The following is a 110,172-nucleotide window of genomic DNA, read 5'->3' on the forward strand; positions in this document are numbered from 1 at the left end:
GCTGGTTCCTAAGCTTTCATTGCTTCACGAAATACATAAAGGTGGCCTTCTTCCGCGGCATGTCGCTGCGCCCGGTGCCGCCTGGCCAGTCCAAGAGCAAGGACACGCGTTACCTTGATATTCATCAGGACGACGAGTTCGACGAGGCCCAGTTCACCGACTGGGTGAAGCAGGCGAGCCGATTGCCCGGCGAACGGATGTGAGATTTGCGTGCCGGGCCCCGGCATTTGCCGCGCGCGACAGAGCGCCTATGATCGGGCGGACGGGGCGGTGATCGCCCTCAAGCCTGAAGGAGAACGGACATGACGAAGAGCGGGTCGCCAGAAGGCAGGTCTCCTTCGCAGCTCATAGACGGCAGGATCGAGGAACTCGGCGACTGGCGGGGCGAGATGCTCGGCCGGCTGCGCGGCCTGATCCGGCAGGCCGACCCCGAAGTGGTCGAGGAGTGGAAGTGGCGAGGGGTTCCGGTGTGGGAGCACGCCGGAATGATTTGCACCGGCGAGACCTACAAGAGTGTCGTCAAACTGACTTTCGCCAAGGGTGCGGCGCTGCCCGATCCGTCGCGCCTGTTCAACTCCAGCCTGGAAGGAAACACCAGGCGCGCCATCGATCTCCAAGAAGGCGAGGAGGTCGACGAGGAGGCGTTCAAGGCGCTCATCCGCGCCGCAGTGGCCTTGAACAAGTCCAAGGCCCGACGTTGATCCGGGAGGACAGCTCTCTTGTCCGTCACGGCCCACTTTTCCTGGAATAGCTCTAGGAACTCGGAAGGCCGGCTCTCGATAGCATTTCGAGGAATCGCGAGTGGTGGCGGTCGTTCACATAGCGCGGCACGAAGCCGGGCGAGACATTGTTCAGATTGAGATGCGGAAGCTGCGACAGGCAATGGTGGATGGCCCGGGAGGCTTCCTCGCTGTTTCCGGTCGCCGCCGCCGCTGCGGCCCAGTAAAGGGCGCCGCGAACGAAACCCGGCTTGATCCTGACCACTTTTCGCGCGACTTCGAGCGCCCGTCGGTCGTTTCCGTCGGCAAACAGTGCCACAGCCAGACTGAGGTGACGCCAGAAATCGATGACGTCATGCGCCCCGAGCCGGATCGCCTCATTGGCCTCATGCAGGGCTTCGCTGACCTGCCCACGCAAGGCAAAGAGCATCGCCATGTCGCCGTGCCCCGAGGGATAGCTTGGGTTGACGCTGATCGCATGCCGACATTCGGCCATCGCATCGTCAATACGGCCCAAACTTTCGAGCGCGAATGACAGGATACACCTGGCGATTTCATCGTCGGGCACCGCCCTTACCGCGGCTTCCGCAAGCGCGAGGGCATATTCGATTTGCCCCGGTTCGCGAGGCAGGGCGCCAAAAGCCACCCCCATGGAGATTACGATGGAGAGCGTCCGCTGTGCGCGGGCATTGTCAGGACCGAGCGCAAGGGCCTTCTCGGCAAGATCTATGCCGACCAACAGCGAGTCCCGGGTCATCTCGAAATATTTCATCAGAGCTTCATTGACCAACCTGCGCACTTCAGGGGGACCGGGCGGGCTTTTGTCGCGAACCTTCCAGTTGGTCAGCTGAAGTTCGAGAATCACGGCCAGAACAACCGATTGTGCGATCCTGTCCTGGAATTCGAGGGCATTCTGGGACTGGCCGTCGAATTTCTGGGCCCACACATTGTGACCGTCCACGGCGTCGACAAGCTGGACGTTTACCCTCAATTCCTCGCCGGATCGCTGGATGCTGCCGCTCAGCGTATAACGCGGCCGAAGTGTTCCTTGCATTTTGGCTTCCTTGCCCTGGCCGCTCTTTTCCAGGGGCGCAATTCCGGAGAGCACGACGTAGTCTGCGACCTCGGAGAGCGCGGTGGTGATGTCCTGGACAAGCCCCCTGGCGAAAAAGTCGTCGCCTCGCTTGCCCGTCAGATTGACGAAGCCGGCAACGCTGATGGATGGGCGTCCGGGGCGCTGGCCGGCCGGGGCACCATCTGCCGGCTGCATATTCGGCGCCGGATTGGAGACCGATTGCAGGGATTGCAGAAGCGCTCGCGTCTCCTGGCCGACGTCGACACCGAACTCCTTCTTCACCATGCTCCTGCAGGCTTCGTATGTCCGCATCGCCCGTTCGCGTTGGCCGCACGCAACCAGCAGTTCTATCTTCAGCCGATAGGACTCCTCCCGTGTTGGTTCCATGGCCAGAATCCGGTCAGCCAGGGCGAGCCCGGTTTCTGCGTCCACGAAACGGGCGAGCTTTTCGAAGGACTCAAGCGCGCGGCTCAGCAGCCTGTCGCGTTCCGATGCGGCCCAGTCATCGAAAGCACTGCTCCCCAGGTAAAAACCATCGAGAAAAGGGCCGCTGTAAAGGGCAAGGGCCGTTTCAAGCTCGTGCGCGGAACGGACAGAGAGTCCCGATTCAAACTCCTCGACGTCGACCCGGACAGCGTCCGGCCTGAGGCCGATCAATTCCTTCCGGGAAGTGATGAGATCCACACCCGCTCGTGACAGATCCCGGCGCAGGACGCTGAGGGATTGCCGCAGACTGTTGCGCGAGTGTTCGCTGTCGCTGTCGCCCCACAGCAGGTCAGCCAGCCTCTCCCTCGTCGCCGTCATACCCGGACACCGGGTAAGGTAGGCAATGACCGCCGGACCTCTCTTTCCGGTCAGCCATAGCGGCCCGAGAGCTTCGCTTTCAATCCGGAAGCCGCCGAAGAGTGAGATTTTATTTGTGACTACCCCATTCGTATTTTTGCGCCGCTTAGCGGCCCCCCAACCTGACGGAATTCTAACTCAAAACTAACGCTGCGCAAACCGCGCGGCCGCGCATTCAAACGCTGTCGTGACGGCAGGTCAATTAGACATCGCTTAAGAAGGCGGACGAAGCGTTCCTTCCCGTGCCCCGCACTCAGGCCGTGGTCATTGATTGAGAAGGAGAGATTCCGCCGCAGGCGCATTGGGGGCGGCAATGGTTCTCAGCGCGATCCTGTCCATCGCGATGTCACGCCGGACGCCCGCGGTGGGCGCATCCAGCCGTCAGTTCATATCAAGTGGGGGAATGTGATGATCCTTGCCGGCCATAATGAGATGGAGAACGAGATGTTCGGAAGTGCAGTTGAGGGCCGTCTTCCAGGGCGGGCCGGACGATCTGCCGCGGAGCCGGCAAAGGGGGCCAGCGCATTCCTGAGATTGGCGGCGGCAGTTGCTGCTTCAGGGTTGTGGGTGCTGCCGGCGCATGCCGCCAACGTCGATGTCGCCGTCGTGTTCGCGGTCGATTTCTCAGGCTCGATCGATCCGGCCATTGCCGACCTGCAACGGCAGGGACATGCCGCGGCACTCACTTCGCCCGAGATCATCGCGACCATTACCCGCAACTATGTCGGCTGCATCGGCGTGGCCTATTTCGAATGGTCGAGTCCGGGACGCACACGTGTCGTGCTGCCATGGACAAGCATCTGCGGGCTTGAAGATGCCGAAGCGGCTGCGTTGGTGATCAGCAAAAGGGGCGATACCGGGGTTATCCGCAGGGGGCGAAGCGGAACATCCCTGTCCGCTGCCATCGACGTTGGAAGTCTGTTGCTCGACCAGTTTCCGGGGAAGGCGGCAAAGAAGGTGATCGACATCTCTGGCAATGGCGAGAACAATGACGGGCTTCCCGTTCAGCCGAGCAGGCTGAACGCCATCGGCAAGGGATATACGATCAATGCGATCGCCCTTCCGGTGCAAGACAAACTCCCCAACCGACAGTTGGCATCCTATTTTGCCGACGCCGTCATCGGCGGTCCCGAGGCCTTCGTCATGACGCCGACGGGGCCAAACGACTACACCACCGCTCTTCGACGGAAGCTGGTGACCGAGATAAGCATGAATGCCGATCCACAATCGCCGTCGCGTGGGGACGGGCGCGGTGCAAGAGAAACCCGCCCCTCGCTCCTCACCCGTCCCTGAGCCAGACCAGCATCTCGCCGGGTTCGCGGTTGTCCCAGGCGAAATAGGGGATGGCGGTCAGCCGCGTCTGCCTGGTGGCGGGCGGGTCGGAGCGGTAGAGCTGGTCCTGCCAGCCGTCATCGGCATCGGCCTGTGCCGTGGCCGAAAGCGTCACCACGCCGCCCAGCAGGTTCGGCTCGTCATGCGCCTCGATGCTTGCGGTGCGCGGCAATGCGATGCGGTGCAGGCTGCCGTCATTGTCGGTCGCCTCGACGCAGTAGATCAGCGGGCCGCGCGACAGCGCCACGCGGCCGGCGTCCTGGCGCACCTGCGGGTTGGCGTAGAGCCGTTCGATCGGCATTTCGAGATCGAGGCGGACGCTGTCGCCCTTCTTCCATGTGCGCCGGATCGCCGCGTAACCGTCGCTGGTGACGTCCTCGAGTTTCACCGTCTCGCCATCGACCTTGAGCGCCGCGCCGGCGCTCCAGGCCGGCACGCGCAGATGCAGGGTGAACGCGACCGGCGCCTGCGGCTCGATGGTGATGGCGACCGCGCCGTCCCAGGGATAGCGGCTCGCCTGCGTCAGCGTGACCGGCACGCCCGCTATGTCGAAGCGGGCGGTGGAATCGCCATAGAGATGGACGGCGAGCGCGTCGTCCGCCAGGCTGTAGAAATAGCTGCCGATGGAGGCGACCATGCGCCCGATATTGGGCGGGCAGCACGGGCAGCGGTGCCATTTCCATCTGTTGTGCCGGCCCCGGCTTTCCAGCGGGTTTTCGTAGAAGAACAGCGAGCCGTCGAGCGACAGGCCCGAGATCGAGCCGTTGTAGAGCGCCCGTTCCATGATATCGGCGTAGCGGGCGTTCGGCCCCATGCCGAGCATGCGGCTGGCCCAGAACACCAGGCCGACCGCGGCACAGGTCTCGGCGTAGGCGCTCTCATTGGGCAGGTCGAAGTCGCTGGTGAACCCCTCATTGTGCGCCGACGGACCGAGCCCGCCGGTAATGTAGAGGTTCTTGCTGGTGAGATCGTCCCACAGCCGGTCGAGCGCCACCCGCAAGCTGTCGTCGCCATATTCGGTGGCAATGTCGGCCATGCCGGAATAGAGATACATCGCCCTGACCGCATGACCGACGACCTTGTCCTGCTCGCGCACCGGAATGTGCGACTGGCTGTATTCATAGGTCTTGAAATGATAGGCCCTGGGATCGGCGCCGCGCGCGCGCGCCTCCTCGTCGAAATAATGCGGTTGCTGCCCGCGCTGGTCGATGAAGTATTTCGCCAGCTCCATGTATTTGTTCTCGCCCGTCACGCGCGCGAGCTTCACCAGAGCCAGCTCGATCTCCTCATGGCCGCAATAGCCCTTCTTCTTGCCCGGCTCGGGCCCGAGCACCGAGGCGATATGGTCGGCATAGCGGCACATCACATCGAGCAGCTTGCGCTTTCCCGTCGCCTGGTAATAGGCGACGGCGCCCTCGATCAGGTGGCCGGCGCAATAGAGCTCGTGGCAATCGCGCAGATTGGTCCAGCGCAGGCCGGGCTGGATGCGCTGGTACCAGCTCGAGAGATAGCCGTCCGGCTGCTGCAGCTTTTCGTAAAGGTCGATGACGGCGTCGATCTTCTTCTCCAGCTCCGAGTTCTTGGCGCGGTAGAGCGAATAGGCGGCCGTCTCGATCGTCTTGCCCCAGTCGGAGTCCCAGAACATCTGCGTCGTCACCGTCGAGCCGGTGAAGCCGGGAGAGGCCGCCTCGTCGGGCGATGGGGAATGGAACGGGATGACGACGCCGGGCGAGGGCCGGTCCGGATCGATCTGCTCCAGCATGCCCGCCTCCACGCAGCGGTCGTAGAGGATGTCGGCGGTGCGCGCGGCGACCGCGTCTGCACGGTCGCCCCAGAAGCCGCGCACGTCGACCTGCGGCACCGGCAGCGGCCGGAAGGCGAGTTTGGGCCTGGAGGCGCTGGCAGGGCTGGCGGATGACGATGCGGTCATGAACTTACTCCATTCGATCGATTACTTGACGGCCCCGGCCATGAGGCCGCGGATGTAGAAGCGCTGCAAAGCCAGGAACAGGATCAGGCATGGCACCATCATCACGGTGACGCCCGCCTGCACCGCGCCCCAGTCGATGGCGCCGAAGCGGCCGGACTGGAGTGCGGTCATCATCACCGGCAGCGTGAATTTGGACTGGTCGGTCATCAGCACCAGAGCGGCGAGGAACTCGTTCCAGGCGCCGAGGAAGGCGAACAGCGCGATGGTGACGACGCCCGGCCAGACCAGCGGCAGCATCACCTTCAACAGCATGGTGGCGTTTCCGGCGCCGTCCATGCGCGCGGCCTCCTCGATCTCGCGCGGCACCGCGTCGAAGGCGTTGCGCATCATGAAGATCGAGAACGGCAGTTGCAGCGTCACATAGACGCCGACCAGCCCGGTCAGCGTGTTGTGCAGGCCGAGCTTGGTCAGCACCAGGAAAATCGGTGTCAGGATCGACTGGAACGGGATCATGATCGTCGACAGGATGAGGACGAAGAACAGGTCCTTGAGCGGAAATCGGAAGCGCGAGAAACCATAGCCGGCGAGCACGGAGACGACGACCGAGACCAACACCGTCAGGACGGAGACGTAGATGCTGTTCTGCGCCGAGACCCAGAGCCCGTCGCCGAACGTGTCGAGCGTGGCGTAGTTTTCCAGCGAGAAGCCTGTCGTCGGCCAGGGCGGCAGCGGCGGCTGGCGCGCTTCCTGCGCCGGCTTGAAAGCCGACAGCGCGGCCCACACGATCGGCGCCACGAACAGCACCGAGGCGATGATGCCGGTGGAGTGCCTGACGACGCTGGCGGCGAGCTTGCCTTGGGCGGACATTGCCTGCGCCATCAGTCGACGCCCTCGGGCTTCCTCAGCAGCCAGAGCTGCACGAGGCTGAGCGCCACAAGAATCACCAGCAGCACCATGGAGAGCGCCGCGCCATAGCCGAGCTTGAACGACACGAAGGACTGGTTGAAGATCCAGTACACCGCCGTCAGCGTCTGGTTGCGCGGGCCGCCGCGCAGGATGATGTAGAACTGGTCGAAGGCGAGGACCGAGCCGGCCACCGACAGAATCAGCGCCAGCGCCAGCGTGCGGCGCATCAGCGGCAAGGTGATGGCCCGGAACCTTGCGAACGGGCCGGCGCCGTCGATGACGGCCGCTTCCTGCAAATCCTGCGGGATCGATTGCAGGCCGGTCATCAGGATGATCATGGTGAAGCCGGCGACCTTCCACACCACCATCGCGATGATCGACCAGAATGCCGGCTGAAAGGTGGCCAGAAGATTGAATTTCCTGTCGATCAAGCCGAGGTTGTAGGCGGCCGGGCTGAACAGGCCGGAATCGACGTTGAGCAGCCATGACCAGAGCAGGCTCGCCGAGGCGAAACCGACCACGGCCGGCATGAAGAAGGCGGTGCGGTAGAGATTGGTCAGCGGACGTGGCCGTTCGATGAAGATGGCCAGGGGAAACGCCACGGCGAAGATCGCGATGGTGACGACCACCGTGTAGTAGGCAGTGAATTTGAGCGCGTTCCAGAACCTGGTGTCGCGCAGGATCGCCACGTAATTGTCGAGGCCGATGAAGGAGTGCTCGCCCATCAGCGGCCAGTTGTGCAGCGACATCCACGCCGTCATGCCGAGCGGAATGACGAAGAACACCATGACCAGCGCGACAGCCGGCGCGACGTAGATGAGGCCGATCCATTGCCGGCGACCGGCGCCGACGAGTTTTCGGGCGCGGGGCGGGGCGGTGGTTGCTGTGATGGTGGTCATGCGTGGTCTCCGGGTGCGGCGTCCCCCTCCCCCTTGAGGGGAGGGGCCGGCCGAAGGCCGGGGATGGGGTCCTCTGCGAAGTGCGCCGACGCAAGAACGACGTCGAGCACTGCCGAGCCGACCCCACCCGGACTTGCGGTCCGACCTCCCCTCAAAAGGGGGAGGTGAGACAGGCGCCTATTTCTGCGGCGCCTGGTCGATGATCGACTGCATGGTCTCCTGCGCGTTGGCGATGGCGCCGTCGACGTCGTCGCCGAAGAACACCTCGTTGACCATCTGCGTCCACGGGCCGTTGGCGGAGTTGATCAGGTCGTTGAAGACCACCGAATAGGGCGTCCTGCCCTTGGCCATGGCCTCGGCGGCGACCTGGTAGCGCGGATCGAGATCCTTCAGCGCGTCCTTGGCGATGTCGCCGCGCACCGGCAGGCTGCCATATTTGGCCAGGATCGTCTGGCCTTCCAGCGAATAGGCGAAGTCGAGGAACTCCTTCACCACATCGATCTTCTTGGTGCCCTTGGTGACGACGAAATTGTCGCCGCCGGCAAAGGACGACCAGCCGCCATCCTTGCCCGGCAGGAAGGTGATGCCATAGTCGATGTCGGGATACTGGGTGTTGAGCGCGCCGATGGCGAAGGCGCCCGAAGGCGAGATGCCGATGTTTCCGCCGGCGAAGGCGGCGAAGAAATTGGCGCCGGTGTCGGTCTGGGCGCCTTCCGGCACCAGGCCCTTCTTGACCATTGAGCGGTAGAGGTTGATGGCGCCGCGCAGCTGCGGGCTGTCCAGCGTCGCCTTGGAGCCGTCCTGCGAGAGGATGTCGCCGCCCGAGGCCCAGACCAGCGGCGTGAAGGTGAAAATGTTGCAGCCACCGCAATTGCCAGAGAAGTAGAAGCCCTTGATGTTGCCGCCGAGCGCGTTGACCTTCTCAGCGTCGGCTTCGATCTCGGCCCAATTGGCCGGGCCCTTTTCGGGGTCGAGGCCGGCCTGCTTGAACAGCTTCTTGTTCCAGATCAGCACCGAGGCGTCGGCGGAGAAGGGCAGGCCGTAGATGCGGTCCTTGTACGTGCCGGTCTTCACATGAGCCGGTGACAGGCTGGCGAAATAAGGCAGGGATTTCGCCCAGTCGGTGATGTCCTCCAGCTGGCCGGCGGCGGCGAAGGAGGGCGTGTAGATCAGGTCGAGCGACAGCGCGTCGGGCGCCGTGCCGCCGGCGGCGGCAGCACCGTATTTCGGAATGATCTCGGCATTGGGGATGATGTCGAGCTTGATCTGGTTGGTGTGGCCCTTGTTGTAGGCATCGACGATGCGCGGCATGAAGTTCGAGCCGTCGGCGCGCACCCAGATATTGGCGGTCTCGGCGGCGGCAAATTGCAGTCCGCAGCCGAGTACGGCGGCCGTCAAGGCCAGTTTGGTCAGGGCCAGCCTGGCAATCAAAGTCCTCATATTCTCCTCCTCCACGTTTTGGCCGCGATGCGCGGCTTGCCGCCGATTGCGGCGTTTGGTTCTTCAGCCGTCTTTCTCAGCCATCTGGCAGGCGGCCGCAGGACTGACGCACCACCAGCCGGCACGGCAGTTTCCGGATGCCCGGCGCGGCGGGCTTGCCGCCGACCAGGGAAAGCAAGGTCAGCCCCGCTTCGCGGCCGAGCGCAGCCAGGTTCATGTCGACCGACGTCAGCGGCGGGCGCGTCGCTTCGGCCACGATCTCCCAATTGTCGAAACCGATGACGCCGACATCGCCGGGCACGTCGAGACCGCGTTCGCGCAAGGCATCGATGACGCCGCGCGCGATCTGGTCGTTGCCGCAGAAGACTGCGTCCGGCCTTTCGCGCTCGCCATCGAAAAGGACCGACACCGCTTCATGACCCCAGGCTTCAGACCAGGGGCCGAGCAGCGGATCGGACGCCGGCAAGCCGTTTTCGGCAAGCACGTCGCGATAGGCCTGGGCGCGAGCGTGCACCACGGCAAAGCTCGCCGGCCCGCTGACATGGACGATACGGCGGCGGCCTATGCGGCAGAAATGCTCCACTGCCAGCCGCGCGCCGCCGGCGTCGTCGGAGACGAAGGCGACGGCGTCGGGATCGGGTTGCGTGAAGGCATAGATCACCGGGATGCGCAGATTGGACAGGTCGACCGGCAGATGGCGGTCGATGCGCTTGCCGGTGGCGATGATGCCGTCGACGCGCTTGTCGAGCATGGCCTCGACATGGAGCTGGCCGAGACGCGGATCCTCCTCGACATTGCACAGGAACACCGAGACGCCGGCGTCGACCAGCGCGTCCGATATGCCCGACATCAGCGGCAGCGAGAAGCGGCCATAGGTATCGTTGGTGAGCAGGCCGACGGTGAAGGAGCGCCGCCGCAGCAGGCTCTGCGCCAGGCTGTTGGGCCGGAAGCCGAGGCGCTGCGCGGCCTCGCGGATGCGCTCGCGGGTCTCGGCGGTCATGCGGCCTTGGTCGTTGAGCGCCTTCGAGGCTGTGGCGACGCTGACGCCAGCCTCGGCCGCCACATCACGCAAGGTGACGGGCTTGGGAAAGGCTGGCTGATCCTCCAATGCCATCGCGGCGAAAAACCTCGGGGTTGGGAAAAGGTTTTCTCTTACAGGCTGGAATGAGACCCGACCAATGGCCGAGCCCGATCCGAAATGTTTGGAAAAACCTTTTCTCAACCCAAACTAAGCCAGATAGAGGGACTGTTCAAGGGGAAAATGGCGTGGTCCTCCAGCGGTGCCGCCGCCGGCCGGTGCATCGCGCGGGCCGCCAAAGCGGCAATCGGCGACATGTCTACAAACGACGCTTCGGTCTTAACGCTTCCGCAAATATTATCGGGTTAGTTCGCTAGTCATGGCCTCGTGGCGGAGCGGCTACGCTGGAGACGGCAAATCTCTGAAGCCTCGGTTCGATCCCGAGGCGAGGCCTCCAAAAACCCAGCTGGCATCGCGTTGAGCGGCTCTCTCTGATGGAACGTCGGAAAGATCACTCAACGAAGCGAAATCATCGCTTGATCCCGATCGCGGTCCCGCCGCTCTCTCAGCCGAAGTCGGCTGCCGTCAGCACATACATGCTCTTGTGGGTGCGGCCGTAGGCTTTGGCGGCAACGTCGTGGATGGCGTTGCTCTCGGTGTCGAACGTGGCAAGGTAGCCTGCTTCGTTGGCCACGGTCCCCGGCTGTATCTTCGACATTGCATCGGCGGCGACAGAAAAGGAAATCTGGAACATGCCGTCATGGCCAACGAACCGGATGCGCCTGCCGGCTTCGTCATAGCTGCGGCTGTGATTGGGAAAGGTCAGACCCATGGCTTTGCCTCCTAGACGCTTTGCTCGACGTAATTCCCAAGGGAATTGCTTCAGGCCTTCTTCGCAGCTCGCTTCTTTTTCGGTGCCGGGTTCAGGGCCTCGGCCTCGCGGTCGGCCTCTTCCTTGGCCAGGCGCAATTGTCTCAGCCTTGCCGTCTTGATCTCCCTGGCCCTCGCCTCCGACATGTATTCGGCGGTTGCCTTGTTGCGCTCCGCCGTCTTCTTCTGCTTGTCGATAAAGCGGGCTTCAGCTTTTTCCATGATCGTCTGGTTGCCGTCGGCCATCGAGGAAATCTCCCTTGCGTCTGAAATCGTGAAAATGAACTTGTCCAATAAATAGGCACCCAGGCGACAAAAATCAATTTTCTGAAATATTTGACCGCAGCCGGAAGCTCGAAGCCCGGCGCCGAAAACAATACTTTTCAATTATTCAATCGTCGCCGCGAACATTTTTCGAAGCCATTGGGAATGTCGCGAGCCCATCGCGCGCGGTCGCCTATATTCGGGCGGATCAGAAAGCTCTATCGGCTGCTCAACCTCAGCAGCACATCGCGCGTCAGGGGCGCGAGTTCGACGGAATTGGCCAAGCGGGGCTCCAGCCAGATGATCTCCTCGATCTCGGCGGCTATCGGCTGGCCGTCGATGGAGAGCGCGAACAATTCCGCCTCGACCGTGCTGTCCGGCTCGTTGGCGGCCTTGGCCGAGAACAGGCCGAGCCGGGAGGTGGTGGCGGGGTCGATCGCCAATCCGAGTTCCTCGCGCAATTCACGCACCAGAGCGTTGAGCGGAGCCTCGCGCGGCTCGATCTTGCCGGCGGGCTGCATGAAGGCGCTGGCGCCGCGCTTGCGCACCAGAAGCAGCCGGCCCGACGCATCCGCGATGATGCCGCGGCGACCCTGATCTTGCGGCTTTCGTGGCGGGTAGGATTCACGGTAGACTGTTCCGGTGGTCGTTTGGTGCAGAGCGCCTGCGGAAAGCGGAACCGCGATTTTCAGTTCGGAGACAAGTCATGTTTGCGGCCAAGGCCATCGACACGTCTGATAAGGTCGCGTTCTACCGCGACCTCGCCGCCCAGCTCAAAGCACTGCTCGACGGCGAGCGCGACTCGATCGCCAACGCCGCCAACACGGCGGCGCTGATCTTCCAGATGGTGCCTGACCTCAACTGGGCCGGCTTCTACTTCCTGGCCTCGGACGAGGAATTGGTGCTGGGCCCGTTCCAGGGCAAGCCGGCCTGCGTGCGCATCGCCGTCGGCAAGGGCGTGTGCGGAACCGCCGTCGAACTCGGCACCTCGATGCTGATCAAGGACGTGCACGATTTCGCCGGCCACATCGCCTGCGACGCCGATTCGCGTTCGGAACTGGTCGTGCTTCTCGAAGACGATGAAGGCGTCTTCGGCGTGCTCGATCTCGACAGCCCGCTGCCCGGCCGCTTCGACAAGGCAGACCAGGCCGGCATCGAGACACTGGCCGCGATCTATGTGGCGGCGAGTTCGTTCCAGGACTGAGCTCAGCAAACAGCCCGACGGTCGGCCATCGAGTTCCTTCGCGCGCCTCTGTCCGGCAGGACAGGGGCGCCGCAGAGCGCTACCTTGGGGCTCAGGCCAACTTCACCAGCATCAGGCTGAAGCCGCCGATGAACAGGAAGGCGGAGAAGGCGAGCGCCAGCGGGCGCAGGCCGCGCAAGCGCAACTGCGAGATGTCGGCCTGCAGGCCCATGGCGGCGAGGCCCATGGTGAGCATGATGGTGGTGGTGAGCGCCATGGCCGACTTCACTTCCGGCGGTATCGCGACCAAGCTGTTCAGCGCCACGATCACGACGAAGGCGGCGACGAACCAGGGCATGGGCGGCCGCGCCCCGGGCTGATCGCTTGCCCGGTCGCGGCTGCCGCGCCGCACCATCAGGCCGAGCGCGATGACCATCGGCGCCAGCATGGCGACGCGGGTGAGCTTGGCGACGGTGGCGATCTCGCCCGACTGGGTGCCGTTCTGGAAGCCGGCGCCGATGACTTGCGCCACCTCATGGATCGAGGCGCCCGCCCACAGGCCGAAAGCATGCTGGTCGAGGCCGAGCAGCGGCGCCAGCAGCGGGAAGCCGAGCATGGCGACGGTGCCGAACAAGGTGATCGAGGCGACCGCGTAGGTGACGTCCTCGTCGCGCGCGTCGGTGACGATGTTGGTGGCCACGATCGCCGAGGCGCCGCAGATCGAGGTGCCGGCGGCGATCAGCTGCGCCAGCTTGGCGTCGACGCCGATCAGCCGGCCGAGCGCGAGGGTGAAGAGGAAGGTGGCGCCAAGTGTGGCCGCGACAATGCCGATGCCGCCCGCGCCGATCGAGACGACTTGGCCGAGCGTCAGCTGGAAGCCGAGCAGCACGATGGCGAAGCGCAGCAGGCGCTTTTGCGAGAATGCGATGCCGGCCCTGGCGTGCGCCGGCGTGCCGAGCACGTTGGAGTAGATCATGCCGGCGACGACGGCCAGAATCATCGGGCTGAAGAGGGCGAAGCCGGAGACGTTGCGGGCTGAGAAGGCCACCGCAGTGATCATCGCGACCAATATCACACCGGGCACGGGTCCGGCCTTGGTCGAGTCGAGCGCCTTGCGGCCCTGCGCAGGTTCGGCGGAAATCAGGCTTTTTGGAATATCGTTCGCAATGTGGGATAAGGAAGACAACATCATGCTCTCAGGCGACTTCGCCCGGGGAATGCCATCTCCTAACCGATCTTTCCAATGAATTATTTTCGTTAGAATGATCGATTTTCCAGGACGGTCTCCAAGTTTGCGTGACCAAAATGCCAGGGCTGATGAGGCAGTGCGGCAAAAGAGGCTGGGGCGCCGCCAGAAGGTGGCTTGGCATTGGCTTGACGGGCCACTCATGCTGCGTCAGCTTGGCGCCATGTTCGTTTTTCCCCGCGCCAACGTTATGCGACGCCGAACCTGCATAGTGCGAGGCGGCATGCTGATTGCGCGACGACGAGAGCTGGCCCGATAATTCCGGTTCGTTCTTCCCGGCCCCGCCCGCGAAACCGCCGGCGGGCTTTTCATGTCTGGAGCCTCTCGATGAGCATCAATCCTTCCATCCAGTTCCGGCCGGCCGAGCCCGCCGACGCCGACGCCATCCGGGAGATCGTGCGCGCGGCCTATGCCAAATGGGTGCCGCTGATTGGCCGCGAACCGCTGCCCATGCGCGCCGACTACGACATAGCCGTTGCCGAGCATGAGTTCGACCTTGCGATCGAGGAGGGCGAAATCGTCGGCGTGATCGAAACCATGCCGGCCGACGATCATGTCTGGATCGAGAATGTCTGCGTGGCGCCGCATGCGCAGGGAAGGGGGATCGGCCGGCTGTTGCTGGAGCGCGCCGAACGCAAGGCGCGCGAGGCAGGCCGCCCGGAGCTTCGCCTGCTGACCAATGGCGCCTTCGCGGCCAATGTGTCGCTTTACAAGAGGCACGGCTATAGGATCGACCGGGAGGAGCCGTTCATGAACGGTACGACTGTTTATATGAGCAAGAGGCTCGCTGGATAGACCGCAATCGGAGTTCGATTATGGCTGCTGAAATCAGGCTGAAGCAACTGCCCGGGCTGTACGCGATTTCGCGGCTCGAGCCTGGAGCGGGTATTCCCGGTTGGGCGGACGGGCCAGGCTTCGTCAGCATTACCAGAACCGAGGATGAACTTTCGATCGTCTGTCTGCAGGATCGCGTTCCAGATGCCGTCAAGCGGGATGACGAGTGGGTCGCCTTCAAGCTCCAAGGGCCTTTCGCTTTCGATGAAACCGGCATCGTGTTGTCGGTCATCAGGCCACTGTCGGAAAACGAGCTGGGCGTTTTCGTGGTGTCGACTTTCGACGGCGATCACCTGCTGGTGAAAGCCGCCGATCGGGTCGCGGCGACACGGCTTCTGGGCGAAGCCGGGCATACTCTGCTGTAATTCGTTCTGCTCCAGCTATCGCCCGCCCGGCTGGTTCAACCGCTCGCGGCTCGCCTCACCAGTTCGGGGGTTGCGTTTGACAGTGCCGGTCGCGCATCGTTATTTCTAGCCAGATATCACGCCGGACGGCTGTGCGGCGCCCCTCAGGAGAAATCATGTCACATAATCTGCAGTTCTACATCGATGGCGCGTGGGTCGATCCTGTCGTGCCCAACACGCTCGATGTCATCGATCCGTCGAACGAAGATACCTTCGCGCAGATTTCGCTGGGCTCCAAGGCCGACGTCGACAAGGCGGTGGCCGCCGCGAAGCGCGCCTTCGGCACGTTCGGCTTCACCTCGGTCGAGGAACGGCTCGACATCCTCAACCGCGTCATCGAGGTCTACAAGAAGCGCAGCCCGGACCTTGCGCTCGCCGTGTCGCGCGAGATGGGCGCGCCGCGTCGGATGGCGCTCGAGAGCCAGGTCGGCATCGGGCTCGCGCATCTGGCCAAGATGGCGGAAGTGCTGAAGAGCTTCCAGTTCCGGCAGGTCAAGGGCTCCTCGCTGATCGTCAAGGAGCCGATCGGCGTCGTCGGCCTGATCACGCCATGGAACTGGCCGCTGAACCAGATCACCTGCAAAGTGGGTCCGGCACTTGCCGCCGGTTGCACCATGGTGCTGAAGCCGTCCGAGATCGCGCCGCTCGACGCCATCATCTTCGCCGAGATCCTCGACGAGGCCGGCGTGCCGAAGGGCGTGTTCAACCTCGTCAATGGCGACGGCCCCGGCGTCGGCCAGGCGCTGTCCAGCCATCCCGATATCGACATGATGTCGTTCACGGGCTCCACCCGGGCCGGCATATTGGTGGCCAAGGCCGCCGCCGATACGGTCAAGCGCGTGCACCAGGAGCTTGGTGGCAAGTCGGCCAACATCCTGTTCCCGGATGTCGACCTCGCCACCGCCGTGGCCAAGGGCGTTGCCGGCTGCTTCAGCAACAGCGGCCAGTCCTGCAACGCGCCGACGCGCATGTTCGTGCCGCGCGACCGTCATGACGAGGCGGCTTCCTACGCCAAGGCGGCGGCGGAAAAGTTCGTGGTCGGTCCGGCCGACGCTCCCGGCACCAAGCTTGGCCCTGTCGTCAGCCAGGCCCAGTTCGACAAGATCCAGGACATGATCCAGAGCGGCATCGACGAGGGCGCCACGCTGGTCGCGGGCGGCCCCGGCCGTCCGGCCGAACTCAACCGTGGCTACTATGTCAGGCCGACCGTGTTCGCCGACGTCACCCACGACATGCGCATCGCGCGCGAGGAGATTTTCGGGCCGGTGCTGGCGATCATGCCCTATGATACTGTCGAACAGGCGGTCGAGGAGGCCAACGACACCGTCTACGGCCTTGCCTCCTATATCCAGGCCAAGGATATCCAGAAGGCGCGCGACGTCGCGGCGCGCATGCGCTCCGGCAATGTCTACATCAACTACCCCGCCTGGGACGCGGGCCTGCCCTTCGGCGGCTACAAGCAATCGGGCAATGGCCGCGAATACGCCGAATACGGGCTCGAGGATTTCCTCGAGATCAAGGGCATCGCCGGGTACGAGGCGGCGGAGTAGGGCAAGACTTTCGGGCCGGCGCAAACGCCGGCCCGGTCGAAAGGGACAGGTCCCCGTCAGAGGCTCTATCTCAGCGGCAGAAACAATTCGCAGACCACATCAGGCACCGGCACGTTCGGGAACACCGAAAAGTGTCGTTGGCAATAGATCGGGAAGTCTCGTGCTTCCTCGCCGCTGGCAGGAAGCCAGTCGCGATAAAGGTAGAGCGCGGCTGGCTCCAGATTGTTGGTATTGTGGACGACGCGCAACACCGCGCAGCGTCCGCCAGGGATCACACCTGCCTTCATCTGCCCGTCATCAGCATCGATTGGCAGGTCAGTCCCGACACACAGGTCCATGCTATAATCGACTGGGTTGGCGGGAATCCGCTCGGAACGGAAGACGTTGAAGGTCGGGCTCGTCTCGGGTGACAGACCGGCGGCCTTGCGCCAGGCGATGAACCGCTGGATGGTGTCGCCAAGTGTCGCCCGGTCGCCTCGATGCTCCATGATCGCCACCGGCGTCGGGGGCACATCGCGGATCGTCACGTCGTCGTGGTCATAGGTAATGTGCATGAGCTTGCTCCTCGCATTGTCCATAGGCCCGAAGGCCGCAAGCCACGGTGCCCAGTCGGGCGATTTCCGGAACGATGAAGGCGATTGCCCAAACCGTTGCCGAAAGGCGCGGGCGAAGGCGTCCGGTGCATCGTAACCGGCATCCATCGCTATGTCGGTGACGCTTTCGGCATCCCTGTAGGCCAGCCGGTATGAAGCGCGCTTCATGCGGGCGAGCTGGACATAGCGATGCACGGACAGCCCGAAGGTCGCCGTGAACTGCCGGTGTAAATGATATTTCGAGTAGGCTGCGACGCTGCTCAGCGCGTCCAGGTCCAGATCGTCGTCCAGATGCTGGTCTATGTGATCCAGCACCCGCTGCATCCGGGCATGGTAGTTTCGAAGCGCCGCCTTCATTGTTGTGTCCTTCCGTGGCAGCACCAGCTAAACGCACGCAGGCATGACACGCTCGACCGATCTTGCGGTTTTGTCACGGGTCGCAGAACCTAGCCAAGGACCGTTTACCGGCACGCCCGATCCTGGTTGGAAAATCCAATGTCCGGAACTCAACTGTACCGGATGCAATGTTGTTTCGGACGACCAAACCGCTGTTTGTCACGGTTCTCATCAGCAGCGGGTTGTCGTGCTCGTCTTGCCAATTGGCGAATGTATGCTATATGTCTGCCAATAGCGGGAGCAAGACAATGCAGCTTCAGTCCATCGTCACCACGCCGGCCGCGGTCGGCAGCGCCATCTCGGATGAAGAGGCCGGCGCCCTGGCGCGCACCACGGTCAACCTGTTCAAGGCGTGGGGCCTGACCGACCTCGAGGCCTGCATCCTGCTCGGCGGCATGTCGGCGCGCACCTGGGCGCGCTGGAAGGAGGGCAGCATCGGCCGCATCGACCGCGACCTGCGCACCCGCATGGGGCATCTGATGGGCATCCACAAGGGCCTGCGCTATCTCTTCACCGAGCCGGCGCGCGGCTATGCCTGGATCCGCAAGCCCAATGCCACGTTCGGCGGCCAGTCGGCGCTCGACCTGATGCTGCGCGGCGAAATCTCCGACCTTGCCGCCATGCGCGAATGGCTGGACGCGGAGCGCGGTGCATGGTGAGTGGGCTCGCGGTCCGGCGCCGCGTCCACTGGTCCCAGACCTTCCGCATCATCCGCTCCATCCATCCGCCGATCGACCTCTTCGAAGACATTGCCGATCCCCGCGACTGGGAGGCGCTGGCTGCCGTCGAGGAGAAGACCAATCCGCGCATCCGGCTGGAGCTCGGCGATCTCGGCAAGGTGCCGGCCGAAAGGCGGGTGTCCGGACCCGGCGCAAGCCTCGTGATGGCGCCCTTCGTGCATTGCTCGACCTTGCGGCCCGGGCGGTTTTCCGATGGCAGCTACGGAATCTATTATGCCGGCGACCGGGAGGAGGTGGCGCTGGCCGAAACCATCCACCACCACCAGAATTTTATGCGCGCCACCAAGGAGGAGCCGGGCTGGACGGCGGATTTCCGCGTGCTGATTGGCAGCGTCGATCGCGACCTTGATGACGTCAACGCGGTGCCCGGCGCGCTTGACCCGGACGACTACACCGCCTCGCAGGCTGAAGGCCGCGCCTTGCGTGCGGCCGGCAGCGACGGGCTGGTGTGGAACAGCGTGCGCATGTCAAGCGGGCAGTGCATCGGCATCTTCTGGCCGGATGTGATCCCAGTACCGGTGCAAGGCCGCCACTACAGCTATCACTGGAACGGCGGCCGCGTGGATTTCGTGCGCCAGCACGATACGGGCAAGGTGCTGGCGGTTACTTGAAGGCGGCGGCGCCAGTCAGTGCCGCAGGATCTTGCTCAGGAAGGCGCGGCTGCGATCGGTCCTGGGGTGCGAGAAGAACTCGTCGGGCGTGCCGCTTTCGACGATGGCGCCGGCGTCCATGAACACCACGCGCTGGGCGACCTTGCGGGCAAAGCCCATCTCATGCGTCACCACCATCATGGTCATGCCTTCCTCGGCAACCGCGACCATGACGTCGAGCACTTCCGAAATCATTTCGGGGTCGAGGGCGGAGGTCGGCTCGTCGAACAGCATGATCTTGGGGCGCATGCCGAGACAGCGGGCGATCGCCACACGCTGTTGCTGGCCGCCTGAAAGCTGCGCAGGATAGGCGTTGATCTTGTCGGCAAGCCCGACCTTGGCCAGCAGTTCGCGGCCGGCCTGCTCGGCCTCGGCGCGCGGGATCTTGCGGACATGGATCGGCGCCAGCGTGACGTTTTCGAGCGCGGTCTTGTGCGGGTAGAGGTTGAAGGACTGGAAGACGAAGCCGATCTCGGTGCGCAGCTTCGTCATGTTGGTGGTGGGGTCGCCGAGCCGCTGGCCGTCGACGACGAGGTCGCCATCCTTGATCGTCTCCAGCCCGTTGATGCAGCGGATAAGCGTGCTCTTGCCCGACCCGCTCGGGCCGCAAACGACGACCACTTCGCGCGGCTCGACGCTGAGTGTGATGTCCCTCAGCACGTTGAGCGTGCCGAACCATTTGTTGACGCCGCGAAAATCGATCATGCCCGTTTTGGTCATGTGGTCGGAACCTTTGGGTTCGATGTCATATCTGCACCTCGCCATGGGCGGCACCGATGCGACGTTCGAGCCGGCGGGCGAGCATGATCAGCGGATAGCAGACGAGGAAATAGCCGACGCCGACGAGGAAGAACACCAGCAGGCCGTTCGGCACGCGCTGCACCACCAGCCAGCCGACTCGGGTGAGGTCGGTCAGGCCGATCGCCGAGACGACGGAAGAATCCTTGATCAGCAGCACATATTGCCCGACCAGCGGCGGCAGCACGATGCGCATCGCCTGCGGCAGCACCACCTGGCGCATGCGCTGCCAGCGCGACAGGCCGGACGCCAGTGCCGCCTCGACCTGGCCCGTCGGAACCGAACGGATGCCGGCGGCGACGATCTCGCAGATGAAGCAGGCGGCGAGGTTGGTCAGCGCGATGATGCCGGCGGTGAAGGCGTCGAGCTCGATGCCCAGCTCCGGCAAGATGAAGAAGATCAGGAATATCTGCACCAGGAACGGCGTGCCGCGGATGAGGTCGACCCAGGCGCCGATTACGCTGGCGATCAACCGGTTGCCGCCGGTCCGCAAGATGCCGAGGCCGAAGCCGAGCAGGGTGCCCAGCACCAGGCTGATCAGCGACAGCACCACGGTCATGCCGAGGCCGCGCAGCGCCAGCGGATAGCTGCCCGCAAGGCTTTGCAACTGTTGCCAGATCATGCGCGCGCTCCCGCCGAGCCAAGCCAGCGGCCGGAGAGAACCGCCAGCCCTTTGAGTCCGTAATAAAGCAGGAGGTAGAAGGCGGCGATGGTGAGGAATCCTTCCGCCGGCATGAAGCGGTCGGAAGCGAGCAACTGGCCGGCGCGCGTCAGCTCGGCGACCGAGATCAGCGAGAGGAGCGCCGAATCCTTGACCAGCACAATCGCTTGTCCCAGCAGCGGAGGGATCGTCACCTTGAACGCCTGTGGCAAGACCACCAGGCGCATGCGCTGGACATAGGTCATGCCCGAAGCAACACTGGCCTCAACCTGGCCACGCGGGATCGACAGGATGCCGGCGCGAATGATTTCAGCAACATAGGCGCCGCTGTTCAGTGACAACGCGAGGATACCGACGACGAGTTCGGGCAGCACGAAACCGAGGCGCGGCAGGCCGAAATAGAGAAAATAGAGCTGTGCCAGCAAGGGCGTGGCGCGTACGGCGTCGATATAGGCCTTGGCCGGCACCCGAAACAGCCAGCTGCGCTGCAGGTTCATCGCGCACAGCAGGATGCCGACCGCGAGCGCGCCGAAAAAGGACAGCGCCGACAGCCACACGGTCGTGACCAGGCCCTGCCCGAACAGGGGCAGGTATTCGACGATGGTGCGGAAGCTGAAATTCTCGAGCATGGGCGTGAATGGGGGGTAGGGAATAGTGAGTAGTGAGTAGTGAGTAGTGAGTAGGCAGGCGGATCCTATTCACTACCCACTAATTCACTACTCACTAATGCCTAATCAGTGATCTTTCTTCCAGTCTTCCGAATTGACCCAGTAGTCGAGGTTCTTCTGCAGGCGGCCGTCGATGGTGACCTGGTTGAGGAACAGGTTCATCCAGATCAGGAGGTCCGGCTCGTCATAGCGGGTGGCGAAGGCAAGCGGCTCCTTCGAGAGGAGGTCCGGCATGATTGTGAAGGTGCCGGCCGGATAGGCTGTCGACTGGCCCTTGACCGCCGAGACGTCGTTGACGCCGCAATCGGCCTGGCCGTTGTTGACGGCGTCGAGCAGCAGCGGACCGCCGCCCTTGTAGCTCTTGATGTCGGCATCGGGGAAGGCGGCCTTGGCTTCCTTCTCGCCGGTGGCGCCGAGCAGCACGGCGATCTTGGTACCCTTGGCCTTGCAGTCCTCGGTGGTCTTGAACTTCCCGTCGGCCTTGGTGAAGACAGTGCTGCCAGTATACATGTAAGGCGTGGTGAAGGCGACCTTCATGCCGCGTGCCAGCGTCGGCGTCATGTCGGCGACCAGAAGGTCGGCCTTGCCCGAAAGCAGCGCCGGGATCAGGCCGTCCCAGTCGAAGTCGAGGAAGGTGATCTTGACGCCCATTTCCTTGGCCATCAGTTCGGCCAGTTCCACCGAGCTGCCGGTGCGTTCGCCATTGGCGCCGACCAGCGAGAAGGGCGGTCCCTGCGTCTGCACCGCGACACGCAGTTCGCCGCGCTTGGTGATGTCGTCGAGCGCTCCGGCGCTGGCGGCGGCGGTGAGGCCGGCCAGTGCGAGGCCGGCGATGAAAAGCTTGGCAATCTTCATTGGTTTCATTGGGCATTCCTCCTTTTGTCGTCTTGTTGTCTACCTTACAGGGTGCTTTTTGAGCGGCGGCGCCGTTGCCGGCGGCGGCCACCGTTCGAAAATCCGTCTCTTGGTGCCGGGCCTTCGTTTCGGCGACCGTGATGCCGCGCGTGGCCAACGCGTCGACGAAAGGCGCGTCCGGCACATGCAGCAGCGAGTTGAGCAGGCCGAGCCCCCGAGAACCGCTATCCTCATGCCGGCTCCTTGCGAATGCTGTCGTCCGACCAGCAGCCTTCCGGCAGGCTGACCCATTTGTTGCAGGACGCCATGACGACGAAGGTCTCGCTGCGCACGACCTCGCCCGGCTCGCCGGCGCCCGGGATCAACTCGCTGGTGACGCGGTAGAGATCGGCGACGTCTCCGGCCACCGTCACGTCGACGATGATGTCGAAGCGCCCGGTGACGACCGAGGCCGAGTTGACGAAGGGCAGTTCTGAAATGCGCTGCGCCAGTTCGCGGGCGCGGCCGCGCCCTTGCGCGTTGATGCCGACGATGGCCGAGATCAGTTCGGGCCGCTCCGTCAGGTTCAAGAGCCCGACGATCTTGAGCAGGTTGCGGTCGAGCAGGCTGCGCAGCCGCGTGCGCACCGTCGGCACCGAGATCGCCAGAATCTCGGCGAGGCGGTTGATGCCCGGCTGCGCGTCCTGCGACAGCTGTTTGACCAGACGCCGATCGGTCAGATCGAGATGTTCCCGCAAGTCCCCCGTCTTTCATAAAACGAAAAAAGCTAGGCGATTTTTTTGCCTATGTGCAAACAAGCTATTTCATGGATTCCTTAAAGGCAAGGCATGATTCCACGCGAATTCAGCATGTGGGCGGCGGCTTCACACCAGTGCAGCGACCAGCAGCTTGGCCTGCGGCGTCAACTTGTCGAAGCGGCGGGCGCAGAGATTGAGCTGGCGGGTTCCCCAGTCGTCCGTCAGCCGCAGGCTGCGCAGGCTGGGCACCGAGCGGCGCACGATGCTTTCCGGCACGATGGCGACGCCCGCGCCCTGGGCCACCAGCCTACACACATTGTCGAGGCCGGGCACGCGGATGCGAAAATGCAGATGACCGCCAAGGCGCGCGGCCTGGCGGGAGATGTGCTCCTGCAAGGGATGCCCGGCGCTCAGGCCGACAAAGGTTTCACCGAGAATGTCGGCGAGGCCGGTCGCGCGGCCTTCGAGGCCGGGGCGGTTGCGCGCGGCGATCACCACCAGCCTATCGACGAAGAACGGTTTCTGCTCGAGATGTGAAAGGCCGGCCCAGGTCGCGGCAATGCCGAGATCGGCTGCGCCGCTCGCCACCGCCTCGGCGATCTCGTGGCTGGGGCGCTCATCGAGCTCTACGTCGATGCCGGGATGCGCGACCAGAAAGGCCGGCAGCCTGTCGCGCAGAAGCTCGCTGGTGGCGGCCGTGTTCGCGAGCAGGCGGACCCGCGCGCGCAGGCCGGCGGCATAGGCGCCGAGCTCGCCGGCCATCGCCTCGATCTGGTTCTGCACCGCGCGTGCGTGGTGCAGCAGCGCCTGGCCGGCGGCCGTCGGCACCACGCCGCGCCGGCGGCGCTCCAGAAGCGGCGCGCCGAGCCTGTCCTCCATGCCCTTGATGCGAGCGCTGGCCGAGGCCAGCGCAAGGCCCGCGAGCTCGGCGCCATGGGTGATGCTGCCGCACTCGGCGACCAGCAGGAACAGCCGGAGATCGACCAGGTCGAAGCGCATCTTTTTCCTCCCGCAAGACAGCCCGGGCGATGGCCGCCATCACGCGATCGATGGCAGCGGGCCTCCCGGCTTGCGGCGCCAGCCTTCGTCTAAGCCGAAGGCTGGCGCCGCGATTTCCACATTGTGGGTGACGGCGAATTTCGTCAAACAGTTTCGGTGGAGGTCCATGATGAGAATGAGAAAACCGGCATCGAACCGGCAAGGGCTCGGCATCGCTGAAAGCGCGGCGATGCTGCTGGCGGTTGCCGTCGCCCTTCTGGCCATGGCGCGCTCGAATTCCGGCATGCCAGGATGCGCCATGACATCCGCCCTTGTCAGCAGCACCGCCGCCGGACCGGCGGCAGCCGGGGCCGACGCCGCCGACATGCTGCTCCATGATTGAGCCGCTGAGCGCCGCCGCCGTCGCCTGGGTCTGCGCCGTCTTCCTTGCCGCCGGCTTCGTCAAGGGCGTGGTCGGGATGGGCCTGCCGACAGTGGCGATGGGCCTGCTGGCGGTGACCATGGCGCCGGCCGAGGCGGCCACGCTTCTGCTGATCCCGTCGCTGGTCACCAACCTGTGGCAATTGTCCACCGGTCCTTCGTTCGGCGGGCTTGTCAGGCGGCTATGGACGATGATGGCCGGCGTGGTGATCGGCACCGTTGCCGGCGCCGGCCTGCTCACCGGCGCGCACACGGCGGCCGCGTCCGGCGCGCTCGGCGTGGCACTGATGCTCTACGCCTTTCTCGGCCTCGCCAAGGCCGGCTTTTCGACGCCGCCACGCCACGAGGCCTTGCTATTGCCGCTGGTCGGGGTGGCGACCGGCCTGGTCACCGGCGCCACCGGCGTCTTCGTCATTCCGGCGGTGCCCTACCTGCAATCGCTGCGGCTGGGCAGGGAAGAGCTGATCCAGGCGCTCGGCCTGTCCTTCACCGTGTCGACGGCGGCGCTGGCCATCGGGCTGTTCAGGGCAGGCGCCCTGGCCTCGCCGACGGCCGGGCTGGCGGGCTCGGTCGCGGCGCTGGCGCCTGCGCTCGCCGGCATGGCTGTCGGCCAAGCGCTGCGCCAGCGCATGAGCGTCGAGACTTTTCGCAAAGTGTTCTTCGCGGGGCTCTTGGCGCTGGGATTTTATCTGGTGGCCGAAGCGGCGTTCTGAGTGGCGCTTGCAGGGCGCCGACTGGCCGCACCCGGCCTACCGCACCACCAGGACCGGGATTTCGCTGTAGGACACGACTTCCGCTGTCTGGCTTCCCAGAACCAGCCTGCCCAGTCCGCGGCGGCCGTGCGAGGCCATGACGATCAGGTCGCAGCGTTCGGTCTGCGACAGTTCCAGGATCGCCTCGGCGGGCCTTCTGTCCTCGATGTGCACGACCTTGGCCGACACGCCCAGCCCCTCGGCGGAAGCCTTGCATTTGTCGAGCACTTCCTTGCCGTATTTGCGGGCTTCTTCCTGATAGGCGGCCAGCTCATCGCCCGCGGCGTAGCCGGCCATGGCGCCGCCCCAGGCGAAGATCGGGAATTGTTCCGAGACGGTGACGAAGGTCACGGTGGCGCCGATGCCCTTTGCCAGCCCGAGGCCGTGGGCAACGCCCTTGTCGGCCAGTTCCGACCCGTCGGTGGCGATGAGCAGATGTTTGTACATGATGATCGTGACCTATCGTGCTTGGTGAACTATGAACCACACATAATTATTCCCGGCGCCCAGTCATTGTGCCAATGCGGCGGGGATCAGGGCCAGGGAATGTGGTGGGCATTGACATGGACCGCACCCAAACGGGCGCTCCACCCCGGACTTTCGCGCCAACTGGATTCCCCTTCGCCGCATCGTCCTCTAAGGTGCGGCAACTTCGAAAGGCCGTCATGAGCAGTGCGTTTCCTCAAATCCATCTGGTCAGGCATGGCGAGACGGCGTGGAGCCTTTCGGGCCAGCACACCGGCCGCACCGACATGCCGCTGACAACGGCCGGCGAGGCGGCCGCGCGGGGTGTGGCGGATCGGCTGAAAGGCCTGCCGTTTTCGGCCGTGTGGTCGAGCCCCTCGCAGCGCGCCTACAACACCAGTCTGCTTGCCGGCTTCGGGGCGCAAAGCATCAAGATGGACGACCTGCAGGAATGGGACTACGGCGCCTATGAAGGGCGAACCACCAGGGAGATCCTGGCCGAACGGCCGGGCTGGAACGTCTTTCGCGACGGCTGCCCGCAAGGCGAAACGGCGGCCGATGTGGGCGCCCGCGCCGACAGGATCATCGATCGCCTGCGCGAGGCCAATGCCGACATGCTGATCTTTTCCAGCGCGCACTTCCTGCGCGTGCTCACCGCCCGCTGGCTCGGCTTGCCGCCGCAGGACGGCGCGCTGTTCGTGCTCGATACAGCCAGCATCAGCGTGCTCGGCTACGAGCATGACCTCGGCGAGCCGGTGGTGCGCAAGTGGAACGGGAAGTAGGGCGGCCTAGCTGTCGAACTTCCGGATCGCCTCGGCGGTTACAGGCGTGAAGAAATTCACCAGATTGCGGTCGGGGTCGCGGAACAGCAGCGAGCGGTTGCCCCAGGGCATGGTGGTAGGCTCCTGGACAATTGCACCCTTGATGGTTTCCGCCAGCCTGGCGAATTCGGCATCGACGTCGCCGACTCGGAATTCGATGATGGCCGTGCGGTTGTCGGCTGGGCGGGCGATGTCGCTGCCGAACAGCATCAGGGTGCGCGTGCTGCCGATCGCCAGCGTGCAGGCCGACGTCGCCAGTTCGGCGAAATCCTCCGTGTACATCGTCACCGGCATTCCGGTGATCTCGCCATAGAAGCGCACGAGGCGCTGGACATCGGACGTGATGATGCGGACAGAGACGAAATTCATCGCATTGGCTCCTTGATCGTCGAAGCCGCGGCTGGGCTCCCGGCCTTCTATAGGCCGGGGGGTCCTGACAGCTTTCCGTCAGGAGCCGGAAGTGCCGGCCGATTTGCCGAACGGCAGTGCCGACCTTGCGCCTATTCATCCCGCCAGCAGCGCCAATTCGTCGGGCGTCAAATGCCTCGCAGTACCCTTGGCGAGGTCGCCGAGCGGCAAGCTGCCAATGGCGATCCGGATCAGGCGCTTGACCTCAATGCCGTGGGCGGCGAGCAGGCGCCGGATGTGGCGATTGCGGCCCTCGTCGAGCACGATCTCCAGCCAGGCGGTGCGGCCGCCGCTGCGCAGCAGCTCGATCGAGTTCGCAGTCAGCATTTCACCCTCGACGGTAACGCCGGCGCGCAGCGCTTCCAGCACCGCCGCGTCGGGTACCGTGCCGATCTGGACATGATAGGTCTTGGGCAGATGCGAGGCCGGGTCCATCAGCCGGTTGGCAAAGCGCGTGTCGTTGGTCATCAGCAGCAGGCCCTCGCTCGCCTTGTCGAGCCGGCCGACGGGGGAGACGAAAGGCAGGTCGAGCCCTTCCAGGCAGGCATAGACGGTGTCGCGCTCCAGCGGGTCCTCGCGGGTGGTGACCAGCCCGCGCGGCTTGTTGAGCATGAGATAGACCTTGCGCTCGGCAACGATTTTTTCGCCGTCGACGGCGATGCGGTCGCGATCCATATCGACGCGCAGGGAAGCATCGCGCGCGACCTTGCCACCGACGCGCACACGGCCCTCGGCGATCAGCCGCTCGGCCTGCGTGCGCGAGCACAGGCCGAGCTTCGACAGCGCGCGGTTGAGGCTGACGCCGGGTCGTGGTGGTCGTGGAGCCATGCTGCTTCGGATCGATCCGTTGTACCGGCCCAGATGCCATGGCCGGCGACGGCTGCGCAAGCCGCCGCCAAGGTCGGGACCTTGCCGGACAGCGGTGCCGCCCGGCAAGCGCTAGTCGCGCCGGCTCAGGCCGCTTGCTCGGTCTCGCCCGCGATCCCGTTCAGCACGGCAAGCGCGTTGGCCGGCAGCTCCAACTCCGCCGCCGCCAGATTCTGCCGCAGATGCGCGACGGACGAGGTGCCGGGGATGAGCAGAATGTTGGGCGCGCGGCGCAGCAGCCAGGCGAGCGCCACCTGCATGGGCGTCGCGCCGAGTTTTTGCGCGACATCGGCCAGCGTGCTCGATTGCAGCGGCGTGAAGCCGCCGAGCGGGAAGAACGGCACATAGGCGATGCCGTCGGCGGCAAGCTCGTCGATCAGCGCGTCGTCCTCGCGATGCGCGATGTTGTACTGGTTCTGCACGCAGACAATGTCGACGATGCCGCGCCCCTGCGCGATCTGGGTTGATGTGACATTGCTCAAGCCGATATGGCGCACCAGACCCTGACGCTGCAGTTCGGCGAGCGTATTCAGTTGGGGTTCGAGCGAGCCTTCGGCCGGGCCGTGTATGCCGTGCATGGAGCGCAGGTTGACGATCTCGATCGTGTCCAGGCCGAGATTGCGCAAATTGTCGTGCACGGCCTGTGTCAGCTCCTGCGGTGACATTGCGGGGATCCATGATGCGTCCGCGCCACGCCGGGCACTGATCTTGGTGACGATGGTGAGGTTGGCGGGGTAGGGATGCAGGGCCTCGCGGATGATCCGGTTGGTGATGTGCGGGCCGTAGAAATCGCTGGTGTCGATATGATCGATACCGCTCGCCACCGCCTCGCGCAGCACGGCGAGTGCACCGTCATGGTCTTTTGGCGGGCCGAACACGCCGGGTCCGGCCAGTTGCATGGCGCCGTAGCCCATGCGCTTCACCGTACGGTCGCCGAGCTTGAAGGTTCCGGCCTTGCTGATGTCAGTCATGGTCTCAATCTCCTGTGGATCGGCCCAGATATAGACAATGCACGCTTGCGCGATAATATGGCGCAATCGGCACAGGCTGTGCAGAAAGGCGAACAATGGCGGATCTGGGCGACCTCCAGGCATTCATGGCGGTGGCGCGCGCCGGCGGCTTTCGCGAGGCGGCCAGGGTCAGCGGCGTCAGCGCCTCCAGCCTCAGCGAAACGGTGCGGCGGCTGGAGGCGGGGCTCGGCGTGCGGCTCCTCAACCGCACCACGCGCAGCGTCGCACCGACCGAGGCCGGCGCGCGCCTGCTGGAGCGGCTGGGCCCCGCGCTCGGCGAGGTCGAGGCAGCGCTCGATGTCGTCAACGGCTTTCGCGGCCGCCCGGCCGGCACGCTGCGGCTCAACGTGCCTGTCGTGGCGGCGAAACTGGTGCTGCCGCGCCTTCTGCCGCCCTTCCTTGCCGCCTATCCCGACATAAGACTGGAGGTGACCGCCGAGGACAGTTTCGTCGACATACTGGCGAGCGGCTGCGATGCCGGCATCCGCTATGACGAGCGGCTGGAGCAGGACATGATCGCCGTACCGATCGGCCCGCGCCGGCAGCGCTTCGCCACCGCTGCCGCAACGGCCTATCTCGACCGGCGTGGTCGGCCCGACCATCCGCGCGACCTGCTCGATCACGCATGCCTGCGCGGCCGCTTCGCCAGCGGCCTGACGCCGCCCTGGGAGTTCGAGCGCGACGGCGAGATAGTGAGCGTCGAGCCGACCGGGCCGCTGCTGGTCAGCACCGGCACGGCTATGGCGCTTGCGCTCGATGTGGCGGTCGCCGGCGGCGGCATCGTCTCGCTGTTCGAGGACTGGCTGCGTCCCTATTTCGACGATGGCCGGCTCGAGCCGGTACTGGAGCCCTGGTGGCAGGAGTTTTCCGGCCCATTCCTCTATTACCCCGGCCGCCGCCTCATACCGGCGCCGCTGCGGGCATTCATCGACTTTGTCGGCGGGATGCGGTGGTGAGGCGCCGCGATGACGGTTTCATGGGACGCATGGTCGGATGCAACCCGCTGCGCATTTTTCTGAAATTGTTTCGGAAAGAGCAACGATCATCGCAGCGGGTCCGATGACACTTACGCTTTGGGGCGCTTCGCCAGGGCGCGAATGCGGTCGGCGACCGCGCTGTCGACCGGATTGTAGACGGTCAGGCTCAGATCCGGGCGGCCGTCGACCGCGAACCCCGAATATTCCAGTTCGATATCGCCGAGCACCGGGTGCTTCAGCCGCTTGGTTCCGTCGCCATGGCTGAGCACGTCGTTCTCGCGCCACAGGGCGGCGAATTCGGGGCTGGCGCTGCACAGTTCGTCGACGAGTTCGCGTACCTCGGACACCGCGCCGGCACGCGCCGCGTCGGCGCGGAAGGCGCCCACCACGAAACGGGCGAGGCTTTCCCAGTCGTGCTGCTTTTCGCGCATGGCCGGGCTGCGGAACATGAAGCGCAGGATGTTGCGCTGGTCGGCGGGCAGGGCGCTGTAATCGGTCAGCACGACCTGGGCGGCGCGGTTCCAGGCAACGACATCCCAGGTGGCGGTCCTGACCAAGGCGGGGCTCGCTTCAAGCGTGTCGAGGAGGCGCTGCAGCCGGGGGCTGATGCCTTCCGCGCCGATATAGCGGACCTCGGGCGGGCGTCCGAGCCCGAGCATGAAAAGATGCTCGCGCTCGGCCTCGGTCAGCATCAGCCCCTTGGCAATGCGGTTCAGCACATCGGCCGAAGGCGCGCCGCCACGACCCTGTTCCAGCCATGTGTACCAGGTAGGGCTGATGTTGGCGCGCTGGGCCACCTCTTCCCGGCGCAGCCCCGGCGTGCGCCGACGCCCTGAAAATCCGAACGAGGCCGGATCGAGCCGGGTGCGCCGGTCTCTCAGAAACGCCGCGAGCGAACCGGCGGAATTGGTGGGCATCCTGTTAGCCATTATACCACGATAAGATCACTACTTTAATGGAATAATAGACCGGCGATACTGCGCAGGCAATCGTGCAGGAGAATTCGCATGCGTATCTTTTTGACCGGCGCGACCGGTTTCATCGGCTCGGCGCTCGTTGCGGAGCTCATCAAGGCGGGCCATCAGGTGGTCGGCGTCACTCGCTCCGAAGCGGGGGCCGAAGCGCTGACGGCGGCGGGCGCCGAAGTGCATCGGGGAACGCTCGAGGATCCCGAGGGCCTGCGCGAGGGCGCGGCGAAGGCGGAAGCGGTGATCCACACGGCGTTCGACCATGATTTCTCGCGCTTTGCCGAGAATTGCGAGAAGGATAGCCGTGTCATCGCGGCACTCGGCCAAGCATTGGCCGGATCCGACCGGCCGCTGGTGATCACTTCCGGCGTCGGCGTGGGCAGCCCCGGACATGGCGAGCTTGCCAGCGAGGACGTCTTCAACGCCAGCCATCCCAATCCGCGCATCGCCTCGGAGCTCGCCGGCAATGCCTTGCTGGAAGCCGGCGTCAACGTCTCGGTGGTGCGGCTGCCGCAGGTTCACAACCCGGTCAAGCAAGGGCTCATCACGCCGCTCATCGAAATCGTGCGCCAGAAAGGCGTTTCGGCCTATGTCGGCGAGGGCCGCAACCGCTATGCGGCGGGCCATCTCCTGGACGCGGCGCGCCTCTACCGGCTGGCAGTGGAAAAGCAGCAGCCCGGCGCGCGCTATCACGCGGTCGGCGAGGAAGGCGTCGAAGTACGCGCTATCGCGGAGGTGATCGGGCGGGGCCTCAACGTGCCGGTGGTTTCGATCGCGCCGGAACAGGCGGCGGAGCATTTCGGCTGGATGGCGATGTTCGCCCCGATGGATCTGCCGGCCTCCAGCGCGCTGACCCAGGCGCGGCTCGGCTGGCAGCCGACCGGCCCGACTCTGATCGCCGATCTCGAGGCCATGCAGTACGACGCATGATGCGCCGATAAAGCGTCGTCAGCCGACGGCGTAGCGCAAATGGACGAGCCCGTGGGCGAGGGCTTCGCAGCTTTTGAGCGACAGTTGCATCTTGCCCGCGAGGCCGGTTTCGCCGAATTCGACGAAACCCTGGTTAGCCGCCCGCCCGTCCAGGGCGGGAGCCACGAGAAGGCTGAGCTCGTCGACAAGGCCGGCCGCGAAGAAGGAACCGTTGATGCCGGCGCCGCCCTCGAGCAGCAGCCGGCGAATGGCGAATTCGCGGTTGAGAACTTCGAGCATCCGGCCGAGATCCATGTCGGCCGTTTCCGCCACGATATAGGACACGCCGTCGGCAGCGAGCTCGGCCAGGTGGCTGTCGGCGACATCGTGCCCAAGCAGCACCACGACATGGTCGCCGCCAATGTCGGGTTTGGAAAAGTGGAGCTTGCCCGAGGGATCGAGCGCCACCGCATAGCTGCCCGTACCGGTTTGCGCGACATGATAGGGTCGGTCGACCTTGCCCGCATCGGCCGGCGGGTGCGCGCCGGCCTTGCTCATCTCGGCCATGGTGACGCGGCCGACGATCCAGCCGTCGCCCGCAAACTCATTATGGATATGCTCGTAGAGGCTCGACCATTCGGCCCGGGTGCCATCGGGACTGGCCGTGTAGCGGCTCGGGTGGAGACTGCCGTCCAGCGACGCGATCATATGGCAGATGATATATGGTTTCATGCGGGTGTCTCCAGCAAACGAGCTCAGGCGCGGTTCAAACTAGGGCCAGCGCCGGAGATTGGAAGCTGGGCACTCGGCTCATCCAAATTCCGGCCATTGCCGTCTGGCCCTGTTATATCGATGTTGCACAAATGGTTGAGCCTGGGCTAGCATCCGTTTGCTGGTGCCGACGGGAGGTAGTTTTTGCAACGGCGATCAGCTGGAGCGGCATGCGTTAGCAACGCAAGGAGGATGCTCCAACACTTTGAACCGACGCATGATCCTTCCTGAAACCGTCCCGGTTTCCGGGGCCGTGCGTTCTTGTGGAGGAGGATCCCATGAACAGACGTGAATTCCTGATGACGTCCGTGGCCGCGGGCGCCATGGTGCTTGCCGCGCCCTCGGCATTTGCGCAGGACAAGCTCACCATTCTCGGCTCGGTGCCCAGTCTCGGCTTTCCGTTCTTCGTGCACATGCTGAACGCGATCAAGGCCGAAGCGCAGGCGCAGGGCGTCAACCTGACCGAGAGCGATGGCCAGAACTCGGCCACCAAGCAGACCGCCGACATCGAGGCGGCCCTGGTGCAGAAGGTCAACGCCATCGTGATCTCGCCGCTCGACGTCAACGCGCTGGCGCCGGCCATCGAGGAAGCGGTCAAGGCGGGCGTTCCCGTGGTCACGATCGATCGCCGCGTCGACGGTGTCGAGGGCATTCTCGCCCATGTCGGCGCCGACAACGTCAAGGGTGGCGAGGCGGAAGCTCAGGCCGTGGTGGCGGCATTCCCCAACGGCGCCAAATTGTTCCATCTGCAGGGCCAGCCCGGCGCCGGGCCGGCGATCGACCGCAACAAGGGCGTGCACAATGTGCTCGATCCCTTGAAGGACAAATACCAGATCGTCTTCGAGCAGACCGCCAATTTCGCCCGAGCCGAGGCGCTGTCGGTGACGGAAGCCGGCCTTGCCGCCAACGGCAAGCCGGACGCGATCGTCTGCGCCAATGACGACATGGCGCTGGGCGCCATGGAGGCTTGTGCCGCGCGCAACTTCACCGACGTCAAGATCTACGGCTTCGACGCGCTGCCGGAAGCGCTGGTCGCGGTCCGCGACGGCAAGCTCGCCGGCACGGTCGAACAATTTCCCGGCCAGCAGTCGCGCACGGCCGTGCAGATCGCCGTCGCCTACGCCAGAGACAAGACGGAGCCGAAGGAGAAGCTGGTGCTGTTGACGCCGATCGTCATCGGCAAGGACAATCTCGACAAGGCCGAGAGGTTGAACGAGACGAAGTGAGGGCTTGGTGCATGACGGACGGAGGTCGCGTTCTGTCGCGCCCCCCTCTGTCCTGCCGGACATCTCCTCCCTCGAGGGGGGAGATTGGCTGGTTCTCTGCTTTCGCCAATCTCCGACGTTGCAGGAAGAGTGCGCCATCAATACTGCCGATCTCCCCCCTCGAGGGGGAGATGGCCGGCAGGCCAGAGGGGGGCGTTCACGCGCTGAAGAGGCCAGCATGAATCGGATCGAGGAAGCAATCATTGGCTGAAGCCGCACCCGTCCTGCTCGCCGTCGAGGGCGTCACCAAGCATTTCGCCGGCGTCACCGCGCTGAACGATGTCTCGCTCGATATCAGGCCCGGCGAAATCCTCGGCCTGCTGGGCGAAAACGGCGCCGGCAAGTCGACGCTGCTGAAAATCCTGTCGGGCGTGATACCGCCCTCCAGCGGCCACATTGTCTTCGACGGCGCCGACTACCGGCCGTCGAGCCCGCAAGATGCCAAGCGGCTCGGCATCGTCACCATCTACCAGGAACTCAGCCTGATCCCGACGCTGACGGTGGCGGAGAATATCTTCATAGGCCGCGCCCCGACCGGTCCGCTCGGCCTTGTCTCCTGGCGCAAGATGGAGCAGGACTCCCGCACGATCATCGCCCGCGTCGGCCTCACGATCGATCCGATGACGCCGGTCTCGGCGCTTTCGGTGGCCGAGCAGCAGCTCGTCGAGATTGCACGGGCGCTGTCGCTGAAGAGCCGGCTGATCATCATGGACGAGCCGACATCAGCGCTAACCGAGACAGAGGTGCAGCGGCTGCTGTCGATCATGGACAGGCTGCGCAAGGACCATGTCGCCATCATGTTCGTCACCCATCGGCTGGAGGAGGCCGCCGCCATCTGCGACCGCATGACGGTGCTCCGGGACGGCAGGTTGGCCGGCAATCTCGACCGCGAAGGCGGGCCGATCCGATTGCCGCGCATCATCGAGAAAATGGTTGGCCGCGCGGCGTCCGAACTCTATGCGCGGCCGGCGCAGCGCACGGTGGCCGGCGACGTCGTGTTGTCGGTGCGCGGATTGCGCACCGTGCGCGACCCCGAAGCGCCGCACGCCATCGTGCTCGACGGCGTCGATATCGACCTGAAGGCCGGCGAGATCCTGGGTGTCGCCGGGCTGGTCGGCTCGGGCCGCACCGAGCTGGCGCGCGCCATTTTCGGCGCCGACCGCATCGCGGCGGGCACGATCACGCTCGACGGCAGGCCGATCGCTCCGGCCTCGCCGGCGGACGCCATCAAGCTCGGCATCGGCCTGGTGCCGGAGGACCGCAAGCACCAGGCGATCTTTGCCGCATTGGGCATATTGGTGAATTTTTCGGTGGCCTCGCTCGGCCGCTTCAGCAACGGTTTTGGGTTCATGGCCGAGCGGCGCGAGCGCGATGCGCTGGCGGGGTTCCGGAAAATGCTGTCGATCCGCATGGCGTCGGCCGAGCAGGCGATCGAGGGCCTGTCGGGCGGCAACCAGCAGAAGGTGATCCTGGCGCGCTGGCTGGCGCGGGATCCCAAGGTGCTGATCGTCGACGAGCCGACGCGCGGCGTCGACGTCGGCGCCAAGGCCGAGGTGCACCAGATCCTGGTGCAATTGGCAGCGCGCGGCATAGCGGTGATGATTATTTCGTCCGAGCTGCCCGAAGTGCTGGCTGTGTCGGACCGGATCGTGACCATGCGCAAGGGACGCATCACCGGGCAGATGCCGGGCATCGAGGCAAGCGAGGAAAAACTGATGGAACTGATGGCGCTCGACCAGCCGGGAGCGGTTGAGGAGGAGGCACGATGAGCGTGGCCGAGGAGCATAGCCGGCGTGGCGGCATCAGCATTGCGCGGCTCTTGATGAATTTCGGGCCGCTGCTGTTCCTGGCGGCGCTCGTGGTCGTCTTCACCGTGCTGAAGCCGAGCTTCATCGATCCGATCAATCTGTTCAACATCACCCGCCAGATATCGATCACCGGGCTGATCGCGCTCGGCATGACCTTCGTCATCCTTACCGCCGGCATCGATCTCTCGGTCGGCTCGCTGCTGGCCTTCTGCGGCATGGTGGCGGCCGTGGTCGCCAAGGGCGGCACTGCCAACACGCTGTCGCTGTCGACGTCGGGAACGCAGGGCTATGGCTGGTTCGCGGCGCTGCTCGCTGCCGTGGTAGTGGGGGCGGTGGCCGGCGGTGTTCAGGGCTTTGCCATCACCAGGCTGAAAGTGCCGCCCTTCGTCGTCACGCTGGGCGGGCTCACCGTGTTTCGCGGCCTGACGCTGACCATCTCCAATGGCGGCCCGATCTCGGGCTTCGACGCTTCCATGCGCTGGTTCGGCACCGGGCTGATCGGCCCCGTGCCGGTGCCGGCGATCATCTTCGCGGCGGCCGCCATCCTGTGCCACATCGTGCTGCGCTACACGCGCTATGGACGCGCCGTCTACGCCGTCGGCGGCAATGCCGAGGCCGCACGGCTGTCGGGCCTGCGCGTCGACCGCATCCTGGTCTCTGTCTATGTCATCGTCGGCTTCTTCGCCGGGCTCGCCGCCTTCGTGCTGTCGGCCAGGCTGAATTCGTCCGAAGCGGTGGCCGGCATCGGCTACGAGCTGACGGTCATCTCGGCCGTCGTCATCGGCGGCACCTCGCTGTTCGGCGGCATCGGCTCGGTCGGCGGCACGGTGGTGGGCGCCGCCCTGATCGGCGTGCTGCAGAATGGGCTCCAGTTCAACAACGTCTCGTCCTACACGCAAAGCATCGTCATCGGCCTGATCCTGATCCTGGCGGTGGCGTTCGATCGCTGGCTGAAGTCGCGGGTGAGGCGCTAATTCCTTCTCCCCCTTGTTGTGGGAGAAGGGGAAATCGCCGCTCTGCCATAGGCAGGAGAGCTCGCCACCTTTCTTGCAAAACAACCCCCCTTTGCTAGAAGGATTTCCGGCGGGTGGCATTCTGAGAGAACCTCATGTTTGCCGATATCATCAGACCGATCAGCTTGAGTTTTTCGCTGCTGCGGCGGTTCTGGCCGCAGCTCGTCGTGCTGGTGCTGGCCGGTGTTCTGGCCGGCGATCTCTTGCTGCAACTGGCGGCCAAGGTGCCGCTCGCCAACCATTTCGCCGGGCTCGCCATGCTGACGCTGGTGGCGCTGGCCCAACTGGTGGTGACGGTGGCGATGTTCCATGTGCTGCGTCCCGGCTTGCCCCATGTGCTGGCCGCGCAGCGTGGCGCGGAAAACGCCGCGGTCGCCGAGGGGGAGGGAACCGCGGACCGGCGCGGTTCGCGGCTGGTGCGGATGATCACCATCGCGCTGTTGCCCTTCTTCGCCTATTATGCCGCCTGGGGATTCCTCGGCGACATCGTGCGCCAATATTCGCGCGAAACGCTCGACCAGGCCGGCTTCGGCCAGAGCGCCAATGTTCTGGACGTGCTGGATTCGCGCTGGCTGCTGGTCTCGGTGGCGGTGTCCTGGCTCGTCCGCCGGATGGCCAAGTTCATGCAGGCGAAAACGGGCGCCGGCTCGTTCTGGCAGATCGTGGTGGTGATCTGCGAGACCAACTGGATCTTCGTCGGTCTCTACGTCATCAGCCGCTGGAAGGACAGCGCGTTGCAATGGCTGATGAGCCGCAATTTCTGGTCGGTTCTGCAGGCGTCGGCCGACGGGCTGGCGAGCCCGGTGCCGGCGGCGGCGGCCGCGCCCATGGTGCCGGTCGAGATCACCTCGGTCGCGCCCTCGACAGTCGCCGTCAACCTGTTCTTCTACATGCTCTTGCCGCTGATCTGGCTGGTCATGGCGGCGCTTATCTATGGCTATGACGTGCGCGACGACGCGGCACTGATGCGCGTGCATGGCAGGCTGGAACGTGTCGGCAAGCGCTATGCCGGCCTGCCGAAATTCCTGCGCGATTTCGTCGAGCATTTCGTCGCCGGCTACCGCTCGCGCTATCTGCCGATCGCCAATGGCGTGCGGCTGACGGTAAGCTCCAGCCTCGTATTGCTGTGTACGCTGATCGTCGGCTATCGACTGCTCGACTGGGGCGCGGCCTGGCTGTGGCTCGGCGCGACGCGGCTGATCGGCCCGCACGAGCTCGACGTCTGGCAGATCCTGTCGCATGGCGTGACGCTGTTGTTCGGCAGCCCGTTCCAGGATTCCTCCACCGGCATCCTGATCGAGCCGCTGCGCATCTGCTTCCTCGCCGCCGTGCTGGAGACGGCGTTCTCGCTTTCCAAGGGGACGGTTGAGGCGGACGGTCGTTCCCGGTAGCGACGGGAACAGCGGGTCGCGTATCCTTGTCGCGCCTTGCCATGTGCGTGTGATGGGGCGAAAATGCGGTCTTTCCTGGTCTCGTAAACAGACCGCCTGTTTGCATTCGCAAGATCGAAGAGAATGCCATGACTTACTTCTTCCGCCGTCGAAGTGAGGCAATGACCTTCGGCCTGCCTGTGGTCTGCTGCGCGCTGGCGTTGATACTGCAATCGAACATAGAGCCGATCGAAGATTACCGGACGGCGATTGTGGTGGTCGTTGCCGGCATATCGATCGTTCTTACCCTGGCAACCGTCTTTGCCGTGGTGCGACATGCGGAGGCGATAGCCCGACGCGTCGGACAGCCATACGGCACCCTGGTCCTTACCTTGGCCGTAACGACGATCGAAGTGTCGATCATCGTCTCGATGATGCGACATGGCGCCAACAATCCGACCCTGGCGCGAGAATCCGTGTTCTCCACGGTCATGATCGTTTGCACCGGCATCGTAGGGCTGTGCCTGACACTTGGCGGGTGGCGGCACCGCCACCAGGACATCCGAAGGCAAGGCACAAGTTCCTTTCTTTCGGTGCTGATCGCGATCACGGTGCTGACGATGGTGCTTCCGAACTACACGCTTGCCACCAGCCCCGGGACATTTTCTCCCACGCAACTGGCCTTCGTCGCGCTGCTGTCGCTCTTGCTCTACGGCAGTTTCGTTTTCGCCCAGAGCTACAGCCAGAAAGAGGACTTCCTGGAGGTGCAGGTGCGTGAAAGCGCTCCGGAAAGCCATTCTCCGCAGGTTCACGGCGTGCCGACCCATTTCGTCTTTCTGCTTCTGGGACTGGTCGGGATCGTTCTGCTGACGGAACGGGTCGCGGCTGGCGTCGAAGATGGCCTTTCCTACCTGCAAATCCCGCAATCGGATGCGATCGTCGGCGCGATGATCGCGTTCGTCGTGCTGCTCCCGGAGGCGATCTCCGCCATCAAGGCATCGTGGGGGAATGAGCTCCAGCGCGCATTGAACGTCGCTTTGGGCTCGGCGTGCGCGACCATCGGACTGACGATCCCGGCAGTGGCGGCGGCCAGCCTCATCACCGGAAAGTCGCTCAACCTCGGTCTCGGTCCGAGCGACGTGATTTTGCTGGCTCTGGCCCTTGCGGTGAGTGTCGTAAGTTTCAGTACCGGACGCACGACGGTTCTCACCGGACTTGCTCACCTCGTCGTCTTTGTTGCCTACGTCCTGTTGATCGCCGTGCCGTGACTCCGGACTGCCGGCGCTGTCGCTACTTCGGCGGCCGCTGAAACCGCAGGTACCACGGCCGCTCGCTTCCCAGCCCAATGGCGGGACGGATGGTCTTGATGGCATCCTCGGGCACGATGAAGGTGTCGCCGATGGTGATGACGTCGCCTGTCTTGGCGCCGGAGAAGATCGCCGAGGTGCAGTTCATCACGCCGTCCGGCAGTCTGACGCCCGAAATCACGTCGGGGAGCCAGCGGCGGCCGACGGCATCGGTCAGCATCAGCTTGCAGCCCAGCCATTGCTTCTGCAAGTCGGGATCGCCGACGGTGACGGAGAAGGTGGCGATGACGGCGAAGGCCTGATCGGGCAAGCGGCCGACCTTGCCGCCGCGCAGGTCCGCCAGTTTCCAGTCGCTGCCGCCGAAGTGCGCGGACTGGCCAAACTCGACATGCCTGGCGATGAGGTCTTCGCCGCCCAGCCATTCGCGCAGGCTGTCATGGCTGGTCTCGGCCAGCGTCAGCGGCAGCAGGACGGCGAGTGCGGCCAGGCTGCGCCGGCGCCATTTTTTCTCGGCCTGCCGCCCGGCCGCCGGCTCCATGCCGGTCGAGACGGCGCTCATGGCTTGCCCTGCAATGTCGGGCCGGCAGAAGTCTGGCCCGGTGGTGCATCCAGATCGTATTGCGGCAGGATGCCGGCCGGTTGTCCATCGGCACCGGCCGGCAACCCGTCGAAGCTGATGCGGGCCTGCGCATCGAGCGCGCCGAATTGGCGTTCCGAGACCAGCAGCCTGGCGCCGCGGATCTGGTCGGGCGGCACTTCGAAGACGAACAGGCCGCGTTTTTGCAAGCCGGGATCGACGCCGTGCGGCGGCATGTCCTGGCGATAGCCCAGCCGCTCCGTCTGGCGGTAGCGCAGACCGGTCGGACCTTGCCAGGTGCCGTCCGCGACCGTGATGGAGGCGTAGGTCGCGGTGAGGCTGGTCGTCACCACCGCCCACACGCCGCTCGTCGTCAAAAGCTTTTGCTGTCCGAACTGGTTGGTCTTCAGCGCGCGGGCGAAGACGACCTCGTCCAGCCGCACGTCGAAGCTGCGCGCCCGCACCGTGTCGTGCATGGCGCCGTCGACCGGGATGGGCGCGGTGAGGTCGGCATAATGCGGCTTGGAAAGCTGCATGCCGTAGCTCAGCGCCACGGTGGCGGCGAGAATCACGAGATTGCCGAGGACCCGCATGCTCATGAGCCGGCTCCCGGCGTGTCCGTTGTCGGCATATTGGCGAGGGGCAAGGTGACTGTGCCGAGACGGTAGGGATTGTACCAGCCGGGCGTGCCATAGAGATTGTCGCGCGGCTTGAAGATTTCCGCGGTGACGCCGAAGGCGAGCGTCGGCGGCAGGGCGGCGTCGCCGGCCAGCGGCCAGACATAGGCCAGGCGCTCGGTCATGCCGGGGTGCAGTTCCGGCGCCAGGGTCGAATCGCGTATCAGGGCGATCATCGGCATCGGGTCCGGCAGAGTGATCCCCTCCGGCTTGAAGACAGCGAAATAGGCCTTGTTGGATTCGGCCGTGCGGTTGGTCATGTCGGCCTCCAGCACCAGTGCCTTCTGGCCTGGTTTCAGCGGCACGCCATGGATTTCGGCATGGCTGACATAGGCACGCACCGGCTTGATGCGCCAGCGGCCGGCATCGACGGCGGCATCGGACGGCAATTGCGGCGGAGGGTGAGCGGGCAGGGCGCCAAAGGCGCCCATGAGGCCGGCGGCCAACAGCGCGGCGATGGTTCCCGCGCCTGCCGTCATCCAGGCCTGGATTCTTGAACGGGCAGTCTTGAACATTCCCTGCTATGCACGTCGAACGATCAGCCACCCGCAGGCAATCTAGGAAGAAAACGCGCGGATGGGAACCCGTAAATGGCGGCATTGCCCAGCTCTTCTCGTGGCTGCCTTTCCCTCGTGACGCGGTGTGGTCGCCGATGGCTTGGCGGGCCCGCCTATGCCGCCTCCAAGGCCCAGACGCGGTGGCCGTAGCGGCGGAGGAAGCGCGCCAGCAGCCGTTGTTGCCTCGCCCTGGCGAGGTCCGCCAGGCGCCGTTCCTGGCGCCAGCGCGGCATGTTGCGCCAGAAGGAGATGAAGCGGGCGGCGTCCTCGATGGCTTCTTGTGCCGATAGCGCCGGGCCGATCGCTGCCAGGAAACGCGCTTCCGATTGTTTCAGCGCGTCGACGACCGCCTTGCGCCTGAAATGGCCGAGGCGCGCCTGGCGGATGCCGTGTTCGCGGATTCTCGCGAAGGCCTCGATGAGAGCGTGACTGTCGCCGCCATAGCCGCAGGCGTGAGCGAAATCGGCGGAAAGGGCGTCCATCGTCTCTCCCGGGGTTCTGCACGCGCGCCGACTCGGCTTTGCAAGCTACATAGAAGCATAACTCAATAATTGGCGAAAGAGAAACTTTTGCGGAGCCCTGAAAGATGCGACTCGACTCTCGTTTCAAAACACAGGAATATGCGAACAAACAAGGAACAAAGAGGCGAGCCGCGATGGCATTGACGGGCAAGGGATCAGTGATTGCGGATGTCGTTTCGATATCGGTCGAATGCGCCGATTGCGGCCGCAACAGGTGGTGGAAGCCCGATCAGCTGAAGCGCTTCGGCGTGACTGGCAATACGCCGCTGGCAGCGCTTTCGGGCCGGCTGGTCTGCTCGGCCTGCCGCGCCGACGGGCTGCCGGGCACGGCGATCCAGATCCGGGCGGCGTTTATCGACGAGCGCCAGCGCGTGCGCAGCGAGGCGCTGATGCTGAGCGAGCGTGAGATGCCGCTGGAGGGATCGGGGCGGGCGTGAAGGCGAGGGGGTCGACGCTGGGTTTTGCCTGCTCTCCTTGTGGGAGGAAGAATTGCCCCGTCGCCCTCAATAGCCCAGCAATTCCTTCAACGGAATGACCCGCCAGACCTGCTTGATGGCATAGCGGTTGAAGGTCAACGTCTTCGGCGGATTGTACTGTTCGACCACCAGTTCGGCGGCGGTGCGCTTGACCAGCTTCTTGATGAAGGCCTTGCCGTTGCGTTCGTTCTCTTCCGGGAAGGTTTCGATCACCACATGATCGCCCGGGACGGCATCGCGGCCGCCGCAATAGATCAGGTCTCCGGGCTCGTAACGGGGCACCATGGAATCCGAGAGCACGTGCAGCGCGAACACCTTGGCCAGGTTGCGGATGCCGGGTGGGCGCTGGACGTAGCCGGCGGGCTCGCCGTTGAAGGTGAAATCGCCGTCGTCGCCGCCAACCGCGGCGCCCAGCACCTGGATGTCCATCGGCCCGGCGGGGGGCGGCCCGGCATCGGTGACGATCTCGGCGTCGTTGACCGGTCCGGCATCGTCGAGGAAAACCACCTCGCCCTTGCCGAGCGCCACCGGGTCGACACGCAGAAAGGCGGCGGTCTTCAGGAGGTTTTCCGTCTTGGGCAGGTTGCGACCGGTTTCCCAATTGCCGACGGCGGCGACGTCGGTGTCGTTGTGCTCGGCGATGTGGCGCATGACCAGGCCGCGCTGCTTGCGCGCCTGGCGGATTGCCGCTCCGACCTTGACCGACAGTTGCGTTTTCACCATGGCACCCATGTGACCAACAAGCGTTGCTTTCGTCCATGAAAGAATGGCTTGCATAACTTTTTGAGTTATGCTTATATCCGTTCATGCAAAAGCTCAACCCCTTTCGAGTCGAAAGCGCCCTCAGGCCAGCTTCGTGCGAGCCGGCCAGCGCTCATTCCCTTTCGCCCCGGCTGTCCTCCTCCCCGGCCAGGGTGAAGCGTGAGGCTGACTGCCCCGATGCATCAGCCGCACGTCCGGTCCGCCCGTCACCGGCGGCCGGAACGGCCGGAGCCGCCGCTCCCCGCGGCTCCGGCCTCCAACTCAGCGCGGTGCGGATCCGCTCCCTGATACGCACCGAGGACGGCACCGTGATCCTGCTCGACAGGCAGACGGGCAGGGCGGTTTCCGCACCCGACCGGGTGACCGCAGAGGCGCGCCTCGCTGCGCTGGGCGGCCGGCCGGACTGAGGCTGCCAGCCCGACGGCCGACAGGCCGGATCGAACCCGACAATGCCCACCGCCTGCGGCGGGCCGACACAGACACTCGCCGGCGGCGTCGCGCGCTGCCGCGGCCGCGCAATGAACGGAGACCAGACATGGCACTTTATGGCGACAAGGACTTGCAGGCGATCGCCGGCTGGCTGACGGACGGACTTTCCGCCTCGCGCATCGCGGCTCGGTTCAGCGCGTCGAGAGGCAGCCCGGTGTCGCGCGACGCCATTATCGGCATCGTTCACCGCAACGCCATGCTGAGTTCGATCGGCTTTGCCAACAGCAAGCGCATCGCGGCAGCCGAGAGGGCGAATGACAAGGCCGCGGACCGCGCCGCCAAGGCCGGACGCAAGCGCGTGCCGAAGGGTGAAGGTGCGGAACGCCTCGCAGCGCGCGAGGCCGGCGTACTGATCGCGGACGGGCAAGCCTACCGCCTGGAGGTGCCGGTGCCGCAGCGAAGCCCGATCGGCCGCCAGCCGCATGGGGTGGCAATGCGCTTCGTCGACTGCCTGTTCGGCCGCTGCCGCGCTCCGCTCGACCTGACGCTGGAGCCAAATCCGGAAAACGATGCGCCCGGCGGCCGGCCGGGCGTCCACATGCTGTGCTGCGGCATGCGCACAAGGGCGATGAAAAGCTACTGCACCTATCACCAGGCGCGCTTCCGCCGGCGTGTCTGCGAGGCGGGGTGAGCTTCCTCCCGTTCTGGAGAGACGATGCCGGCAAGAGGCAATGCCGGTCAGGATTGGAACACAGCCGAGAGTTTGGGAGAGTGGTTCAAATGCAAGGTATCGAAGCGTTGGCGCCTCTCATTGGCCTGCTAACCATTTCTCTCCATAAGGGTGGGAGAAAGAAGCTGGCTGCAACGCTGGCTTTTCTTCTGCAATGGTGGCGATCTGGCGGGAACGGCGGCCACGCAACGCCTTTATTTTGGCAGATCGTGGCCCTGCTTTGGCATCCGCACGCTCATTGCATCAGGCATCACTGGCCGGCCGTCGTCGCCGGCCAATATGCGGGTAACCCGGGCGAAGCCGGTGAACGCTTTCATCGCGTCGGCGTGCGAAATCTGCGCCGCGATGGCCGAGCTGCACGCGTTGAGCGCACTACGGTAGACGTGACCACGCCGTTCAACCGGCCAGCGCTGCAGGAAGTCGGCTGCCTCAGCGACGTTATCGATCACCTCGACATGCCCGTCCAGGCATACTTTGAGCGGAGATCCTGTTTTCATGGTACCCACGGCGGTTACCTTGGCGTTGCGCGCGGCTCGAAGGCCAGCGGTTATCAACGTGCAAGACAGCGGCGCGGTTGCATCACGTTTTCAGCCGCCTCACGGGCCCGCAGCGGCGTCGAGCCATTCATGGGCGCGGCTACGCGGCTTCGCCACCAGCAGCCCCTGCTGTCCTGCCGCCTTGGTGAAAGCCTCGAAGGCGACGCGCTGGCGGCAGCTGCCATCGATGGCGAGCCTGACCAGCCTTGTCGCATCCAGATAGGCGGTGTCCGTCTTGTCAGGCCATTGCCGGCGAAGCGCGGTCGCCGCCTGGGCGATGGAGCCCACCAGCATGGTCTTGTTGTCGCAGAAGCGCAAGGTCACCGGCATGAAGGCGGTCATGGGCATACCTCCTGTTGGTTTGGTGCGGCACAACGCCCAGCCTCGCCGCTGGTTCCGGCGCACGCAGCCAATTTCGCCAGGGATTGCGGCCCCCGCCAGCCAGCACCTCAATCCACTCCCCCACAAGGACGCAACCATGAGCAAGAAAGCCGCCAGATCAGCTAAACCGCAGACGCCGAAGCTGCCGAAGGGCGAGGCCGAGCAGGTGCGCATCCGCCGCGAGGTTGGCCATGATTTCGCGTTGCGGGACGACGAGTTCGGCCGCAAGCGGCTCGCAACCGGCACGTCGGAGGCGCGGCGCGTCTATGAGGTGTCCAATGACGGCCATACCTCCACCGGTGGTATCGTGCGGGTGCGCAGCATCGATCCGCTGCTGGGCATCACCTCGCTGTCGCACCAGCAGCGCGAGGCTGGTCTGCGCTACCGCGAGGATTTCCGCGCCAGCCAGCAGGCTGGTATCAAGCCGATGCGCTGGAGCGAACGCGTCGACGGCGACGGGATAAGCGGCGGCATCGCCGACAGCGTGCTCAATGCCGGACGGTCGCACGCCGCCGCGACCCGCGCGCTCGGCCATTGGGAGGTGGTCGGCGTGGTGCGGAAGATCGTGTGCCTGGAGCAGTCGGTCAGAGGCGTGGCGGGAGAGATGAGCGAGGGCAGGGACGTGGCGGCAAAGCTGTTGAGAATCGGGCTCGATCTGCTGGCGATGCACTACGGGATGATGATGCGAAAATAGTAGCCGGTGCAGCGCGCACGGCAGTGGCGCCATGCATGGGCTGTGCACGACAATCCGGCCGACGCGATGCCGGCCGGATTGGTTGTAGGGTCAACGCCTGCAGACGCGGACTCTCTCGATGACCCGATGGTGATGGCGCCAGTGCTTGATCACCTCGGTGTGGCAGCGACGATGACCGTAGTAACGCGGACGGTAGCTCTCGTCATACATGCTGTAGCGGCGATAGTAGCCATCATCGTCGGAATAATCGCGATAATGGTGACGATATCTGGGAACATAATAATCGTCGTCATAGCCGTTGCCGATGCCAAGCGTGATGCTGGCGGCATTTGCCGGAGCCATCACGGCCACCGCCGAAGCGACGGCAATGATGGACGCGAGCAAGAGTTTCTTCATGACAACCTCCTCTAAGGTCCCACTAATAAACGCTGCGGGCTCGGCCGTGTTCCCGTAAACCGGTAAAGCAATGTTTCGCCCCGGCGTGTGCCGTGACGGGGAGAGCATCGGCGGCAGGGCGTCTGGCAGGCGTGTCAGTATGGTCTCGCAATCTTTGAACCCTTGGCGCAGCCGTTCATTACCCCGGCATGCAACCAGCAAGGGAGATCCGATCATGTACATCATCCTTGGAGGCACCGGCCATGTCGGTTCCGCTGCCGCGATCGCCTTGTTGCGGCGGGGCGAATCCGTGACCGTGGTGGCGCGCGACGCGGCCAAGGCCGCCTGGCTGGTCGAGCAGGGCGCCGAAGCGGCGGAGGCGGATGTGGGTGACAGCGATAGCCTGCGCGACGTGCTGCGGCGGGGCAGGCGGGCGTTCGTGCTCAACCCGCCGGCCGATCCCGCCACCGACACCGATGCCGAGGAGCGCCGGACGGTGGCGGCGATCGTCGGAGCGCTCGAAGGATCGGGGCTGGAGAAGATCGTGGCGCAATCCACCTATGGCGCTCAAACCGGCGAGCGGGTCGGCGACCTCACCGTCCTGCACGAGCTGGAAGAGAGGCTCGACCGGCAGCCCATTCCCGCCAGCATCATCCGGGCGGCCTACTATATGAGCAACTGGAATCCCTCGCTGGAGACGGCCAAGCGCGAGGGCGTGGTCAACACGTTGTTGCCGCCCGGTTTCAAGCTGCCGATGGTGGCGCCGCGGGACCTTGGCGAGGCGGCCGCCCGCCTGCTCGTTGAGCCGGCCGGCCAGACCGGCATGCACAATGTCGAAGGGCCGTCGCGCTATTCGGCGCAAGATGTCGCGGCGGCCTTCGGCGAGGCGCTGGGCAAGGAGGTGCGCGTGGCCCCGGTGCCGCGCGAGCGCTGGGTGGAGACCTTCCAAAAGATGGGATTTTCGCCGCAAGCGGCGCAATCCTACGCGCGCATGACGCAGGTTACGGTGGACACCACGTATGATCCGCCAACGAAGCCCGAGCGGGGGGCCGTGACGCTGGAGCGCTATGTCAGGGAGCTGGTGGAGGGCTAATTGGCGCTGGTCTGCCGGTGGACGGGCGGAACATTGGTCGAAGAGCAGACCGTGCCTTTCGGTCCATAAAAGCAAGGCCAATTTGGGTCGGTGACATGCGTGCCGATGAAATTGCCTTGCCACGCCACGAATGCCAACGCCAACAACACAAAAACCACCGCTATCACAATGCCGCCGACGTCCCGGCGCGGCATATAAGGCCAAACTGGAAGTCGAAGCCCCATGGCGGATGTCCCTTCATCAGGGATGTAGGTTGAACAGCGCCTTGCCGTCAATGAGAAGGGATGCGCCGCCGTCTTTGTTGCGACCGCAATAAAGACTTCAAGGTCAGCTAGGCTGTGGTGTTGCCGGTTCCGCCCTGCTTTCCTAACCTCCCCATTCGCACCGCCAGAAACTCCACGAAGAGCCGCGCCCGTACCGGCAATTGCCGGCCGAAGGCGTGCACGATGTGCACCGGCATGGTCGGCATCGGCACGTCGGGCAGGATGCGGACCAGGCGGCCGGTCTCGAGGTCGTCCTGCACGGCGACCTGCATAAGATGGGCGATGCCGGCGCCGGCCAGCGCGGCGTGGCGGATGGCCCCGCCGTCGTCGGTGTCGAGGCGGCCGTCCGGGATGATCCGCGTGCCGTCGGCAAAGGTGACGGGCAGGGGCCGGCCGCCTGAGAGATAGCGGATGAAGTCGTGGCTGCGCAAATCAGCGGTCGAGGCCGGAAAGCCTCGACGCCGGACATAGGCTGGCGCGGCAACCAGCACGATCGGCAGGGAGGCTACCCTGCGGGCGGTCAGCCCGGTGTCGACCAACGCGCCCATGCGCACCGCCACATCGTAGTTCTCGCGGATCAGGTCGGCGTGGCGGTCGGTGACGCTGAGCTCCAGCTTCACCTTGGGCTGCTCGGCGAGGAAGCTTTCGGCCCATGAGGCAATCAGGGCGCGGCCGAGCTCGACGGGGGCGGTGACGCGCAGCAGGCCGCGCGCGGTGCCGGCGCTCTGCACGATGTCCTGCGCATCGTCGAGCGCCCTCAGCAACGGCGCCACCCGCTCGTAATAGGCGATGCCTTCGCTGGTCAACCCGAGCCGCCGGGTCGAGCGCTGGATGAGCTTTGCGCCCAACCGCCGCTCGAGCCTGGCGACGCTCTTCGACACGGCCGAGGGGCTGGAGCCGATCAGCCGGCTGGCGGCCTGGAAGGAGCCCGCATCGACCGTGCGCACGAAGGCGACGAGGCCGGCGGTCTTTTCGAGGATGGTGGTCATGGGTCATTCCGGAATTTCAGGCATGAAAGAAGCGATCGAGCGGACCCTAATACGCTTTTTCGTCGCGCCTAAATACCGCTGGTCATCACAGAAGGAGAGAATTGATGAGCAGTCTGAACGGCAAGGTCGCCATCGTCACCGGCGCGTCCAAAGGCATCGGCGCCGCCATCGCCAAGGGGCTGGCCGCGGCCGGCGCCGCGGTGGTGGTCAATTTTGCCTCGTCGCGGGAAGCGGCCGAGCGTGTCGTCGCGGCGATCACGGATGCCGGCGGCCGGGCGGTGGCGGTGAAGGGCGACGTCGCTGTCGCCGCCGATGTGCGTGGCCTGTTCGAGACGGCGAAGTCGTCCTTTGGCGGGCTCGACATACTGGTCAACAATGCCGGCGTGTTCCGGTTCGAGCCGCTGGAGGCGGTGACCGAGGCCGAGTTCCACCGCCAATTCGACACCAATGTGCTGGGCATCGTGCTGGCCATCCAGGAGGCGGCGAAGCAGTTCGGGCCGCAAGGCGGCAGCATCATCAACATCTCCTCGATCGCGAGCTTCAATCCGCAGCCCAGTTCGCTGGTCTATGCCGCCACCAAGGCGGCGGTGGATTCGATCACGCTGTCGATGTCGCGAGAGCTCGGCGCCCGCCGCATCCGCGTCAATTCCATCGCGCCGGGCGGCGTCTACACCGAAGGGCTGCGGCGCACCGGCGTCGTCGGCGGCGAGGCGGAGGCGCGTATCGTCGGGCTGACGCCGCTCGGCCGCTTCGGCCAGCCCGAGGATATCGCGCGCGTGGCGGTATTCCTGGCCTCCGACGAGGCCTCGTGGCTGACCGGCGAGCGGATCGCGGCGTCGGGCGGGTGGCGGTAGAGAGCGGGTGGTGCTTTTGCCTTCTCCCCTCGTGGGAGAAGGTGGATCGGCGCGTAGCGCCGAGACGGATGAGGGGTGTTGGACGGAGTGAGACGTCGGTGTTTTCTGGAGCACCCCTCATCCGTCGCCTGCGGCGACACCTTCTCCCACAAGGGAGAAGGGGAAGCTAATGCCCTAGAACAGCGCCTTCTCCAGCGGCTTCTCCAGCGTCTCGGCGAAAGCGGTCGCCAGATGGTGGCGGTCACGGAAGGCGATCTTGCCGCCGATGAAGACATGGCAGGTGGTCTGGTTGCAGAACTGGTCGGTCATATCGACATAGCGGGCGTTCGGAATGCTGCGCACGACGTCGCGCTCCACCGCGGCCATGGCGTCGTTGGCGGCATAGGCGCGCGTCTGGTCGCAGAGCGAGGGCGTGTCGCCGCGCCACAGCGCACGCGCCACGCAGGTGTCGACCTGCTCGTCGTTGAAGGGCACGTCGCGGATGAAGGCGACCTTCAGCCCGGCCTTGCTGAACGTTTCCAGTGTCGAACGCAGGCCAGCCTTCCACTCCGCGTCCTGGTTGTCGGGCTCATCCTTGCCGGCGGCCATCTTGCGCGAACTGGTCAGGGCGATTTCCGAGATCACCACCAGGGCCGGCCTCAGCGCCAGGATCTCCTTGATCGACTGCTCGCGCCACTGGTCGCATTCGGCGTAGTCGCGCTTCAGCTTGCTCGACCATGTCGACAGCCGGGATGCCCGGCACGAGGATTTGAGCCAGGTAACCACCCGGTAATCGCGCTTTTCGGCTGCCTCGATCAGCGGCGTCGACCAGTGGTCGGCATGTGAATCGCCAAACAGCGCGATCGCGCCTTTCGCATCCTTGGCGCCAAACACGCAGGGCTTCGGGGTGACAGTCTCGTAGTCGAGCACGCAGCCGCCCCTGGCGCGCGCGGTGGATGGACGCGCCGCACTTTGGGCGATGACGCGCTGCTCCGGATCGAGTTCGTGAACGGCAAACTTGGCGTTGGCATAGGCCGCGACCACGCCAGCGCCGGTCAGCAGCGCCGCGGGCACGAGCGCGCGGGCGGCGCTCGCCATCAGCCAGCCGTTGCGGCGAACGGGGTTTTCGACGACGTGATAGGTGAAGATGGAGAGCATCAGCGTCAGTGCCAGGCAGGCAAACCTGTCCAGCCCGGAAAGCTCCGCGGTGACCATTCCCGCATAGACGATGACCGGCCAGTGCCAGAGATAGAGCGAATAGGAGAGCCTGCCGATCCATTGCATGGGCGGCAGCGACAGGACAGCCGTGGGGCCGCCGGCCAGCTTGCCACCCGCTTGGCGCTCGCCTGCCCCGCTGACCAGCAGCAGCACCGTGCCGACGACCGGCAGCAGCGCCAGCAGGCCAGGGAAGGGCAGCGCCTCGTCCAGCAGCAGATAGGCGGGCACGATCAGCGCCAGGCCGAGCCAGCCTTGCGCGGCGCGCAGCCGCGGGTGGTACCGGAGGAAATTTGCCGGCACCATCGTGGCAAGCCCGCCGGCGGCGAACTCCCAGGCCCGCAGCGGCGAGAAATAGAAAGCCCAGGGCGGCGAGACGTAGGTCAGCCAGGCGCAGACGGCGAACGACACCAGGCCGGTGACGCCGATGACCACGATAGCCGCGCGCCGTCCCGGCCGCAGCCATGCGGCGAGAACAAGCAGCGCCGGCCATGCGAGGTAGAACTGCTCCTCCACCGACAGCGACCAGAAATGGATGAACGGGTTGTTGGCGGCATCGGAGGCGAAATAGTCGAACGACCAGCGGATCAGCCACAAATTGATCATATAGGCCGAGGCAAACATCGCGCCCTTCGAATAGAGCGCCTGTTCCTCCGGCGACAGGATGAAGGCGCCGGCCAGCAGCGTGGCGAGGATGACGAACAGCGAGGCCGGCAGCAACCGCCGGGCGCGGCGGGCATAGAAGCGCCACAGGTTCAGCCGGCCGCTCTCGCCGATCTCCTGCAAAAGGTGTCTTGTGATGAGATAGCCGGAGATGACGAAGAAGATGTCGACGCCGGCAAAGCCGCCGGGCAGGGCTGTGAGGCCGAAATGATAGGCGACAACACCGGCTACCGCCAGTGCGCGCATTCCCTCGATATCGGGTCGGAACGATGCTGCCACGACAAATCCTTCGTGCAAGCCCAACCCGCGGCCATTGTCGACCGGGGTAGATCGTATCGCAATGCAACAAATTTTTCGCAATGCAACATAGCAGGAAAAAGGACGCTGGCGGGCCGAAAAGCTGACGCCGGCAAACAAAGACGCTTTCGCGCGTTCCAGGGCTGTCACGCGCTGGGACGGGCGCGTGCGAGTATCCTGGCGTTCAGATCGGCCATGACCATGGCCGACAAGATCGTGGTGCTGCATGATGGCCTGGTCGAGCAGGTCGGCGCGCCGCTCGACCTCTATGACCGGCCGGCCAATCTCTTCGTCGCCGGCTTCATCGGCTCGCCTGCCATGAACTTCATTCGCGGCCGCATCGAGGAAGGCATCTTCCGCAGCGCAGGTGGGCTGACCCTGCCGCTGCCGGCGCCGCTTCACCCGGCGCAGGTCCCGGGCGGGGAGTTGGTCTACGGCATCCGCCCCGAACACATCCGCGCCGGCAGCCAAGGCCTGCCGAGCAGCGTCACGCTGCTGGAAGCGACCGGCTCGGAGATATTCGCCAAGGTCGACTGCGGCGGCGAGGAGATAGACTGCCTTTTCCGCGAGCGGCTCGCGCTCAAGCAGGGCCAGCCGGTGCGCATCGAGATCGACCGCGCCTGCGCGCATCTGTTCGACGCCGAAACCGGCCGGCGCATCGGCGCATGACAACAGCCCCGGGGCCGGGGCTGTTCAGGATACGGGCTATAAAAGCCTGCTCGCCGCCGGTCTATTTGCTGCCGCCATTCGCCTTGACGCTGCTGCAGAACTCCGGATGGCTGTTGGCGGCGTTGGCGTCCTTGGCCTCATCGTCACAGGCCGTCATCATCATCTTCTGGTCTTCCGGAGTGAGCGCTTTCCACGCCTTCGTGAACTCGTCGCTGCTGCGCATCTTCTTCATACTGGAGTCGGTGTAGAAGGGCTGCATCTTGGCCGGGTCGTCAAGAGCCGACGTGCCCTTGTCCGCGGCGGCGAGGGCCGAGCCCGCGAGCATCGAAAGCGTCATCGCGCCGACGCAGATCATCTTGATGTTCATGATAGGATCCTTCCCTGTTGCTCTTCGACCGTCGAAGCAACGATCTTCAAAGAAACGGAAGGTTCGGAGGAAAGTTCCGGTTCGCCATGCCCGCCGACGGTCGGTCTGAAGAAATATATTCTTCAACGCCCGCGAAACTTTCCGCTTTTTTCTTCATTTGGCTGCATCGTTAGATTTGCAGCGGTCGGATTCGCGCATCCGCTGCCGCAGCCTTCTGTCGGCCCGGTTTCAGCCGGCGTCGCCGCTCTCGATCTCCTGGAGATAGAACGCCTTGCTGGGCTGCAAATGGTCGACGCAGAGCTGCGCCAGCACCCAATTGTCCCGGCGCTTGAGCGCCTCGATCATCATTGCGTGGTGCTGGCGCGAGATGTCGAGCTTTTCCCTGTCGGCCAGCGAATTGGCCCGCACCGGCAGGCTGAGGCGCATGTAATGCTCGATCGAGGCCACCAGATAGGCATTGCCGCAGGCCGAGAACATGGTGAGATGGAAACGGTCATTGGCCTCGTGGATGCCGCGCAGATAGCCGCTCTCGACATGGCCGTTATAGATGCGGAGGATCTGCGTCAGCTCTTCGATCAGCGCGTCGCTCGCGGGAAGGCGGATCATCAGCGCCGCCTGGCGCTGCAGCATCTCGCGCACCTCGTAGATCTGCCGCACCTCGTCGGGCGACAGCCGCCGCACCATGGCGCCCTTGTTGCGCTCGCGCGTGACGACGCCTAGCCTTTCAAGCTGATAGAGCGCCTGTCGGATGGTATGGCGCGACACCGGGAAGCGGGCGAGCAGCACGTCCTCGACCAGGCGCGCGCCGGGCGCCAGCCTGCCGAAGATGATGTCTTCCTCCAGCGCGTGGACGATATCGGCTTCCTTGCCGCCATAATCGATCGTGTTGAGCATCGCGCTCCGTCGCGTTTCCGACAGCCTCATGGCAAGGGCCGCTCTTGCCGCCTTGCCATGGCGAAAAAAGAAAACCGGACCGCTTGGCCGGCCGGACCGATTGGCCCTGGGCCCGCCGGCTGCGCCGTTACCGCCGACGACCCCCTGCCGTTTGCCGAGTCTCAGCTTTCATAGGCGTTGCGCGTCGATTTCTCCCCGATGGGCCGGTCGAGGGTCGTCGCTGGCCATGCTTTTGTCAAGCGACGCGAAGGCGATGCGAAGGCCCGCCGATTTGCGCGGACCCAGCCACCCGTCAGTTCCTGTCCACCGGCTTGGAGCGCATGCGCGAGACCGTTTCGCGCTCGGCGCGCTTGGAGCGCAGCGGCGGCAGGCCGCGATCGATCAGGTCCATGTCCTCCAGCACCATGTCGCCCATGCGCTTGAAGGCGATATCGAGCGCGCCGGCGCGGTGGGCCGAGCGCAGGAAGCCGGGCAAGGCGCGCACCGGGTGGTCCCGCGCCAGCGGTTCTTCGGGGAAGACGTCGCTGGCGGCGAGGATATGGCCGCTCTTCACCGCTGCCATCAAAGCGGGGAAGTCGACCACGCCGGCGCGGCTGAGCAGGATGAAGGCCGCGCCTTTGCGCATCCTGGCGAAGGCGTCGGCGCCGAGGAAGCCCTGATTCTCGCTGGTCACCGAGGCGACGACGAAGACGAAGTCGCTGGCGGACAGCACCTCGTCCATCGAGGCCGGCTCGACGCCATTGTCGATGAGGATCGACGGCGGCAGCCAGGGATCGAAGACTTTTGTCCTGGTGCGGAAACCCGACAGCAGCCGGTTCAGCGCGCGGCCGAGATCGCCGAAGCCGATGATGCCGACATCGGCGCCGGACAAAAGCCGCGCCGTCCGGTTGCCGTCGCCGCCCCATAATTCCTTGCCCTCACGGAAGGCGAGGTCGGCATCGACGATGCCGCGGGCGAGGTTGAGCGCCATGGCAAGACCGAGCTCGGCCACCGGCTCGGCGAACACCAGGCCGGTGGTGACGACATGGATGCCGCGCGCGAACAGCGTCTCATAAGGCATGTTGTCGATGAGGTTGCTCTCGACATTGAAGACGCAGCGCAGCGCCTTCATCTTCTCCAGCGTCTCGGCCGCGATCGGCGGCTGGCCGACGATGTAGCGGGCCTCGGCCAGCACATCGGCCGGCAGGTTCGCCACGCCGTCCGGCGTCGTCTCGACGATGCGATATTTCGCCTTGAAGCGCGCCAGCTGCGGCGGCGTGAAGATGAGGTCGAGCGTGCGTGGTTCGGGCGCGCTGATGACCAGCGGCAAGGCGCTGTCGGACATGGTGAATTCCTCCCGGCGCGATCGTCTGGCGCCCTTCTGCACGCAATCTATCCCGGATTAAACGACTTACAACTGCATCCAGAGGAGGAAAATTTCGCGACAAGAAAGGCGGGATTGCGGCTGGGGCAAGGGGCCGTTCTTGCACAAGGGCCCAAAAAAAGGGAAAGGGAATGCGCTTCTGGCGCCGCAACCAACCTTCGCGCCATACGTTGATCGATGCCGGACCGATTCCGGCTTACTCCAGAGCCTCACCCCGCCGGCCTTGACTGGCGGGGGCTTTTTGCCGGGAGGGCCGTATCGACCTTGTGCGCAGGTCGTCAGCGCCTGGCGTTCCTTTGCTTCCAGCGCGGCGCGATCGCGGAACCGTCGATGAATTCAAGGCCGCCCGCCTCGTTGAGCGTGTGCAGCTTGCGCCCGCTCCATAGCGCGCCAGGCGTCAAGATGGTCTCGACAACCTGGCTCATGCCGTCCAAATCGAGGTGAACAATGCGTGCGATGCCGAGCGCCGCGCCATAGCTCCTGCGGCAGTCCTGCACGGGGCGCAGCAATTGGCCCCCGCGTTGTACCATGCGGCCCGCCGGCCGCGCCGAGGCGATGTCGATCAGCACGGGGTTCTTGGGGTGCGGCGTCCACGGCCCGCGAAAGTCCGGCGCTGACCACAGATGCAGCGCATCGGAAAACGCGCCGCCGCCGTCCCTGACGGTGGCGAACAGCCACCATCGCCCGCCATGCTCGACCAGGGTGGCGTCGCTGGCGACGATATCTGACAGCAGCGTCGCTTCCTTGACCCAGCCACCAGGGAAGGCGGTGGCACGGTAGAGGTCGACCGTGCGGTTGGCGCAGCTCTCCGGCACCATCCAGACTTCGCCGTCGCGCTCGAAGACGAACGGATAGGACAGGTGATAGGGCAGGTCGAGCACCGGTTCCGGGCGGCCGATCGGCCCCGACGGGCCGAACGGCACGGCGGAGATGATGGCCCGGCCCAGACGGTGGATATAGTCCTCGACGAACAGGGTCACCTTGCCCTGATGCAGGACCGGGAACGGGTCGGCATAGAAGCGGCTGCCGTCGTCGGGCAGCACCTGCCAGCCCGTTGCCGGGTGCGCGCGCAGGTCGAGCAGGTCCTGCCCCTGCGTTTGCCGCCAGCCGACCTTCCAGTGCGGGGCGTTGTAGCAGAGATGATAGATCTTCTGGACGACGCGCCGCGCCAGCATCTTGCCGGCCCTGACGCCAAGCTTGGCGGGGGACGGCATGGCGGGCGCGGCATTGCCGTGCGCCGGCTCCGGCAGGATGGGGAGAGCGTGCCGCGCCGCGCCGGTCATCGCCGCCAGGATCAGGCTCGCGGTGCGCGCCAGCATATCCTGGAACGAGGCAAGCGCGATGCCGCCATATTCGGTGCCCAGGCGGCCTTCGGCGATGTTCGTGCCGTTTTCCGCGATGCGGGCAATCGGCGTTCGCCCATCGAGGATCAGCGCCAGCAGGGCCGCTTCGCCCGCGGCGCCGTCATAGGTCACGCGCCAGACGCGTGTTCCTTCGCGCTGCACGTCGCCGCAGAGGTCGATCACCAGATCGGGCCCCACCGGCGGCGCCCGATAGGGCGCGAGCGCCGAAAGCGGCAGGCGTTTCGCCAGCCCGTTCGCCGATAGGCCATGGATGGCCATCTCCAGCTGAAACAGCGCCGCGGCGCTGGGTGGTATGCCGCCCTCGGCCGGCCTGAGATCGACGGAGACCTCGACATGCGCCAGCGCCGCCAAGCGCTCCAGCAGCGTCAGGTGGAAGGCACGGAGGCATTCGCTGTCCAGGCGCAGGCTCACCTGCATGTCGCATCCTCATCGTTGTGATGTTCGATATTGGGCCAGTGTTTGGACGCGGGAAACGGCCGGACGAATGAAGCGTTGCCCCATTCCATGTCGTTTCCCCGTTGCCCGCGCCGTTCCAACACCCGTGCCTCTTCTAGGCAAACTCCGTGCCAAAAATCACAAGAGCTCTCAATATAATTAACAGTGTTTTAACAGTTGGAAGCATAGCTAAGACAAAGCCGCAATTTGATCTTTGCAGGCGCATGGAGTGTTGTCGGAGCGACCCTTGCAATCATCCCTGCTCTCGTTGCCGCAACAATACGCTCCGGAGGCGATGCAATACGCGCCCGAAGCGGTGCCGTTGGCGCCGTCCTACCCGGCCTCGACCGTCGAGCTGGGCGACGTGAAGCGCATACTGGTGCGCCGCCGTTTCCTCATCTTTGCCATCACCGCGCTGCTGACCCTCGGCGCCCTGCTCTATGGGCTTTTGACGCCGGCGCTCTACAGCTCGGCGGCGGAAATCATCATCGATCCGCAAGACCTGCAGGTGGTCAGCAACGACGTCAATCCGAGCCAGGTGCCGCCCGACGGCGGCATAACCCGTGTGGAAAGCCAGGTCAGCGTCGTCCAGTCGACGGGGGTGCTGCTCAGGGCCATCAAGGCGACCAACCTGACCGAGGATCCTGAATTCAACGGGCAGGGCATGCTGGGCCGCTTACTTGGCGGATTGCTGGGCTCGGGGTCGGGCGAAGCCGACAAGACGGCCAAGACGCTCGATGCGTTGCGCGCCCGCCTGGCGGTGCGGCGAGCGGACAAGGTGCTGGTCATCGAGGTGATTGTTACGACCAAGAACGCCGAGAAGTCGGCGATGCTGGCCAATGCGATCGCGCAGGCCTATCTGGCGGATCAGGCGAGCTCACGCGCGCGGATGGCCAAGGACGCTTCGGACGCCATCGCCGCGCGACTGGATGAGCAGCGCAAGCGCGTCCAGCAGGCCGAGAATGCCGTCGAGGCCTATAGGTCCGCCAACAACATGGTGATGGCGGCGGGCAATCTGGTCAGCGACCAGGAACTGACCGAGCTCAATACGCAGCTTTCGGCGGCGCAAAGCCGCACCGCGGCGCTGAAGGCGCAGGTCGACCAGTTGCGCAGGTCGGGCGGTGCGCCGGACGCGACCTCGGAAGCGATGCGCTCCTCGGTGATTTCGAGCCTCAGGGCGCAGGAGGCGACGCTTGTCGACAAGGTATCGCAGTTCGGCACGGAACTTGGGCCACGCCATCCCTCGATGATCGCGGCGCAGCAGCAACTGCGCGACACGCGTGCGCTGATCGCGCGAGAGCTCGGCCGCATCGGGGCGGCTGCCGAGACCGACTACGAGCGGGCGCTGGCCAACCAGCAGGCGCTGGAGGCCAAGGTCGCCGGCATGAAGGCCAAGTCGCTCGATACGGACCAGGCTTCGGTCAGGCTGCGCGAGCTGCAGCGCGATCTCGAGGCCGTCCGCTCCGTCTATGCCAACTATCTGCAGCGTGTGCAGGAGACGCGCGAGCAGATCAATGTCGACAGCACCAATGCGCGGATCATCTCCAGCGCCATGCCGGCCCTGAAGAAGAGCTGGCCGCCGCTGTCGCTGCTTGTCCTGGGCGCGCTCTTCGGCGGCCTGGGGCTCGGCACCGGCCTGGCGCTGATCGCGGAATATTCCTCGCCCACGGTGCTTTCCAGCGCGCAGATGCAATCGGCCATCGACGCGCCGGTGCTTGGCGTGGTGCCGGCAAAATCGGGCAACGCGCGTCGCTGGTGGCCCTTCGGCGGCACGGCCGCCGCGGCCAGCCAGAAGACGGACGCGGTTGTGGGGCTGGCGCTGAGGCGCATGTTCTCGTCGGGCCGGCGCCCGCCGGACTGGCCGCTGGTGCCGTCCATATTGGTGACGTCGCCGCCCGAGGACGCCGCGCATCGCGGCAGGGTGGCGCGCTTGCTGGCCAATGCCGCGGCCGCCCGGGGCGGCCGTATCCTGTTCATCGATACCAATGCCGGCGGCGGCCAGAAAGATCAGCAGCCGGGCGTGCTCGACGTGCTGCGCGGCGAATACGGCATCGAGGCGTTGAGCCAGTATACGCCCGGCAGCAATGTCGCGCTTTTGGGCAGGGGCCGGTCAAAGGCCGTCTTCCAGGAAGCGCAGGGCGTCTATTTTGCCCAGCAGATGTTGGCCCAGGCGGGCCGCAACTTCGAACTCGTCGTCATCGATGGCGGCGCGCTGGCCGACAATCTCAATGCCTCGCCGCTGGTAGCGATGGCCGACGAAATCCTGCTCGTCGCCACGCTGAACTCGACGCCGATGCGCGATGTAGCGGCGGCCTCGCAGGCCATTTCCGTCATGGGGCGGTTGCCGACCGGCGCCTTGCTGGTCGACGAGGCGGCCTGACATGGCCGCCGTCCGGCCCGCCAGCCCGGCAGCCGGCTGGGCCGCGCCGGGTCAAGCCGCCGCCGCATCCCGCGCCGGCGGTTCCGTCGACTGGGTGACCCGCTTCGGCCTGGTCGTCATGGTGGCGGTGCTGTTCGCCGTTTCCGGCGGCATGCTATGGCTGGTGGGCTACAATTACGACGGCCTGCTCGGCAGTCCGGCCACCAAGATCCATCCGTCGACCTATCTCCTGGTGCTGGTGTTTGCCTGGCGTTCATGCACGTTCGGCAATCCGGTCGGCTATATGGTTGATGTCGCTGACCGGCGGCCGGCCAGTGCGCTGATGGCGGTCATCTCGATCGTGCTCCTGGTGGTGGTCGTCGTCAGGCATCGCCCGGGCATGGCGGGCATGGTCGATACGTTCGTGACGGCGGCGCTGCTGGTGCTGATGCTGGCCGAGGACGACGACCGGACCTTCGCGCGGCTGCAGACGGTCGTTCACGCGGTGATGTCGGCGAATGCGCTGCTGGCGCTGTTCGAATTCGCAAGCAAGACGCTGGTGTTTCCCTATAGGCTCGACGGTGAGGTGTTCACCGACCTGCGCTCGACCGCGCTTCAGGGCCACCCGCTGGCCAATGCCACGATCACCGCGGTCTATGTGCTGGCGCTGCTCTCCGGCTCACGGTCGCTGTCGATGCCGCTGCGGCTTGCGCTGATCGGCCTGCAAACCGCGGCGCTGGTCGCCTTCGGCGGACGCTCGGCGATGGTGACGACGCTCGTGCTCGGCGGCATCTATCTGCTTTTCAGCGGCGTTGCCTATCTGCGGCATGGACGCGTCAGCCTGCTGGGCGCGGCCCTTGCGGTCCTGCTCGCCACGCTGCTGCCGGTGGCGGTCGCCCTTCTCTTTTCCTACGGCTTCTTCGACGCCCTGCTGGAACGCTTCGTGTCCGACAGCGGCAGCGCCAATGCCCGCGTCGAAATGTTCGACCTCTTCAAGAATCTGGGGCTGGGCGACCTGATCGTGGGGCCTGATATCGATCTGATCGAAAGCATGCGCCGCATCAACGGCCTGGAACAAGGCATCGAGAACCCGATCATACGCATGGTGCTCTATCAGGGCGCCTTCTTTACCCTGCTTATGCTGTTCGGCTTCGTGCTGTTCATGCATGAGGTGGCACGCCGCTGCCATCCCGGCATCTGGCTGCCCATGCTGGGCTGGCTGATCCTGCTCAACACCTCCGAGACCCTCGCCTCCAAGACGACGCTGCTGACCAAGTTCGTGGTGCTGGCGCTGGTGCTGTACCGGCCGGCGCGGGTGGGAGGAAAGCGGCCTCGCGACATGCATGAACCCTCAACGTTGGTGGCTAGCGACAGGCCCTCGCGTCTTCGTCATCCTAGGGCGTAGCAGGAGCATGGCTCCGTCGCGGAGACCCTAGGATCCATGCCGTGACGGATATGAAGGATACCACGGTCCGGACCCTGCGTCTCGCGCGTCTCGTCCCGGTGGGCAGGGTAAAAGGAGAAGCGCTACCTCGACGCGCTATTGCTTTGCACCGCTGCGGCGCCGTGGTGTCGCGGCATGGATCCTAGGGTCTGCGCTGCGTCGCTTTGCTCCTTGCTTCGCCCTAGGATGACGAAGAAAGGAGGAAGCCACCTATCCCGGCATCGTCAGCCCGAGCGCCTCGACGATAGCGGGGTCCAGCGCGCGCGTTGTGTCGTCCATCATGCCCATGCCGTCGAAGAGGGCCCAGAAGGCCCAGGCAAAGCCGAACGACTCGGCGCTTTGCCTGACGTCGGCGATGTAGCGGGCGCGGTCGGGATTGGGCGCGGCGACATAGCGGGCATCGGTGCGCAGCGCGCCGAACTCGCCCATGACAATGCGTTCGGGCGCGATGTCATGGCTATCGGCCCAATCGCGCGCCTGGCTAAGATGTTTGTCGATGAACCAGCGGTCGGGCTGGGCGTCAAAATAGACCTTCAGCGCGCGCTCGGTTTCCGCGTAGGCGGCTTTCTTGTCCGCTTCGGACGTTTCGTTGTCCTCGGCCATGCGCGCCCGCACCGAAGCCAGCGTCGCCTCGAGCGAGCCGGCCGAGGCGGGCCACGGCACGTTGTTGAGCGAGCGGTAGACGGGTTCGTCCATCCAGGGCGCGCCCTGGTGGCTGAACAGATAGGGTTCGTAGAAATGGAAGGTGAACAGGATCGGTTCGAAGGGCGAGAGCGGCGCCGGATCGAGCGCGGTCAGCCCGCTCACCATAGAGCCGCAGCCGCCGGTCACGACCAGCGGCAGGGTAGCGGACGATGCCCTGGCTTCGGTCAGGAGCGCGAGCTGGACCTGAGACCAGACGTTGGACTCGCAGGATTGCTGCGGCTCGTTGACCGGCTCCAGCGCGACCTTGCCCGATGGAAACCGCGCCAGCCGGCCGGCGAGCTCGCCGATCAGCGTCCGATAGAGATCGAAGGCGGGCGCGGCGGTGCTGGAGACCATGCGGTCCGGATTCCAATAGTGGGTGGCGCTATTGGCCTGTACGTTGACGATGATGCCGAGGTCGGCGTCGAGGGCGGCGGTGACGGCCCGATCGAGCATCGCCAGCAAGCGGCCACGCGTGCCGGCATCGCCGGCCAGGAACGGGCCGGGATCGACCGGCAGGCGGATGAAATCGAGACCCGTCGCGCGCAGCCGGCGCAGATCGGCCGCCGTCGGGACCGGCCGCTGCTGGAATGGAGGCCAGTCGTAGTCGGTACGGGGTGCGGGGAATTCGCGGGTCAGCGAAAACCAGGGGAAGGCGTTGACGCCGCGCCGGAAGCGCCATTCGCCGGTGGCGGCCAGGCTGGACGACACGGGAGAAAGCGGCGCGAACAACGCAGCCGTGGACAGCGCCGCTCCGAGAACCCGCCGGCGCGACCACGTCGTCATGCGTGCGAGGGATGGTCGACCGGGACGGCCTCCCCGGCGACGACGCCGAGCAGCCGGAAGGCTTCATTCTCATAGGCCAGCAGCACGTCTTCCCAGCGGAAGGTTTCGCGGGCGCGCGCCCTGGCGGCCTCACCGCAACTCTCGACCAGGGCGTTGTCTTCGATGGCCCGATCGATCCGGCTGGCGCAAGTGCCGGTGTCGGTGAAATAGAGGGCGGCGGCGCCCGCGGTCCACCTGTTGTAGGGATTGTCATGGGCGATCACCATGTTGCCGGCCGCAAGCGCCTCGACCAATGACGGGTTGGTGCCGCCGACCGTGTGGCCATGCATATAGGCGCGCGCGTGGTACCGCAGCGCCTTCACTGTCGCCTGGTCATAGATGGCCCCGGGCAGAACCACCGAGCCGTTCGCGGCCTTGCGAATGGCGGCGTGATAGGGGATTTCATCCGAGAGCGTTCCAAGCACCACCAGCTTGATGTCGCGCTTTTTGCTGCAAAAGGCTTCGACGATCGGCAGGATGTTGTTGTCGGGCTCGATGCGCGCGATCGAGATCAGGTACTTTCCAGGTTCGAGCCCGAGCGCCCTGACCGGTGCCTCCGGCGCCGTCGTTACGGGATCGCCGCCATAGGGGATGGTGACGATCGCGCTGCGCGGCCGGCGTGTCGCCAAATGATCGGCGATGACAGGATGATCGGCGACGAGGCGATGCGAGGTCCAGGCGCCGATCCATTCGTTGAGCCAGAACCAGCTTCGCGCCGCCAGGCCCCATTTGGGGCGGCGCCATTCGATGCCGTCCATGTTGGTCATGATCTTGCGCCGCATCAGCCTGAGCCAAGTCAGGAAAAGCGCGCCATTGTAACCCAGGACGAGGCACACGCCGGGCCGCCGCACGGCATCGCGCACGCATTGCCAGTCGAATTCCAACGTCGCGCGCGGACCTTTCGAGGCGACCTGAATGTGGATGAGTTCGATGCCGCGCCAGGTTTCGCTGCGCACCCTGTGCTCGACCTGATCGACCTCGTCCTGGCAGTAAACGCCGACCCTCCAGCCGCGTCCGGCGAGGAAAAGCGCCAGCTTCTCGGCGAAGGTTTCAAAACCGCCATGGGCTGCGGGTATGCCGCGCGTTCCCAGGATCAGGATGGAGGGCTTTGATGTCATGGCCGACGGGACTTTCCGGAATGTTCACTGCACCAGAACCCACCCTGCAACTTCCAGCCGGGCAAGAGTGGGAGCAACTGTCGCAGAACGTCGTAAAAAATTCTTACCAAACGCCGGAGTTGTTTCATTATCGGTCAACTTTCCAGGCGTATCTGTGTCGAAACGAGGCGTTGCCGGGGTTCCTCGGCCAAACGGCCCGGGAAAGCGGACCGGGCATGATCCTTGCTCCTGGGCTTCGGCAGCCATCTGCCTCGCGCGATGCAGGATGGGGTATGAACCTGGCGGGATATTAAGATGCGGATTGCCTGCGTTCATCAGGGCTACGAACTCTATGGCTCCGACCGAAGCTTCGCGGAGAGCGTCGCAGCCCTGCGCGCCGCGTTTCCGTCCGCGGACATCGAAGTCGTGCTGCCGCGCAGCGGCCCGATCGTGCAGATCCTCGAACCGCATGCCAGCCGCATCGTCTTCGAGCCGCTCTGGGTGCTGCGGCGTCAAGCCATCCTGCGCCTCGCGACCATCGAGATGGCGCGTTTGCCGGTGGCCGTATGGCGGGCATGGCGACGCCTCAGGCACTGCGACCTGGTCTATGTCAACACCTCGATCGTGGCCGACTATGCGCTGGCCACCCGCCTGCTGCCTCACAAGGCTGTCCTGCATATCCACGAGATTCCCGAAGGTTTCATGCGCACGATCCTGGTCGCTTTGATGCGCTGGAGCCATGCCGACCTGATCTTCAATTCACGCGCGACGCGCGCGGCCTTCGGCATTGCCGGCCGTTCACGCACGCATGTGGTCTATAATGGCGTTGCCGGCCCGCCGGCGGCCGAGCCGATGAGCTATGACGGCAGCCGGCCGTTGCGGGTGCTGCTGCTCGGCCGCATCAACAGGATCAAGGGCCAGGAAGTGCTGCTCGAGGCGGTCGCCTCGATGCCGCCGGAATTGCGCTCGCGCATCGACGTGCGGCTGGTGGGCGGCGCTTTCGAAAGCACCGAGCGCGAACTGGCCTTGGCCGAGCTGGTGAACACCATGGGATTGGCCGATCGCGTCAGCGTGCTGCCGTTCATACCAGACCCCTCGCAACACTACCGCTGGGCCGACATCGTCACCGTTCCGTCGCGGCGCCCGGAATCGCTGGGCCGCGTCGCTATCGAGGCGATGGCCTATGGTCGGCCGCCACTGGTGTCGGCGATCGGCGGGCTGGTCGAGGTGGTCAGCGACGGCGAGACCGGCTGGCATGTTCCGCCTAATAACGCCGCCGCCCTTGCCGCGAAATTGCAGGCGATCATCCTGCGGCCCGAGGCCTGGCGTGGTTTTGTTGCCGCCGGCCGCGCGCGCTACGAGACCGTCTTCAGCGAAACGGTCGCAGCTGCGGCGATCGCCGCGATCGCCGCCGACAAGCTGAAAGTGACGATAGCGAGGCCGGGCAGGCCGGCAACCGCTCGCCAGGCGGAGACCCGGCCGTGAAATTCCCGGTCCATCTGGTGCGGCGCCTCGTGCTGATGGTCGGCGGCGAGGCGATGCAGAGCGGCTTTCACTTTGCCCTCAACATCGCGTTGCTGCACATACTGTCGGCGCAAGGTTACGGTCTCTTCGCCATCGGCATGGTGATGGGCGGCGTCGGCCTGTCGTACATCCGCTCGCTCACCGCCGTCCCCGCTTCGATATGGATGGGCAAGAGCACCAACAGCGCCGGTGTCGATGCCCATGACGTGGCCTTCGGGACCGCGGCGCTGGTGGTGTCGCTGCTGATGGCGGTCGGCACGGCGATCCTGATGCATCTGCTGGGCGATCCGAGCGGCATCGCCGCCGGCTGCTTCGTCGGCGCATGGTCGCTGCGCAGCCACATGCGCACGGCATTGTTCGCTCGGCGCCAGCAGGTGATCGTCTCCATCAGCGACGCCGCTTTCACGATCACCGGCATCATCCTGACCGGACTGACCATGTGGCTGGCGAAGGACGCGCTCCAAACCGTGTTCTATGCGCTTGCGGCAGCAAATCTGCTCGGCATCGTCGTCCTGGTTCGGCTGGCGCGCCGCACACCTCGCATCAGCTTCCGCATGCCGACGCGCCGCCGCTATACAAGGCTCTGGCCGCAGCTGCGCTGGTCGGCGTTCAGCGCGACCACCACAAACATCCAGGGTCAATGCCTGGCCCTGCTGGTGGCGGGCATTGCCGGACCCGCCGCTTACGCACCGCTGGCGGCGGTCCTCGTGCTGTTTGCCCCACTGCGCATCATCAGCCTTGCTCTCTTCAACATGACGCAGCCGGAGCTGGCGAAGCTGATGCGCAACAACGAAACAAGCCGTGTCTGGGCGCAAGCGAAGATCTGGTCGCTGGTCATGGGGGTCGGTGGCCTCGTCTATGGATGTGCCATCCTATTCGTCCTGCCGATGATAAAATCCCAGGCCCTCCAGGATGCCTCGGTCGGATTCATCGGACTTTTCGTGATCGCGAATTTCATCCCGGTCATGCTTTATGTCATGCCTCGCATCATCCTTGAGATCCTCGGCGATTTCCGGACCGTCGCGTTCATCACGACCGGTGGCGCAATCGTCGGGCTGGCGCTGATCGCAATCCTGCTGGCAATTGCGCCTCCGCCGTGGTCGCTGTTGGGTTCCGCGGTCTCCGAAATCTTCGTCCTTGCTGCATCATGGTATTTCGCGCGTCACCGCATATGGAACATCGAGCACCCGGACCAGCAGCGCGACAGCTGGTTGGGCGGGTGGCGGCGGTCAGTCCCGTTCGCCCCGGTAAAACGGTAGCAGAGACCATGGCAGAAGGCGCTCCACGAGGAGGCCTACCGTTTGCCGTCGGCGTGGTCTCCGCGAATGACCCAACATGGCACGACTGATCGGTGCAATTTCTGATTATCCATCAACGCACCGTTCATGCTTTGATGCTAGCGGTCGACCTGAGCGCAAGTGCCCAACGTCTCACCGGGCCTCATGGCAGGTCGACGAGCTGTGCACGCGGGCAAAGGTTAGACTATTTCGGCCGTCGGCCGGTAGGCGAAACCAACGAACATAAATGGGCGCCAAAGGTCTGGTCCTGACCGAACTTTGCCGTGGTTTACGATGCGGGGGTATCGCAAGCGCTGCCATTAGTCCGCAACCGTGGCTTTCGTGCGCTCCAACGCACGGCTGTCCGAGGCGGTCCGGAGTTGGCGGGGTTTACACTGCTTGCGTGGACGATGTTAATGGCCGGCCGGGAGGACAGGAGAAGCATGTGGCAAGCCACGGGAACGGCTCCCAAGACGGATCTATCCGACGGGTTATTGTCCCGGACTGCCGCCAGCGCCGGTACAGCCGCGCGCTTCAAAGCCCGGCTGCACACCGGCCTCGACACTGTAAGGCCGCTCTGGCTGCGGTTTCAGGCCGATGGCGTGTGCACCGCGCATCAGCATTATGCGTGGGTCGAGGGGATCGCCAAACGGCTGATGCCCAAAGGCGCGGAACTGCTTGTCGTCGAGGTCAACGACGCCGCCACGGGCGCGCCGGTCATGCTTTTGCCGCTGATGCGGCGCCGGGCGCTGGGCCACTCCGTGATCGAATGGCTGAGCTGCGGCGTCTGCGATTATTCGGCACCGCTGCTGGCGGATGACAGGGCGTGGACCAGGCAAGGCGCCGACGCCGCATGGGCGGCAGTCCGCGCCGTGCTGCCACCGGCGGATCGCATCCATATCTTGGGAATCCCGCAACAGATCCAACGAGTCGCCAATCCTCTGGCGCTGCTTTCGGCGGCGCACGATTCCCTTCAGATCACCTCCGGCCTTATCCTGCACGGCGAACCGGAAACGCTCATCAAGCGCATCTGTAGGCCCTCCTTCGCCAAGAGCTTTCACAAGCATTGCCGCCGCCTCGAAAAGCTCGGCGGCCTGAGCCTGGTCGAGGCCGACACGCCGGCGCTGACGGAAACGCTCTTCGACACGCTCCTCGAGCTGCGGCTGAAGCGGTTTCGTGAGCTCGGCCGTTTCGATCTTTTGACGCAGGAACCTGTCGTCGACTTCTACCGAGATGCCGCGCTGCATGGCCTTTCCGACGGCTCGGTGCGCATCTTCGGATTGCGCGGAGGGGAAGCCTGGCTCGCCGTCATCTATGTACTGGTCAGGAAAGGCACGCTCCATACCCTGTTGCTCGGGATCGACCAGAATGCCGTTGCCCCGCCGGGCCTGACGATGTTCGGCAAGCTGATGATGTGGGGGCGCGGGCAGGGGTTCGATTATTTCGACCTTTCGGTCGGCAGCCAGGGCTATAAGGAGCACATCGGCGCCACCAGTTCGGTCCTGGCCGAACTGTGCCAGTCGATGACACTGCGGGGATGGGGCGCCACCGCCTACATTTCGCTGCGCTGCCGGATCGAGCTTTTCATTCGCTCCAAACCGCGGCTGCTCAAGGCCGGCCAAGGCCTGGCGCGCGGCCTGCGCCGCCTGCGCTGACAGGCAACCGAGCCGATATGCGATGAACCGCGAAACGCATAGCATCGATTTGCAGGACAGATCGAAGGGACGCATCGCAAGGGCGCTGCGGTTCGTCCGGCAGCAAGGAATCCTCGAACCGTTCCGGCTCGTGCGGCGGCATGGCCTCGGTGAAAGCGGCCGCTTCGTCGCACGCAACATCCGCCATCTCGTTGCCGACCGGCTGGCGCGCCAGTGGGATCGCGACAATGGCGTGGACACGGCGGGTTCGATCCGGCTCGACGCGCTCGATGTCGTCGGGCCGCACCGGGACCAGGGCAATGAATGCGTCTGCACGTCGCCCAGATCCTTCGCCTTCATCATGGACAGGCTGACGGACGATCTCGCAGACTACACTTTCATCGATATCGGTTCGGGCAAGTCGCGCACGCTCCTGCTGGCGTCGCACTACCCGTTCGCCGCGATTGTCGGTGTGGAGTTCGCGCGGGAGCTGGTCGCCATCGCCCGGCGCAATATCGAGCGATACAAGAGCCCGGCCCAGAAATGCCGCAAGATTGCGGTCATCGAAGCGGATGCCGCGACGTATGAGTTCCCGCCGACGCCGCTGCTGGTCTATTTCTACAATCCCTTTTCCAGGGATGTGTTCGAAATCGTGCTGGGCAATCTCATGGCGTCGCTGGAACGGCACACGCGGCCCTGCCTCGTCGTTTACGGCAGTTCGAGCCACAGGGCCATCGACTGGGCGAAGCCCGCTATCCGCGATGCCGGGTCTTTCCAGCAACGCGTGACGCCGCCCATGCCGCGTTTCCTCGACGCGGTGCGGACCATCGACTACGCGATCTTCGACTACCGGCCATCATAAAGGGCGATTTTGTCAGCGCCGGCGGCCGGTCGGGTTCAGCAGCCGTTTCGTCAGCACCCGCCATGCCGTCAGCGGCAGCTCGATCAGCCCCGGCAACAGATCGTTTGAGGCGAACGCCGCCCAGGATCGAACCGTCGCGAACGAGTTGAGATAGGCCGCGATGCCGAGGCTGCCGCGCCACATCAGCGTCACGGATGAAACAGCGTCGCGGGCAAGATACATCCATGCCGTTCCCGGGCGAGCGCTAGCGGCCGCGGTGGCCCGGCCGTTCACTGTTTCCCACAGCATCGCGCCCAGGTCGACGCCAGCAGGCGCGCAAAGTCCGAACCAGGACCAGGGGCGCGGATTGACGTCGAGAAGCTTGAGCCTGCCGTCGCGACAATCGTGCTTGAATTCGACCTCGACCAGGCCGCTATGGCCGATCGACGACAGCAATGTGCGCGCGGCGGCGACGGCGCGGGGCTCGTCGACGATCTCGACGAAGGTGCTGGTATAGCCGAAGTCGACCGGATATTGCCGCGAGCGGCGCGCGGTGAACTCCGCGATCGGCTTGCCCTCGTTCCAGAGCGCGGCGTAAGAGAATTGGCTTTCTCCCCCGCCCGGCACGCACTCCTGCACGACGACGTTTTGGCCGCCGATCTGTTCGGCCGCGTCGCGATAGGCGGCAAGAAACGAGGCCCTGTCGTCGGCCTGGACGACCTTGGCCCTTGCGATGCGGGTGTTGCCGCCACCCATGTGAGGCTTGAGAACGACCGGAAAAACCATGTCCAGGGATGAGGCCTGCGCCATGGATACGATGTCATAGGTCCTTGGAATGGACAGCCGCAACTCGGTTGCCCGCCTGTAGAGCAACGGCTTGTCGCAGACCCACTGCAACACATCCCAGGAGGGCAGCGCGATCTTATAGAGCGCCGACAGGGCGGCGAGATTTTCCGAGACCAGGCGAACCTCTGGATCGGCGGCCGGGATCAGGAGGCATCCCTCCAGACGGTGTTTACGCGCCGCTTCCAGCAGAAACGGCAGCGCCCGCTCATCGGTTGGGCCGGGCCAGCGGATGGTGGCTCCGACAAATCGGGACCAGCCTGGCAGCGGCGAATCATTGGTGATGTAGGTGAGGGGCACTTTTTGGGCGCCGAGGCTGCGCGCCAGGGCAAGCGTGCCGTGCGCGCCACCAAGAAACACTGCGCCTGACGTCGCCACGCCTCCACCCTCACATGTTGTCCGGCACGGCCGGTTGCCCAGCTCTTCCGCTTTGAGAGACGAGAGCCCCGCCTGATCGCGCTGATACATGGCGCGGCCGGCGACGCTCAACGCGGCTTCGGGCCGGCGGGCAGCGAGGCTTCGCCCAGTCTCACGGTGGAGCGCCGTGCGTTCTGGCCCTTGCTTCTCGCGGCGCGTATGAAACGGGTGACGGCCCGCGCCGCATACGGGGTGGCGGCGGTGAAACGCATCAACGGGCCAAAACTCGCGACCGCGCCGGCGCCGACAAAATGCAGGCCGGGAATGTTCGATTCCAGCCCCGCGGAAAGGATCGGCGATTCGTCGCGGCAGGCAATCGCATCGAGGAGGTCGGGGGCGAAGAGCCCAAGCTTGCCGATGTCTATGCGATAGCCGGTCGCGAGCAGGACGTGATCATAAGCGGTCGAGCCGTTCTCGAACCGCAAGTCTATTCCGGAGTTGCTGGCGGAGGCGTCGACGATCACACGGCCGGCCTTGACCTTGATGCCGCCGAAGTCCGGCAGCAGCCAGCCCGACGCGCCGGCCCTGAGGCCACGCGCATTGACCCAGCGTCGTGCAGCCGCTGGCAAACTATGCACGAGACCCGGCGCCTCGATCAGCCAGGACAACGGGAAGGGACCGACGCGCGAGGGCGACGCCAGGAGTTCCTCGGCGGCGCCGAGCACATTGCGGCCCCGGCTGCTGGACGGCGCGCCCAGCCAATGGATGTCGCCCCGGCAGACGAGTTCGACGTCGGCTCCCGCCTTTCTCAGCAGGACGGCGGATTCGCAGGCGCTTTGTCCGCGCCCGACGACGGCGACATGCTTGCCGGCAAAGGCTTCGAATCCGGTGTGCGCGCTGGTGTGGCTGACCAGTTCGGAGGGCAGGCCGGTGAAGGCGGGGGGCACCAGTTCCTGGTTCTTCAGGCCCATGGCGACGACGACGCGCCCGGCGCGAACCGCATCGCCGTCGGCAAGGATCAGCCGGAATCCCGCATTGGTCCGTTCGACACGGCTCACCATGCGCGTGTCGAGATCCGGAATCGCCTGAGCCTGAACCCACATCCCATAGTCGACGAAATCTTGCCGGAGCAATGGCTCGCGCAATTGGACGCGCTGGCCGCTGGCGTAGGAATCGAGGGACAGCGGGCCGTTGGGGTTGCCGATAAAGGTTGCGCGCCAGGGCGAGCGAAGCCGCATGCCCCGAGGCATGCTCTCGCGCCAAAAGCCCATCGGGCTGCCAAAGGCAAGCACGTCTACATCGGCTGCCCTGAGCGCCGTGGCGACGCCAAGTCCGAAAGGTCCGGCGCCGACAACAGCCACTTCACAGTCATTGCTTCGTACGGAAGCGGTCATGAACCTTGTTCTCCTGGATGGCCGCACCATCCCCGCGCCGCTCTGACGCATTGGCGCCGCGTCCGGAGCCCGCCCTATTCCTAGGCGCGCCGAGGTTAACAATGCGGAAAGCAGAAGCGCCGCGCCGCCTCGGCGCATATGCCAAACAAGATGTCATATTGTTCCAGCCCGCAGGTTCGCGGACATAATCGAGCCGATGCCGTCGGCTATGCTTGCGTCTTGCAGGGAAGCCGCCGCGGCGAGGAAATTGACACCCGCGCCGCTCTCCGCCATCCTTGGGGCCAGTCGCTGGACCGCGAAGAGCGGTCGAGTTCCGTGTCAGGGCGACCGAGGGCGAAGCGCATGTCCAGTGCCGTGAACAGCCAGAACTCCAAGCGCGCCGCGGTGCGCAAGGCGCTCGACCGCCACAAGGTCTACATCACCGCGCAGAGTTTTTCAGGCGGCACCTATAGGGCGCGCGTGCTGGTCGATGGCGAGGCCTACTGGGTCGACGAATTCCGCTTGAGCCAGCTGCGGCAGGGCCTGTCGCCCGCTGAGCTCGAACTGACGCCGGCGGCCGACGATTGAGCGTGGTGACTGGTTGGCAGCGACGTTTCGGCTAGTCACCCTGATACATGCCGCATCGGACCGTTCGAGCAGGCATGGCGCTCTGTTGTTGCAATTGGCTGGCTTGCGGCGGTCGATGCCATGACGCCCTCCAAGCTCAAACCTTACCGCGCCAAGCGCGAATTCTCGAAGACGCCGGAACCGGCGGGTGGGTTGATCGCCGAGGAGGGCAACCGCTTCGTCGTCCACAAGCACCATGCCACGGCGGATCACTACGACCTGCGCCTGGAGGTTGGCGGCGTGCTGAAGAGCTGGGCGGTGCCGCGCGGGCCCTCGCTCAATCCGGCCGACAAAAGGCTGGCGGTCGAGACCGAGGACCATCCGCTCGAATATATCGACTTCGAAGGCGTCATCCCCGAGGGCGAGTATGGCGGCGGGCCGATGATCGTCTGGGACACGGGCAGCTGGGCGCCGATGGAGGATGTCGAGAAGAGCTTGCGCGCCGGCGCCTTCAAGTTCCGGCTGGCTGGCCAAAAGCTCAATGGCGGCTGGATGTTGACCAGGCTGAAGCCGAAGCCCGGCGAAGAGGAGGGCAAGAAGAACTGGCTTCTGTTCAAGGAGCGCGACCTCGCCTCCAATCCCACGCTTGATATCCTGGAAGCACGGCCGGAGAGCGTGAAGTCCGGCCGCCGTATCGAGGAGCTGGTGGCGCCGCCGCCGGCCAAGGCTGCGCCAAGGCCTGGCACGCTGAAGCCCGGCGCCTTGCCCGGCGCGGTCAAGGCCTCGCCCGCCGCCCGCATAGAGCCGCAACTGGCAACACAGGTGCCGAAACCGCCGGGCGGTGACGATCCTGGCGACCGCACCGGCGAGACCTGGCTGCACGAGATCAAGTTCGACGGCTACCGCACCATGGCGCATCTGACCGATGGCGAGGTCAGGCTGATCACCCGCGGCGGCATCGACTGGACCAAGCGCTATGGCGATCTGCCGCATGCCTTCGCCAAGCTGCCGTGCCGCGAGGCGATTATCGACGGCGAGATCGTCATGCTCGACGGCAAGGGCATTTCGCGTTTCGCGCTGCTGCAGGACGCGCTGGCCGAGGGCGCCGGCAGCAAGCTGCATTTCTACGCCTTCGATCTCCTCCATCTCGACGGCTGGGATCTGCGCAAGGCGCCGCTGGAGAGGCGCAAGGCGCTGCTGGCTGAACTGCTCGCCGGCGTCGGCGCCAATTCCGCGATCCAGTTCTCCGACCATGTCGAGGGCTCCGGGCAGGGGCTATACGACCAAGCGACGGAGCTCGGCCTGGAAGGCGTCGTCTCCAAGCGCGCCACCGCGACCTACCAGAGCGGCCGCACCAAGAGCTGGACCAAGTGCAAGGCGCTCGAGAAGGACGATTTCGTCATCGCCGGCTACACGACCTCGCAAGCGGCGGAAGGGCTGGCCGCACTGGGCATGGCCGAGTGGCAGGACGGCGAGCTGCACTATCGCGGCAAGGTCGGCACCGGTTTCGACGCCGAGACCGCGGCTGACCTGCTCGCCCGGCTGGAGCCGCTGACAGCGGGCGCCACGGCGCCGGAAGGCGTGCCGCGCGAAATCATGCGCGAGATGCACTGGGTGAAGCCGCTGTTTTCGGCGCGCATCCATTACGCCAACCGCACGGCGGACAATGCTCTGCGCCATGCGGTGTTTCGCGGCCTCAGGGATGTCGGCCTCTCGACGCCGGTTTCGGCCAAGCGCAAGCGGCTGATCGCGGAGGCCGACCTCGCCACGATCTGGGTCACCAACCCGACCAGGCGGCTGTTCGGCAAGACCGGGCCGACCAAGCTCGACATCGCCGTCTACTACGCGCTGGTCGGCGATTTCATGCTGCCGCATATTCTCGGGCGCCCGGTGTCGCTGGTGCGCTGCCCAACCGGCCTGCCGAAGGACTGCTTCTTCCAGCGCCACGCCTTCACCGGCATGCCCCCTTCGGTTGCCACCTTCGAGGCGACCAATTCCGAGGGCGAGACCAAATCCTACCTCTCGGTCGAGGGCGCGAAGGGCTATCTGGCGCTGGCGCAGTTCGGCGTCGTCGAGTTCCACACCTGGGGCACGCACCGCACCAGCCTCGACAGGCCGGACCAGATCGTCTTCGATCTCGATCCGGGCGAAGGGATCTCCTGGCGTGAAGTGGTCGAGGCTGCGGTGCACATCAAGGGCGAACTGGAAGGGCTGGGGCTGGTGCCCTTCGCCAAAACCTCGGGCGGCAAGGGCATTCATATCACCGTGCCGGTGACCGCCAGGCAGAACTGGAAGACGCTGCACCAGGCGACCAGCGCGATTTCCACGCATCTGGCGGCAAGCGCGCCGGACACCTTCACCACCACAATGGGCAAGGACAACCGCAAGAAGCGCATCTTCATCGACTATCACCGCAACGCGCGCGGCCACACCTCCGCCGCGCCCTATTCGCTGCGCGCCCGCACCAACCTGCCGGCCTCGACGCCGGTGAGCTGGGCGGATCTGGAGACGATCGACGCTCCGCAGGACCTGAACTATGCGTCGCTGCCGGGACTGCTGGAGACGTCAGGGGATCCGTGGGCGGAGATCGACGAGTTTGCTCGGGATTTGCCTACGTTCAAATAGATTGGTTCCTCTCCCCCGCTTCGCGGGGCGAGGAAACCCAAGTCCATCGACGCTTTTGACAATTTGAATTATTCTCTGCTCGTGGCCCTTCCGGCGTCCTAAAACATTTCGTCAGGATTTGCTGGTAAGGTGCGGGGTCGGTGTAGGATTTGCGCAGCCTTGTTCGTCCTTCGGACGAAAGCGCTGCGATAGTTGCAGTGCATGGCCGCGTAGGAGTTCATCATGGCGCCCAGGGCAAGTTGGAAAGGTTACCTCAAGCTCAGTCTGGTGAGCTGTCCGGTGCGGCTATACCCCGCCACCAGCGCCAGCGAGCGCATCTCGTTCAACCAGTTGCACAAGAAGACCCACAACCGCATCAACATGAAGCCGGTCGATCCGGAACTCGGACTGGTCGAGCGTTCCGACCTGGTCAAGGGCTACGAGTACGAGGACAAGCAGTACATCATCATCGACGATAGCGACCTCGACGCGGTGCGCATCGAATCCAACCACACGATGAACATCGAGGCCTTCGTCGACGAGGACGAGGTCGACGTCATCTACCAGGACGCGCCCTATTACATGGCACCGGACGGCGCGATGGCGGAGGAGACTTTCGCCGTGTTGCGCGAAGCCATGCGCAAATCCGGCAAGCTGGCGATCGCCCGACTGGTCCTGTCCAGCCGCGAGCGCGTGGTGACGATCGGCGCGCGCGAAAACGGCATGTTCGTGTGCACGTTGAGGAACCCGAACGAAGTGCGCGGCACGGCTGAATATTTCGGCAACATCCCGGCCGGCAACCCGGATCCTGAAATGCTGCAACTCGCCGAAGCGCTGATCAAGCAGAAGGAAACCACCTTCGATCCGAAGAACTACGAGGACCGCTACGAGATCGCGCTGATGGCGATGATCCGCGAGAAGCTGAAGGGCCACAAGCCCATCATCGCGGCGGCACCCGAGCGCGGCAACGTCATCAATTTGATGGATGCGCTGAAGGCGAGCCTGTCGCAGTCGCAGTCGAAGCCGCCGGCCAAGTCAAAGAGCAAGGCCGACGAGAAGCCCGCCGCCAAGGCCAAGGCGGCCGCCACTGCTGAGAATCCGCTGAAAGCCAACCTGCTGAAGGCGGTCGGCAAGAGCAAGAAGTGACGGCACCAGCCGGCGCCATATTCGGCACGATCGGTGCGCTGGCGGCGTTTCCGCTCAGGCTGGCGGCGCGCGAGGTCGCGCGCCAGCATGGCGAACTCAGGCGCGGCGTCACCCGGCGCACCACGCATGTCGTGTTCGGTCGCGGTCTGCTGGTCAAGGCCGGGCTCACGAAGACCGGCGATGCCGACATCGAACGCCGGGTCGCCGCCGAGCGCGGCGCCGGGCGCGCATTGCTCAGCGAGAACGGTTTTCTGCGCCTGCTCGGACTGATGAAGGTGCCCGAGGCCTCCTCGCTATCGCGGCAATCGCTGATCGATCAGTCGCGGCTATCCGGCGCCGACCTCGATCTCCTGTCGCTGTTCGATGCTTTCGAACATGACTCGGAACCCTATTCCTTCCGCGACCTGATCCTGGCGCGCAAATATGCCGGGCTGGTCGCCGGCGGCGCGACATGGGGCGCGATCGCGCGCTCGGTGCACCGTTCCGGCCCGGTGGCTTCGCTCACCGCCAAGTCGCTCGCGGTCGGCTCGGCATTCGGGCGGCCCGATGCGATCTATCTAGATGGCGGCGAGAGCGAGCTCGACGGGCAATTGCTGTTCGATCTCGGCGCCACCGACGACGATCCGCTGGAAGAGCTGTTCGCCGAGGCCGAAGCGGCGGAGCAGGACGGCGACCATGATGGTGCCGCCGCGCGCTACCAGCGCTGCCTTGCCATCGATCCAGGCGACGCGATCGCCGCCTTCAACCGCGCCAACTGCCTGCGCGCCGGCGGCCATCCGGCGGAAGCGGCCCATGACTATGCGCGCGCGATCAAGCTCGATCCGGCTTTCGTCGAGGCCTGGTTCAATCTCGCCGGGCTGATGAGCGAGGAGGGCAAGACGGCGTCGGCACGAAGGCACTTGCGGAAGGCGATCGCGCTGGACAGCAATTACGCCGATCCGGTGTTCAACCTCGCCCGGCTGGAATTCGACGCAGGCAATTTGCTGGAAGCGCGGCTGCTGTGGGCGCGGTATCTGGAGCTCGACGCGGAGTCGGAGTGGGCTGGGGTTGCGGCCAAGGGCGTGCAGTTCGTGGATATGCAGTTGGCGAAGTCGGCGGGGTGAGGGGATGTATGGGCGCGCTTGAGCAGGGGGACGCCAAGGAACTCGGCCTTTGTGGAAAGGCCGCCCCATGACCAGCTTCCTCTTCGACGGCCACGACACCGCCCCAACCACCATCCTGCTCGCGCATGGCGCCGGCGCATCGATGGATTCTCCATCGATGACCGCTACCGCCAAGGCTCTGGCGGCAGTGGGCTTTCAGGTCGCGCGGTTCGAGTTCCACTATATGGCTGCCCGCCGCTACGGCCACCGCAAGCCGCCGCCACGCGCCGAGACGGTGAACCCGGAATACGTCAAGGCGATCGCGGATCTCCGGGCGAAAGGCGTCACCGGAACGCTCATCATCGGCGGCAAGTCGATGGGCGGACGCGTCGCCTCGATGGTGGCGGATGAGATGTTCGCCAAGGGCGAGATTTCGGGGCTGGTTTGCCTCGGCTATCCCTTCCACCCGCCCGGCAAGCCCGAGCAGTTGCGGACCAAGCATCTGGCAGGGCTGAAGACGCCGACACTGATCTTCCAAGGCACGCGCGACGAGTTCGGCACCAGGGACGAGGTCGCGACCTACGGCCTTTCCGACGCCATTGAGGTGCATTGGCTGGAGGATGGCGATCACGACCTGAAGCCGCGAAAGGGCATTTCGGGGTTTTCGACCGCCGACCATCTGAAGACGGTTGCGGAGACGGTGAAGACTTGGGCGGCGCAACCACCGCCTTCGTCATCCTAGGGCGGAGCAAGGAGCGAAGCGACGCGCGCAGACCCCAGGATCGATGCCGTGATCTGCGAGTGTTGCGACGGTGCGGAATTCTGACGGGTCGCATTCTTCGGCTGCAGTCACGGCATGGATCCTCGGGTCAAGCCCGAGGATGACGAAGCGAAAGGTGTCTCCGGTTTTTCCAGATGAAGATCGCCTCCTTCAACATCAATAATATCAACAGCCGGCTCGAGAACCTTCTGGCGTGGCTGGCGGCGGCAAGCCCCGATGTCGTCTGCCTGCAGGAGTTGAAGGCGCGCGATATGCAGTTTCCGCGCACTGCCCTGGCCGATGCCGGCTACGGCGCGGTGTGGAAGGGGGAGCCGACCTGGAACGGCGTCGCCATACTGGCGCGGGGCGCCGAGCCTGTCCTGACGCGGGACGTGCTGCCCGGCGACGGTGCCGACAGGCAGAGCCGCTACATCGAGGCGGCGGTGAACGGTATCGTCATCGGCTGCCTGTACGCGCCGAACGGCAACCCGCAGCCGGGGCCGAAATTCCAGTACAAGCTCGCCTGGCATGACAGGTTCGCTGCGCATGCGGCACAACTGCTCGACCCCGGGCTGCCGGTGGTGCTGGCGGGCGACTACAACATCGTGCCCGAGCCGCGCGATATCTATGCCACGCGCTCCTACGACGATAACGCGCTGGTACAACCGGAAAGCCGGGCAGCCTTTGCGGCGCTCATCGAGCAAGGCTGGACGGACGCACTGCGCAAGGTCTACCCCAAGGAGACGCTCTACACCTTCTGGGATTACCGGCGGAACCGCTGGCCGCGCGATGCGGGCTTGCGGCTCGATCATATCCTCCTGTCGAAGAAGCTCGCCCGCAAGCTCAAGGCTGCCGGCATCGACCGCGACGTGCGCGGTGAGGACGGCGCCAGCGACCACGCGCCGGTGTGGGTGGAGTTGGGGTGAGGGGCGGCCGTTGACGGCGCGGGATGCCAGGTCTCTTGCATTCTCCCGCTCTGTCCTGCCCTGTAGTCGGGCTTCAGCCCGCCATTTCGACAGCGATACGGTCGGCTTCGCTGCCGACGATACGGTGCCGACAGGCGGCTACGACCGCACCCCTCGCTACTAGCCGGCGGTGATGCGCTGGCGCTGTTCCCCGGCACGCCGGAGTGAACGAGCCAGGAAGCAGGCCTGTCGTGCCGATTCAAGATGTGCGACTATCGCCTTGTTCGGGCCGGATCTTCGCGGTCCCCTTGAAACTGTTTCCACCTGTTGCGGCGGGCCAAGGCGCTCGGACTTGAAGGTTACGGAATTGCCTCGGCGCCAAGGCGGATTTCGTGACGCTGAGGGCCGAGCATGTGCCCGAGGCAGTCGTGGCGGTACCGAAGGAGCGCACGGTGTATCGCGGAGGGAGGGAAATCGCCAAGGATGGGAAGCTGGCTGGGTAGGGCAAGAGCTTCGCCGTGCGATCGAGACTGCGGCGTTTGGTCAGCAACAGCGACCATGCAGTAAACGGTGTGAAGTACAATACGGCTCCCTAGCAAGAGACAGTCATTCCGGCGGAATTGCAGATGCCGTGCATCCGCGAGAGATATTTCAGCTCGAGTTTCGATTTGGGCGAAACTCGTTGAAGAATCCGAAGCTTACCGCTAGCCTCGATCCGGGTGGTCGGAAGAGTGTACGTGGGGTGGAATGTTCGGGTCACTGGAAAAGCTCAAGCAACGGCTGTTGCGGCCGCCGCATGCCTATAGGCCGACGACAGAGTCATTCCCCGACATTGACGTCCAGCGCATTGCAACGGATATGCGGCTTGCGGAGAAAGGCGAGAAGCGGGGCAGGGAGAATCTGCCTCAAAGCGATGACCTCCCTTACGATGCCGTTGAAAACGATATCATCGAATTGGTCGGAGCCGCCCAGAAACAATCCCACGATCATCTGGAGAACCAACTTGCGGGGTTCAGGCAGCGTCTCATCGATCTCGACTTTGAATCGCGCTTTGCCAATATAAAAGCGGCATCCACGGCTGGTCTCTCCGACCTGAAAGCCGAATTGCAGATGGGGATCGATGATCTGCATGGGCTGCGGCGCGATCTGAAGGAGGCAGAGTCCTGGCATCGTGATTTCAAGGATCAGAACGGGCTTCGCCGGCCCTGCAAGAAGACCACGGCCATCGGTACCACGTTGAAATGGCTCTTTGTGGTGGCGCTGGTGATGGCAGAGCTCGTCATCAATGGCGAACTGCTTGCAAAGCGAAACGAGCTCGGGCTGGTCGGCGGCATCGTCGAGGCGCTGATCTTCGCGATCCTCAATGTCGGCGTCGCGCTGATGTTCGCCCTCTATGGCGTGCGCGAGATCGCGCATCGCTCGATTTTCCGTAAGTTTGTCGGCATTCTCGCCATCGCCGCCTATATCGGCGCAGCGATTGCCATCAATCTTGGTCTGGCGCATTACCGCGAGGTTGCCGGAACGATCGCGACCAATGGCGACGAGGTGATGCGACGCTTGCTAAGCGCGCCATTCGCACTGAACGAATTTCGCTCCTGGATACTCTTCTTCCTCGGTGTGATGTTTTCACTCTTTGTCCTGATCGATGGGCTCAGCATGCGTGACACCTATCCAGGCTACGCCACGGTTGATCACCGGCTTGACGAGGCGCGGGCAAATTATCGAAACAAGCGCCAAGGCCTGATCGGCGAGCTTTCCGACGTCCGCAGTGGCTACGAGGATGAACTCGCCGATGCGCGCGCCGACCTCAGCAAGCAGCGGACAGAACACGATGCGATCGTGGCGCATCGCTCTCGGTTGGTTGGGCTGTTCGACGCCCACCAAGCTCAGCTTGAACGTGCCGCAAACAGCCTGTTCCGAATCTACAGGGACGCCAATATCGCTGTACGCACGACACCCGCGCCGGAGCGCTTTTCGCGGCCATACCAACTCAGCCGGATCGGCATTCAATATTTCCGCGACGGGGAATGGAACAGTGACGAATTGCAAGCTTCCATCAAGGATGCGCAAGGCGATCTCGACAAGATGATGGTCGGCCTGGGTGAACAGTTCGAGGCTGCGTTGAAGCAGTATCGCGAGCTGGATGTGCTGGTGCCTGAAGCCCAATGAGCGGTCGACGGTCCCGGCGCTCGCCTTCCGACCTTGTCAGCTGGGGCTGGATTATTCTATTCGCGCTCGGCCTCATTGCCGCCGCGATAGGCTTTACTTACGTCTATGTGTCGGCGCGCTCGCAACTCGTCGAACTTGACGATCGGCTTTGCCCGGTTGTCGGAGCTGCGTCGCAAACCATCATCCTGATCGATACCACGGATGCAATCGCCGACGTCACCAAACTGAACATCCAGACCCTGCTGCGCGATACCGCCTCCGGCATCCAGCGCGGTGGCTTGCTCGAGATCCGGGCCCTTACATCAGCGGCACCCTATACGAAAGAACTCTTCTCGCTGTGCAACCCCGGCAATGGCGGCGATCTCAGTGCCTTCACCGGCAATGCGGCGCTGGCGCGAGAGCGTTGGCAAGCGGGATTCGGCCAGCCGCTGCTGGTTGCGCTTGAGAAAGCGGTCGAGGCAAACAAAGCCGACAGCTCACCGATCATGGCCGGCATTCAGTCGATAGCCGTCAGCCATCTGGTCGCCCAGAAAGCGCGTGCGATCCCCTCGCGGCTGATTGTCGTTTCGGACATGTTCGAGAATACCGAATTCTTCTCTCACTACCGCGGCGTCACAGATTTCGATGCCTTCAAAAAGTCGCCCGCGGCAAACCGCTTCGCTACGGATCTCGCCGGCAGCGATGTGTCGATCTGGCTCATACGCCGGGCGAAGTCGCCCGTCGACAGCGTCGCGTTGATGGCATTCTGGCAGCAGTGGATTGACTACAATCACGGCGTTTTCAGCTCTGCCAAGTCGTTGCAGGGAGTTGAAGGGTGAGACGGCCGCGCGTGGCCAGCCGGCAGTTGGACGCTGCGGCGCCAATAGTCTTTATCGTTTTTACCGGCCTGGGCGCCGCCTACATCGTCGTGGCCAAATCGCTTTCCGTGTCGGCATTTGTCGTTACCTTCGTGCCGATCGCGCTGATGACGGGCTACGCGGCGATGATCATGATCGCGCGCGGGCTCCGGCTGCGCGACGACCAAACCGGCGACAACTTCTACTATATGGGCTTCATCTTCACGCTCACCAGCCTTGCCGTTTCGCTATACCAGTATGGAGGCGGTGGCGCGGTCGACGAGATCGTGCGCAATTTCGGCATCGCAGTTGCCTCCACCATCGCCGGCATTGCATTTCGCATCGTCTTCAATCAGCTCCGGCGCGACCCCATGGAAGTGGAACGCGTGTCACGTCTCGAGCTTGCAGAAGCGTCCCGCAAGGTGCGCCGGGAACTCGATGGCATCCTGAGCGAGATGAACCATTTCCAGCGCTCCAACCAGCAGATGCTGCAAGAGGGCTATCACGAGATACGAACGCAAGTGGAAACCTCGGCGAAATCCCTGGTCCAGTCGCTGGACTTGCTCGCCAAAGAGGCTTCCGAGCACATCAGGGTATCCTCGCTGGCGATCCAGAACGGAATAGACACCAAGGAGCTGCGGGGCGGCATCGACCAGACAGCCAAGGCAGTTCACGACATCAACGCCATCCTGACCAGCGCCAGTACGCAGATTGCGACCGCGACGCAGTCGGTGGCCGACAAGCTCGCTGGCATGTCGACACCCGACAAGGTCATCGAGGTTCGGCTGGAGCCGGTCGTGGCCGGTTTGCAGCGGGCGATCGAAACCGCCATGAGCGATTTCTCTTCCCGTCTTGGCGATGTGGCGGAGCTTCGGCGTGGGCTCGAACAGTCCACGGCGGAAGCGCTTCGGGCCAGCGATGTGCTCGACAAACTTGCGGCGACATTTGAGGCTTATGATCGGGCGCCGGCGCGGCAGGGTCTATTCAGACGGCTCTGGCGTGGCGGCTAAAGCGCGTCGCATGGTCAGTGTGGGACGATATCAATGAAGATGCCTTCCTCGCTTATCGCCGAAGGGGAACGCGGCCATCGCCGAGGCGTGGTGCTTGGGCTCACAATGGCCGAGCTTCTCCTCCTTCTGCTTTTCTGTCTCCTGCTGGTATCGGCCAGCATCGCACAGCGAAAAGATGAGAGGATCGCCGAGCTGCAAGCCTCCGCGAACCTGGACATCACGGTGGGCCAGCTTGCTGACATGCGTGCCGAACTGGCGCGCCTGCAGGCGCTGTTTCCAAAAGCGGCGCTTCCTTTGCCGCCAGCCAACTGGACCGAGCTTGTTGCGGCCAAAGCGGTGATCGACGGGCTTGCGGAAAAGGGCATCGACGCCGCGCCGACGTCAGACCCGACGCTGCGGAAATTGCTACTCGAAATCAGCGAAGCCAAAGCCGCCGACCCCCGTCTGCTGGACCGACTTGAAAAGACGCTCTCGGCCTCCAACGACAGGAGCGCGGAGGCTGAATCGTCGATGCAGTGGCCGCCGATGATAACGTTGAGCGACGACGGCTATACATTTGAACGTGGCAGCGCCGCGCTCACCGACGCGTTCCGGGCGCGTTTACAGACCAAGGTCACGGACGACGTGCTGTCTTTGCTGACACGCTACAAAGTCGATGTCGTCGAGATCGTCGGCCATACGGATGAGCAGAAAATCAATCCGGCCAAGCAGTCCAACCTCGATGCGGCTGCGATCTCGGCGATGAACGGCGCCAGCGCTATCAGCGATTTGACGCCGGCCGACAATGCGGGGCTGGGGCTCTCACGTGCTATCGCGGTAGCGAACGCATTGATCCGGACGGGACGGCTGGGCGGTGTCAAGATCATTCCGTTGTCTGCGGCACAGCTCGTAATGCCGGGGGACATCATCTCTGATGGCAGCCACGGTGGCGATATCCGGGAACGCCGGCGTATTGAAATTCGGGTACGGCGTTCTTCGGACGGTGGCGCCAGTTGATGCGGTTGACCGCGTGATCCCGCCTTCTTCAAGTCATGGGCCTCGACGCCCCTGTTTTGGAGTGCCGCCCTTCTTGGCACGGCGCGGAAGCGTCCGCCCCAACTACCCCAGCCACCACCACAGCGCCGCGATTACCGCCACAACCGCCGCCAGACTCAACCCCAGCATGATGTAGGAGCCCTTGATGATGTCGGCGATGATCTTCTTGATGGTCTCGCGGTCGTTGAGGTTGGGGAAGGGCTCGTTCGGTTGCGCTACGTCGAGGAAATGGCAGAGCGGAGCCCAGCCTTCGCTGACCTTGAACACCAGCAGCTTTTCCGGCGGCACCGCCGCCTTCACCTCCTCGACATAGGCGTTGTAGCGCGCCACGGCCTTGTCGCGGTCTCCCATGACCCCGGCAAGTGTACGGCCCCAGATCAGCTTCCGCGACATGTCGCCGAATTTCCGGCCGAATGGCGTCAGCCATTCCAGGATCTTGAACTGCCAGACATTCTCGGTGAAATAGATCGTATCGATGGTGCTCTCGTACCAGGCTTCCGCGCCGCGCGGGTGCAAGGTGAGCAGCACCTTGGCGTCGGGATAGGCGGCCATCAGTTCGCGCCACACGCAGCAGCCGGGATTGTCGACCGTCGCCTTGTAATTGCCGAACACCCGGCCCCAGTCCTGCTGCGTCCCGGGCGGGCTGTTGGCCACCTTGCGCCAGAAGTCGAGATGGCCTTTGTTGGCCTTGTTCATGATCACTTCCTGCATGTGGTAGCAGGGCAGGCCGAGCTTGTTCAGCGCGGCAAAGGTCGACCATGTGCCGGTGCGGCCGAAAACGGCCCCGATGAGCGTGAGCGTCATTTTGTTCCCCCGACCAAGGCAGCGTGCGCCCCGAAAGGACGTCTGGCGCTGCGATAACCCCAAGCAATACCCTTGCCCGGCAAAGACGCCGGGTCGCAGATCGTTTTTCTCGTTCATGCCAATCTGCTGGCAGGAGGTTGCGCCAGGGTTGGCATTCGCGCAACAGATTTCTACATGACCTGTCGGAGGCACCCGTCATCGAAGTTGGGCGACCGTTTCGAAGGCGCCCGAGCGGATCGGGATCCGGGCTGTTCGAACTTGGCGGGGCGGCCCACGTCTCACCCTCAAGTGAGACATTGCCGTCATTGATGCTTTCGCAAAAATCGGACGCCACGAGGGAGGCGGGCAGCGCCGCTGCCCGCCCTCGCAGCTCACTCAGCCGCGAGCTTGTCCTGCGTGTTCGTGTCGAAGTCGCTGGCGTCGTGGCGTTCGTGCAGCTGCATCGCGGGTTCGCCGAAGGCGCGGTTGACCATGCGTCCACGCTTGACCGCGGGGCGCTCGTCGATCGCCTTCGCCCAGCGCTGCACGTTCTTATAGTCCTGCACCGAAAGGAACTCGCCGGAATCATTATACATGCGGCCGAGCGCCAGTCCGCCATACCAGGGCCAGACCGCCATGTCGGCGATCGAGTAGCCGGCGCCGGAAAGATATTCGGTCTCGGCCAGGCGGCGGTCGAGCACGTCGAGCTGGCGCTTGGTTTCCATGGCAAAGCGGTCGATGGCATATTCGATCTTGGTCGGCGCGTAGGCATAGAAATGGCCGAAGCCGCCGCCGAGATAAGGGGCCGAGCCCATCTGCCAGAACAGCCAGGACAGTGTCTCGGCGCGCGCCGGCTGGTCGGTCGGCAGGAACTCGCCGAACTTTTCGGCGAGATAGGTGAGGATCGAACCGGACTCGAAGACGCGGATGGGCGTGGCGCCGCTGCGGTCCATCAGTGCGGGGATCTTGGAGTTCGGATTGACCTCGACGAAGCCGCTGCCGAACTGGTCGCCATCGTTGATCCTGATCAGCCAGGCGTCGTATTCGGCGCCCTTGTGGCCAAGCGCCAGCAATTCCTCCAGCATGATCGTCACCTTGACGCCGTTCGGCGTCGCCAGCGAATAGAGCTGCAACGGGTGCTTGCCCACCGGCAGCACCTTGTCATGCGTCGGGCCGGCGATCGGGCGGTTGATGCTGGCGAAGGCGCCGCCGCTCGGCTTATTCCAGGTCCATACTTTCGGCGGAGTGTATTCGGTCATCGCAGGGCCTCGTATTGTGGGGGAGAGACAGGTTAGAAACGGGACTGGCAGTTGCACCTACAGCTAGGGCTGCAAACGGGAAAGTTCAACTTGCGTTGAACTATTGTCAATGACCATGCCGCTCATCTTCCCTTCGGGTTTCGAAAGGATAGAGGGGATGCCCCCCAACCCCTTGCGCCTTGGTTCGCCTGCCATACCTATAGGAACGTGATCCCCAAGCCCGTCCAGGACAAGAGCATGCCCATCAATCCCAACAGACGCTCCGTCGTGGCGGTGCGCGCCACCATTCCAGACGATGCCTTCACTGCCGGGGCATTGGGCACGCTGCGCGAAGGCAGCGGCGTCGTTATCCGCGACAATGGGCTGGTGCTGACCATCGGCTATCTCATCACCGAGGCGGAAGAGGTGTGGCTTACCACCCATGACGGCCGCGTCGTGCCGGCGCATGCGCTGGCCTACGACCAGGAATCGGGCTTTGGCCTGGTTCAGGCGCTGGCGCCGCTTGGCCTGCCGGCGGTGGCGCTGGGCGACGCCGGCAGGGCCAGGATCGGGGACAGCGTGGTGCTCGCCGACGGCATCGGCCAGTCGGTTCAGGCCAGGATCGTCACCAAGCAGGAATTCGCCGGCTATTGGGAATATCTGCTCGAGGAAGCGATCTTCATCGCGCCGGCGCATCCTTCCTGGGGCGGCGCCGCGCTGTTCGATGCAAAGGGCGCGCTGCTCGGCGTCGGGTCGCTGCGCCTGCAGATGAGCCGCAACGGCGAGGTCGCCGATATCAACATGGTGGTGCCGATCGACCTGTTGCCGCCGATCCTCGACGATCTCCTGACGCGCGGCCAGGTGGCGCGGCCGCCACGGCCATGGCTCGGCGCCCTCTCGGCCGAAAGCGACGGCCGGGTGGTGGTGATGAGCGTGACCGAAGGCGGCCCAGCCGCCAAGGCGGGCCTGCGCGAGGGCGACGTCATCTCCGATATACGCGACGGCGCGGTCGATGGGCTGGCCGATTTCTATCGCAAGCTGTGGGACAGCGGTTCGGCCGGCGCCGAGATACCGATGCGGGTCCTGCGCGACGGCCGCGAAACCTGGCTGCGCGTCAAATCCGCCGATCGCGGCAGTTTCCTGAAGAAGCCGCAGTTGCAGTGATATCAGCCGCCTGATGCATCCCAGATTGCTCAAGACATTCCTGGCGGTGGCGCGTAGCCGCAATATCACGCGTGCCGCACGAGAAGTCCATCTGGCGCAGTCGAGCGTCAGCGACCAGATGCAGACGCTCGAGGCCGACCTCGGGACCGCGCTGTTCGTGCGCTCGCGCACTGGTCTGGATCTCACGCCAGCGGGCCGAACCTTGCAGCCTTACGCGGAAGAGTTGCTGATGCTGGCTGACGAGGCGCGCGCCGCCGTTCAGGCAGGTGCTGGGCAGGTAAGCGGCTCGCTGACGATCGGCGCTCCGGAGACGATCGCTTCGACCAGGCTTGCACACTGGCTCGCGCGGTTTCAGGCCACCCACCCCGACATTGCCTTTCGCTTGACGGTCGCCGGCAGCGGTGAGCTGTTGCGCAAGCTCGGCGACGGCGAAATCGATGTGGCCTTCTGCTTTGACCGCGGCGATGCCTTCAAGCGCGATGAACGGCTGGCGAGGCGAACCGTATCGGCTGAACCCCTGGTGCTGGTCGGCCCTCCAGGGCAGGAGGAAGTGCGGGAGGAACTCGCCGGGCTTGCCGCGATGAATTTTGTCGCCACCGAGCCCGGATGCGTCTACCGGCACCTGTTCGATACCGCCTTCACCGAGGCAGGCCTCGCGGCGCCGAAGCCGGCGTGCGAAGTCGGCAGCATCGGCACCATCGCCGGCCTGGTGGCGGCGGGTGCCGGTTTTGCGCTGGTGCCGCATATGGCCGTGGCCGAGGCGCTGGAGCGGGGCGAACTCATTGAAATGCCGTGGCCAGGCGCGGCCCGCACGGTTGCGCTCGCCATGATCTGACGGCGCAGGCGCGTGCAACCGCCAGCCCTGAAGTTGCTGCTGACGGCCGCAGGCGGGAGCTTCGCGCCGGTCAAACCAGCCGATGCCCGCCCTCGACATGCAACGTCGTCCCTGTCGTAAAACCATTGCGCATCAGGAAGCCGATGGCCGAGGCGATGTCGTCGGGCCGACCGACCCGGCCGGCGGGCAGCCGCTCTGCCATGGCATTGAGCATCTCGTCTTTCCGATCGCCGGCAACATAAGCCCAGATCGAGGTGTCGACCCAGCCCGGCGACACAGCGTTGACACGGATCGGCGCGAGTTCGACCGCCAGCGCCCGCACCAACCCTTCCAGGGCCGCGTTGACGGCGGCTACGACCGAGCCGCGCGCCGCCGGCCTGTAGGCGGCAATGCCCGAGGTGAAGGTGATGGAGCCCGTCGATGACAGCCGGGGCGCACCATGCTTTGCGAGCAGCAGCGGTCCGTAGAGCTTGCTTTCAACTACCCTTTGCGCAGCCTTGAGGTCCAGCGCGGGCAACAGTTGATAGGCACCCTCGATGTCGGCGGCGGTGCTGACGATATGGTCGAGCTGGCCGATCCGCTCGAACAGGGCGGCGACCTCGTCCTCGCGGGTGATGTCGGCCACAATGGTGTCCAGCGTGGCGGGGTTGCCCAGCGTCTCGCGGGCATGGTGCAGCTTGTCCGCGCTGCGCCCCGCGATGATCACGCCGGCGCCGGCATCAAGGCAATGCCGCGCCAGTGCCAGGCCCATGCCGGAGCCGCCGCCGACGATGAGGGTTTTTGTGTTGGAAATGTCCATGTCCGCAGCCCTTGTCTTGATGATCGATGGCAGGGAATTGACTGACAGGTGCAGGCGATGGAAACGGAAGAAGCCGATAGCGTCATCGGAATATCCGATGGATAGGCCATAACGGAAAGCCGCGATGGCGCTGCCGCCTAAGAAAAGCTGCCATGCTTTTTTCGCGTGGCGGCCTTTTTGCGGGAGGACGTCAGGAAGAGAAGCGATCAAAGAGAATCAAGATGCCGCTCCATCTCCTTGTTCGGGCTTGAGAAGATCAAGCCGCAGCCTTGGGCTTCCTGACGGCGTGCTTTCTAGCGATGTGCTTGCGGGTGTGCTTGCGGTGCTTCTTGAGATGATTGACGTGCTTGTGCGCGGCCGCCTCGACCTGGTTCTTCGCCGCGTGGCCGCCGTCCAGGTAATGCTTATGGCAGCGCCGCTTCTCTCTTCTCCGCTGTGGGAAAGGGGCGCTGCGTCCGCTGCGGCGCTTCCGCCTCTTTCCCCGCCGCTGTCATTCGCGTATGGGCCGGGACAATTCCCTTACATCATCATCCCGGACCACTCATGATCAGACTGGAAAGCATCAGCAAGCAGAACGGCCGTCAGCTTGTCTTCATCGAGGCCTCGGCCGCCTTGCAGAAGGGCGAGAAGGTCGGCCTCGTCGGCCCCAACGGCGCCGGCAAGACGACCTTGTTTCGCATGATCACGGGGCAGGAGCAGCCCGACGAGGGCCAGGTGCAGGTCGATCGCGGCGTCACCATCGGCTATTTCAGCCAGGATGTCGGCGACATGGACGGCCGCAGCGCGGTGGCCGAAGTGATGAACGGCGCCGGGCCGGTGAGCGAAGTGGCGGCCGAGATGGCGGCGCTGGAAGCGGCGATGGCCGATCCCGAGCAGGCGGACCGGATGGACGAGATCATCGAGCGTTATGGCGAGGCGCAGCACCGCTTCGAGGAGCTCGACGGCTATGCGCTCGACGGCCGTGCGAGGGAAGTGCTCGACGGTCTTGGCTTTTCGCAGGAGATGATGGATGGCGACGTCGGAAAACTCTCCGGCGGCTGGAAGATGCGCGTGGCGCTGGCGCGCATTCTGCTGATGCGGCCCGACGCCATGCTGCTCGACGAACCGTCGAACCATCTGGACCTGGAAAGCCTGATCTGGCTGGAGCAGTTCCTGAAGAATTATGACGGCGCGCTCCTGATGACCTCGCACGACCGCGAGTTCATGAACCGCATCGTCAACAAGGTGGTGGAGATCGACGGCGGGTCGCTTACCGCCTATTCCGGCAATTACGAATTCTTCCAGCAGCAGCGCGCGATCGCGGACAAGCAGCAGCAGGCGCAGTTCGAGCGCCAGCAGGCGATGCTGGCCAAGGAGATCGCCTTTATCGAACGGTTCAAGGCGCGCGCTTCCCATGCCGCGCAGGTGCAGAGCCGGGTGAAGAAGCTCGACAAGATCGACCGTGTCGAGCCGCCCAAGCGCCGGCAGACGGTGAATTTCGAGTTCCAGCCGGCGCCGCGCTGCGGCGAGGACGTGGTGACGCTAAAGAACGTGCACAAGGCCTATGGCAGGCGCTCGATCTATGAGGGGCTGGACTTCCAGGTGCGCCGCCGCGAGCGCTGGTGCATCATGGGCGTCAATGGCGCCGGCAAGTCGACGCTGTTGAAATTGGTGGCCGGCGCGTCCGATCCCGACCAGGGCTCGGTGGCGCGCGGTCCGAGCGTCAAGATGGGCTATTTCGCCCAGCATGCCATGGAACTGCTCGACGGCGAGCGCACCGTGTTCCAGACGCTGGAGGACAATTTTCCGCAGGCCGGCCAGGCGCCGCTTCGGGCACTCGCCGGCTGCTTCGGTTTTTCCGGTGACGAGATCGAGAAGAAGTGCCGGGTGCTTTCGGGCGGCGAAAAGGCGCGGCTGGTGATGGCGCTGATGCTGTTCGATCCGCCCAACCTCCTGGTGCTGGATGAGCCGACCAACCATCTCGACATCGCCACCAAGCAGATGCTGATCGAGGCGCTGTCGCAGTATGAGGGCACCATGCTGTTCGTCTCGCACGACCGCCATTTCCTGGCGGCGCTGTCCAACCGCGTGCTGGAACTAACGCCGGAAGGCATCCATACCTATGGTGGCGGCTACACCGAATATGTCGAGCGCACCGGGCAGGAGGCACCGGGACTAAGGAGCTAGCGCAGAGGCTACTCTCCGGAAACGGCCGTGGCACGCTGCGCCGTCATTTCCGAAAAGAGCCAATCGCGAAAAGCCTTCACCTTGCGCCGGCGGACCGCGTCCGGAGGGTAGACTAGGTAGAAGCTGGAAACCGATTTCAGCGCGTGGCCGAAAGGGCGGACAAGCCTTCCGGTGGCGAGGTCGGCCGCAACGAGCATGGTCCGGCCAAGCACCACGCCTTCGCCTTGCACGGCCGACTCGACCGCGAAAGTGGCGGAATCGAAGGTAATCCCGCTCCGCGGATCCACGCCTTCCACTCCCGCGCTGGACAGCCAGGCCGCCCAGCCGATCGGGAAACCATCATGGATCAGCGTGTGGTGCCTGAGATCGTCGGGCTTCTCCAGGGGCCAGGCGCCCTGCATGAGCCTCGGGCTGCACACCGGAAACACCTCCTCGCCAGTGAGGAATTCCGATGTGAGCCCCGGATAGTTTCCCGCGCCATAGCGGATGGCGACGTCGATGCCGTCGCCAAGGAAATTGGTCAACCTGCCGGTCGTCGAAATCCTGACGTCGATGTCGCCGTGCGCGCGATGAAAGCGATAGAGCCGCGGCACCAGCCATTTTCCCGCGAAGCCGTCGGAGGTGGAGACGTTCAATGTCGAGCCCGAATGGGCGGCGGTCGCCGATTGGGTGGCGGCCGCGAGCTGGTCGAGCATCTCGTGGACCGCCCTCGCATAGGGTTCGCCGACGGCGGTGAGGCGCACCGAGCGCGTCGCGCGTTCAAACAAAAGCACGCCGAGCTGTTCCTCAAGGTGCTTGATCGCCCGGCTGACGGCGCCGTGCGTGACGTTGAGCTCGTCGGCTGCCCTGGAGAAATTCAAATGCCGAGCGGCGGCCTCGAAGGCCGGCAGCGCGTTGAGTGGGGGAAGTCTGCGGATCATGGCCAATCTGTGAGGTTTGATCACAAATCCTTGCCAAAGTTTGGATTGTCTGTCCAGCGCATGCTGGACAGAATGCTCGCAGGATTTGTGATCAAACCTCACGAGAGCAGCATGGCTACCGTTCACCCCTTCCTCTGGTTCAATCTCAACGCCGAAGAGGCGCGCGACTTCTATCTGTCTGTGTTCAAGAATGGTCGAGCGCTTGAAGCGATCGAGTTCACCGACTTCGTCGGCGGCACGAACAAAACGGTGCCGCACGCGATCTTCGACTTCGAGCTCGAGGGCCAGCGCTTCACCGCGCTCAATGCCGGCTCGATGCCGCCCTTCAATGAGCGGATCTCGCTCTACATCGAGACCAAGGACCAGGCCGAGACAGATTATTACTGGAACGCGCTGACGGCGGGCGGCGGCGCTGAAAAGCCTTGCGGCTGGCTGAGGGACAAATTCGGCGTCTACTGGCAGGTGATCCCGCAAGCGGCACTGGGCCTGATGAACGACCCGGACCGCGACAAGGCCGGGCGGGCGCGGCAGGCGATGTACAAGATGAGCAAGATCATTGTCGCCGACATCGAGGCGGCCCACGCCGGCAAGGCGCAATCCAGCAGTCCATCCTGAAGACGGAGGTTCCCATGGCATCGCTCAAGGGCAAGAGAATTATTGTCGTCGGAGGCAGTTCCGGCATAGGGCTCGGCGTAGCGGCAGCCGCGCTGGAGCGCGGCGCGGAGCTGGTGATCGTCGGCCGCTCGGGCGAAAAGCTCAAGGCCGCGGAACGGACGCTCGGCGCGGGCGGTCGCGTGCGAAGCCTTTCCGCTGATATGACTGATGAGGCGGACATTGCCCGGATATTCCAGGAAACCGGTGCCTTCGACCACTTCGTCTCGACGGCCGGCACGCCGCCGCCCAACGACCCGATCGGCCAGACCGATATGGACTTCGTGCGGCGCTTCGTCGACAACAAGCTGATCGGCGCCGTGATGCTCGCCAAACATGGCGTGCGCACGCTGAAAGCCGGAGGGTCCATGACCTTCACCTCAGGCATCAACAAGGACCGCCCGCCGGTCCCCGGAGGCTCGGTCGTTTCCGCGATCGCCGGTTCATTCAGCTATTTCGCCCGGGCTCTGGCGTTGGAGCTGGCCCCGACGCGCGTCAACATCGTGTCGCCGGGATGGGTCGACACGCCGATGTGGGACGAACTCGTCGGTGAGGCCAAATCCGGTTTTTTCGCCGGTATGGCCGCCCGCCTGCCCGCGAGGAAGGTCGCTACGCCCGCCGACGTCGCCCCTGCCTATCTCTACCTCATGGAAAGCGAATTCACGACTGGCGAGACGATCCGCATCGATGGCGGACAGAACCTGATCTAGTTGGCATCGCAGGTCGTCAAAGGTCACGCATCGATGCGGCGCCACCTGGGTTTGAACGATACCGCCCGCAGTCCGGCGTCGTGCACGCGATTGACGAATGTGTCGTTGACGAACACCGGGGACGCGCGCATCGGCAGCTTGAAAATTTCGGCGGTGCCGATCTTGTCCGCGTCGAATTCGTATCGCTCGATCGCGAGAATGGCGCCGTCATCGAAATAGACGATTCCCGACCGCTCCTCGTCCAGCGCATCGATTACGGTGGTCGCGTTGAAGAGCCAGACCTCTTCCCCGCGCAACGGGATCAGCTGGCCATAGGGCAGCAGATATGCCTCCAGTGCATCGACGGCAGGCTTGCGCAAAAGCGGTGCATGCTCGCCAAGCCAGGGGAAGTCCGAATACAGGGGGTCGCCTTCCGACACGCGCCGCATGACCGGTGGGTCCCAGTTCTCGAGGGGTGTTCCGTCAAGGGCGGAGAAGACCTCGTAGTAGGCCTCGTCGACCGGAAGCACCCATTCCTGGCCCTCGACAACCGCGAATTCGTAAATGGTCGTCATGGTCGGCGTTCCCAAGTTCTGTCCCGCTTCCGCTTCTGCGATTCCATCGGAGTCTTCTCCGCGGCATTTTCGAGAGCACAGACCCTCCTTGCTACACGGGGAAGGCCGGCGCAAGGCGGTTGACCCGGCAGGCCATCCGGCCGATAGGTCCGCTAAAAATCCCGAGAACGCCATGACCACACAGCTCCACGATGCGACGACGGCCGAAGCTGAGCCCGTTTCCGATGCCGACACCGCCTGGCAGGACGACATCCGCGCCGGCGTGCGCCATGTGCGCGATCTGGCCGTGCTGCCGCTGTCGCCGGGCGAACGCGCGGCGGCCCAGGAAGCAGCCTCCCGCCACAAGGTGCGCATCCCCAAATCCTATCTCGACCTGATCGACTGGGAAGACCCCGCCGATCCTATCCGGGCGCAGGTCATCCCGTCTCCCGACGAGCTGGTGACCGGCGAAGGCGAGCTCGACGACCCGATCGGCGACCACGCCTTCAGCCCGGTTCCTAGGCTGACGCATCGCCATGCCGACCGGGTGCTGCTGTTTCCCACCTATCAATGCGCGGTCTATTGCCGCTTCTGCTTCCGCAAGGAGTCCCTGACCTCGATCGGACGCGGCTATACGCGCGAAGCCCTGGGGCCGGCGCTCGCCTATATCGCTTCCCACCCCGAAATCCGCGAGGTGATCCTGACTGGCGGCGATCCGCTCTCGCTGCCCGACAAGGCGCTCAGCGAAATCCGCGCCCGCATCGAGGCGATCGCGCATGTGCGGCTGATGCGCATCCACACCCGCGTGCCGGTCGTGCTGCCTTCACGCATCACGCCAGGGCTGATCGCTGCCTTGCAGGGCCGGCTGATGATCACGGTCGTCACCCATTTCAACCATCCGCGCGAGATCACCGATGCGACCGAGGCGGCCTGCCGCGGCTTGCGGCAGGCGGGTTTCGTGCTGCTCAACCAGAGCGTCCTCCTCAAGGGCGTCAACGACACTGTCGAGGTGCAGGAAGAACTCTGCCGCGAGCTGATGTACCGCCTGGGGGTAAAGCCCTACTACCTCCACCATGGCGACCTCGCGCGCGGCATGGCGCACCGCCGCACCACGATCGCCGAAGGCCAGGCGCTGGTGGGCGCGCTGCGCGCGCGCCTGTCCGGCATCTGCAATCCGGTCTACGTGCTTGACCTGCCCGACGGTGGCGGCAAGGTGCCGATCGGGCCGGATTATGTGGAAGACCGCGACGGCGGCAACTGGCGCATTCGTGGGCAGGATGGAGAGGTGAGGGAATACATCGAAGTGGTGAGCCAGCTCTGAGCCGACATTCCCGGCGGGCGACCGTGCAATCAGGCGTTGTCGCGCCCCGGGATAAATGCATATTGTGAGCGATTCGCGGATTGCGGGGCATGGCGGGTGGCAGCAGCAGACAGCAGTCAAAGCGTTGTGCCGCAAAGGCAATTCGTCGACGCCGGGGTTCGGCGCTGCGTGCTGGACACGGTGGGCCTCGCGCCCCGGCAAGCCGTTGCGTTGTGGCAGGAGAATATCGGCCTGCTCTACGACGTTCGCCTGCGCAACGCGGGCGATGAGCGGTTTCATTTCCACGCCGATGCCTTTCACTTCGGCGAGATCGTCCTCACCTCGTATGGATGCATCGCGCAAAGCTTCGATCGCTCTCGCGCCCGGATCGGCCGCGACGGCCTCGATCACATCACTGTGCAGGTCTGCCTGCGCGGAAGCCATGGACGGCGCGATGGCGCATCGAATGAAAAGGCCTCATCCGGGGACCTGATCGTGGCCGACCTGGCACAGGCCCAGTCGACGGGCACCTCCGATTTCGACAGCCTCAACCTGACCATGCCGCGCCGCCTGCTGGCGCCATTCCTGAAGGCGCCGGACGAGCACAATATGCGCGTCATTTCCGGCAACGCGCCGTTGGCGGCGCTGTTGCGCGGGCATCTTGTGGGCCTCTATGGCGCCGCGCCCGCAATGAGCCATCAGGACGCCGAGGCGGTGATCGGGCCGACGCTGGAACTCGCCGCCGCGGCCGTGAATTCGGCTGTGGCGGAGGAGAACGCCGCTTCGGTCCACCTGGCGCTTACTGGCGAGATCCGTCGCCACATCGACGCGCATATCCGCAGCCGGCACCTCACCGCCGAGGCCATCGCCGCCATGTTCGGCATCTCCATGCGCAAGCTCTATTACCTCTTCGAGCCTCATGGCGGTCTTTCCAGATATATCCAGGAGGAGAGGCTGCGCCGCTGCCGCGCCGAGCTCGCCGATCCCGGCCGCCGGCACGAAAGCATTGCCGAGATCGCCGGTCGCTATGGTTTCGGTCACCGCAAGAGCTTCGTGCGCGCCTTCCGCCGCTCCTTCGACATGACCCCGCGGGAGATGCGGGCACACGCCGCCCAAGGGCGCAGCCAGTCCCTCGGCCATGGCGAGAACCGCACCATGTGGCACTGGATCCGCGAACTGCGATAGAGGCGGCGTGCCGGCCGAAAGGCAAATGAATCAATGGACAAGCGGTGTCCGATCAGCAGGCATGTGAAGAGCCTTCCCGTGCTTTCCGAGGCGATTTCCCCGATCGGTTGCACCAGCGGCCACATTCCTTGCGCCTCATGCCACATTTGCGCGGAGCCCTCACATAAGTCTTGAAATTCTGCCGCCGCCCGAGCGAAAAGCGGCCGAAGGCTCGCACCGCGTCGAGGGCACTGGAGGGGTTCATGGCTTTCGACACGGTCCAGGGCGGGGAGGCAGCAAACGGCGCCCGCCATCGGCGGCACCCCCTGAGGTTCTGAGCGGGGATCAAACGCAGGTGGCCGACCAGGACACCATCATAGTTCTGTCCACGGACGCGATCGCGGCCCGAGAGCGCGAAGCTGCCGTGCGCGAGTTCTATGGCCGCATCTGCATGCGGCTGGACCTTGCGCCCCTCGAACGCGGCGAGTTGCGGCTGAGCGCCTCCACCATCATCCTGCCAGGGGTGAGCGTGGCCCACGGGCAGGTCGCGCCCATGGCCTGGGAACGCACGGCCGCGCTCCAGCAGGACGCCAATGACGACGTGGTGGTGTCCTGGATCGCGGGCGGGTGGCGTTTCGATACCGCACGGCACGAGGCGGTTGAGACCTCGCCCGGCGCGCCCTGCATCATGCCGATGGACCGGAGCTGGCGAGCGAGGGCGCAGAACGGCGATTGGACGATCTGCGCCCGATTTGCCCGGTCGACGCTCACTCCTCTCCTTCGTCATGTCGGCGGTCTCAGGCCGGATGCCATCAATCCCGGCACGCCTGAAGCGCGGCTTCTGCTGGCCTATATCGAGGCGGTGGCGCGTGGGGCGATCAGCCCCGGTCTGGCGCCGCTGGCCGCCCAGCACATTGCCGATCTCTTCGCCGCGGCGGTCGGCGCCAACCGCGAGGTCGACAAGGTGGTCGCCGGTCGCGGCGTTCGCGCCGCCCGCATGCATGCCATCAAGCGTTATATCGAAGAGAACCTGCATCGAGCGCGCCTCTCCGCCGAGACGGCGGGCCGGGGGCTGGGGCTCAGCCCGCGCTACATCAGGCGCCTTTTCGCCGAAGAGGGGCAGGGCTTTTCCGACTATGTCATGCAAAGACGGCTGGAGCGGGTCCACCGGCAGCTCGCCAGCCCGCTTTTTTCGGCAAGGCCGATCGCCGACCTGGCTTTCGAGGCGGGGCTGGTCGAACCATCGACCTTCTACCGGCAATTCCGGTCCCGCTATCGCATGACCCCATCGGAGGTGCGCGCCGGCCGCGCGCCATGAGACGCATGCGGCCGCTCACGCATGGCAAGTCGGTCCCCTGTTCCGTCAGTGCCACTTGCCTGTGCCGCCAGTGCGATACGCCTTTGTCCCGGCGCGGGCATGGTCGCGCCGGCGGACGCGGGTGCAACGGCATGCGCGGGAGCGGGGGCGAGCGGCCAGGCCTTCGTGACATCGGAAAGCTGGCCCTGGAGGTAAAAATGCGTGCGGCGAAAAGTTTGATACTGGGCATTACGGTTTTCTGCGCAATTCTTCCGACCGAGGTCTTCGCGGCCTACAAATGCATGAATCCGGCAATCTGCAGGGCGGTCTGCGGCAGCGAAACATGCGGCAAGATCGCCGCGCGCGATCCCGACATGAAGGCGCTGGACTTGTCCAAGGGCGCGTCCGGGCAGATCGCCGCCTCAAGCAGCGGGTCTTCGTCCGGGACCAGCTCCAGAAAAACCTACACCTGTTCGAACCCGGCGATCTGCATCGCGGTCTGCGGCAAGAAGACCTGTCCGTAACCAGAACGGACTCGGCGTATCATCAGAGGCGCCGGCGCGCTGCGCCTGCGCCTTTCGTGCGTGCACGCGGTCGGCGTGCCGGAAGGCTGCGGCATTCCCAGCCTGGTTCCTCTCGCTAATATTCGTGGGCGAGGACTTCAGTCCTGTCGCCGCCGAGCCCCTGATTTCTCTCCCTCAAAAGAATCTCATCGCGCCCGGGAATAAAGCGCGGGGCAGCAGGGTCTTCACTATAGCGGGGCTAATCTGACGGCCCGCGCCGAGGAAACGAAACAAGGACCTACAGAAATGACCAAGCTCGCTCTCAGCGTGGCTGCCATGATGCTTGCCTCGAGCGCTGCCTTCGCCGGCAGCGATCATGGCGCCAACAACGCCAACCAGCTGGTCGCTCCGGTCGACACCAATGCCACCGGCTCGATCGCCTACACCGCACGCCCCAATGGCGTCGACACCAAGATAAAGACGGGGCCGAGCCAGGGGTCGGTGCAGGACATCATCACCAGGCACAACAACGACAGCCTCTGGGGTCGCTGAATTCATGGAGCCGGGCCGGCCCTCCGACGGGCACCGGCCTCTCTTCGTCATTCCTTCCAGGACTTTGGCCATTCGCGACTTTAGCCGCCACCTCGAACAGGAGATCACCATGTTCACCATGACACGCCGCACAGTGCTTGGCACCGCCGTTGCCGCCGCCTTCGGCCTTGCCGGCAAGCTTGAATTCATCCGTCCGGCCTTCGCGCAAGCTCCGGTGGAGCCCGCCGTCGGCTTCTACAGATACAACGTCGGCGATATCGAGATCACCGCCATCTATGACGGCATCTGGCGCAAGCCGCACGACCCGGCCTTCATCAAGGATGTCTCGGTCGAGGACACCAAGGCAGCACTCGCCAAAGCGGGGCTGACCACCGACTTCATGCCCATCCCGCTCACTGTCGTTGTGCTCAAGATGGGCGGCAAGCTGATCATGATGGATGCCGGCTCGGGCGTCGGCCAGTGGCAGGCCAATGCCACGCATCTGCCGGCCAACATGGCCGCGGCCGGCATCGACTACAAGGCGATCGACACCGTCATGATCTCGCATTTCCACCCCGACCATGTCTGGGGCCTGATGGAAAAGGGCACCAGCGCGCCGGTGTTCCCCAATGCCGAGCTCATCGTCAACGCCACCGAATATAAGTGGTGGACCGACCCAAGCCGGCTGGCCAAGCTGCCCGAGGGCCGCAAGCCGGCGGGCAAGCGCATCGCTGAGAACTTTCCGAAATGGAAGAACTGGAAGCTGGTCGAGGACGGCGCCGAGGTCACGCCGGGCATCCAGATCATCGCCGCGCCCGGCCACACACCAGGCCATTCTGTCTACCTGGCCAACTCCGGCGACGAGCAGATCATGATCTCGGCCGACACCATGTATGTGCCGGCGCTGCTGGCGCCGCATCCAGAGTGGCAGGGCGCTTACGACCAGGACGGACCGACGGCAATCGCCACGCGCCACAAGATCATCGACCGGGTGATATCGGACAATATCCGCATTTCCGGGTCGCACTTCCCGTTCCCGGGCACCGGCACCTTCGTCAGGGACGGCAAGGCATACGGATTTACTCCGGTCCAGATCTGAGCACGAGCTTCCAACGCAAGCGAGAAAGACAATGAAACGATCCCTTTTGAGCAGAAATGCCCAGTCGGGCAGACATGCCCTGTTCGGCCTGCTCGGCGCCATTGCCGTGCTGACGGTGCTTCCGGTCGCGACAATCATGCCGGCCTATGCGGTCGACGACATAGAAGGCGCCGACGCGCCGGATCTCACTGCCGTCAAGGCCAAGATCGATGCCAAGGACTATTCCGGCGCATTGGCTGAGCTGCGCGATCTGGCGCAGGACACGCAGCAGGCGGACGTCTACAACCTGCTCGGCTTCACCCTGCGCAAGACCGGCGACTACAAGACCGCGCTCACCTACTACACCAAGGCGCTGGAGCTGAAGCCCGACCACAGGGCCGCCCGCGAATATCTGGGCGAGCTCTATGTCGAGACCGGCGATATGAACAAGGCCAAGGAGCAGCTGGCCTCGCTGCGGAAGTTGTGCCCGGCCGGGTGCGACGAGCTTTCCGACCTCCGGCAGGCCATCGACACAAAGGTGACGAAGTAGGCCCTTTCCTCTCTCGGAATGGGAGAGCTGGCTCGGAGAAGCCGAAACGGAGTGGGGCATTGGCACCGAGCTCGCCCCTTCGTCCACCACCATTGGGCGCTCGTGGCTGGTGCGCTTTGCCGGAGCCGGCATCCTCTCCCTCGCGCCGGCTCCGGCCTTTTCAACATCAGGCGCTTTGGCGCCTGCCCGTGCCAAAAAGATCGGAGGCTGACCATGACATTGATCGAACGCTCCGCGAAGCTGCAGGATCTTGCCGCTAAATACCATGTCGGGGACGTGGGCCTGCTTGCCGGACGCCTGCTTCTGTCTCTCATCTTTTTGCATGAGGGCGCCACGCTGGCCACCCATTTCGACGCCGCCGCCAGAGCGATGGCAGCGCTTGGTGTCAACCTGCCGCTGTTTGTCGCTACCGTCGCGTTGCAACTGGGGGCAGGGCTCTCCATCGCGTCAGGCCTGCTGACGCGGCTTGGCGCCATCGCGCTCAGCCTGTTCTGCTTGGCAACGGCCATGCTGTTCCACACCAATTTCGCCAGCCAGAACGAACTGCTGCATTTCGAAAAGGACCTGGCGATATCGGGCGGCATGTTCGTGCTGGCCGTTGCCGGCGCCGGCAGGGTCTCGCTGGACAGGCTGTTGACGCTCTATCTGCGGCAGCGCCGGAGCGGCGAGGACATGCCGGCCGCGCCGCCCACAGTGGAGAACCAATTGCCAGTGGACGTGAAGCCGCTGGTTTGAACGGCGCCGCCCTCGCACTCGCCCGGCTGGCCGCGCCTATTTCCCGCGCTTCGCTGGAACCAGCCTTGACCCCCCGCATTGCTTTAGCAGGGGCTCAAGGAGCGTGGCGTGAAAGCATTGTTGGGATTGGCCTGCGGTTTCGTTTTGACCCTTGCGGTGTTCGGTAGCGGTCTGGCCTTCGCCGTCTGGCTGATCACCGCGAACCCGCCGCGCCAGGCACCGGCCACCGTCAGCATCGCGGAGCTTTGGACCAAAACGGCGCGGCCGGTGGACAAAGCGGCGCAGAATCTCGAGCGCCTGCCGGCCGAGCAGCCCGCGCCCGCTAGTATCGAGCCCAAGCGCCAGGCCGGGGAGACCGACCCCGCTGCCACCGGCGCCATCACGCTCGCCACGGCCGAACTGCCGCAGCCGCATGTCGCCTGGTGCGCGAGCCGCTACCGCTCCTACCGGCCGCAGGACAACAGCTACATGTCCTATAGCGGGCAGCAGCGCCCCTGCATCTCGCCCTATCTCGACGCCGACCGTGCCGCGCCGCCCGCCGCCGAGGCCAGTTACGTCGAGGAAAACGGCGCCGACGCGGGCGCCTATGCGGCCGCCGGGGATGACGACCATGTCGCCTCCTGCTTCAGCCGCTACCGCTCCTACCGCCCGGAAGACAACAGCTACCAGCCCTATTCCGGCGGGCCGAGGCGGCAATGCCAATAGCGGGCGTCGCGCTTTCCGGCCGCATTCCACGCAAAATTCCACTCTTGCAGCGGTTTTTACCACGCCGCCTACCACGCCCGCACAAACACCACGCCCTTATCAAGCCGCCAACAGCGCAACGACGAACCGAGACGGTCGTGCGCTGAACGACCTGTCACTGCAAGATCCAGGGGGATCACGGTTGGCCGGTTTCGCCTGAAACAACAAACACGGTCCCATGAACGCGGGCGGGCGACGCGTTGGGGCCAAATGTCAACTTCAAAAGATGGAAAACCGAAATGAAGAAGATCGTATTGACCGTTGCCTCGTTATTGTTCGCCTCCGGCATGGCTTTTGCCGGCAGCGACCACTTTGGCTCCGACTTCATCCCTGCCGCAAGCAGCTATCCAACCACCCATGCGATGATGTCGGGCGGTGCCAAGGCGGCTGTCCCGAGCGTCACAAACAGCATCGCTGACAGCGCAATGGGGGCAAACTCGAACTCCGACATGCCTGCACAGGACTATGGTCAGGGCATCTGGGGACGCTGACAACAAAGCCGGCGCCACGGCCGGCAGCCAGGCGGCGGGCGGGCCCGCCGCCTGGATTATTTTGCACAGCGTCGGGCTCTGCCTTGCATCGTCCTATCCTCCAGCGACCCAGCTCGGCGATAGCGCAAATTCTTTGGATCATTCGGACGCGGGCGGCGTTCAGATGCTACCCAACGGAGGATTTGAGAAATGGGCGACGACCAACGGCATGGGAAAATCCAGGAGCGCGCCTATCGGATCTGGGAGCGCGAAGGCGGGGGCGACCCCGAGCAGCACTGGCATCGGGCCGAGGCCGAGATCGACAGGGAGCTGTCGATGGCGGCAGGCAATGCGCCGCCGCGCGAGATCGCCAGCACCGACGTGCTTACGGTCGAGGAGCTGGCCATGCGCACCGGCATATCAGGCAAGCAGGCACAGGACCTGATCGACAGGCTGGGCAACGACCGCGCCGCGATCGAGCAGGCAGCACTCGGGCTGAAGGGCAAGCGGCGGCGAAATCCCGGTCAGGGAGAGGCCAAATGATCCGCAAACTCAAGGACGGAAAATATCGGCTTTATTCGCGCAAGAAGGATGAGAAGACGGGCAAGCGACGGAACCTGGGGACTTTCGATACGCGTGAAGCGGCGGAGAAGCACGAGCGGGAGGTGCAGTATTTCAAACGGCATTGAGGGCTTGGATCAGCTGAACCGGCGCGCGGTTATCTCGTTGTGTGAGCCGCAGTCCGAAGGGCATTTCAACAGCAACTGCAAAGTCACTCGGAACAGTTTGCCCTTAAACCAGAACGGATGAAATATCAGCGGGAACACCGACGTCAGATCGTCAGCTCCACCTCGGCCATGCGCCGGAACAATAGGTGGGGCACTTAGAGGGTGGTAGTGCTTAGTGACTTCGGCCAACCGGGAGTCTAGGCTGGCATGCGTTTCTGTCAGCACGAAGACCGTCACATGCCCCGCTTTCTTGCCGTCTACACCATGAAGCCCGAAGACCTTGCCCGCTTTCGCAGCCTGCCCAAGCCCGAGCAAGATGCGATTGATAGCGTCGGTCTACAGCAGTGGACGGACTGGGAGGAGAGAAATGCCGCATCTTTCCCCGATCGGGGCGGCATGGTCGGCAGGACGACGCGCGTTACCAAGGATGGGATCGCAGACGCCGTGAACCCTTTCTGCGGCTACATTGTCGTCGAGGCCGATACAATCGATGCCGCCGCCCGCCTGTTCGAAAGCCATCCGCATTTCACCGTCTTCCCGGGAGACGGCGTGGACATCATGCCTTTCGTCACCGACCCATAATGACTTGAAACTCCGGCTGCCGTCTTCTGATGTCGAAGCCGTCTGTCAGCTCTCGGGGAACATTTCCCCCGCAGAACCGATCCTGGCGGTTGGCGTCAGGTTCAGGCTGAAAGCACGCTGACTTCCTAAAGTCCCCCAAGCGTTCCCGGCCCTTTTGAGTTCTCGGGGAGGGATCGTTGGGGCGGCGCTGATCAAGCCGGTCGCGCCTCTTCGACGTTGCGCGCACTCCAATGGCGCAAGATGACGGGAATGGTCAGCACCAGGCCGAGTAGGGACGAATAGAGTTCGGGTGCCACCAGAAGCAGGGCGGCCAACACCAGCAACACGTTTTCCCATGGCCGGGTGCGCACGAGCAGGTAGCGCGACAGGGCGGCGCCAAGGCAAGTGATGCCGAGCACGCAGCCGAAGAAGGCCAGAAAGAAGTTCGGCCAGGTGAAATCTTTAGTCACCAGCAGAAGCGACGGCGAGAAGACAAAGACAAAGGGCACCAGCGCCTTGCCGAGCCCGAGCCGAAAGGCAGTGTTGCCGGTCTTGAATGGATCAGCTCCCGCCATGCCGGCGGCAGCGTAGGCAGCCAGCGCAACCGGCGGCGTGATGTCAGCCAGCAGGCCATAATAGAAGACGAAGAAGTGGGCGACGATCGGCTCGGTGCCGAGCATCACCAGTGCCGGTGCGGCAATCGTTACCATGATGATGTAGTTCGCGGTCGTCGGGATGCCGCAACCCATCAGGATGCAGACCACGCCGGTCATGATCAGCGTGAACAAAAGGGTCAGCGCGTGCGTCGAGAAGATCGCCTCGGGGATAAAGGTGCCGAACAGCAGCGACAGATGGCCTGCCGTCGACGTGACGATGTAGGACAGCTTGAAGCCGACGCCGGTCAGGGTGACGACGCCGACGACGATGCCGACCGTGGCGGCGGCAGCGCCGACGGCGAGCGCATACTTGGCGCCGTCGCGCAGGCACACCACGATGTCGGCGACAGACATGCGCCGGCGCGGGTTAAACAGGCCGACCAGGATGCACAGGGTAATGCCCCAGAAGGCAGCCATATAGGGCGTATAACCCGCAAGAAGCACGCCGATCAGGACGACGAGCGGGATGATGGTCGGCCAGTCCCGTTTCAATGCCTCGACCACGTCGGGCATCTCGTCCGGCCGCAGGCCGCGCAAGCCGGTGCGCTTGGCCTCGAAATGCACCTGCATGAACACGCCGAAGAAGTGCATGAAGGCCGGCACTATCGCTGCCAGGATGATGGTCGTGTAGGGCAGTTCGAGGAACTCGATCATCAGGAAGGCGGCGGCTCCCATGATCGGCGGCGTCACCTGCCCGCCGGTGGAGGAGGCCGCCTCCACCGCGGCGGCGAAATGCTTCTTGTAGCCAAGCCGGATCATCGCCGGGATGGTCAGCGAGCCGACGGTGACGGTGTTGGCGACCGACGAGCCAGAGATCATGCCGAACAGGGCCGAGCCGAAGATCGATACCTTGGCCGGACCACCGGCGTAGCGGCCGGCGACCCATGCCGCGCAGTCGAGAAAGAGCTGGCCGAGACCGATGCGGGTGGCGAAGACGCCAAACAGCACGAAGTGGAAAACGTAGGTGGCGACGACGCCGAGCGCGATGCCGTAGATGCCTTGCGTCGTCAGGTATAGGTGGTCGACGAGCTGGGAGACGGACGCGCCGGGATGCACCAGGATGCTCGGCATATAGGGGCCGAACAGCGCATAAGCCATGAAGAGGATGGCGATGATGGGCAGCGGTATGCCGACGGACCGGCGCGTCGCCTCCAGCAGGAGCAGAATGAGAATCAGGCCGAGCACGATGTCCGTCGTCGTGGGGTTGCCGACGCGGAAGGCAAGATCGTCGAGCGGGATCATCGGCACGTGCAGGACCGCAACCACCGCGGCAAGCGCCAGCAGCCAGTCGAAAACCGGTATGCCGAGCGGCCGCAGAAGGCTGGATTGGGCGGGCTGGTCGTAGCCCTTCTTCACCAGAGGGAAGACGAGGAAGATCAGCGACAGCACCATCGACAGGTGGATACCCCGGTGCAGCATCTCCTGCAGCAAGCCGAATCCGGCCGTGTAATAGTGAAACAGCGACAAGGCCACCAGAAGGAAGCCGACCAGCCAGCCGGCGGCCCGGGTCAGCGGCCGGAACCGTATCTCGGAGTCGAATTTCTCCTCCAGTTCGCGAGCCTTTTCCTCGTCGAACTCCATGCCGGAAAGCCTGATCTTGTCGTCGTCGCTCATAGCCTGTTCCGTATCCTGAATCCCCAGACAAACGAGGCGGAAAGCACGCCTTCCGCCTCGTTGTCGCCAGTCTGTCGGGTGGCCGCTATTTCAGGGCGCCAACTTCCTTGTAGAATTTCTCCGCGCCCGGATGGAACGGAATGCCGGCGCTGGTGACCGCGTTCTGGAGCGTGATCAGCTTGCCCTTGGCATGACCAGCCTGCAGCGCCTTCTGGGTCTCGTCGCTGTAGAGCGACTTGGCGATCCTGTAGATGAGGTCATCACTCTGCTTGGCGCTGGTCACCCATTGCGCGGCGACCGAAATGGTCTTGGTCTCGCCGACATTCTTGTAGGTGCCCGCGGGCACGATGTCGGTCGAGAAGAACTTCTGTTCGGACAGGAGCTTGTCGGCCTCGGGGCCGGTGATCGGCACCAGCGTGATGTTGTTGGTGCTGGCAAGCTCGACGATGGCACCGGTCGGATAGCCGCCGACGAAGAAATAGGCGTCCATGGCGCCGTCCTGCAGGCGCTCGCCGGCGGGGCCGGGCTTGAGATATTCGGGCTTTACGTCCTTCTCCGTTAGACCGTAGGCGCCGAGCACCAGGCGCGCATCAACGATGGTGCCGGAACCCGGCTCGTCGAGGGAGACGCGCTTGCCCTTCAGATCCGCCACCGTCTTGATGCCGGCGTCGGCACGCGCGACCAAATGGATGGTTTCGGGATAGAGCGTCGCAATGAGGCGCAGATCCTCCACCTTGGGCTTGCCGTCGTAGAGGCCGGTGCCCGAATGCGCCCAGTAGGCGACGTCGGATTGCGTGAAGCCCGATTCGGAAGCGCCCGACTGGATGGCGCTGATGTTGGCCACCGAACCGTTGGAGGACGTGGCGCTGGCAACCAGGCCCTCGACGCCGGCCGGCCCCGTCGCCGAGATCGCGTTGGCGATCAGCCCGCCCACCGGATAGTAGGTTCCGGAGGTGCCGCCGGTGCCGATACGGAAAAAAGCCTGCTGCGCGCGCGCCGGCGAAAACCCTGCCGCAGCCAGCGCCAACGTACCCGCGCAGACGGAAAAGACGCGACGGTTGATCGAAACAGTCATACTACCTCCCGGTCAAAGATCGGCAGGATGTTGCATCAACCCAAGGATTGTCAACCTGCGCGCGCCTTTCGGGAGAGGATCGGTCGTCGCTGGCGGTGGCCCCCGCTGTGGCCGTCATGGCGCATTTTGAGATCTAGCTTGTCGATTGAACGGCGGTGATCCGCTTGCTGACGCTAAAGGCGGGCCGGGAGCCTTCGGCGCTACCAACACATTCCGCGTGTTGTCAGCCGGCATCCGCAACTGGCGGTTAGCCGACCCTCCAATTTCTGGCGGCTTCCAAGGTGCCAGCCGTCTTTATTAACCATTTGTTAACCATTCCCCCGGCACCCTTTAACCATTGAGTAAGGATTCGCTGGCCGTGACCTTTGCCGCCCCTGTTGAGACCAAATCCATTCGCTTTCGCGCCCGTTCCTTCGTCGCTTTCACGCTCACTCCGGAGGCGCCGATTGATGGGTGGCTGGAGGGCCTTGATCACTGGATCGGCAATTCGCCGGGGTATTTTTCCGGACGGCCGGTGGTGCTCGATCTCAACACGCTGAAGCCCGGGGCTGAATACATCGCGGCGCTGGTCGGCTCGCTCGGCGCGCGCGGCATCCGGGTCTATGCCATCGAGCTCGAAGGCGCATCGCTCGGTCCCGAGCTGCCGCCGCTGCTTACCGGCGCCAAGGAGGCCACTTCAGACGGCCTGCTGGCGCAGCCCGGCCGCAACGGCAAGGCAGGCGTGGCGGAAGAGGCCGGCAAGATGGAAGCGGTGTCTTCGGAACGCGGCATGGAAACGGGCAAGCCCGACGAGGGCAAGGCCGAGGTTGGAAAGGTCAAGGCGGCCAAGGCGGTCAAGGCAGAACAGGAAGCCGGCGCGGCGGACGCGGCGGTGCCGGCCGGCACGCTGATGGTCAAGTCGCCGCTTCGCTCGGGCCAGTCGATCTTTCATCCGCATGGCGATGTCATCGTGCTTGGATCGGTCGCTTCCGGTTCCGAGATCATCGCGGCGGGCTCGATCCATGTCTACGGCACGCTGCGCGGCCGCGCCATTGCGGGCTCGGAAGGCAATATTTCGGCGCGCATTTTCTGCCGCAGGAACGAGGCCGAACTGCTCGCCATCGACGGCTGGTACACCACGGCGGAGGACATGGAAGGCGCCTCGCGCGGCAAGCCGGTGCAAGCCTTCCTCGAAGACGGCGTGCTGCGCGTCGTGCCGCTGAACTAGGGCGCCGGGATGAAAACGCCGGAACAGTTCTCGTCTTGTACGACCGCGGGCGGGACGCTCAGGCCCGCAAGGTTGGGACCGGTTTCGCGTGGGATGATGGCAGGTTCCAACAACAGCCGTGCGACGCACGGAGCAATAACAAACGACAACATCAGGCGACGGAGGCTTTTTTCATGGGCAAGGTAGTGGTGGTCACCTCAGGCAAGGGAGGTGTCGGCAAGACGACCTCGACGGCCGCATTGGGGGCCGCGGTCGCCAGGACCGGCAAGAAAGTGGCGCTGGTCGATTTCGACGTCGGCCTGCGCAACCTCGACCTGATCATGGGCGCCGAGCGGCGCGTGGTGTTCGACCTCGTCAATGTCATCCAGGGCACGGCCAAGCTCTCGCAGGCGCTGATCCGCGACAAGCGCGTCGACACGCTGTTCCTGCTGCCGGCCTCGCAGACGCGCGACAAGGACGCGCTGACCGAAGAAGGCGTCGGCGAGGTGATCGAGAAGCTGCGCTCGGTGTTCGACTATGTGTTCTGCGACAGTCCGGCCGGCATCGAACGCGGCGCGCAGCTCGCCATGCGCTTCGCCGACGAGGCGGTCATCGTCACCAATCCGGAAGTGTCGTCGGTGCGCGATTCCGACCGCATTATCGGTCTGCTCGACGCCCGCACCATGCGCGCCGAGCAGGGCGAGCAAATCGCCAAGCACGTGCTGGTGACGCGTTACGATGCCGGACGCGCGGCTCGCGGCGAGATGCTGTCAATCGACGACGTGCTGGAAATCCTGTCGGTGCCGCTGCTCGGCATCATCCCGGAGAGCCAGGATGTGCTCAGGGCCTCCAATCTCGGTTCGCCGGTGACGCTGAGCGATCCGCTGAACGCCGCCGCCAAGGCCTATATCGAAGCGGCGCGGCGGCTGGAAGGCGAAGACCTGCCTGTCGTGGTCCCCTTCGAGCGCAAGGGCTTCCTCGACAGGCTGCTCGGAAGGAGGGCGGCATGAACATTCTCGACCTCTTCAAGCGGCGCTCCAGCGCGCCCGTGGCGCGTGAGCGGCTGCAGGTGCTGCTCGCCTACGAACGCCGCAGCCGTGGCCAGCCCGATCTCGTCTCCGTGCTGCGCGAGGAGATCATGGCCGTCATCGCCAAGCACGTGCAGATCGACCAGGACTATCTGCAAATCTCGATGGACCGCGGCGAGACCATGTCGACGCTGGAAATCGACATCCAGATCCCCAACAAGAGTGCCATGCCGCTGGCCATGGCGGGCTGACTTTTACCCTCCCCTCGAGGGGAGGGTCGCTGCAAGCAGCGGGCGGAGTTGGCGCGCGGCGCTCCAGGACGAGCATCCTCCAGCGCCAGCGCCCTCGGTCCTACCTTCCACGAGGGAAGTAGGAGCCAGGATTTTCCGCATTCAGATTTCACCCAGAGATTGGGTGCGTCAATTCTGCAGAAAGACGGCCGCGGCACTGGTCGCCCGCCGCATCCCAACCCCAAATGTTCAACTTTACGCTCCCCCTAATGGGGGGCTTCCCCTGCGCAATCAGTGGATGTAAGCATACATATTAGCCAATTATTAAATACTGAATGGGGTATGCGTAAAGGGCATTCGTTATGAATTTCAAGGGTCTGATCAAGCGTGCCGAAGACGTAGATGATGCACTCCAGGAGCTGCAGGCCGATCTGGCGGATGCTCTGGATGCCAGCCTCGATACCGAATATGACGCGCCGCCAAACAGCGGCTATATCCCGGATTCCGCGCCAGGAGCCGAGGCCTCGGCACCCGAGGCCAATGCGGCAGATGCGGATGGTGCGGATAATCCGGACGGTGCGGGCAACGCCGACGCCACCGAAACCGCGCCACGACTGACGCCCCATACCCAGACCCGGATGGCGGCATTGAGTGCCTTCGAAGGGATGTTCCATGACGCCAGGGATTATCTGGATGAGATCAACGGCAAACTGTCGGAGATCGCGACCTCGCACCATTTGACGCGCGAATTCCTCAACATCCTCCACACCGACATTCTTCGCGCCAACGAACTGGAACTCGCAAACGGCGACCTGATCGCGGAACAAAGAACGCTGTCGGAAAAGCTGCACGACACGGCAAGAAAGCTGCGCGAGCGTGAAAGCGCCTGCGAATTGCTGCAACAGCGCGAGACAAGCCTGGTCCAGGACAGGGAGGCGCTTCGCGCAGCGCTCGCAGCGGCCAGGCTGGAACTTGCCGAGACGGCCAATGCGAGCGCAAAACGCGACGCGGAGTTCGGCGACATCGCCAAGCGGCTGACGGCCAGGGCGGTCGAGGCCAACAGGCGCCTGCGCGAGAGCAAGATGCTGCGGGAAAAACATGTCAGCCTGTCGATCGAGCTCGACAAGGCGCTGAAGCGGGAAACCCAGACGCGCCACAGGCTCGACGAGCTCTCGACGATCCATGCCAGCGAAGCAGCGCGGCTTGCCGAACTGCTGGCCGCGCTCGGCAAGAGCGAGAAGGAGGAGATGCGGCTCCAGAAGTCACTCGAGACTGCCCAGGCAAAGCTATCGGAAATGACCGAAGCGGCCAGCATGATGGAAAGCGACAGACAAGCTGAACTCGCGCGCAGCCAGACGGAGATGCGCGGATTGCGTTCCGAGATCCAGGACCTGCAATCACGGCTGGAGCGGGCCTCGCACGAGAACAGCGAGGCCGCAGCCGAGATCGCCAGGCTCAAGACCGACTTGAACGACACCCTGGCCGAGAAGAAAATCGCCGATCAAAAGTTGTCCTCGCTCACCGACGAGAACGAAAACGACAAGACGAGCCTTTCGAAAGCGAACGCCAATCTTTCGCAGCTCGCGCTGCAACAAGCATCGGAACAGATACAGCTGGATGTCCAGAGGCAGGAATGCGAGGACCTCAAAGCTGAAATCGTGTCGCTCAATGCGCGGATCAAGGAATTGCTGCCTTACGAGCGGCTCCACAAGGCCACCAACGGCAGATCGCGCGAGGCCGACGTGGTCGACATCGCGGCCGTGGTGGCGGAGAAAGCCCGTGGAACGGGCAGGCGGCGCATCCGCAGGAATCTCCGCGCCACGCCGTAGCTCATTTCGCCCGACATGGCCTCAGGTCCCGCTGTTGGCAGCGTTCCGCGCTCGCTGCCTTGCAGCGGAGGAACTCGAGCAACGCCACCCCGCGCCGCGCTGCCGCGCAAATCGCTGAACTGAAAGAACGGAAAGCCGTCTTGGCAGTCAAGACGGCGCCAAGCGATCTGCTTGGCTGCGAAACGCTAGATCAGTTCACCGTTTCACGGAAACGGCGAACCGCTCTAACTCTTTGATTTGACGCAATTCCCAAGGGAAAGCGCTACGCGCTTTTCCTGGGAAAACCATACACATTTTCCTGTAATTGCTTAGCCGCAGCAAGGTTGCGGTCCGGCCGAAGATCCGCAACAGGCCTTGGCTTTCCTCTCTTCCTCCAACCAGCGGTCACGCGGCTTGCAGCTTGCCGGCCGTGGTGAAAGCTCGACATGCACCGCATCACCGGCGAGCCGGGGGGGCGCGGCGCGGTAGAGCTGCATCGGGCGCACGCCGTCGCTGACTTCGAAAGTGAGCTTGGCGGAATGGTCGAGGCCGACATGCTCCGTCACCTTGCGGATGATCGCCGAGAATTTCCCAGCCGGCATATGCGTGCGGTCCTCCTCGACGTCCCAGAGCTGCACGAAGATCTCGGCCCAGGATTCCGGGTTTGCACCGCAGTCCAGCGCAGCGAACTGGCCGGCCTTCACTTCGGTGACGTGGTAGCCACGCCGCACCGGCCGGCCGTCGTAGAAGAACACCAGCGGCCGGTCCTCGTAGCCCGCCAGAAACTCCAGCAAGCCAGCGATGGTGATGTCGTCGGGATCAACGACGTCGGCGGGTTCAAA

Annotated in this window: 113 protein-coding genes and 4 pseudogenes (2 of these 117 only partly in view); 67 read left to right on the forward strand and 50 right to left on the reverse strand. The window is 64.6% G+C overall.

Annotated elements, in window-relative coordinates:
• Together LB533_RS19545 and LB533_RS19550 are read left to right on the forward strand one after the other, a co-directional pair.
• Positions 1–203: the 3' portion of a DUF1801 domain-containing protein gene (locus tag LB533_RS19545; RefSeq protein WP_224677961.1), read on the forward strand. It extends 253 nt beyond the left edge of the window; the window shows 203 of its 456 coding nt (coding positions 254–456); the start codon falls outside the window, past its left edge; it ends in the stop codon at positions 201–203.
• Between the two features lie 99 nt (positions 204–302).
• A complete protein-coding gene (locus LB533_RS19550; protein ID WP_224677962.1) occupies positions 303–701 on the forward strand; it encodes a DUF1801 domain-containing protein in 399 nt (132 codons plus the stop codon).
• 52 nt (positions 702–753) lie between these two features.
• Here LB533_RS19550 and LB533_RS19555 read toward each other — a convergent pair whose 3' ends face one another.
• Positions 754–2,598, reverse strand: coding sequence for a BTAD domain-containing putative transcriptional regulator (locus LB533_RS19555; RefSeq protein WP_224677963.1), 1,845 nt, complete (start codon positions 2,596–2,598; stop codon positions 754–756).
• A gap of 471 nt (positions 2,599–3,069) precedes the next feature.
• On the opposite strand from LB533_RS19555, the gene LB533_RS19560 reads away from it, so the two are divergent.
• Entirely contained in the window at positions 3,070–3,930 is an 861-nt protein-coding gene (locus LB533_RS19560; protein WP_411970901.1) for a DUF1194 domain-containing protein, read from the forward strand.
• Here the strand turns inward: LB533_RS19560 and LB533_RS19565 are convergent.
• The 8 genes from LB533_RS19565 to LB533_RS19600 all read right to left on the reverse strand — a co-directional run bounded on the left by LB533_RS19565 (position 3,917) and on the right by LB533_RS19600 (position 11,844).
• On the reverse strand, positions 3,917–5,899 hold the full coding sequence (locus tag LB533_RS19565; protein WP_224677965.1) for a glycoside hydrolase family 127 protein: 1,983 nt from the start codon (positions 5,897–5,899) through the stop codon (positions 3,917–3,919). The genes LB533_RS19560 and LB533_RS19565 overlap by 14 nt on opposite strands.
• A 21-nt stretch (positions 5,900–5,920) precedes the next feature.
• Complete coding sequence (locus LB533_RS19570; RefSeq protein WP_224677966.1) at positions 5,921–6,778, reverse strand: carbohydrate ABC transporter permease; 858 nt, start codon at positions 6,776–6,778, stop codon at positions 5,921–5,923.
• Positions 6,778–7,704 (reverse strand): carbohydrate ABC transporter permease, encoded by a 927-nt coding sequence (locus tag LB533_RS19575; RefSeq protein ID WP_224677967.1) that lies wholly within the window; start codon positions 7,702–7,704, stop codon positions 6,778–6,780. Before LB533_RS19575 ends, LB533_RS19570 begins: the two co-directional genes overlap by 1 nt.
• A 177-nt stretch (positions 7,705–7,881) precedes the next feature.
• On the reverse strand, positions 7,882–9,144 hold the full coding sequence (locus LB533_RS19580; RefSeq protein ID WP_224677968.1) for an ABC transporter substrate-binding protein: 1,263 nt from the start codon (positions 9,142–9,144) through the stop codon (positions 7,882–7,884).
• A gap of 76 nt (positions 9,145–9,220) precedes the next feature.
• Positions 9,221–10,258 carry a LacI family DNA-binding transcriptional regulator gene (locus LB533_RS19585; RefSeq protein WP_224677969.1) on the reverse strand — a complete coding sequence of 346 codons (1,038 nt, stop codon included), beginning with the start codon at positions 10,256–10,258 and terminating at the stop codon, positions 9,221–9,223.
• Between the two features lie 469 nt (positions 10,259–10,727).
• The gene (locus LB533_RS19590) at positions 10,728–10,994 is read right to left on the reverse strand and encodes a DUF1488 domain-containing protein (protein ID WP_140642011.1); all 267 of its coding nucleotides are present in this window, start codon (positions 10,992–10,994) and stop codon (positions 10,728–10,730) included.
• 50 nt (positions 10,995–11,044) lie between these two features.
• A complete protein-coding gene (locus tag LB533_RS19595; protein ID WP_140642121.1) occupies positions 11,045–11,278 on the reverse strand; it encodes a hypothetical protein in 234 nt (77 codons plus the stop codon).
• A gap of 236 nt (positions 11,279–11,514) precedes the next feature.
• Positions 11,515–11,844 (reverse strand): NUDIX domain-containing protein, encoded by a 330-nt coding sequence (locus tag LB533_RS19600; RefSeq protein ID WP_318012447.1) that lies wholly within the window; start codon positions 11,842–11,844, stop codon positions 11,515–11,517.
• 158 nt (positions 11,845–12,002) lie between these two features.
• Here LB533_RS19600 and LB533_RS19605 point away from each other — a divergent pair, with 158 nt between their 5' ends.
• Positions 12,003–12,500: a GAF domain-containing protein gene (locus LB533_RS19605; RefSeq protein ID WP_224677970.1), complete on the forward strand. Its 498-nt coding sequence runs from the start codon at positions 12,003–12,005 to the stop codon at positions 12,498–12,500.
• Between the two features lie 91 nt (positions 12,501–12,591).
• Here LB533_RS19605 and LB533_RS19610 read toward each other — a convergent pair whose 3' ends face one another.
• Positions 12,592–13,665: a YeiH family protein gene (locus LB533_RS19610; protein WP_224678040.1), complete on the reverse strand. Its 1,074-nt coding sequence runs from the start codon at positions 13,663–13,665 to the stop codon at positions 12,592–12,594.
• A gap of 387 nt (positions 13,666–14,052) precedes the next feature.
• Between LB533_RS19610 and LB533_RS19615 the strand changes: the two genes are divergently transcribed.
• From LB533_RS19615 to LB533_RS19625, 3 genes are all read left to right on the forward strand, one after another.
• The gene (locus tag LB533_RS19615) at positions 14,053–14,520 is read left to right on the forward strand and encodes a GNAT family N-acetyltransferase (protein ID WP_224677971.1); all 468 of its coding nucleotides are present in this window, start codon (positions 14,053–14,055) and stop codon (positions 14,518–14,520) included.
• 20 nt (positions 14,521–14,540) lie between these two features.
• The gene (locus LB533_RS19620) at positions 14,541–14,924 is read left to right on the forward strand and encodes an ACT domain-containing protein (protein WP_224677972.1); all 384 of its coding nucleotides are present in this window, start codon (positions 14,541–14,543) and stop codon (positions 14,922–14,924) included.
• A 155-nt stretch (positions 14,925–15,079) separates the two neighbouring features.
• On the forward strand, positions 15,080–16,513 hold the full coding sequence (locus tag LB533_RS19625) for an aldehyde dehydrogenase family protein (protein ID WP_224677973.1): 1,434 nt from the start codon (positions 15,080–15,082) through the stop codon (positions 16,511–16,513).
• Positions 16,514–16,578: 65 nt separating this feature from the next.
• Here LB533_RS19625 and LB533_RS19630 read toward each other — a convergent pair whose 3' ends face one another.
• Complete coding sequence (locus tag LB533_RS19630) at positions 16,579–17,463, reverse strand: GyrI-like domain-containing protein (RefSeq protein WP_224677974.1); 885 nt, start codon at positions 17,461–17,463, stop codon at positions 16,579–16,581.
• Positions 17,464–17,750: 287 nt separating this feature from the next.
• On the opposite strand from LB533_RS19630, the gene LB533_RS19635 reads away from it, so the two are divergent.
• Together LB533_RS19635 and LB533_RS19640 are read left to right on the forward strand one after the other, a co-directional pair.
• On the forward strand, positions 17,751–18,161 hold the full coding sequence (locus LB533_RS19635; RefSeq protein ID WP_224677975.1) for an MbcA/ParS/Xre antitoxin family protein: 411 nt from the start codon (positions 17,751–17,753) through the stop codon (positions 18,159–18,161).
• Complete coding sequence (locus LB533_RS19640; RefSeq protein ID WP_224677976.1) at positions 18,155–18,853, forward strand: RES family NAD+ phosphorylase; 699 nt, start codon at positions 18,155–18,157, stop codon at positions 18,851–18,853. Before LB533_RS19635 ends, LB533_RS19640 begins: the two co-directional genes overlap by 7 nt.
• Before the next feature lie 15 nt (positions 18,854–18,868).
• Here the strand turns inward: LB533_RS19640 and LB533_RS19645 are convergent, their stop codons facing one another.
• From LB533_RS19645 to LB533_RS19670, 6 genes are all read right to left on the reverse strand, one after another.
• On the reverse strand, positions 18,869–19,612 hold the full coding sequence (locus tag LB533_RS19645; RefSeq protein ID WP_318012448.1) for an amino acid ABC transporter ATP-binding protein: 744 nt from the start codon (positions 19,610–19,612) through the stop codon (positions 18,869–18,871).
• Positions 19,613–19,637: 25 nt separating this feature from the next.
• Entirely contained in the window at positions 19,638–20,312 is a 675-nt protein-coding gene (locus LB533_RS19650) for an amino acid ABC transporter permease (RefSeq protein ID WP_224677977.1), read from the reverse strand.
• On the reverse strand, positions 20,309–20,980 hold the full coding sequence (locus LB533_RS19655) for an amino acid ABC transporter permease (RefSeq protein ID WP_140642122.1): 672 nt from the start codon (positions 20,978–20,980) through the stop codon (positions 20,309–20,311). Before LB533_RS19655 ends, LB533_RS19650 begins: the two co-directional genes overlap by 4 nt.
• 105 nt (positions 20,981–21,085) lie before the next feature.
• The gene (locus LB533_RS19660) at positions 21,086–21,874 is read right to left on the reverse strand and encodes an ABC transporter substrate-binding protein (RefSeq protein ID WP_140642124.1); all 789 of its coding nucleotides are present in this window, start codon (positions 21,872–21,874) and stop codon (positions 21,086–21,088) included.
• Positions 21,875–22,104: 230 nt separating this feature from the next.
• Positions 22,105–22,611, reverse strand: a complete 507-nt coding sequence (locus LB533_RS19665; protein WP_224677978.1) for an Lrp/AsnC family transcriptional regulator — start codon at positions 22,609–22,611, stop codon at positions 22,105–22,107.
• A 126-nt stretch (positions 22,612–22,737) separates the two neighbouring features.
• A complete protein-coding gene (locus LB533_RS19670; RefSeq protein WP_224677979.1) occupies positions 22,738–23,610 on the reverse strand; it encodes a LysR substrate-binding domain-containing protein in 873 nt (290 codons plus the stop codon).
• Between the two features lie 175 nt (positions 23,611–23,785).
• On the opposite strand from LB533_RS19670, the gene LB533_RS19675 reads away from it, so the two are divergent.
• Together LB533_RS19675 and LB533_RS19680 are read left to right on the forward strand one after the other, a co-directional pair.
• Positions 23,786–23,992 carry a hypothetical protein gene (locus LB533_RS19675; protein WP_224677980.1) on the forward strand — a complete coding sequence of 69 codons (207 nt, stop codon included), beginning with the start codon at positions 23,786–23,788 and terminating at the stop codon, positions 23,990–23,992.
• Positions 23,985–24,743, forward strand: a complete 759-nt coding sequence (locus tag LB533_RS19680) for a sulfite exporter TauE/SafE family protein (RefSeq protein WP_140642035.1) — start codon at positions 23,985–23,987, stop codon at positions 24,741–24,743. Before LB533_RS19675 ends, LB533_RS19680 begins: the two co-directional genes overlap by 8 nt.
• 36 nt (positions 24,744–24,779) lie before the next feature.
• Here the strand turns inward: LB533_RS19680 and LB533_RS19685 are convergent, their stop codons facing one another.
• Positions 24,780–25,229, reverse strand: a complete 450-nt coding sequence (locus tag LB533_RS19685; RefSeq protein WP_224677981.1) for a universal stress protein — start codon at positions 25,227–25,229, stop codon at positions 24,780–24,782.
• 218 nt (positions 25,230–25,447) lie between these two features.
• On the opposite strand from LB533_RS19685, the gene LB533_RS19690 reads away from it, so the two are divergent.
• A complete protein-coding gene (locus LB533_RS19690) occupies positions 25,448–26,029 on the forward strand; it encodes a histidine phosphatase family protein (protein WP_140642039.1) in 582 nt (193 codons plus the stop codon).
• A gap of 6 nt (positions 26,030–26,035) precedes the next feature.
• Here the strand turns inward: LB533_RS19690 and LB533_RS19695 are convergent, their stop codons facing one another.
• From LB533_RS19695 to LB533_RS19705, 3 genes are all read right to left on the reverse strand, one after another.
• Entirely contained in the window at positions 26,036–26,437 is a 402-nt protein-coding gene (locus LB533_RS19695; RefSeq protein ID WP_140642041.1) for a VOC family protein, read from the reverse strand.
• Between the two features lie 135 nt (positions 26,438–26,572).
• Positions 26,573–27,304, reverse strand: a complete 732-nt coding sequence (locus LB533_RS19700) for a pseudouridine synthase (protein WP_224557506.1) — start codon at positions 27,302–27,304, stop codon at positions 26,573–26,575.
• A 125-nt stretch (positions 27,305–27,429) separates the two neighbouring features.
• On the reverse strand, positions 27,430–28,314 hold the full coding sequence (locus tag LB533_RS19705) for an aldo/keto reductase family oxidoreductase (RefSeq protein ID WP_140642045.1): 885 nt from the start codon (positions 28,312–28,314) through the stop codon (positions 27,430–27,432).
• A 95-nt stretch (positions 28,315–28,409) separates the two neighbouring features.
• On the opposite strand from LB533_RS19705, the gene LB533_RS19710 reads away from it, so the two are divergent.
• Positions 28,410–29,309 carry a LysR family transcriptional regulator gene (locus LB533_RS19710; protein ID WP_140642047.1) on the forward strand — a complete coding sequence of 300 codons (900 nt, stop codon included), beginning with the start codon at positions 28,410–28,412 and terminating at the stop codon, positions 29,307–29,309.
• 110 nt (positions 29,310–29,419) lie between these two features.
• Here LB533_RS19710 and LB533_RS19715 read toward each other — a convergent pair whose 3' ends face one another.
• Entirely contained in the window at positions 29,420–30,247 is an 828-nt protein-coding gene (locus tag LB533_RS19715) for a helix-turn-helix transcriptional regulator (RefSeq protein WP_181169448.1), read from the reverse strand.
• A 90-nt stretch (positions 30,248–30,337) separates the two neighbouring features.
• Here LB533_RS19715 and LB533_RS19720 point away from each other — a divergent pair, with 90 nt between their 5' ends.
• A complete protein-coding gene (locus tag LB533_RS19720) occupies positions 30,338–31,228 on the forward strand; it encodes an SDR family oxidoreductase (RefSeq protein ID WP_140642050.1) in 891 nt (296 codons plus the stop codon).
• Between the two features lie 18 nt (positions 31,229–31,246).
• Here the strand turns inward: LB533_RS19720 and LB533_RS19725 are convergent, their stop codons facing one another.
• Complete coding sequence (locus tag LB533_RS19725) at positions 31,247–31,939, reverse strand: RibD family protein (RefSeq protein WP_140642052.1); 693 nt, start codon at positions 31,937–31,939, stop codon at positions 31,247–31,249.
• Positions 31,940–32,256: 317 nt separating this feature from the next.
• Here LB533_RS19725 and LB533_RS19730 point away from each other — a divergent pair, with 317 nt between their 5' ends.
• The 6 genes and pseudogenes from LB533_RS19730 (at position 32,257) to LB533_RS19750 (ending at position 38,702) form a co-directional block, all read left to right on the forward strand.
• Positions 32,257–33,204, forward strand: coding sequence for a substrate-binding domain-containing protein (locus tag LB533_RS19730; RefSeq protein WP_140642054.1), 948 nt, complete (start codon positions 32,257–32,259; stop codon positions 33,202–33,204).
• Positions 33,205–33,527: 323 nt separating this feature from the next.
• Positions 33,528–33,956 (forward strand): annotated as a pseudogene (locus LB533_RS30185) (ATP-binding cassette domain-containing protein); the annotation flags it as partial.
• On the forward strand, positions 33,930–35,012 hold the full coding sequence (locus tag LB533_RS19735) for a sugar ABC transporter ATP-binding protein (RefSeq protein WP_411908905.1): 1,083 nt from the start codon (positions 33,930–33,932) through the stop codon (positions 35,010–35,012). The pseudogene LB533_RS30185 and the gene LB533_RS19735, both read left to right, overlap by 27 nt.
• The gene (locus LB533_RS19740) at positions 35,009–36,025 is read left to right on the forward strand and encodes an ABC transporter permease (protein ID WP_140642058.1); all 1,017 of its coding nucleotides are present in this window, start codon (positions 35,009–35,011) and stop codon (positions 36,023–36,025) included. The genes LB533_RS19735 and LB533_RS19740 overlap by 4 nt, the downstream gene beginning before the upstream one ends.
• 134 nt (positions 36,026–36,159) lie before the next feature.
• Positions 36,160–37,455 carry a hypothetical protein gene (locus tag LB533_RS19745; RefSeq protein WP_224677982.1) on the forward strand — a complete coding sequence of 432 codons (1,296 nt, stop codon included), beginning with the start codon at positions 36,160–36,162 and terminating at the stop codon, positions 37,453–37,455.
• 161 nt (positions 37,456–37,616) lie between these two features.
• Positions 37,617–38,702: a calcium:proton antiporter gene (locus LB533_RS19750; protein WP_224677983.1), complete on the forward strand. Its 1,086-nt coding sequence runs from the start codon at positions 37,617–37,619 to the stop codon at positions 38,700–38,702.
• Between the two features lie 22 nt (positions 38,703–38,724).
• Here the strand turns inward: LB533_RS19750 and LB533_RS19755 are convergent, their stop codons facing one another.
• The 4 genes from LB533_RS19755 to LB533_RS19770 form a co-directional block, all read right to left on the reverse strand.
• Positions 38,725–39,300, reverse strand: a complete 576-nt coding sequence (locus LB533_RS19755) for a hypothetical protein (RefSeq protein ID WP_140642064.1) — start codon at positions 39,298–39,300, stop codon at positions 38,725–38,727.
• Positions 39,297–39,917: a hypothetical protein gene (locus LB533_RS19760; RefSeq protein WP_224677984.1), complete on the reverse strand. Its 621-nt coding sequence runs from the start codon at positions 39,915–39,917 to the stop codon at positions 39,297–39,299. Before LB533_RS19760 ends, LB533_RS19755 begins: the two co-directional genes overlap by 4 nt.
• A complete protein-coding gene (locus tag LB533_RS19765) occupies positions 39,914–40,510 on the reverse strand; it encodes a hypothetical protein (RefSeq protein WP_224677985.1) in 597 nt (198 codons plus the stop codon). Before LB533_RS19765 ends, LB533_RS19760 begins: the two co-directional genes overlap by 4 nt.
• Before the next feature lie 155 nt (positions 40,511–40,665).
• Positions 40,666–41,034, reverse strand: a complete 369-nt coding sequence (locus tag LB533_RS19770; protein WP_224677986.1) for a hypothetical protein — start codon at positions 41,032–41,034, stop codon at positions 40,666–40,668.
• A 173-nt stretch (positions 41,035–41,207) separates the two neighbouring features.
• Here LB533_RS19770 and LB533_RS19775 point away from each other — a divergent pair, with 173 nt between their 5' ends.
• Positions 41,208–41,510 carry a hypothetical protein gene (locus LB533_RS19775; RefSeq protein WP_140642072.1) on the forward strand — a complete coding sequence of 101 codons (303 nt, stop codon included), beginning with the start codon at positions 41,208–41,210 and terminating at the stop codon, positions 41,508–41,510.
• Between the two features lie 66 nt (positions 41,511–41,576).
• On the opposite strand, the gene LB533_RS19780 is transcribed toward LB533_RS19775, so the two are convergent.
• Positions 41,577–42,281 (reverse strand): XRE family transcriptional regulator, encoded by a 705-nt coding sequence (locus LB533_RS19780; RefSeq protein ID WP_140582698.1) that lies wholly within the window; start codon positions 42,279–42,281, stop codon positions 41,577–41,579.
• 299 nt (positions 42,282–42,580) lie between these two features.
• Here LB533_RS19780 and LB533_RS19785 point away from each other — a divergent pair, with 299 nt between their 5' ends.
• Both LB533_RS19785 and LB533_RS19790 read left to right on the forward strand, forming a co-directional pair.
• Positions 42,581–42,718 carry a hypothetical protein gene (locus LB533_RS19785; RefSeq protein WP_224677987.1) on the forward strand — a complete coding sequence of 46 codons (138 nt, stop codon included), beginning with the start codon at positions 42,581–42,583 and terminating at the stop codon, positions 42,716–42,718.
• A gap of 128 nt (positions 42,719–42,846) precedes the next feature.
• A complete protein-coding gene (locus LB533_RS19790; RefSeq protein WP_224677988.1) occupies positions 42,847–43,431 on the forward strand; it encodes a GcrA cell cycle regulator in 585 nt (194 codons plus the stop codon).
• Between the two features lie 233 nt (positions 43,432–43,664).
• Here the strand turns inward: LB533_RS19790 and LB533_RS19795 are convergent, their stop codons facing one another.
• Positions 43,665–43,967 (reverse strand): DUF982 domain-containing protein, encoded by a 303-nt coding sequence (locus LB533_RS19795; protein WP_224678042.1) that lies wholly within the window; start codon positions 43,965–43,967, stop codon positions 43,665–43,667.
• Between the two features lie 99 nt (positions 43,968–44,066).
• Positions 44,067–44,348, reverse strand: coding sequence for a DUF982 domain-containing protein (locus LB533_RS19800; RefSeq protein WP_224677989.1), 282 nt, complete (start codon positions 44,346–44,348; stop codon positions 44,067–44,069).
• A 136-nt stretch (positions 44,349–44,484) separates the two neighbouring features.
• On the opposite strand from LB533_RS19800, the gene LB533_RS19805 reads away from it, so the two are divergent.
• Positions 44,485–45,081 (forward strand): DUF6456 domain-containing protein, encoded by a 597-nt coding sequence (locus tag LB533_RS19805; RefSeq protein WP_224677990.1) that lies wholly within the window; start codon positions 44,485–44,487, stop codon positions 45,079–45,081.
• Positions 45,082–45,171: 90 nt separating this feature from the next.
• Here LB533_RS19805 and LB533_RS19810 read toward each other — a convergent pair whose 3' ends face one another.
• Positions 45,172–45,477 carry a hypothetical protein gene (locus LB533_RS19810; protein ID WP_224677991.1) on the reverse strand — a complete coding sequence of 102 codons (306 nt, stop codon included), beginning with the start codon at positions 45,475–45,477 and terminating at the stop codon, positions 45,172–45,174.
• A gap of 214 nt (positions 45,478–45,691) precedes the next feature.
• Between LB533_RS19810 and LB533_RS19815 the strand changes: the two genes are divergently transcribed.
• Positions 45,692–46,549: an NmrA family NAD(P)-binding protein gene (locus LB533_RS19815; RefSeq protein ID WP_224677992.1), complete on the forward strand. Its 858-nt coding sequence runs from the start codon at positions 45,692–45,694 to the stop codon at positions 46,547–46,549.
• Here the strand turns inward: LB533_RS19815 and LB533_RS19820 are convergent.
• Both LB533_RS19820 and LB533_RS19825 read right to left on the reverse strand, forming a co-directional pair.
• Positions 46,546–46,773 carry a hypothetical protein gene (locus LB533_RS19820; RefSeq protein WP_140642084.1) on the reverse strand — a complete coding sequence of 76 codons (228 nt, stop codon included), beginning with the start codon at positions 46,771–46,773 and terminating at the stop codon, positions 46,546–46,548. The genes LB533_RS19815 and LB533_RS19820 overlap by 4 nt on opposite strands.
• Before the next feature lie 107 nt (positions 46,774–46,880).
• Positions 46,881–47,801 (reverse strand): LysR family transcriptional regulator, encoded by a 921-nt coding sequence (locus LB533_RS19825; protein WP_224677993.1) that lies wholly within the window; start codon positions 47,799–47,801, stop codon positions 46,881–46,883.
• Positions 47,802–47,905: 104 nt separating this feature from the next.
• Here LB533_RS19825 and LB533_RS19830 point away from each other — a divergent pair, with 104 nt between their 5' ends.
• On the forward strand, positions 47,906–48,655 hold the full coding sequence (locus LB533_RS19830) for a glucose 1-dehydrogenase (protein ID WP_224677994.1): 750 nt from the start codon (positions 47,906–47,908) through the stop codon (positions 48,653–48,655).
• Positions 48,656–48,829: 174 nt separating this feature from the next.
• Here LB533_RS19830 and LB533_RS19835 read toward each other — a convergent pair whose 3' ends face one another.
• A complete protein-coding gene (locus LB533_RS19835) occupies positions 48,830–50,791 on the reverse strand; it encodes an acyltransferase family protein (RefSeq protein WP_224677995.1) in 1,962 nt (653 codons plus the stop codon).
• A 210-nt stretch (positions 50,792–51,001) separates the two neighbouring features.
• Here LB533_RS19835 and LB533_RS19840 point away from each other — a divergent pair.
• A pseudogene (locus LB533_RS19840) lies at positions 51,002–51,478 on the forward strand (TOBE domain-containing protein); the annotation flags it as partial.
• A gap of 61 nt (positions 51,479–51,539) precedes the next feature.
• Here the strand turns inward: LB533_RS19840 and LB533_RS19845 are convergent.
• The 4 genes from LB533_RS19845 to LB533_RS19860 all read right to left on the reverse strand — a co-directional run bounded on the left by LB533_RS19845 (position 51,540) and on the right by LB533_RS19860 (position 55,883).
• On the reverse strand, positions 51,540–51,845 hold the full coding sequence (locus LB533_RS19845) for a hypothetical protein (protein ID WP_224677996.1): 306 nt from the start codon (positions 51,843–51,845) through the stop codon (positions 51,540–51,542).
• Between the two features lie 228 nt (positions 51,846–52,073).
• Positions 52,074–52,739: a GntR family transcriptional regulator gene (locus tag LB533_RS19850; protein ID WP_140552325.1), complete on the reverse strand. Its 666-nt coding sequence runs from the start codon at positions 52,737–52,739 to the stop codon at positions 52,074–52,076.
• Positions 52,740–53,031: 292 nt separating this feature from the next.
• Positions 53,032–54,063, reverse strand: a complete 1,032-nt coding sequence (locus LB533_RS19855) for a hydroxyacid dehydrogenase (protein ID WP_140642706.1) — start codon at positions 54,061–54,063, stop codon at positions 53,032–53,034.
• A gap of 317 nt (positions 54,064–54,380) precedes the next feature.
• Entirely contained in the window at positions 54,381–55,883 is a 1,503-nt protein-coding gene (locus LB533_RS19860; RefSeq protein ID WP_224677997.1) for a formyl transferase, read from the reverse strand.
• Between the two features lie 265 nt (positions 55,884–56,148).
• Here LB533_RS19860 and LB533_RS19865 point away from each other — a divergent pair, with 265 nt between their 5' ends.
• Entirely contained in the window at positions 56,149–58,281 is a 2,133-nt protein-coding gene (locus LB533_RS19865) for a GumC family protein (protein ID WP_224677998.1), read from the forward strand.
• Position 58,282: 1 nt separating this feature from the next.
• Positions 58,283–59,665 (forward strand): VpsF family polysaccharide biosynthesis protein, encoded by a 1,383-nt coding sequence (locus LB533_RS19870; RefSeq protein ID WP_224677999.1) that lies wholly within the window; start codon positions 58,283–58,285, stop codon positions 59,663–59,665.
• A 249-nt stretch (positions 59,666–59,914) separates the two neighbouring features.
• Here LB533_RS19870 and LB533_RS19875 read toward each other — a convergent pair whose 3' ends face one another.
• On the reverse strand, positions 59,915–61,174 hold the full coding sequence (locus LB533_RS19875) for a glycoside hydrolase family 5 protein (protein ID WP_224678000.1): 1,260 nt from the start codon (positions 61,172–61,174) through the stop codon (positions 59,915–59,917).
• On the reverse strand, positions 61,171–62,331 hold the full coding sequence (locus LB533_RS19880; RefSeq protein ID WP_224678001.1) for a DUF1972 domain-containing protein: 1,161 nt from the start codon (positions 62,329–62,331) through the stop codon (positions 61,171–61,173). The genes LB533_RS19875 and LB533_RS19880 overlap by 4 nt, the downstream gene beginning before the upstream one ends.
• A gap of 294 nt (positions 62,332–62,625) precedes the next feature.
• Between LB533_RS19880 and LB533_RS19885 the strand changes: the two genes are divergently transcribed.
• The 4 genes from LB533_RS19885 (at position 62,626) to LB533_RS19900 (ending at position 67,607) form a co-directional block, all read left to right on the forward strand.
• Positions 62,626–63,795, forward strand: a complete 1,170-nt coding sequence (locus tag LB533_RS19885; RefSeq protein WP_224678002.1) for a glycosyltransferase family 4 protein — start codon at positions 62,626–62,628, stop codon at positions 63,793–63,795.
• Positions 63,792–65,093: a hypothetical protein gene (locus LB533_RS19890; RefSeq protein WP_224678003.1), complete on the forward strand. Its 1,302-nt coding sequence runs from the start codon at positions 63,792–63,794 to the stop codon at positions 65,091–65,093. The genes LB533_RS19885 and LB533_RS19890 overlap by 4 nt, the downstream gene beginning before the upstream one ends.
• A gap of 461 nt (positions 65,094–65,554) precedes the next feature.
• On the forward strand, positions 65,555–66,766 hold the full coding sequence (locus LB533_RS19895; RefSeq protein ID WP_224678004.1) for a GNAT family N-acetyltransferase: 1,212 nt from the start codon (positions 65,555–65,557) through the stop codon (positions 66,764–66,766).
• A 22-nt stretch (positions 66,767–66,788) separates the two neighbouring features.
• Complete coding sequence (locus LB533_RS19900) at positions 66,789–67,607, forward strand: class I SAM-dependent methyltransferase (protein WP_224678005.1); 819 nt, start codon at positions 66,789–66,791, stop codon at positions 67,605–67,607.
• 12 nt (positions 67,608–67,619) lie between these two features.
• On the opposite strand, the gene LB533_RS19905 is transcribed toward LB533_RS19900, so the two are convergent.
• Complete coding sequence (locus LB533_RS19905; RefSeq protein WP_224678006.1) at positions 67,620–68,807, reverse strand: ATP-grasp domain-containing protein; 1,188 nt, start codon at positions 68,805–68,807, stop codon at positions 67,620–67,622.
• Between the two features lie 107 nt (positions 68,808–68,914).
• Complete coding sequence (locus LB533_RS19910) at positions 68,915–70,180, reverse strand: NAD(P)-binding domain-containing protein (RefSeq protein ID WP_224678007.1); 1,266 nt, start codon at positions 70,178–70,180, stop codon at positions 68,915–68,917.
• A gap of 342 nt (positions 70,181–70,522) precedes the next feature.
• Between LB533_RS19910 and LB533_RS19915 the strand changes: the two genes are divergently transcribed.
• The 11 genes and pseudogenes from LB533_RS19915 to LB533_RS19965 all read left to right on the forward strand — a co-directional run bounded on the left by LB533_RS19915 (position 70,523) and on the right by LB533_RS19965 (position 82,234).
• On the forward strand, positions 70,523–70,747 hold the full coding sequence (locus LB533_RS19915) for a hypothetical protein (protein WP_140499061.1): 225 nt from the start codon (positions 70,523–70,525) through the stop codon (positions 70,745–70,747).
• A gap of 120 nt (positions 70,748–70,867) precedes the next feature.
• Positions 70,868–73,351: a DNA ligase D gene (ligD, locus tag LB533_RS19920; protein ID WP_224678008.1), complete on the forward strand. Its 2,484-nt coding sequence runs from the start codon at positions 70,868–70,870 to the stop codon at positions 73,349–73,351.
• 222 nt (positions 73,352–73,573) lie between these two features.
• The gene (locus tag LB533_RS19925; RefSeq protein ID WP_224678009.1) at positions 73,574–74,476 is read left to right on the forward strand and encodes a Ku protein; all 903 of its coding nucleotides are present in this window, start codon (positions 73,574–73,576) and stop codon (positions 74,474–74,476) included.
• Positions 74,473–75,579 (forward strand): tetratricopeptide repeat protein, encoded by a 1,107-nt coding sequence (locus tag LB533_RS19930; protein ID WP_224678010.1) that lies wholly within the window; start codon positions 74,473–74,475, stop codon positions 75,577–75,579. Before LB533_RS19925 ends, LB533_RS19930 begins: the two co-directional genes overlap by 4 nt.
• 67 nt (positions 75,580–75,646) lie before the next feature.
• A complete protein-coding gene (locus LB533_RS19935; RefSeq protein WP_140642722.1) occupies positions 75,647–76,300 on the forward strand; it encodes an alpha/beta fold hydrolase in 654 nt (217 codons plus the stop codon).
• A gap of 173 nt (positions 76,301–76,473) precedes the next feature.
• Positions 76,474–77,244: an exodeoxyribonuclease III gene (locus LB533_RS19940; protein WP_224678011.1), complete on the forward strand. Its 771-nt coding sequence runs from the start codon at positions 76,474–76,476 to the stop codon at positions 77,242–77,244.
• A gap of 315 nt (positions 77,245–77,559) precedes the next feature.
• A pseudogene (locus tag LB533_RS19945) lies at positions 77,560–77,726 on the forward strand (metal-dependent hydrolase); the annotation flags it as partial.
• 244 nt (positions 77,727–77,970) lie between these two features.
• Positions 77,971–79,392, forward strand: coding sequence for a hypothetical protein (locus LB533_RS19950; protein ID WP_224678012.1), 1,422 nt, complete (start codon positions 77,971–77,973; stop codon positions 79,390–79,392).
• Between the two features lie 107 nt (positions 79,393–79,499).
• Positions 79,500–80,210: a hypothetical protein gene (locus LB533_RS19955; RefSeq protein WP_224678013.1), complete on the forward strand. Its 711-nt coding sequence runs from the start codon at positions 79,500–79,502 to the stop codon at positions 80,208–80,210.
• Entirely contained in the window at positions 80,207–81,238 is a 1,032-nt protein-coding gene (locus LB533_RS19960) for a hypothetical protein (RefSeq protein ID WP_224678014.1), read from the forward strand. The genes LB533_RS19955 and LB533_RS19960 overlap by 4 nt, the downstream gene beginning before the upstream one ends.
• 33 nt (positions 81,239–81,271) lie before the next feature.
• The gene (locus LB533_RS19965; protein WP_224678015.1) at positions 81,272–82,234 is read left to right on the forward strand and encodes a hypothetical protein; all 963 of its coding nucleotides are present in this window, start codon (positions 81,272–81,274) and stop codon (positions 82,232–82,234) included.
• A gap of 102 nt (positions 82,235–82,336) precedes the next feature.
• Here the strand turns inward: LB533_RS19965 and LB533_RS19970 are convergent, their stop codons facing one another.
• The gene (locus LB533_RS19970) at positions 82,337–83,077 is read right to left on the reverse strand and encodes a sulfotransferase family protein (protein WP_224678016.1); all 741 of its coding nucleotides are present in this window, start codon (positions 83,075–83,077) and stop codon (positions 82,337–82,339) included.
• A 371-nt stretch (positions 83,078–83,448) separates the two neighbouring features.
• Entirely contained in the window at positions 83,449–84,315 is an 867-nt protein-coding gene (gene yghU / locus LB533_RS19975; RefSeq protein WP_140499040.1) for a glutathione-dependent disulfide-bond oxidoreductase, read from the reverse strand.
• Between the two features lie 237 nt (positions 84,316–84,552).
• On the opposite strand from yghU, the gene LB533_RS19980 reads away from it, so the two are divergent.
• Positions 84,553–85,458, forward strand: coding sequence for a S1C family serine protease (locus LB533_RS19980; protein WP_140552302.1), 906 nt, complete (start codon positions 84,553–84,555; stop codon positions 85,456–85,458).
• A gap of 13 nt (positions 85,459–85,471) precedes the next feature.
• Positions 85,472–86,413: pseudogene (locus LB533_RS19985) on the forward strand (LysR family transcriptional regulator).
• On the opposite strand, the gene LB533_RS19990 reads toward LB533_RS19985, so the two are convergent.
• On the reverse strand, positions 86,364–87,092 hold the full coding sequence (locus tag LB533_RS19990; RefSeq protein ID WP_140642734.1) for an SDR family oxidoreductase: 729 nt from the start codon (positions 87,090–87,092) through the stop codon (positions 86,364–86,366). The pseudogene LB533_RS19985 and the gene LB533_RS19990 overlap by 50 nt on opposite strands.
• A gap of 124 nt (positions 87,093–87,216) precedes the next feature.
• Between LB533_RS19990 and LB533_RS19995 the strand changes: the two genes are divergently transcribed.
• Complete coding sequence (locus tag LB533_RS19995) at positions 87,217–87,639, forward strand: hypothetical protein (RefSeq protein ID WP_140642736.1); 423 nt, start codon at positions 87,217–87,219, stop codon at positions 87,637–87,639.
• Positions 87,636–89,258, forward strand: coding sequence for an ABC-F family ATP-binding cassette domain-containing protein (locus tag LB533_RS20000; RefSeq protein ID WP_224678017.1), 1,623 nt, complete (start codon positions 87,636–87,638; stop codon positions 89,256–89,258). Before LB533_RS19995 ends, LB533_RS20000 begins: the two co-directional genes overlap by 4 nt.
• A gap of 8 nt (positions 89,259–89,266) precedes the next feature.
• Here the strand turns inward: LB533_RS20000 and gcvA are convergent, their stop codons facing one another.
• Positions 89,267–90,178 (reverse strand): transcriptional regulator GcvA, encoded by a 912-nt coding sequence (gcvA, locus tag LB533_RS20005; RefSeq protein ID WP_140642739.1) that lies wholly within the window; start codon positions 90,176–90,178, stop codon positions 89,267–89,269.
• A 111-nt stretch (positions 90,179–90,289) separates the two neighbouring features.
• On the opposite strand from gcvA, the gene LB533_RS20010 reads away from it, so the two are divergent.
• Positions 90,290–90,793 (forward strand): VOC family protein, encoded by a 504-nt coding sequence (locus LB533_RS20010; protein WP_224678018.1) that lies wholly within the window; start codon positions 90,290–90,292, stop codon positions 90,791–90,793.
• A gap of 14 nt (positions 90,794–90,807) precedes the next feature.
• Complete coding sequence (locus tag LB533_RS20015) at positions 90,808–91,539, forward strand: SDR family oxidoreductase (RefSeq protein WP_224678019.1); 732 nt, start codon at positions 90,808–90,810, stop codon at positions 91,537–91,539.
• 23 nt (positions 91,540–91,562) lie between these two features.
• Here the strand turns inward: LB533_RS20015 and LB533_RS20020 are convergent, their stop codons facing one another.
• Entirely contained in the window at positions 91,563–92,093 is a 531-nt protein-coding gene (locus LB533_RS20020; protein ID WP_224678020.1) for an imm11 family protein, read from the reverse strand.
• Between the two features lie 172 nt (positions 92,094–92,265).
• On the opposite strand from LB533_RS20020, the gene LB533_RS20025 reads away from it, so the two are divergent.
• From LB533_RS20025 to LB533_RS20085, 13 genes are all read left to right on the forward strand, one after another.
• Positions 92,266–93,393, forward strand: coding sequence for a KamA family radical SAM protein (locus tag LB533_RS20025; RefSeq protein ID WP_224678021.1), 1,128 nt, complete (start codon positions 92,266–92,268; stop codon positions 93,391–93,393).
• A gap of 36 nt (positions 93,394–93,429) precedes the next feature.
• Positions 93,430–94,557 carry a helix-turn-helix domain-containing protein gene (locus LB533_RS20030; protein WP_140642747.1) on the forward strand — a complete coding sequence of 376 codons (1,128 nt, stop codon included), beginning with the start codon at positions 93,430–93,432 and terminating at the stop codon, positions 94,555–94,557.
• 334 nt (positions 94,558–94,891) lie between these two features.
• Positions 94,892–95,854 (forward strand): helix-turn-helix transcriptional regulator, encoded by a 963-nt coding sequence (locus tag LB533_RS30045; protein ID WP_140642749.1) that lies wholly within the window; start codon positions 94,892–94,894, stop codon positions 95,852–95,854.
• 131 nt (positions 95,855–95,985) lie between these two features.
• Positions 95,986–96,357: a hypothetical protein gene (locus LB533_RS20040; RefSeq protein ID WP_224678022.1), complete on the forward strand. Its 372-nt coding sequence runs from the start codon at positions 95,986–95,988 to the stop codon at positions 96,355–96,357.
• Positions 96,358–96,642: 285 nt separating this feature from the next.
• On the forward strand, positions 96,643–96,888 hold the full coding sequence (locus LB533_RS20045) for a DUF680 domain-containing protein (protein WP_140642753.1): 246 nt from the start codon (positions 96,643–96,645) through the stop codon (positions 96,886–96,888).
• A gap of 109 nt (positions 96,889–96,997) precedes the next feature.
• Positions 96,998–97,966, forward strand: a complete 969-nt coding sequence (locus LB533_RS20050; RefSeq protein ID WP_140642755.1) for an MBL fold metallo-hydrolase — start codon at positions 96,998–97,000, stop codon at positions 97,964–97,966.
• A 31-nt stretch (positions 97,967–97,997) separates the two neighbouring features.
• The gene (locus LB533_RS20055) at positions 97,998–98,495 is read left to right on the forward strand and encodes a tetratricopeptide repeat protein (protein ID WP_140642756.1); all 498 of its coding nucleotides are present in this window, start codon (positions 97,998–98,000) and stop codon (positions 98,493–98,495) included.
• A gap of 213 nt (positions 98,496–98,708) precedes the next feature.
• Complete coding sequence (locus LB533_RS20060) at positions 98,709–99,230, forward strand: DoxX family protein (RefSeq protein WP_140642758.1); 522 nt, start codon at positions 98,709–98,711, stop codon at positions 99,228–99,230.
• Positions 99,231–99,338: 108 nt separating this feature from the next.
• Positions 99,339–99,935 carry a BA14K family protein gene (locus tag LB533_RS20065; protein WP_140642759.1) on the forward strand — a complete coding sequence of 199 codons (597 nt, stop codon included), beginning with the start codon at positions 99,339–99,341 and terminating at the stop codon, positions 99,933–99,935.
• A 278-nt stretch (positions 99,936–100,213) separates the two neighbouring features.
• Positions 100,214–100,465: a hypothetical protein gene (locus tag LB533_RS20070; protein WP_140642760.1), complete on the forward strand. Its 252-nt coding sequence runs from the start codon at positions 100,214–100,216 to the stop codon at positions 100,463–100,465.
• A gap of 189 nt (positions 100,466–100,654) precedes the next feature.
• A complete protein-coding gene (locus tag LB533_RS20075) occupies positions 100,655–100,987 on the forward strand; it encodes a DUF2934 domain-containing protein (RefSeq protein WP_140552283.1) in 333 nt (110 codons plus the stop codon).
• Positions 100,984–101,133, forward strand: a complete 150-nt coding sequence (locus LB533_RS20080) for a hypothetical protein (RefSeq protein WP_023677295.1) — start codon at positions 100,984–100,986, stop codon at positions 101,131–101,133. The genes LB533_RS20075 and LB533_RS20080 overlap by 4 nt, the downstream gene beginning before the upstream one ends.
• Before the next feature lie 276 nt (positions 101,134–101,409).
• Positions 101,410–101,754, forward strand: coding sequence for a hypothetical protein (locus tag LB533_RS20085; protein ID WP_224678023.1), 345 nt, complete (start codon positions 101,410–101,412; stop codon positions 101,752–101,754).
• A gap of 191 nt (positions 101,755–101,945) precedes the next feature.
• Here the strand turns inward: LB533_RS20085 and LB533_RS20090 are convergent, their stop codons facing one another.
• Together LB533_RS20090 and LB533_RS20095 are read right to left on the reverse strand one after the other, a co-directional pair.
• On the reverse strand, positions 101,946–104,003 hold the full coding sequence (locus LB533_RS20090; protein WP_224678024.1) for a TRAP transporter permease: 2,058 nt from the start codon (positions 104,001–104,003) through the stop codon (positions 101,946–101,948).
• Positions 104,004–104,088: 85 nt separating this feature from the next.
• Positions 104,089–105,078 (reverse strand): TAXI family TRAP transporter solute-binding subunit, encoded by a 990-nt coding sequence (locus tag LB533_RS20095; RefSeq protein ID WP_224678025.1) that lies wholly within the window; start codon positions 105,076–105,078, stop codon positions 104,089–104,091.
• Between the two features lie 358 nt (positions 105,079–105,436).
• On the opposite strand from LB533_RS20095, the gene minC reads away from it, so the two are divergent.
• The 4 genes from minC (at position 105,437) to LB533_RS20115 (ending at position 109,351) form a co-directional block, all read left to right on the forward strand.
• Complete coding sequence (minC, locus tag LB533_RS20100) at positions 105,437–106,285, forward strand: septum site-determining protein MinC (RefSeq protein ID WP_224678026.1); 849 nt, start codon at positions 105,437–105,439, stop codon at positions 106,283–106,285.
• Between the two features lie 173 nt (positions 106,286–106,458).
• The gene (minD, locus tag LB533_RS20105) at positions 106,459–107,274 is read left to right on the forward strand and encodes a septum site-determining protein MinD (protein ID WP_140500139.1); all 816 of its coding nucleotides are present in this window, start codon (positions 106,459–106,461) and stop codon (positions 107,272–107,274) included.
• Positions 107,271–107,543 (forward strand): cell division topological specificity factor MinE, encoded by a 273-nt coding sequence (gene minE, locus LB533_RS20110; protein ID WP_224678027.1) that lies wholly within the window; start codon positions 107,271–107,273, stop codon positions 107,541–107,543. The genes minD and minE overlap by 4 nt, the downstream gene beginning before the upstream one ends.
• A 341-nt stretch (positions 107,544–107,884) precedes the next feature.
• Entirely contained in the window at positions 107,885–109,351 is a 1,467-nt protein-coding gene (locus LB533_RS20115; protein ID WP_224678028.1) for a hypothetical protein, read from the forward strand.
• A gap of 308 nt (positions 109,352–109,659) precedes the next feature.
• Here the strand turns inward: LB533_RS20115 and LB533_RS20120 are convergent, their stop codons facing one another.
• Positions 109,660–110,172, reverse strand: the 3' portion of a protein-coding gene (locus LB533_RS20120) for a DUF6428 family protein (protein WP_224678029.1). The gene runs 24 nt beyond the window's last position; 513 of the gene's 537 nt are visible here — the last part of the coding sequence; the start codon falls outside the window, past its right edge; the stop codon is at positions 109,660–109,662.

It is taken from the genome of Mesorhizobium sp. BR1-1-13 (assembly GCF_020165515.1).
In the GTDB taxonomy this organism is placed as follows: Bacteria; Pseudomonadota; Alphaproteobacteria; order Rhizobiales; family Rhizobiaceae; genus Mesorhizobium.

Bases quoted from the DNA above. Each gene is read 5' to 3' on its own strand.
- LB533_RS19550 (WP_224677962.1), top strand. From the start codon at position 303: ATGACGAAGAGCGGGTCGCCAGAAGGCAGGTCTCCTTCGCAGCTCATA.
- LB533_RS19555 (WP_224677963.1), bottom strand. From the start codon at position 2,598: ATGACGGCGACGAGGGAGAGGCTGGCTGACCTGCTGTGGGGCGACAGC.
- LB533_RS19560 (WP_411970901.1), top strand. From the start codon at position 3,070: ATGGAGAACGAGATGTTCGGAAGTGCAGTTGAGGGCCGTCTTCCAGGG.
- LB533_RS19565 (WP_224677965.1), bottom strand. From the start codon at position 5,899: ATGACCGCATCGTCATCCGCCAGCCCTGCCAGCGCCTCCAGGCCCAAA.
- LB533_RS19570 (WP_224677966.1), bottom strand. From the start codon at position 6,778: ATGGCGCAGGCAATGTCCGCCCAAGGCAAGCTCGCCGCCAGCGTCGTC.
- LB533_RS19575 (WP_224677967.1), bottom strand. From the start codon at position 7,704: ATGACCACCATCACAGCAACCACCGCCCCGCCCCGCGCCCGAAAACTC.
- LB533_RS19580 (WP_224677968.1), bottom strand. From the start codon at position 9,144: ATGAGGACTTTGATTGCCAGGCTGGCCCTGACCAAACTGGCCTTGACG.
- LB533_RS19585 (WP_224677969.1), bottom strand. From the start codon at position 10,258: ATGGCATTGGAGGATCAGCCAGCCTTTCCCAAGCCCGTCACCTTGCGT.
- LB533_RS19590 (WP_140642011.1), bottom strand. From the start codon at position 10,994: ATGGGTCTGACCTTTCCCAATCACAGCCGCAGCTATGACGAAGCCGGC.
- LB533_RS19595 (WP_140642121.1), bottom strand. From the start codon at position 11,278: ATGGCCGACGGCAACCAGACGATCATGGAAAAAGCTGAAGCCCGCTTT.
- LB533_RS19605 (WP_224677970.1), top strand. From the start codon at position 12,003: ATGTTTGCGGCCAAGGCCATCGACACGTCTGATAAGGTCGCGTTCTAC.
- LB533_RS19615 (WP_224677971.1), top strand. From the start codon at position 14,053: ATGAGCATCAATCCTTCCATCCAGTTCCGGCCGGCCGAGCCCGCCGAC.
- LB533_RS19620 (WP_224677972.1), top strand. From the start codon at position 14,541: ATGGCTGCTGAAATCAGGCTGAAGCAACTGCCCGGGCTGTACGCGATT.
- LB533_RS19625 (WP_224677973.1), top strand. From the start codon at position 15,080: ATGTCACATAATCTGCAGTTCTACATCGATGGCGCGTGGGTCGATCCT.
- LB533_RS19630 (WP_224677974.1), bottom strand. From the start codon at position 17,463: ATGAAGGCGGCGCTTCGAAACTACCATGCCCGGATGCAGCGGGTGCTG.
- LB533_RS19635 (WP_224677975.1), top strand. From the start codon at position 17,751: ATGCAGCTTCAGTCCATCGTCACCACGCCGGCCGCGGTCGGCAGCGCC.
- LB533_RS19640 (WP_224677976.1), top strand. From the start codon at position 18,155: ATGGTGAGTGGGCTCGCGGTCCGGCGCCGCGTCCACTGGTCCCAGACC.
- LB533_RS19645 (WP_318012448.1), bottom strand. From the start codon at position 19,612: ATGACCAAAACGGGCATGATCGATTTTCGCGGCGTCAACAAATGGTTC.
- LB533_RS19650 (WP_224677977.1), bottom strand. From the start codon at position 20,312: ATGATCTGGCAACAGTTGCAAAGCCTTGCGGGCAGCTATCCGCTGGCG.
- LB533_RS19655 (WP_140642122.1), bottom strand. From the start codon at position 20,980: ATGCTCGAGAATTTCAGCTTCCGCACCATCGTCGAATACCTGCCCCTG.
- LB533_RS19660 (WP_140642124.1), bottom strand. From the start codon at position 21,874: ATGAAGATTGCCAAGCTTTTCATCGCCGGCCTCGCACTGGCCGGCCTC.
- LB533_RS19670 (WP_224677979.1), bottom strand. From the start codon at position 23,610: ATGCGCTTCGACCTGGTCGATCTCCGGCTGTTCCTGCTGGTCGCCGAG.
- LB533_RS19675 (WP_224677980.1), top strand. From the start codon at position 23,786: ATGAGAAAACCGGCATCGAACCGGCAAGGGCTCGGCATCGCTGAAAGC.
- LB533_RS19680 (WP_140642035.1), top strand. From the start codon at position 23,985: ATGATTGAGCCGCTGAGCGCCGCCGCCGTCGCCTGGGTCTGCGCCGTC.
- LB533_RS19685 (WP_224677981.1), bottom strand. From the start codon at position 25,229: ATGTACAAACATCTGCTCATCGCCACCGACGGGTCGGAACTGGCCGAC.
- LB533_RS19690 (WP_140642039.1), top strand. From the start codon at position 25,448: ATGAGCAGTGCGTTTCCTCAAATCCATCTGGTCAGGCATGGCGAGACG.
- LB533_RS19695 (WP_140642041.1), bottom strand. From the start codon at position 26,437: ATGAATTTCGTCTCTGTCCGCATCATCACGTCCGATGTCCAGCGCCTC.
- LB533_RS19700 (WP_224557506.1), bottom strand. From the start codon at position 27,304: ATGGCTCCACGACCACCACGACCCGGCGTCAGCCTCAACCGCGCGCTG.
- LB533_RS19705 (WP_140642045.1), bottom strand. From the start codon at position 28,314: ATGACTGACATCAGCAAGGCCGGAACCTTCAAGCTCGGCGACCGTACG.
- LB533_RS19710 (WP_140642047.1), top strand. From the start codon at position 28,410: ATGGCGGATCTGGGCGACCTCCAGGCATTCATGGCGGTGGCGCGCGCC.
- LB533_RS19715 (WP_181169448.1), bottom strand. From the start codon at position 30,247: ATGCCCACCAATTCCGCCGGTTCGCTCGCGGCGTTTCTGAGAGACCGG.
- LB533_RS19720 (WP_140642050.1), top strand. From the start codon at position 30,338: ATGCGTATCTTTTTGACCGGCGCGACCGGTTTCATCGGCTCGGCGCTC.
- LB533_RS19725 (WP_140642052.1), bottom strand. From the start codon at position 31,939: ATGAAACCATATATCATCTGCCATATGATCGCGTCGCTGGACGGCAGT.
- LB533_RS19730 (WP_140642054.1), top strand. From the start codon at position 32,257: ATGAACAGACGTGAATTCCTGATGACGTCCGTGGCCGCGGGCGCCATG.
- LB533_RS19740 (WP_140642058.1), top strand. From the start codon at position 35,009: ATGAGCGTGGCCGAGGAGCATAGCCGGCGTGGCGGCATCAGCATTGCG.
- LB533_RS19745 (WP_224677982.1), top strand. From the start codon at position 36,160: ATGTTTGCCGATATCATCAGACCGATCAGCTTGAGTTTTTCGCTGCTG.
- LB533_RS19750 (WP_224677983.1), top strand. From the start codon at position 37,617: ATGACCTTCGGCCTGCCTGTGGTCTGCTGCGCGCTGGCGTTGATACTG.
- LB533_RS19755 (WP_140642064.1), bottom strand. From the start codon at position 39,300: ATGAGCGCCGTCTCGACCGGCATGGAGCCGGCGGCCGGGCGGCAGGCC.
- LB533_RS19760 (WP_224677984.1), bottom strand. From the start codon at position 39,917: ATGAGCATGCGGGTCCTCGGCAATCTCGTGATTCTCGCCGCCACCGTG.
- LB533_RS19765 (WP_224677985.1), bottom strand. From the start codon at position 40,510: ATGTTCAAGACTGCCCGTTCAAGAATCCAGGCCTGGATGACGGCAGGC.
- LB533_RS19770 (WP_224677986.1), bottom strand. From the start codon at position 41,034: ATGGACGCCCTTTCCGCCGATTTCGCTCACGCCTGCGGCTATGGCGGC.
- LB533_RS19775 (WP_140642072.1), top strand. From the start codon at position 41,208: ATGGCATTGACGGGCAAGGGATCAGTGATTGCGGATGTCGTTTCGATA.
- LB533_RS19780 (WP_140582698.1), bottom strand. From the start codon at position 42,281: ATGGGTGCCATGGTGAAAACGCAACTGTCGGTCAAGGTCGGAGCGGCA.
- LB533_RS19790 (WP_224677988.1), top strand. From the start codon at position 42,847: ATGGCACTTTATGGCGACAAGGACTTGCAGGCGATCGCCGGCTGGCTG.
- LB533_RS19795 (WP_224678042.1), bottom strand. From the start codon at position 43,967: ATGAAAACAGGATCTCCGCTCAAAGTATGCCTGGACGGGCATGTCGAG.
- LB533_RS19800 (WP_224677989.1), bottom strand. From the start codon at position 44,348: ATGACCGCCTTCATGCCGGTGACCTTGCGCTTCTGCGACAACAAGACC.
- LB533_RS19805 (WP_224677990.1), top strand. From the start codon at position 44,485: ATGAGCAAGAAAGCCGCCAGATCAGCTAAACCGCAGACGCCGAAGCTG.
- LB533_RS19810 (WP_224677991.1), bottom strand. From the start codon at position 45,477: ATGAAGAAACTCTTGCTCGCGTCCATCATTGCCGTCGCTTCGGCGGTG.
- LB533_RS19815 (WP_224677992.1), top strand. From the start codon at position 45,692: ATGTACATCATCCTTGGAGGCACCGGCCATGTCGGTTCCGCTGCCGCG.
- LB533_RS19820 (WP_140642084.1), bottom strand. From the start codon at position 46,773: ATGGGGCTTCGACTTCCAGTTTGGCCTTATATGCCGCGCCGGGACGTC.
- LB533_RS19825 (WP_224677993.1), bottom strand. From the start codon at position 47,801: ATGACCACCATCCTCGAAAAGACCGCCGGCCTCGTCGCCTTCGTGCGC.
- LB533_RS19830 (WP_224677994.1), top strand. From the start codon at position 47,906: ATGAGCAGTCTGAACGGCAAGGTCGCCATCGTCACCGGCGCGTCCAAA.
- LB533_RS19845 (WP_224677996.1), bottom strand. From the start codon at position 51,845: ATGAACATCAAGATGATCTGCGTCGGCGCGATGACGCTTTCGATGCTC.
- LB533_RS19850 (WP_140552325.1), bottom strand. From the start codon at position 52,739: ATGCTCAACACGATCGATTATGGCGGCAAGGAAGCCGATATCGTCCAC.
- LB533_RS19855 (WP_140642706.1), bottom strand. From the start codon at position 54,063: ATGTCCGACAGCGCCTTGCCGCTGGTCATCAGCGCGCCCGAACCACGC.
- LB533_RS19860 (WP_224677997.1), bottom strand. From the start codon at position 55,883: ATGCAGGTGAGCCTGCGCCTGGACAGCGAATGCCTCCGTGCCTTCCAC.
- LB533_RS19870 (WP_224677999.1), top strand. From the start codon at position 58,283: ATGGCCGCCGTCCGGCCCGCCAGCCCGGCAGCCGGCTGGGCCGCGCCG.
- LB533_RS19875 (WP_224678000.1), bottom strand. From the start codon at position 61,174: ATGACGACGTGGTCGCGCCGGCGGGTTCTCGGAGCGGCGCTGTCCACG.
- LB533_RS19880 (WP_224678001.1), bottom strand. From the start codon at position 62,331: ATGACATCAAAGCCCTCCATCCTGATCCTGGGAACGCGCGGCATACCC.
- LB533_RS19885 (WP_224678002.1), top strand. From the start codon at position 62,626: ATGCGGATTGCCTGCGTTCATCAGGGCTACGAACTCTATGGCTCCGAC.
- LB533_RS19895 (WP_224678004.1), top strand. From the start codon at position 65,555: ATGTGGCAAGCCACGGGAACGGCTCCCAAGACGGATCTATCCGACGGG.
- LB533_RS19900 (WP_224678005.1), top strand. From the start codon at position 66,789: ATGAACCGCGAAACGCATAGCATCGATTTGCAGGACAGATCGAAGGGA.
- LB533_RS19910 (WP_224678007.1), bottom strand. From the start codon at position 70,180: ATGACCGCTTCCGTACGAAGCAATGACTGTGAAGTGGCTGTTGTCGGC.
- LB533_RS19915 (WP_140499061.1), top strand. From the start codon at position 70,523: ATGTCCAGTGCCGTGAACAGCCAGAACTCCAAGCGCGCCGCGGTGCGC.
- ligD (WP_224678008.1), top strand. From the start codon at position 70,868: ATGACGCCCTCCAAGCTCAAACCTTACCGCGCCAAGCGCGAATTCTCG.
- LB533_RS19925 (WP_224678009.1), top strand. From the start codon at position 73,574: ATGGCGCCCAGGGCAAGTTGGAAAGGTTACCTCAAGCTCAGTCTGGTG.
- LB533_RS19935 (WP_140642722.1), top strand. From the start codon at position 75,647: ATGACCAGCTTCCTCTTCGACGGCCACGACACCGCCCCAACCACCATC.
- LB533_RS19940 (WP_224678011.1), top strand. From the start codon at position 76,474: ATGAAGATCGCCTCCTTCAACATCAATAATATCAACAGCCGGCTCGAG.
- LB533_RS19950 (WP_224678012.1), top strand. From the start codon at position 77,971: ATGTTCGGGTCACTGGAAAAGCTCAAGCAACGGCTGTTGCGGCCGCCG.
- LB533_RS19965 (WP_224678015.1), top strand. From the start codon at position 81,272: ATGAAGATGCCTTCCTCGCTTATCGCCGAAGGGGAACGCGGCCATCGC.
- LB533_RS19970 (WP_224678016.1), bottom strand. From the start codon at position 83,077: ATGACGCTCACGCTCATCGGGGCCGTTTTCGGCCGCACCGGCACATGG.
- yghU (WP_140499040.1), bottom strand. From the start codon at position 84,315: ATGACCGAATACACTCCGCCGAAAGTATGGACCTGGAATAAGCCGAGC.
- LB533_RS19980 (WP_140552302.1), top strand. From the start codon at position 84,553: ATGCCCATCAATCCCAACAGACGCTCCGTCGTGGCGGTGCGCGCCACC.
- LB533_RS19990 (WP_140642734.1), bottom strand. From the start codon at position 87,092: ATGGACATTTCCAACACAAAAACCCTCATCGTCGGCGGCGGCTCCGGC.
- LB533_RS19995 (WP_140642736.1), top strand. From the start codon at position 87,217: ATGGCGCTGCCGCCTAAGAAAAGCTGCCATGCTTTTTTCGCGTGGCGG.
- LB533_RS20000 (WP_224678017.1), top strand. From the start codon at position 87,636: ATGATCAGACTGGAAAGCATCAGCAAGCAGAACGGCCGTCAGCTTGTC.
- gcvA (WP_140642739.1), bottom strand. From the start codon at position 90,178: ATGATCCGCAGACTTCCCCCACTCAACGCGCTGCCGGCCTTCGAGGCC.
- LB533_RS20010 (WP_224678018.1), top strand. From the start codon at position 90,290: ATGGCTACCGTTCACCCCTTCCTCTGGTTCAATCTCAACGCCGAAGAG.
- LB533_RS20015 (WP_224678019.1), top strand. From the start codon at position 90,808: ATGGCATCGCTCAAGGGCAAGAGAATTATTGTCGTCGGAGGCAGTTCC.
- LB533_RS20020 (WP_224678020.1), bottom strand. From the start codon at position 92,093: ATGACGACCATTTACGAATTCGCGGTTGTCGAGGGCCAGGAATGGGTG.
- LB533_RS20025 (WP_224678021.1), top strand. From the start codon at position 92,266: ATGACCACACAGCTCCACGATGCGACGACGGCCGAAGCTGAGCCCGTT.
- LB533_RS20040 (WP_224678022.1), top strand. From the start codon at position 95,986: ATGCGCGGGAGCGGGGGCGAGCGGCCAGGCCTTCGTGACATCGGAAAG.
- LB533_RS20045 (WP_140642753.1), top strand. From the start codon at position 96,643: ATGACCAAGCTCGCTCTCAGCGTGGCTGCCATGATGCTTGCCTCGAGC.
- LB533_RS20050 (WP_140642755.1), top strand. From the start codon at position 96,998: ATGTTCACCATGACACGCCGCACAGTGCTTGGCACCGCCGTTGCCGCC.
- LB533_RS20055 (WP_140642756.1), top strand. From the start codon at position 97,998: ATGAAACGATCCCTTTTGAGCAGAAATGCCCAGTCGGGCAGACATGCC.
- LB533_RS20060 (WP_140642758.1), top strand. From the start codon at position 98,709: ATGACATTGATCGAACGCTCCGCGAAGCTGCAGGATCTTGCCGCTAAA.
- LB533_RS20070 (WP_140642760.1), top strand. From the start codon at position 100,214: ATGAAGAAGATCGTATTGACCGTTGCCTCGTTATTGTTCGCCTCCGGC.
- LB533_RS20075 (WP_140552283.1), top strand. From the start codon at position 100,655: ATGGGCGACGACCAACGGCATGGGAAAATCCAGGAGCGCGCCTATCGG.
- LB533_RS20080 (WP_023677295.1), top strand. From the start codon at position 100,984: ATGATCCGCAAACTCAAGGACGGAAAATATCGGCTTTATTCGCGCAAG.
- LB533_RS20085 (WP_224678023.1), top strand. From the start codon at position 101,410: ATGCCCCGCTTTCTTGCCGTCTACACCATGAAGCCCGAAGACCTTGCC.
- LB533_RS20090 (WP_224678024.1), bottom strand. From the start codon at position 104,003: ATGAGCGACGACGACAAGATCAGGCTTTCCGGCATGGAGTTCGACGAG.
- LB533_RS20095 (WP_224678025.1), bottom strand. From the start codon at position 105,078: ATGACTGTTTCGATCAACCGTCGCGTCTTTTCCGTCTGCGCGGGTACG.
- minD (WP_140500139.1), top strand. From the start codon at position 106,459: ATGGGCAAGGTAGTGGTGGTCACCTCAGGCAAGGGAGGTGTCGGCAAG.
- minE (WP_224678027.1), top strand. From the start codon at position 107,271: ATGAACATTCTCGACCTCTTCAAGCGGCGCTCCAGCGCGCCCGTGGCG.
- LB533_RS20115 (WP_224678028.1), top strand. From the start codon at position 107,885: ATGAATTTCAAGGGTCTGATCAAGCGTGCCGAAGACGTAGATGATGCA.